Annotated in this window: 104 protein-coding genes, 1 tRNA gene and 2 pseudogenes (2 of these 107 cut by a window edge); 73 read left to right on the forward strand and 34 right to left on the reverse strand. The window is 63.4% G+C overall.

Annotated elements, in window-relative coordinates:
• The 3 genes from RFM68_RS18470 to RFM68_RS18480 form a co-directional block, all read right to left on the reverse strand.
• Positions 1 to 805, reverse strand: partial view of a TRAP transporter large permease gene (locus tag RFM68_RS18470; RefSeq protein ID WP_320234438.1) — the start only. It extends 989 nt beyond the left edge of the window; only the first 805 of its 1794 coding nucleotides appear in the window; its start codon is at positions 803 to 805; its stop codon lies off the left edge, out of view.
• Entirely contained in the window at positions 802 to 1407 is a 606-nt protein-coding gene (locus RFM68_RS18475) for a TRAP transporter small permease subunit (protein WP_320234439.1), read from the reverse strand. Before RFM68_RS18475 ends, RFM68_RS18470 begins: the two co-directional genes overlap by 4 nt.
• A gap of 187 nt (positions 1408 to 1594) precedes the next feature.
• Positions 1595 to 2500 (reverse strand): branched-chain amino acid ABC transporter permease, encoded by a 906-nt coding sequence (locus RFM68_RS18480; RefSeq protein ID WP_320234440.1) that lies wholly within the window; start codon positions 2498 to 2500, stop codon positions 1595 to 1597.
• A 193-nt stretch (positions 2501 to 2693) separates the two neighbouring features.
• Here RFM68_RS18480 and RFM68_RS18485 point away from each other — a divergent pair, with 193 nt between their 5' ends.
• From RFM68_RS18485 to RFM68_RS18530, 10 genes and pseudogenes are all read left to right on the forward strand, one after another.
• On the forward strand, positions 2694 to 3302 hold the full coding sequence (locus RFM68_RS18485; RefSeq protein WP_320234441.1) for a CGNR zinc finger domain-containing protein: 609 nt from the start codon (positions 2694 to 2696) through the stop codon (positions 3300 to 3302).
• On the forward strand, positions 3295 to 3825 hold the full coding sequence (locus RFM68_RS18490; protein WP_320234442.1) for a hypothetical protein: 531 nt from the start codon (positions 3295 to 3297) through the stop codon (positions 3823 to 3825). The genes RFM68_RS18485 and RFM68_RS18490 overlap by 8 nt, the downstream gene beginning before the upstream one ends.
• Before the next feature lie 184 nt (positions 3826 to 4009).
• Positions 4010 to 7495, forward strand: a pseudogene (locus tag RFM68_RS18495) (indolepyruvate ferredoxin oxidoreductase family protein); the annotation flags it as partial.
• A 148-nt stretch (positions 7496 to 7643) separates the two neighbouring features.
• A complete protein-coding gene (locus RFM68_RS18500) occupies positions 7644 to 9959 on the forward strand; it encodes a putative bifunctional diguanylate cyclase/phosphodiesterase (RefSeq protein ID WP_320234443.1) in 2316 nt (771 codons plus the stop codon).
• Between the two features lie 330 nt (positions 9960 to 10289).
• Positions 10290 to 11051, forward strand: coding sequence for an N-acyl amino acid synthase FeeM domain-containing protein (locus RFM68_RS18505; RefSeq protein ID WP_320234444.1), 762 nt, complete (start codon positions 10290 to 10292; stop codon positions 11049 to 11051).
• A gap of 94 nt (positions 11052 to 11145) precedes the next feature.
• Positions 11146 to 11295: a DUF3096 domain-containing protein gene (locus RFM68_RS18510; protein ID WP_073989262.1), complete on the forward strand. Its 150-nt coding sequence runs from the start codon at positions 11146 to 11148 to the stop codon at positions 11293 to 11295.
• A gap of 150 nt (positions 11296 to 11445) precedes the next feature.
• The gene (locus RFM68_RS18515; RefSeq protein ID WP_320234445.1) at positions 11446 to 11670 is read left to right on the forward strand and encodes an aa3-type cytochrome c oxidase subunit IV; all 225 of its coding nucleotides are present in this window, start codon (positions 11446 to 11448) and stop codon (positions 11668 to 11670) included.
• An 86-nt stretch (positions 11671 to 11756) separates the two neighbouring features.
• The gene (locus RFM68_RS18520) at positions 11757 to 13037 is read left to right on the forward strand and encodes a Re/Si-specific NAD(P)(+) transhydrogenase subunit alpha (protein ID WP_320234446.1); all 1281 of its coding nucleotides are present in this window, start codon (positions 11757 to 11759) and stop codon (positions 13035 to 13037) included.
• Positions 13037 to 13459 (forward strand): NAD(P) transhydrogenase subunit alpha part 2, encoded by a 423-nt coding sequence (locus RFM68_RS18525; RefSeq protein ID WP_320234447.1) that lies wholly within the window; start codon positions 13037 to 13039, stop codon positions 13457 to 13459. The genes RFM68_RS18520 and RFM68_RS18525 overlap by 1 nt, the downstream gene beginning before the upstream one ends.
• Before the next feature lies 1 nt (position 13460).
• Positions 13461 to 14858, forward strand: a complete 1398-nt coding sequence (locus tag RFM68_RS18530; protein WP_320234448.1) for an NAD(P)(+) transhydrogenase (Re/Si-specific) subunit beta — start codon at positions 13461 to 13463, stop codon at positions 14856 to 14858.
• Positions 14859 to 15259: 401 nt separating this feature from the next.
• On the opposite strand, the gene RFM68_RS18535 is transcribed toward RFM68_RS18530, so the two are convergent.
• The 3 genes from RFM68_RS18535 to gyrB form a co-directional block, all read right to left on the reverse strand.
• Positions 15260 to 15859 (reverse strand): short chain dehydrogenase, encoded by a 600-nt coding sequence (locus RFM68_RS18535; RefSeq protein ID WP_320234449.1) that lies wholly within the window; start codon positions 15857 to 15859, stop codon positions 15260 to 15262.
• Positions 15856 to 16218 carry a MerR family transcriptional regulator gene (locus tag RFM68_RS18540; protein WP_320234450.1) on the reverse strand — a complete coding sequence of 121 codons (363 nt, stop codon included), beginning with the start codon at positions 16216 to 16218 and terminating at the stop codon, positions 15856 to 15858. Before RFM68_RS18540 ends, RFM68_RS18535 begins: the two co-directional genes overlap by 4 nt.
• A 262-nt stretch (positions 16219 to 16480) precedes the next feature.
• Positions 16481 to 18952 (reverse strand): DNA topoisomerase (ATP-hydrolyzing) subunit B, encoded by a 2472-nt coding sequence (gyrB, locus tag RFM68_RS18545; RefSeq protein WP_320234451.1) that lies wholly within the window; start codon positions 18950 to 18952, stop codon positions 16481 to 16483.
• Positions 18953 to 19251: 299 nt separating this feature from the next.
• Here gyrB and RFM68_RS18550 point away from each other — a divergent pair, with 299 nt between their 5' ends.
• A complete protein-coding gene (locus tag RFM68_RS18550; RefSeq protein ID WP_320234452.1) occupies positions 19252 to 20622 on the forward strand; it encodes a cytochrome P450 in 1371 nt (456 codons plus the stop codon).
• Between the two features lie 8 nt (positions 20623 to 20630).
• On the opposite strand, the gene RFM68_RS18555 is transcribed toward RFM68_RS18550, so the two are convergent.
• The 6 genes from RFM68_RS18555 to RFM68_RS18580 all read right to left on the reverse strand — a co-directional run bounded on the left by RFM68_RS18555 (position 20631) and on the right by RFM68_RS18580 (position 26418).
• Positions 20631 to 21614 carry a complex I NDUFA9 subunit family protein gene (locus RFM68_RS18555; RefSeq protein WP_320234453.1) on the reverse strand — a complete coding sequence of 328 codons (984 nt, stop codon included), beginning with the start codon at positions 21612 to 21614 and terminating at the stop codon, positions 20631 to 20633.
• Positions 21615 to 21991: 377 nt separating this feature from the next.
• Positions 21992 to 22993 carry an Ldh family oxidoreductase gene (locus RFM68_RS18560; protein ID WP_320234454.1) on the reverse strand — a complete coding sequence of 334 codons (1002 nt, stop codon included), beginning with the start codon at positions 22991 to 22993 and terminating at the stop codon, positions 21992 to 21994.
• Between the two features lie 86 nt (positions 22994 to 23079).
• Positions 23080 to 23889, reverse strand: coding sequence for an ABC transporter permease (locus RFM68_RS18565; protein WP_320234455.1), 810 nt, complete (start codon positions 23887 to 23889; stop codon positions 23080 to 23082).
• A complete protein-coding gene (locus tag RFM68_RS18570) occupies positions 23889 to 24599 on the reverse strand; it encodes an ABC transporter permease (protein ID WP_320234456.1) in 711 nt (236 codons plus the stop codon). Before RFM68_RS18570 ends, RFM68_RS18565 begins: the two co-directional genes overlap by 1 nt.
• A 149-nt stretch (positions 24600 to 24748) precedes the next feature.
• Positions 24749 to 25546: a transporter substrate-binding domain-containing protein gene (locus tag RFM68_RS18575; RefSeq protein WP_320234457.1), complete on the reverse strand. Its 798-nt coding sequence runs from the start codon at positions 25544 to 25546 to the stop codon at positions 24749 to 24751.
• 56 nt (positions 25547 to 25602) lie between these two features.
• Positions 25603 to 26418 carry an ABC transporter ATP-binding protein gene (locus RFM68_RS18580; RefSeq protein ID WP_320234458.1) on the reverse strand — a complete coding sequence of 272 codons (816 nt, stop codon included), beginning with the start codon at positions 26416 to 26418 and terminating at the stop codon, positions 25603 to 25605.
• Positions 26419 to 26628: 210 nt separating this feature from the next.
• On the opposite strand from RFM68_RS18580, the gene RFM68_RS18585 reads away from it, so the two are divergent.
• The 4 genes from RFM68_RS18585 to RFM68_RS18600 all read left to right on the forward strand — a co-directional run bounded on the left by RFM68_RS18585 (position 26629) and on the right by RFM68_RS18600 (position 30728).
• Positions 26629 to 27501: a dimethylarginine dimethylaminohydrolase family protein gene (locus tag RFM68_RS18585; RefSeq protein WP_320234459.1), complete on the forward strand. Its 873-nt coding sequence runs from the start codon at positions 26629 to 26631 to the stop codon at positions 27499 to 27501.
• Positions 27471 to 28142, forward strand: a complete 672-nt coding sequence (locus RFM68_RS18590) for a TetR family transcriptional regulator C-terminal domain-containing protein (protein WP_320234460.1) — start codon at positions 27471 to 27473, stop codon at positions 28140 to 28142. The genes RFM68_RS18585 and RFM68_RS18590 overlap by 31 nt, the downstream gene beginning before the upstream one ends.
• Positions 28143 to 28239: 97 nt before the next feature.
• Positions 28240 to 29820, forward strand: coding sequence for a 5-guanidino-2-oxopentanoate decarboxylase (locus tag RFM68_RS18595; protein ID WP_320234461.1), 1581 nt, complete (start codon positions 28240 to 28242; stop codon positions 29818 to 29820).
• 200 nt (positions 29821 to 30020) lie between these two features.
• A complete protein-coding gene (locus RFM68_RS18600; RefSeq protein WP_320234462.1) occupies positions 30021 to 30728 on the forward strand; it encodes an SDR family NAD(P)-dependent oxidoreductase in 708 nt (235 codons plus the stop codon).
• A 125-nt stretch (positions 30729 to 30853) separates the two neighbouring features.
• Here RFM68_RS18600 and rpsA read toward each other — a convergent pair whose 3' ends face one another.
• The 3 genes from rpsA to aroA form a co-directional block, all read right to left on the reverse strand.
• The gene (gene rpsA, locus RFM68_RS18605; RefSeq protein WP_320234463.1) at positions 30854 to 32551 is read right to left on the reverse strand and encodes a 30S ribosomal protein S1; all 1698 of its coding nucleotides are present in this window, start codon (positions 32549 to 32551) and stop codon (positions 30854 to 30856) included.
• A 206-nt stretch (positions 32552 to 32757) separates the two neighbouring features.
• Positions 32758 to 33408, reverse strand: a complete 651-nt coding sequence (gene cmk / locus RFM68_RS18610) for a (d)CMP kinase (RefSeq protein ID WP_320234465.1) — start codon at positions 33406 to 33408, stop codon at positions 32758 to 32760.
• Positions 33409 to 33665: 257 nt separating this feature from the next.
• Positions 33666 to 35024, reverse strand: coding sequence for a 3-phosphoshikimate 1-carboxyvinyltransferase (aroA, locus tag RFM68_RS18615; RefSeq protein ID WP_320234466.1), 1359 nt, complete (start codon positions 35022 to 35024; stop codon positions 33666 to 33668).
• A gap of 195 nt (positions 35025 to 35219) precedes the next feature.
• Between aroA and RFM68_RS18620 the strand changes: the two genes are divergently transcribed.
• Together RFM68_RS18620 and RFM68_RS18625 are read left to right on the forward strand one after the other, a co-directional pair.
• The gene (locus RFM68_RS18620; protein ID WP_320234467.1) at positions 35220 to 35618 is read left to right on the forward strand and encodes a TIGR02300 family protein; all 399 of its coding nucleotides are present in this window, start codon (positions 35220 to 35222) and stop codon (positions 35616 to 35618) included.
• Between the two features lie 164 nt (positions 35619 to 35782).
• Positions 35783 to 35858: transfer RNA gene (locus RFM68_RS18625), tRNA-Ala, on the forward strand.
• Positions 35859 to 36134: 276 nt separating this feature from the next.
• Here RFM68_RS18625 and RFM68_RS18630 read toward each other — a convergent pair.
• The gene (locus RFM68_RS18630; RefSeq protein ID WP_320234468.1) at positions 36135 to 36635 is read right to left on the reverse strand and encodes a DUF6496 domain-containing protein; all 501 of its coding nucleotides are present in this window, start codon (positions 36633 to 36635) and stop codon (positions 36135 to 36137) included.
• Positions 36636 to 37440: 805 nt separating this feature from the next.
• On the opposite strand from RFM68_RS18630, the gene RFM68_RS18635 reads away from it, so the two are divergent.
• Complete coding sequence (locus RFM68_RS18635) at positions 37441 to 37923, forward strand: hypothetical protein (protein ID WP_320234469.1); 483 nt, start codon at positions 37441 to 37443, stop codon at positions 37921 to 37923.
• Between the two features lie 52 nt (positions 37924 to 37975).
• On the opposite strand, the gene RFM68_RS18640 is transcribed toward RFM68_RS18635, so the two are convergent.
• Positions 37976 to 38347, reverse strand: coding sequence for a hypothetical protein (locus RFM68_RS18640; RefSeq protein WP_320234470.1), 372 nt, complete (start codon positions 38345 to 38347; stop codon positions 37976 to 37978).
• Between the two features lie 130 nt (positions 38348 to 38477).
• Between RFM68_RS18640 and RFM68_RS18645 the strand changes: the two genes are divergently transcribed.
• From RFM68_RS18645 to RFM68_RS18655, 3 genes are read left to right on the forward strand one after another with little or no spacing between them, the layout of a single operon-like run.
• A complete protein-coding gene (locus RFM68_RS18645; protein WP_320234471.1) occupies positions 38478 to 39029 on the forward strand; it encodes a MaoC family dehydratase in 552 nt (183 codons plus the stop codon).
• 3 nt (positions 39030 to 39032) lie between these two features.
• The gene (locus RFM68_RS18650) at positions 39033 to 40193 is read left to right on the forward strand and encodes a CaiB/BaiF CoA transferase family protein (protein ID WP_320234472.1); all 1161 of its coding nucleotides are present in this window, start codon (positions 39033 to 39035) and stop codon (positions 40191 to 40193) included.
• Positions 40194 to 40207: 14 nt separating this feature from the next.
• Positions 40208 to 41335, forward strand: a complete 1128-nt coding sequence (locus tag RFM68_RS18655) for an extracellular solute-binding protein (protein ID WP_320234569.1) — start codon at positions 40208 to 40210, stop codon at positions 41333 to 41335.
• 159 nt (positions 41336 to 41494) lie between these two features.
• Here the strand turns inward: RFM68_RS18655 and RFM68_RS18660 are convergent, their stop codons facing one another.
• Together RFM68_RS18660 and RFM68_RS18665 are read right to left on the reverse strand one after the other, a co-directional pair.
• A complete protein-coding gene (locus tag RFM68_RS18660) occupies positions 41495 to 42331 on the reverse strand; it encodes an amidohydrolase family protein (protein WP_320234473.1) in 837 nt (278 codons plus the stop codon).
• A 168-nt stretch (positions 42332 to 42499) separates the two neighbouring features.
• Positions 42500 to 43288, reverse strand: a complete 789-nt coding sequence (locus tag RFM68_RS18665; RefSeq protein WP_320234474.1) for an IclR family transcriptional regulator — start codon at positions 43286 to 43288, stop codon at positions 42500 to 42502.
• Between the two features lie 166 nt (positions 43289 to 43454).
• Between RFM68_RS18665 and RFM68_RS18670 the strand changes: the two genes are divergently transcribed.
• The 11 genes and pseudogenes from RFM68_RS18670 (at position 43455) to RFM68_RS18720 (ending at position 53611) form a co-directional block, all read left to right on the forward strand.
• A complete protein-coding gene (locus RFM68_RS18670) occupies positions 43455 to 44771 on the forward strand; it encodes an ABC transporter substrate-binding protein (protein ID WP_320234475.1) in 1317 nt (438 codons plus the stop codon).
• Positions 44772 to 44911: 140 nt separating this feature from the next.
• A complete protein-coding gene (locus RFM68_RS18675; protein ID WP_320234476.1) occupies positions 44912 to 45808 on the forward strand; it encodes a carbohydrate ABC transporter permease in 897 nt (298 codons plus the stop codon).
• A 2-nt stretch (positions 45809 to 45810) separates the two neighbouring features.
• The gene (locus tag RFM68_RS18680) at positions 45811 to 46677 is read left to right on the forward strand and encodes a carbohydrate ABC transporter permease (protein WP_320234477.1); all 867 of its coding nucleotides are present in this window, start codon (positions 45811 to 45813) and stop codon (positions 46675 to 46677) included.
• 5 nt (positions 46678 to 46682) lie between these two features.
• Positions 46683 to 47780: an ABC transporter ATP-binding protein gene (locus RFM68_RS18685; protein ID WP_320234478.1), complete on the forward strand. Its 1098-nt coding sequence runs from the start codon at positions 46683 to 46685 to the stop codon at positions 47778 to 47780.
• Between the two features lies 1 nt (position 47781).
• Positions 47782 to 48894: a mandelate racemase/muconate lactonizing enzyme family protein gene (locus RFM68_RS18690; RefSeq protein ID WP_320234479.1), complete on the forward strand. Its 1113-nt coding sequence runs from the start codon at positions 47782 to 47784 to the stop codon at positions 48892 to 48894.
• Between the two features lie 9 nt (positions 48895 to 48903).
• The gene (locus tag RFM68_RS18695) at positions 48904 to 49233 is read left to right on the forward strand and encodes an L-rhamnose mutarotase (protein WP_320234480.1); all 330 of its coding nucleotides are present in this window, start codon (positions 48904 to 48906) and stop codon (positions 49231 to 49233) included.
• A complete protein-coding gene (locus tag RFM68_RS18700) occupies positions 49226 to 50299 on the forward strand; it encodes a Gfo/Idh/MocA family protein (RefSeq protein ID WP_320234481.1) in 1074 nt (357 codons plus the stop codon). Before RFM68_RS18695 ends, RFM68_RS18700 begins: the two co-directional genes overlap by 8 nt.
• Positions 50300 to 50307: 8 nt before the next feature.
• A pseudogene (locus RFM68_RS18705) lies at positions 50308 to 50625 on the forward strand (MaoC/PaaZ C-terminal domain-containing protein); the annotation flags it as partial.
• 147 nt (positions 50626 to 50772) lie between these two features.
• A complete protein-coding gene (locus RFM68_RS18710; protein ID WP_320234483.1) occupies positions 50773 to 51504 on the forward strand; it encodes an SDR family oxidoreductase in 732 nt (243 codons plus the stop codon).
• Positions 51505 to 51607: 103 nt separating this feature from the next.
• Positions 51608 to 52882, forward strand: a complete 1275-nt coding sequence (locus RFM68_RS18715; protein ID WP_320234484.1) for an L-fuconate dehydratase — start codon at positions 51608 to 51610, stop codon at positions 52880 to 52882.
• 69 nt (positions 52883 to 52951) lie between these two features.
• Positions 52952 to 53611 carry a DUF2161 domain-containing phosphodiesterase gene (locus RFM68_RS18720; protein ID WP_320234485.1) on the forward strand — a complete coding sequence of 220 codons (660 nt, stop codon included), beginning with the start codon at positions 52952 to 52954 and terminating at the stop codon, positions 53609 to 53611.
• A 28-nt stretch (positions 53612 to 53639) separates the two neighbouring features.
• On the opposite strand, the gene dgoD is transcribed toward RFM68_RS18720, so the two are convergent.
• Both dgoD and RFM68_RS18730 read right to left on the reverse strand, forming a co-directional pair.
• Positions 53640 to 54788, reverse strand: coding sequence for a galactonate dehydratase (gene dgoD / locus RFM68_RS18725; protein ID WP_320234486.1), 1149 nt, complete (start codon positions 54786 to 54788; stop codon positions 53640 to 53642).
• Between the two features lie 14 nt (positions 54789 to 54802).
• The gene (locus tag RFM68_RS18730; RefSeq protein WP_320234570.1) at positions 54803 to 55492 is read right to left on the reverse strand and encodes a FadR/GntR family transcriptional regulator; all 690 of its coding nucleotides are present in this window, start codon (positions 55490 to 55492) and stop codon (positions 54803 to 54805) included.
• A 270-nt stretch (positions 55493 to 55762) separates the two neighbouring features.
• Between RFM68_RS18730 and RFM68_RS18735 the strand changes: the two genes are divergently transcribed.
• From RFM68_RS18735 to RFM68_RS18815, 17 genes are all read left to right on the forward strand, one after another.
• Entirely contained in the window at positions 55763 to 56755 is a 993-nt protein-coding gene (locus RFM68_RS18735; RefSeq protein ID WP_320234487.1) for an arabinose ABC transporter substrate-binding protein, read from the forward strand.
• An 84-nt stretch (positions 56756 to 56839) separates the two neighbouring features.
• Positions 56840 to 58351, forward strand: coding sequence for an L-arabinose ABC transporter ATP-binding protein AraG (araG, locus tag RFM68_RS18740; protein ID WP_320234488.1), 1512 nt, complete (start codon positions 56840 to 56842; stop codon positions 58349 to 58351).
• An 11-nt stretch (positions 58352 to 58362) separates the two neighbouring features.
• Entirely contained in the window at positions 58363 to 59313 is a 951-nt protein-coding gene (araH, locus tag RFM68_RS18745) for an L-arabinose ABC transporter permease AraH (protein WP_320234489.1), read from the forward strand.
• On the forward strand, positions 59313 to 60074 hold the full coding sequence (locus RFM68_RS18750) for an SDR family oxidoreductase (protein ID WP_320234490.1): 762 nt from the start codon (positions 59313 to 59315) through the stop codon (positions 60072 to 60074). Before araH ends, RFM68_RS18750 begins: the two co-directional genes overlap by 1 nt.
• Before the next feature lie 27 nt (positions 60075 to 60101).
• On the forward strand, positions 60102 to 61412 hold the full coding sequence (locus tag RFM68_RS18755; protein ID WP_320234491.1) for an ABC transporter substrate-binding protein: 1311 nt from the start codon (positions 60102 to 60104) through the stop codon (positions 61410 to 61412).
• Positions 61412 to 62341, forward strand: a complete 930-nt coding sequence (locus RFM68_RS18760; RefSeq protein WP_320234492.1) for a carbohydrate ABC transporter permease — start codon at positions 61412 to 61414, stop codon at positions 62339 to 62341. Before RFM68_RS18755 ends, RFM68_RS18760 begins: the two co-directional genes overlap by 1 nt.
• Entirely contained in the window at positions 62341 to 63195 is an 855-nt protein-coding gene (locus RFM68_RS18765) for a carbohydrate ABC transporter permease (RefSeq protein ID WP_320234493.1), read from the forward strand. The genes RFM68_RS18760 and RFM68_RS18765 overlap by 1 nt, the downstream gene beginning before the upstream one ends.
• A gap of 2 nt (positions 63196 to 63197) precedes the next feature.
• Positions 63198 to 64097, forward strand: a complete 900-nt coding sequence (locus RFM68_RS18770) for an aldose 1-epimerase (RefSeq protein WP_320234494.1) — start codon at positions 63198 to 63200, stop codon at positions 64095 to 64097.
• Between the two features lie 222 nt (positions 64098 to 64319).
• The gene (locus tag RFM68_RS18775; protein WP_320234495.1) at positions 64320 to 65051 is read left to right on the forward strand and encodes a FadR/GntR family transcriptional regulator; all 732 of its coding nucleotides are present in this window, start codon (positions 64320 to 64322) and stop codon (positions 65049 to 65051) included.
• Positions 65048 to 66250 carry a PLP-dependent transferase gene (locus tag RFM68_RS18780; protein ID WP_320234496.1) on the forward strand — a complete coding sequence of 401 codons (1203 nt, stop codon included), beginning with the start codon at positions 65048 to 65050 and terminating at the stop codon, positions 66248 to 66250. The genes RFM68_RS18775 and RFM68_RS18780 overlap by 4 nt, the downstream gene beginning before the upstream one ends.
• A 25-nt stretch (positions 66251 to 66275) precedes the next feature.
• Complete coding sequence (locus RFM68_RS18785) at positions 66276 to 67553, forward strand: ABC transporter substrate-binding protein (RefSeq protein WP_320234497.1); 1278 nt, start codon at positions 66276 to 66278, stop codon at positions 67551 to 67553.
• A 222-nt stretch (positions 67554 to 67775) separates the two neighbouring features.
• Positions 67776 to 68699, forward strand: a complete 924-nt coding sequence (locus tag RFM68_RS18790) for a carbohydrate ABC transporter permease (protein WP_320234498.1) — start codon at positions 67776 to 67778, stop codon at positions 68697 to 68699.
• Positions 68699 to 69547, forward strand: a complete 849-nt coding sequence (locus RFM68_RS18795; protein WP_320234499.1) for a carbohydrate ABC transporter permease — start codon at positions 68699 to 68701, stop codon at positions 69545 to 69547. Before RFM68_RS18790 ends, RFM68_RS18795 begins: the two co-directional genes overlap by 1 nt.
• A gap of 3 nt (positions 69548 to 69550) precedes the next feature.
• Positions 69551 to 70618, forward strand: coding sequence for an ABC transporter ATP-binding protein (locus tag RFM68_RS18800; RefSeq protein WP_320234500.1), 1068 nt, complete (start codon positions 69551 to 69553; stop codon positions 70616 to 70618).
• 70 nt (positions 70619 to 70688) lie between these two features.
• Complete coding sequence (locus RFM68_RS18805) at positions 70689 to 71174, forward strand: hypothetical protein (protein WP_320234501.1); 486 nt, start codon at positions 70689 to 70691, stop codon at positions 71172 to 71174.
• Between the two features lie 126 nt (positions 71175 to 71300).
• Positions 71301 to 72740, forward strand: a complete 1440-nt coding sequence (locus RFM68_RS18810) for an aldehyde dehydrogenase family protein (protein ID WP_320234503.1) — start codon at positions 71301 to 71303, stop codon at positions 72738 to 72740.
• 124 nt (positions 72741 to 72864) lie between these two features.
• Complete coding sequence (locus RFM68_RS18815) at positions 72865 to 73446, forward strand: DUF1349 domain-containing protein (RefSeq protein ID WP_320234504.1); 582 nt, start codon at positions 72865 to 72867, stop codon at positions 73444 to 73446.
• A gap of 22 nt (positions 73447 to 73468) precedes the next feature.
• On the opposite strand, the gene RFM68_RS18820 is transcribed toward RFM68_RS18815, so the two are convergent.
• A complete protein-coding gene (locus tag RFM68_RS18820; RefSeq protein ID WP_320234505.1) occupies positions 73469 to 74248 on the reverse strand; it encodes a helix-turn-helix transcriptional regulator in 780 nt (259 codons plus the stop codon).
• A gap of 110 nt (positions 74249 to 74358) precedes the next feature.
• Here RFM68_RS18820 and RFM68_RS18825 point away from each other — a divergent pair, with 110 nt between their 5' ends.
• The 8 genes from RFM68_RS18825 (at position 74359) to RFM68_RS18860 (ending at position 85110) form a co-directional block, all read left to right on the forward strand.
• A complete protein-coding gene (locus tag RFM68_RS18825) occupies positions 74359 to 76500 on the forward strand; it encodes a hydantoinase/oxoprolinase family protein (RefSeq protein WP_320234506.1) in 2142 nt (713 codons plus the stop codon).
• Between the two features lie 14 nt (positions 76501 to 76514).
• Entirely contained in the window at positions 76515 to 78710 is a 2196-nt protein-coding gene (locus tag RFM68_RS18830) for a hydantoinase B/oxoprolinase family protein (protein WP_320234507.1), read from the forward strand.
• 6 nt (positions 78711 to 78716) lie between these two features.
• Positions 78717 to 79223, forward strand: coding sequence for an acetone carboxylase subunit gamma (locus RFM68_RS18835; protein WP_320234508.1), 507 nt, complete (start codon positions 78717 to 78719; stop codon positions 79221 to 79223).
• 8 nt (positions 79224 to 79231) lie between these two features.
• Positions 79232 to 80002 carry a glucose 1-dehydrogenase gene (locus tag RFM68_RS18840; RefSeq protein ID WP_320234509.1) on the forward strand — a complete coding sequence of 257 codons (771 nt, stop codon included), beginning with the start codon at positions 79232 to 79234 and terminating at the stop codon, positions 80000 to 80002.
• Between the two features lie 18 nt (positions 80003 to 80020).
• Positions 80021 to 80848, forward strand: a complete 828-nt coding sequence (locus tag RFM68_RS18845; protein WP_320234510.1) for an SDR family NAD(P)-dependent oxidoreductase — start codon at positions 80021 to 80023, stop codon at positions 80846 to 80848.
• Between the two features lie 81 nt (positions 80849 to 80929).
• Complete coding sequence (locus tag RFM68_RS18850) at positions 80930 to 81868, forward strand: ABC transporter substrate-binding protein (protein WP_320234511.1); 939 nt, start codon at positions 80930 to 80932, stop codon at positions 81866 to 81868.
• Positions 81869 to 81961: 93 nt separating this feature from the next.
• A complete protein-coding gene (locus RFM68_RS18855; protein WP_320234512.1) occupies positions 81962 to 83023 on the forward strand; it encodes a quaternary amine ABC transporter ATP-binding protein in 1062 nt (353 codons plus the stop codon).
• Positions 83020 to 85110, forward strand: a complete 2091-nt coding sequence (locus RFM68_RS18860) for an ABC transporter permease (RefSeq protein WP_320234513.1) — start codon at positions 83020 to 83022, stop codon at positions 85108 to 85110. Before RFM68_RS18855 ends, RFM68_RS18860 begins: the two co-directional genes overlap by 4 nt.
• 164 nt (positions 85111 to 85274) lie before the next feature.
• Here RFM68_RS18860 and RFM68_RS18865 read toward each other — a convergent pair whose 3' ends face one another.
• The 4 genes from RFM68_RS18865 to RFM68_RS18880 form a co-directional block, all read right to left on the reverse strand.
• Positions 85275 to 86558, reverse strand: coding sequence for an O-antigen ligase family protein (locus tag RFM68_RS18865; protein ID WP_320234514.1), 1284 nt, complete (start codon positions 86556 to 86558; stop codon positions 85275 to 85277).
• Between the two features lie 139 nt (positions 86559 to 86697).
• The gene (locus RFM68_RS18870) at positions 86698 to 87789 is read right to left on the reverse strand and encodes an acyltransferase family protein (RefSeq protein WP_320234515.1); all 1092 of its coding nucleotides are present in this window, start codon (positions 87787 to 87789) and stop codon (positions 86698 to 86700) included.
• A 233-nt stretch (positions 87790 to 88022) separates the two neighbouring features.
• Positions 88023 to 89222, reverse strand: coding sequence for a polysaccharide biosynthesis/export family protein (locus tag RFM68_RS18875; protein WP_320234516.1), 1200 nt, complete (start codon positions 89220 to 89222; stop codon positions 88023 to 88025).
• A 162-nt stretch (positions 89223 to 89384) separates the two neighbouring features.
• Positions 89385 to 90062 carry a sugar transferase gene (locus RFM68_RS18880; RefSeq protein WP_320234517.1) on the reverse strand — a complete coding sequence of 226 codons (678 nt, stop codon included), beginning with the start codon at positions 90060 to 90062 and terminating at the stop codon, positions 89385 to 89387.
• 579 nt (positions 90063 to 90641) lie between these two features.
• On the opposite strand from RFM68_RS18880, the gene RFM68_RS18885 reads away from it, so the two are divergent.
• Positions 90642 to 90944, forward strand: coding sequence for an exopolysaccharide production repressor protein (locus RFM68_RS18885; protein WP_320234518.1), 303 nt, complete (start codon positions 90642 to 90644; stop codon positions 90942 to 90944).
• Here RFM68_RS18885 and RFM68_RS18890 read toward each other — a convergent pair.
• The 7 genes from RFM68_RS18890 to RFM68_RS18920 form a co-directional block, all read right to left on the reverse strand.
• Positions 90918 to 92813 (reverse strand): ABC transporter ATP-binding protein, encoded by a 1896-nt coding sequence (locus RFM68_RS18890; protein ID WP_320234519.1) that lies wholly within the window; start codon positions 92811 to 92813, stop codon positions 90918 to 90920. The two genes, RFM68_RS18885 and RFM68_RS18890, sit on opposite strands and share 27 nt — an antisense overlap.
• A gap of 8 nt (positions 92814 to 92821) precedes the next feature.
• Complete coding sequence (locus tag RFM68_RS18895) at positions 92822 to 93802, reverse strand: HPr kinase/phosphorylase (protein ID WP_320234520.1); 981 nt, start codon at positions 93800 to 93802, stop codon at positions 92822 to 92824.
• The gene (locus RFM68_RS18900; protein WP_320234522.1) at positions 93799 to 95712 is read right to left on the reverse strand and encodes a lasso peptide isopeptide bond-forming cyclase; all 1914 of its coding nucleotides are present in this window, start codon (positions 95710 to 95712) and stop codon (positions 93799 to 93801) included. The genes RFM68_RS18895 and RFM68_RS18900 overlap by 4 nt, the downstream gene beginning before the upstream one ends.
• A 3-nt stretch (positions 95713 to 95715) precedes the next feature.
• Positions 95716 to 96132: a lasso peptide biosynthesis B2 protein gene (locus RFM68_RS18905; RefSeq protein ID WP_320234523.1), complete on the reverse strand. Its 417-nt coding sequence runs from the start codon at positions 96130 to 96132 to the stop codon at positions 95716 to 95718.
• Positions 96116 to 96415 (reverse strand): PqqD family protein, encoded by a 300-nt coding sequence (locus tag RFM68_RS18910; RefSeq protein WP_320234524.1) that lies wholly within the window; start codon positions 96413 to 96415, stop codon positions 96116 to 96118. Before RFM68_RS18910 ends, RFM68_RS18905 begins: the two co-directional genes overlap by 17 nt.
• Positions 96416 to 96562: 147 nt before the next feature.
• A complete protein-coding gene (locus tag RFM68_RS18915; protein WP_095769314.1) occupies positions 96563 to 96715 on the reverse strand; it encodes a lasso RiPP family leader peptide-containing protein in 153 nt (50 codons plus the stop codon).
• 238 nt (positions 96716 to 96953) lie between these two features.
• Positions 96954 to 97217, reverse strand: coding sequence for a hypothetical protein (locus RFM68_RS18920; protein WP_320234526.1), 264 nt, complete (start codon positions 97215 to 97217; stop codon positions 96954 to 96956).
• Here RFM68_RS18920 and RFM68_RS18925 point away from each other — a divergent pair.
• The 9 genes from RFM68_RS18925 to RFM68_RS18965 all read left to right on the forward strand — a co-directional run bounded on the left by RFM68_RS18925 (position 97216) and on the right by RFM68_RS18965 (position 107843).
• The gene (locus RFM68_RS18925) at positions 97216 to 98418 is read left to right on the forward strand and encodes a nucleotidyltransferase family protein (protein ID WP_320234527.1); all 1203 of its coding nucleotides are present in this window, start codon (positions 97216 to 97218) and stop codon (positions 98416 to 98418) included. The genes RFM68_RS18920 and RFM68_RS18925 overlap by 2 nt on opposite strands.
• A 22-nt stretch (positions 98419 to 98440) precedes the next feature.
• The gene (locus RFM68_RS18930) at positions 98441 to 99451 is read left to right on the forward strand and encodes a glycosyltransferase family 2 protein (protein WP_320234571.1); all 1011 of its coding nucleotides are present in this window, start codon (positions 98441 to 98443) and stop codon (positions 99449 to 99451) included.
• A 123-nt stretch (positions 99452 to 99574) separates the two neighbouring features.
• Positions 99575 to 99952, forward strand: coding sequence for a hypothetical protein (locus RFM68_RS18935; RefSeq protein WP_320234572.1), 378 nt, complete (start codon positions 99575 to 99577; stop codon positions 99950 to 99952).
• Between the two features lie 174 nt (positions 99953 to 100126).
• The gene (exoK, locus tag RFM68_RS18940; RefSeq protein WP_320234573.1) at positions 100127 to 100966 is read left to right on the forward strand and encodes an endo-1,3-1,4-beta-glycanase ExoK; all 840 of its coding nucleotides are present in this window, start codon (positions 100127 to 100129) and stop codon (positions 100964 to 100966) included.
• 153 nt (positions 100967 to 101119) lie between these two features.
• Positions 101120 to 102451 carry a UDP-glucose dehydrogenase family protein gene (locus RFM68_RS18945; RefSeq protein ID WP_320234528.1) on the forward strand — a complete coding sequence of 444 codons (1332 nt, stop codon included), beginning with the start codon at positions 101120 to 101122 and terminating at the stop codon, positions 102449 to 102451.
• Positions 102452 to 102542: 91 nt separating this feature from the next.
• Entirely contained in the window at positions 102543 to 103763 is a 1221-nt protein-coding gene (locus tag RFM68_RS18950; RefSeq protein ID WP_320234529.1) for a glycosyltransferase family 2 protein, read from the forward strand.
• 145 nt (positions 103764 to 103908) lie between these two features.
• Positions 103909 to 104988 (forward strand): glycosyltransferase, encoded by a 1080-nt coding sequence (locus RFM68_RS18955; protein ID WP_320234530.1) that lies wholly within the window; start codon positions 103909 to 103911, stop codon positions 104986 to 104988.
• A 273-nt stretch (positions 104989 to 105261) separates the two neighbouring features.
• Positions 105262 to 106380 (forward strand): glycosyltransferase, encoded by a 1119-nt coding sequence (locus RFM68_RS18960; RefSeq protein WP_320234531.1) that lies wholly within the window; start codon positions 105262 to 105264, stop codon positions 106378 to 106380.
• On the forward strand, positions 106377 to 107843 hold the full coding sequence (locus RFM68_RS18965; RefSeq protein ID WP_320234532.1) for a lipopolysaccharide biosynthesis protein: 1467 nt from the start codon (positions 106377 to 106379) through the stop codon (positions 107841 to 107843). The genes RFM68_RS18960 and RFM68_RS18965 overlap by 4 nt, the downstream gene beginning before the upstream one ends.
• Here the strand turns inward: RFM68_RS18965 and RFM68_RS18970 are convergent.
• Positions 107745 to 109118, reverse strand: coding sequence for a polysaccharide pyruvyl transferase family protein (locus RFM68_RS18970; RefSeq protein WP_320234533.1), 1374 nt, complete (start codon positions 109116 to 109118; stop codon positions 107745 to 107747). The two genes, RFM68_RS18965 and RFM68_RS18970, sit on opposite strands and share 99 nt — an antisense overlap.
• 276 nt (positions 109119 to 109394) lie before the next feature.
• Between RFM68_RS18970 and RFM68_RS18975 the strand changes: the two genes are divergently transcribed.
• The 6 genes from RFM68_RS18975 to RFM68_RS19000 all read left to right on the forward strand — a co-directional run.
• A complete protein-coding gene (locus tag RFM68_RS18975) occupies positions 109395 to 110567 on the forward strand; it encodes a glycosyltransferase family protein (protein ID WP_320234534.1) in 1173 nt (390 codons plus the stop codon).
• A 23-nt stretch (positions 110568 to 110590) separates the two neighbouring features.
• On the forward strand, positions 110591 to 111580 hold the full coding sequence (locus RFM68_RS18980; protein WP_320234535.1) for a glycosyltransferase family 2 protein: 990 nt from the start codon (positions 110591 to 110593) through the stop codon (positions 111578 to 111580).
• Entirely contained in the window at positions 111577 to 112518 is a 942-nt protein-coding gene (locus RFM68_RS18985) for a glycosyltransferase family 2 protein (protein WP_320234536.1), read from the forward strand. Before RFM68_RS18980 ends, RFM68_RS18985 begins: the two co-directional genes overlap by 4 nt.
• The gene (locus RFM68_RS18990) at positions 112508 to 113482 is read left to right on the forward strand and encodes a glycosyltransferase family 2 protein (RefSeq protein WP_320234537.1); all 975 of its coding nucleotides are present in this window, start codon (positions 112508 to 112510) and stop codon (positions 113480 to 113482) included. The genes RFM68_RS18985 and RFM68_RS18990 overlap by 11 nt, the downstream gene beginning before the upstream one ends.
• Before the next feature lie 42 nt (positions 113483 to 113524).
• On the forward strand, positions 113525 to 114421 hold the full coding sequence (gene galU / locus RFM68_RS18995; protein ID WP_320234538.1) for a UTP--glucose-1-phosphate uridylyltransferase GalU: 897 nt from the start codon (positions 113525 to 113527) through the stop codon (positions 114419 to 114421).
• Positions 114422 to 114588: 167 nt separating this feature from the next.
• Positions 114589 to 114658 carry the 5' portion of a polysaccharide biosynthesis tyrosine autokinase gene (locus tag RFM68_RS19000; protein WP_320234539.1) on the forward strand. The gene runs 2312 nt beyond the window's last position, so the window shows 70 of its 2382 coding nt (coding positions 1-70); it begins with the start codon at positions 114589 to 114591; the stop codon falls past the right edge of the window.

Consider the following 114658-nt stretch of genomic DNA (forward strand, 5'->3'; position numbering starts at 1 on the left):
CGAGAATGTCGGCATTGTCGCCATGTGCCGGTGCGAGATAGCGATACGCTGTGTAGGAAGCCGCGACCGCCACCAGCAGCGCCACGATCAGCGACAGCACGCCGTGGCCGAGCGTTCGGGCTTCGAGTGGCAGCGCCGGCATCGAGTTCGGCCGGACGATCGACATGATCAGGATGTAGAGCATGTAGATGCTGGTCAGAACCAGGCCGGGGATCAAAGCGCCCGCATACATGTCGCCGACCGAGCGTCCGAGCTGGTCGGCCAGCACGATCAGCACCAGCGAGGGCGGAATGATCTGTGCTAGCGTGCCGGAGGCGGCGATAACGCCGGAGGCAACCCGGCGGTCGTAACCGTAGCGCAGCATGATGGGCAGTGAGATCAGGCCCATGGCGATGACGGAAGCAGCCACCACGCCGGTCGTGGCGGCAAGCAGCGCGCCGACGAAGATCACCGCATAGGCAAGCCCGCCGCGGATCGGGCCGAACAATTGGCCGATCGTGTCGAGCAGGTCTTCCGCCATGCCGGAGCGTTCGAGCACGATGCCCATGAAGGTGAAGAAGGGGATCGCCAGCAGCGTGTCGTTCGACATCACCCTGGTGCCGTAGAAATTGTCGGGCAGCGCGTGCAGCAGCGGCCAGGCCAGGTTGATCGAGCCGCCGGAATAGGGCGACAGCACAACCCCGATGAAGAAGAACATCAAGCCGTTGGCGGCGAGCGAGAAGGCGACGGGGTAGCCGATCAACAGGAAGATGATCAGCGAGGCGAACATGATCGGCGCCATGTTCTGCGCGATGAATTCGATCACGAGCGGACCTCGCCCGCGATCGCCTTGGCTTCCTCGACGAGCGCCTTGGCCTCAAGCTCGGCCTGCTCATGCGCCGACACGAAGGGAGTGGGATCGTCCATGTCGCCGCGCATGATGGCGATCTTCTTGATGATCTCGGATACGCCTTGCAGGGCGAGCAGGAAGAAGCCGACCAGCAGGATGGCCTTTGCAGGCCACACGATCAGACCGCCGGCATTGGTCGACATCTCGCCGCTGCGGAAGGACAGCGACACATAGGGTACGAAATAGATCACCATCAGTAACACGAAGGGCATCAGGAAGAAGAGGTGGCCGAGCAGATCGATCCAGTGCTGCACGCGGCGCGAAAACATGCCGTAGACGATGTCGATGCGGATATGGTCGTTCTGCTTCAGCGTGTAGGCGGCGGCCAGCATGAAGGCGGCGCCGAACAGGTACCATTGCAGCTCGAGCCAAGCATTGGAGGAGGTGTCGAACGCCTTGCGGATGACGGCATTGCCGGCGCTTACCAGGATCGCAAGCAGGATCAGCCATGAAACCCAGCGGCCGATGAACTCATTGATGCGGTCGATCGTCCTGGATAGAGCGAGAAGCCCTGCCATGCATTCCTCCCTGATGCTTGGCGGCGCGCCCGATTCCCCCTCCGGTATCGCGTCGCTTGGCCAAACGGTATGCAGTGCGTGGTCCGGCAGGTCAACATGACAAAGCCGCGGCAAACGGATCGACGCGCCGGGCAGTGCCGAAACGCCGCCGCTTGACGAAACGTCATGCAACCAAAGTCCGGGAAACTCAGGCGATCTTGGCCTGGTCGCGCCCGGTACCGATCAGCACCAGCATGGCTACGAGGAAGAGGTAGATCCAGGCGTCGCGCCATTCGAGCGGGAAATAACCGGCCCAGAGCGATTCCGCCATGCCGAAAGCCGCGGCGCCAAGCGCCGCCTTGAGCGGCGACAGATAGCCGCCGACCGCCGTCACGAACAGGATCTTGAGGCCGTAGATCAGCCCGGTGCCGAAGCTGATGTTGCCGTAGTAGAGACCGGCCAGCACACCCGCAAAAGCCGCGCAAAACCCGCCGTAGAGCACAGCGTGACGGAACACGGCGCGCACGTCGACACCGCACATCGCCGCTGCTTTCGGGTCGTCGCAAACAGCTCGCCAGGCGCGGCCGAAGCTCGAATGGGAAAACAGCCAGGCGGCCAACGCCACAACCGCGATCACCGCTGCGCAGTCGATGAGCTGGATAACGGTGAGCGTCACCTTGAAGCCGGTATCCTGGGCGAAGATCACTGGGTCGGCCAGCATCGGCGGCAGCCAAAGGTCATGCGTATCGGCGGCGATGCGGCTGGCTTCCGACAGGAACAACAGGATGCCGAGCGTTGTTACCACGATGGCATTGGGCGAGCGGTCGGCAAGCTTCTCGAAAACACCGCGCGAAAGAATCTGGCTGAGCAACACCGCATAGAGCAGGGCGGCCAGGATGCCGAGTGCGACGGCGGCAAACAGCGTCAGCCACAGCGCCTGGTAGCCGAAGGCGGCCGTCAGGATCATCGTCTGGCCGCAAAAGGCAAACACCGCGCCATAGGCCAGATTGGTCCGGTGCAGGATGCCGTTGGTCAGCACATAGCCGAAGGCGAGCAGCGCATAGAGCGCACCTGAGTGCAGCCCGTTCAGCACCTGCTGGAAGAAATAGAGCATGCGGCATCCCAAGAGCAATTCCAGGAAAAGTGCGTAGCGGTTTTCCGTCAGGAATTGCGCAAAAACAAAGGTTAGAGCGGTACGGCGATTTTACGAAACGCCGAGCCGTCAGGGGCCGTCACCTTGGCCACATTCAAAGCGTTGCACTCGGAATCTAACTTGTCAAACACGTTTTATCGGTTAGATTTCTGTCATGACAGTCTCCTGGACCCCGCACCGCTTCACCGGTGGCATCCTTGCGCTCGATACGGCGAACACTGTCGTGCTGCGCAACGATCCGCAAAAGTCCTTCGACCGCTTCGACGATCCGGTCGAGATCGCCCGCTTCGCCGAGGCGGCAAGCGGCTTTCGCGCCACCGAGCTCGGCGGCCGGCGGCTGAACGCGCCGGAGCCGGGTGATATAAAGTTGGCCGTCATCTCGATCCGCGAGGCGACCGACCGCCTGTTTCGCCATGCGGTGTCGAATGGCGCGGTCGCGACCAGCCACTTGCCGGATTTCCTCACGGCCTGCGCCAGCGGGTTATCCGGCAGCTCGACCGATATCGGGACGCCGGGCCAGCCTTTCGGCGATCCGCAAACGCCGATTGCCTTCGAGGCGGCTTTGGCCGTCTCGGCGCTGTCGCTGTTGCGCGACGAAACCGTGGCGAGGCTGAGGATCTGTCCCAATTGCAGTTGGCTGTTCGTCGACCGCAGCCGCAATGCCAGCCGCCTCTGGTGCGACATGGCCGTTTGCGGCAACCGCCAGAAGGCAAACCGCTATTACCGCCGCCGTACTGCGGCGAGGGAGGTCAGCAATGCTTAGGAAATTGTCGCGTTCGGTTCTCGTCGGCGCCGCCTTGATCGCCGCTGTCGCGCTCGGCGCCTGCCGCGACACCGGCAAGGACCAGCTCTTTGCCATTTCCGGCAAGCTGTTCGAGTTCAATTATAGGCTCGCCATCGCCACCTATGTCATCACGCTGAAGCCGCTGCGGCCGATGGCCGACGGCCAGGTCGCGGTGGTGAGCTTTCAGAACCCGGCCGGCGGCGACCCGCTGATCGTCAACCAGAAGATCTGGCCGAAGCTGCCGCACATCACGCTGACCAGCCCGCCGCTCACCTGCGTGGTCAAGGACAAGCCCTATGCCGTCTCGATCCGCATCAAGGACGCGAGCGGTACGCTGCTGCAAAGCATCGACACCACCATGACCTCGTCCGAGGACCAGACGATGCTGCCGGACCGGCCGCTGGTGATCGGTCCGAACTACGAGCTCAATCCCGACCTTGCCGGCCATCCCGACGGCAGGCTGCCCGACGAGCAGAAGCCGGATTGCTCGAAAGCGACCTGACACGCGAAATTTTTGTTCATCACGAAGCGGTTAGCATGATCTTGCGTGCGCGGCTGGCCCCTCGCCAGACCGTTTATTGCGTGTTATTTGGCTCCTGCGATTTTGTTTGACCTCTCCCGCAAGGGAAGAAAGACTGCGGCGTCCCGCTCCGACGTTGGCTGCCTGACTTGAGGCGCCTCCGCAGAGGAAATACCTGATGACGCTGCACGACGTCGCGCTCGACGACAAGTTCGACCTTGGCAAGGAGCGCGTCTTCCTGTCCGGTGCTCAGGCAGTCGTGCGCATGCTTTTGATGCAGCGTGAGCGCGACCGCCGCGCCGGCCTCAACACCGCGGGTTTCGTTTCCGGCTATCGCGGCTCGCCGCTGGGCGGCCTCGATATGCAGCTGTGGCGGGCAAAAAAGCAGCTCGCGCAAGCCGACATCGTCTTCCAGCCCGGCCTCAACGAGGAACTTGCCGCCACCGCCTGCTGGGGCTCGCAGCAGACCGAATTGCTGGGCGAGGGCACGCATGACGGTGTCTTTTCGGTCTGGTACGGCAAGGGGCCGGGTGTCGACCGTTCCGGCGACGTCTTCCGCCACGCCAACCTTGCCGGTTCGTCGAAGCATGGCGGCGTGCTCGCCCTGATGGGCGACGACCACATGGCCGAATCCTCGACCAACGCGCATGCCACCGAATTCCTGTTCGTCGACACCATGGTGCCGATCCTCAATCCGGCCGGCGTCCAGGAGATCATCGACTACGGCCTCTACGGCTTTGCCATGTCGCGCTTCGCCGGCACCTGGGCGGCGATCAAATGCGTCAAGGACAACATCGAATCGACGGCTTCGGTCGACGCCTCGATCGAACGGCTGGGCATTGTCATTCCCGGATTCGACATGCCGTCGGGCGGCCTGAACATCCGCCACGAGATCGACATGCTCGGCCAGGAAGAACGGCTGCATGAATATAAGCGCGCCGCCGCCTCGGCCTTCATCCACGCCAACGGGCTGAACCGTATCGTCTATTCCGGTGGCCGCAATCCCAGGCTTGGGGTTATCACCATCGGCAAGAGCTATCTCGATGTCCGCCAGGCGCTGGAGGATATCGGCATCGACGAAGCGGCGGCCAACCGCATCGGCATCCGCCTGTTCAAGGTCGGCTGCCCATGGCCGCTCGACCTGCAGCACATCGCGGAATTCGCCCGCGGCCTCGACACCATTGTCGTCGTCGAGGAAAAGCGCTCGCTGATCGAGGTGCAGCTGCGCGAGAACCTCTACGGCACCGCCACCCAGCCGGCGATCGTCGGCAAGAAGGACGAGCGCGGCGACTGGCTGTTTCCGGCCAAGGGCGCGCTCGATCCGAACGAGATCGCCATCGCGCTCGGTGAAAGGATCCTGCGCACGGTCGGCCCGTCGGAAGAGATCGCCGCGCGGGTGGCGAAGCTGCGCCAATTCCAGGCGATGCTCGCCGACACCGTCGATATCGGTTCGCGCACGCCTTTCTTCTGCTCGGGCTGCCCGCACAATTCCTCGACCAAGGTGCCGGAGGGATCGATCGCCGCCGCTGGTATCGGCTGCCATTTCATGGCGCTGTGGATGGACAGGAACACGCTCGGCTTCACCGCTATGGGCGGCGAGGGCGCGCAATGGGTCGGCCAGGCGCCGTTCTCCAAGCGCGACCATATCTTCCAGAATCTCGGCGACGGCACCTACAACCACTCCGGCGTGCTGGCGATCCGCTTCGCGCTGTCCTCCGGCGCCAACATCACCTACAAGATCCTTTACAACGACGCGGTGGCGATGACCGGCGGCCAGCCGCATGAGGGTGGTCTGAGCGTCGACATGATCGCCAACCAGGTGCGCGCCGAGGGCGTCGACCGCATCGCCGTCGTCACCGACGAGCCGGACAAATATGCCGGCAAGGCCGATTTCCCGGTTGGTATCACCATCCATCACCGCGACGATCTCGACCTCGTCCAGCGCGAATTGCGCGACGTGAAAGGCGTTTCGGTGCTGATCTACGACCAGACCTGCGCCGCCGAGAAGCGCCGGCGCCGCAAGCGCGGCACCTTCCCCGACCCCGACAAGCGCGTCTTCATCAACGAGCTGGTCTGCGAAGGCTGCGGCGATTGCGGCGTGCAGTCGAACTGCGTCTCGATCCAACCGGTCGAGACCGAATTCGGCCGCAAGCGCCGGATCGACCAGTCGAGCTGCAATAAGGATTTTTCCTGCCTCAACGGCTTCTGCCCGTCTTTCGTCACCGTGCATGGCGGCAAGATCAGGAAGGCCGAAGGCATTGCCGGCAAGGCCGATCCGCTGGACGGCGTGCCCGCGCCGGCTGAATTCCGCATGGGCAATCAGGGCTGGGCGGGGATCATCGACGGCGTCGGCGGCACCGGCGTGGTCACCGTCGGCGCGGTGCTCGGCATGGCAGCGCATCTGGAGGGCAAAGGCTGCGGCATGATCGACATGGCGGGCCTTGCCCAGAAGGGCGGCTCGGTCTTCACCCATGTCCGCATCGCCCCGACGCCCGAGGACATCCACGCCATTCGCGTTTCGGCCGGCAAGGCCGACCTCGTGCTCGGCTGCGACCTCGTCGTCTCCGGCGCCAAGAAAGTGCTGGGCGCGGTGCGCGAGGGCCATACGATCTTCCTCGCCAACACCGCCGAGATCATGCCTGGCGAATTCACCCGCTCGGCCGACTTTTCGCTGCCGGTCGAGCGGCTGAGGAAGGCGATCCGCGCGGCCGCCGGCGATGACAAGGCGCATTTCTTCGATGCCACCCGCACGGCGACCGCATTGTTCGGCAATTCGCTCGGCGCCAACATGTTCATGCTTGGCTTCGCCTTCCAGCATGGCGGCCTGCCGCTTTCGGCCGAAGCCGTTGAAAAGGCGATAGAATTGAACGGCGAGGCGGTGGCGATGAATATCGCCGCTTTCCGTTGGGGCCGCCGTGCCGCGCATCAGCCCGATTTCGTGCGCGGTCTGGTCGGTCAGGCCGACAAGCCGGCGTCAAAACCGGCCGAGACGCTGGACGAAGTCATCGCCCGCCGCGTTGCGTTCCTCACCGCCTATCAGAACGCCGCTTACGCCAGGCGCTACGCCGACCGCCTGGCAACGCTGCGCGCCGTTGAAGCCAAGGCTGTGTCCGGCTCGACCGCGGTGACCGAGGCCGCCGCCAGGAACCTCTTCAAGTTGATGGCGGTCAAGGACGAGTATGAGGTGGCGCGGCTTTACACCGACGGCGCTTTCGCCGCCGACCTCGCCAAGCAGTTCCAGGGCTACGAGAAGCTTGAATTTCATCTCGCGCCGCCGATGCTCGGCCGGCGCGGCAATGACGGCAAGCCCAGGAAATCGAGCTTCGGCCCGTGGATGATGAAGGGCTTTCGGCTGCTGGCAATTATGAAGAGCCTGCGCGGTACCGCGTTCGACCTCTTCGGCTACACGGCCGAGCGGCGCATGGAGCGGGCGCTGCTGAAGCAGTACGAGGCCGATCTCGACCTAATCGCCGGCGCGCTCGCGCCGGGCAGGGTGGACGCCGCGACGGCCCTTGCCTCGGTGCCGGCGCTCATCCGCGGTTACGGCCATGTCCGGCAGGCCAGCGCCGAGAAAGCGGCAGGCGAGCGTTCGCGGCTGATCGAGCGTTTGGCCCAGGCCCCGGCGGAGCCGGCGCTTCGCGCGGCGGAGTAATCACGCCGGCACGTCAATGCTTCGCCAAACCTCTGAATTTCCTGGTCTGTCACGCGTGTCGCAACCCTCTGCAACCGGGTTAAAGCGCCGTTCTAAGCCTTTCTTAAGGCCGGTGTGGCATGACAAGGTGCAGTGTTGGGCCAACGGCATGGGTAGAACAAAAACCGAGAACATCCCCGCGGATGTTTATATCCAGTTTGTGCGGTCGTTGTTCGACAACGCCCACATGCTGGTGATCGGTGGCGTTTGCTACTGGATCCTCGGATTCATGATCTATTGGCGGACGCACAACCCGCTGTTCCTGGCCTTTTCGTTCGCTCTGCTGTCCATCAGCCTTTTTCGTTACGTCGGCATACGCGGCTTCCTGAAGACGGGTGGCACCATAGCCAATGTCGAGGAGGCTCGGCAGTGGGAGCGCAACTATATCCTCAAGGGCAGCCTACAGGGTCTCGGGCTCGGTTCGCTGTGTTTCATATCGATCTACGTTTATCCCGATCCTTTCGCCGAGCTGGCCGCGACGTCGCTGACGATTGCGACCCTGGTCACGGTCGTTGGCCGCAACTACGGCTCCCCGCAGATGGTGCGGATTTTCTCCGTGACCTTCATCGGTCCGGCGGCGCTCGGGCTCCTGCTGCGCATGGATTTCCCCTCGGTCCTGCTCGGCCTGATGATCATCCCGCTGACATTCATCACGATCAACAGTGCCGACCATGTCCGCAACGTGCTCTTCTCCGCCGTCATCGGCCACAAGCAGGCCAGGAATCTGACGCGCCGGTTCGACCGCGCGCTCAACACCATGTCGCATGGCCTGGTCATGCTGGGGCCCGACGGGCGGGTCGCGGTGGCCAATGCCGAAGCCGCTCGCCTGATGTCGCTGAAATCGGGCGACGCTTTGCTTGGACGCTCGATCCATGGTCTTTTGATGCGCGGCGTTGCCGGCGGCATGCTGGCGCCGAAAGACTGCCGCTACATTGAAGCGCAGCTGACGCGCGCGCTGCGCGAAGGCCGCGACCGCAAGGTGCTTGTTTCGCTCGCCAACGGCCAGCATTACGAATTCTCCGCCCGTGAAGGCAGTCAGGAACTGGGCGTCATCACCTTCGAGGACGTTACGGCCCGCGTCGAGGCGGAGGAAAAGATCCGCTTCATGGCGCGTTACGACAATCTGACCGGCCTGCCGAACCGCGCCTATTTCCACGAACTGGTCGGCGAGGCCATGGCCTCAGGCGAACAGGAGCGTCTCTGCGGCCTCGCGGTGCTCGATCTCGACGACTTCAAGAGCGTCAACGACACTCTCGGCCATCCGGTCGGCGACGGGCTGATCTACGCCGTGGCCGAGCGCCTCGCCGCTATTGCCGGACCGGGCATCACCGTCAGCCGCTTCGGCGGCGACGAGTTCATGATCTTCTTCGATCGTGTCGAAGACGAGAGCCATCTCAGCACCTTGCTCGACCAGATTTTCGCGGAGCTGCAAGGCGAGGTGGACGTCGCCGGCCACGGGCTGCGCATCCAGACCAGCGGCGGCGCGGTGCTGTCCAAGGTCAAGGACACCGATGCGGACGCCATGATCGTCAAGGCCGACCTTGCCCTCTACAAGGCCAAGGAACTCGGCAAGAACAGCTGGCGGCTGTTCGAGGCGGCCATGGATGCCGCCTTCCGCAATCGTCAGCTGATGAAAGCCGATCTGCGCAATGCCGTGCAGGCCAAGGAATTGCGCGTCGTCTATCAGCCGATCGTGGCCGTCGACACCATGCGCATCGCCAGTTGCGAGGCGCTCTGCCGTTGGGATCATCCCGATCTCGGCCCTGTCTCGCCCAGTGTCTTCATTCCCCTGGCCGAGGAGATGGGTATCGTTTCCGACATCAGCACCTTCGTGCTCGATGCCGCTTGCGCCGAATGCGCCAAATGGCCGGCCCAGACCAGCGTGTCGGTTAACCTATCGGCCAAGGACTTCCGCAGTCGCGATATTGTCCAGAAGGTCAGGGATGCCTTGGCCAAGTCGGGCCTGGCGGCGCACCGGCTCGAAATCGAGGTCACCGAGACCGCCTTGCTCGACGACAAGTCGCTGACGCGCGAGTCGATCGAGGAATTGAAGGCGCTCGGCGTGCGTATTGCGCTTGACGATTTCGGCACGGGCTACTCCAGTCTGAGCTATCTCCACAAGCTGCCGCTCGACAAGATCAAGATCGACCGCTCGTTCCTGGTCGACGTGAACCAGAACCGGCAGTCGCTCGATCTTCTGAAGGGCATCGTCAGTCTGTCCCGGACGCTGGGTCTTTCCGTCACCATCGAAGGGGTCGAGACCTTCGAGCAGTTGAAGACGCTGGTCCATTCGGTCAAGCCGGACTTCGTGCAGGGTTTTCTCTTCGGCGCCGCGCTCAGCTCTTCGGGCATCGAGACGATGTCGAGCGTCACATGGCCGTTTGCCGCGGACCTGCGTATCGCCGGCAAGCGGACAGCCAGCTAAATCAATCCCGGGAAAAGTGTGAAACGGCTAGCTTCGGCGCCGTAGCCTTGCGGCCGGATTGCAAGAAACGCTGGCCGCTCTGGCATAGTCTAAACCCGCCGCGCGTTGGCGTTTTTCAAGCTCTGAATTCGAAACGACCTTGATGACCGACGTCAGGTCGGATCAGACAACCGCCTGCGACAGGATTTGCTTTTGTCCGATACAGGATCGGTGGAAGGTGCGCCGCCATTAAGGTTAACAAGCGGTAAATCAGCGATATCGAATTTTCAGCTTGTGTCTCATTTCAACTCGAATAGCCTGTTTACAGGCGGAATTCGAGGACGGACAATAATGGATGTTGCGCGCAAGGGTGCGTCGGCTGGCGCCATCGCTAGAAGCGATTCGCTGCTCAATCGAACGATGATGCAGCTCTTGGAGCATGTCGAATATCGCCTCATTACCGGGGGCGAGGACCTCGAAGCGATCTACCGGCTCCGCTATCAATCCTACGTCAAATCCGGCATGTGCGGCCCGATCGCCAGCGGGATGTTCGAGGACCGCTGGGATAATCTGCCCAATTCCTACCGGTTCGGCGTCTATTGTTACGGTGAATTGGTCAGCACATTGCGCTTTCATTATATTTCCAGTGCGCAGCCATACTCGCCTTCGATCGACGCCTATCCGGAAATCTTGCTCGAGCGGCTTGCCCGCGGCGAAACCTTCATCGACGGAACCCGCTTCGCAACCGATCCCGACGCCGCGCCGGCACCCGGCGTGCTGCCTTTCCTGACACTCAGGATCGCCATGGTGGCCTCCAATTATTTTGGCCAGGACTCGGTGTTGACCCCGGTCAAGGTCGAGCATTCCCATTTCTATGCCCGGTTCTTCAATGCCCAACAGCGGACCGAGGGGAAAGTGTTTCCCGGCGTTCTCGCCCCGATAGCGCTGTTCGAAATCCCCGCCGGCGAGAATATGCGCCGCACACTCGAACGGTTCCCCTTCTACCAGTCGACACCGACGGAGCAGCGGCTGATGTTCGGCAATCCGGCGATCAACCGGCTGACGCCGCTGTCCATCGTGCCGACAGCGAAATATTATCGCGCCGCTGCCTGACGCGAGGCCGTGAACTTTTCGCTGGCTGCGCCGTTATCAGGTCCGCAGCTCAGCGCGACAGGCGGTACCGCCTGTCGCAGGAAAGGACCCACACATGACCATCCATTCGTTCGCGCTGACGCCGCTGATCTCGCTGATCGCCGGCGTGCTGATCCTGGTGATGCCGCGGCTCCTCAACTACATCGTCGCGCTTTACCTGATCGTCGTCGGCCTGCTCGGCCTGTTCCCTCATCTCGCCAGCTGAAATCCCGCGCCGGCCGCGCGGATGACAGCGCGGCATCCAGTTTCAACTTTCGTTTGAGGCTGTTGTCGCAGGCTGTGCGGCAATAGCGCCATTGCTCTTGGTTCGGCTTTTCGCTATGTGCCTCAAAGGCATTTTCGAAGGGGTACTTCCATGGCTGATCACTCGCCGACCGGTCCTGTCGAGCTTGGCGCGCAGATGGACTATGCCGAGCACGACCGTACCTACAAGGGTTTTCTCGGCCTCGCCAAATACGGCTCGCTGGTCTGTGCCGCCATTCTTATCGCAATGGCCTTCGGCTTCTTCGTCGGCGGTTTCTTTTCGGCGCTCATCGTGTTCATCCTGATCACGGCCATCGGCACCCTCATTCTACGGTAGACTTCCCAATCCCATTGCCCTCGACGTCGCCGGACGTCCCGGCCGACGCCTTGCGTAATCAAGGTTCCAGCCGAAAGGATCATCCGGTGGGGCAAACAGTGTTCATCCCTTGTGAGATTGACCCGAACGAGCCGCGTGTCGCGGCCTCGCCGGAAACGGTCAAGCGTCTGGCGGGTCTCGGCTTCGACGTGGTCGTCGAAAAGGGCGCCGGCCTCGGCTCGCGCATCCCCGACCAGGATTTCGTCGGCGCCGGAGGTACGGTCGGAACGGCGGCCGACGCAAAAAAGGCCGATGTCGTGCTGAAAGTGCGCCGGCCAACGGATGCGGAGCTGAAGGGCTACAAGTCCGGTGCTGCCGTCATCGCCATCATGGATCCCTATGGCAACGATGCCGCCGTCGCCGCCATGGCCAAGGCCGGCATCACCGCCTTCTCGATGGAATTCATGCCGCGCATCACCCGCGCGCAATCGATGGACGTGCTGTCCTCGCAGGCCAATCTCGCCGGCTACCAGGCGGTGATCGACGCGGCGGGCGAATATGACCGCGCGCTGCCGATGATGATGACGGCGGCGGGCACCGTGCCGGCGGCCAGGACCTTCATCATGGGCGTCGGCGTTGCCGGCCTGCAGGCGATCGCCACCGCGCGCCGCCTCGGCGCCGTCGTCACCGCCACCGACGTCCGTCCGGCGGTCAAGGAGCAGGTGCAGTCGCTCGGCGCGAAATTCCTGGCGGTCGAGGACGAGGAGTTCAAGGCGGCCGAGACGGCCGGCGGCTACGCCAAGGAAATGTCGAAGGACTATCAGGCCAAGCAGGCGGCACTCACCGCCGAGCATATCGCCAAGCAGGACATCGTCATCACCACGGCGCTGATCCCCGGCCGGCCGGCGCCGAAGCTGGTCTCGGCCGCCATGGTCGCGTCGATGAAGCCGGGTTCGGTGATCGTCGACCTCGCTGTCGAGCGCGGCGGCAATGTCGAAGGCGCGGTTCCGGGGAAGGTCGTGACGACCGAGAACGGCGTCAAGATCGTCGGCCATCTCAATGTGCCGGGCCGCGTCGCGGCCTCGGCCTCGCTGCTTTACGCCAAGAACCTTTACGCCTTCCTCGAGACCATGGTCGACAAGGCAGCCAAGACGCTCGCCATCAGGCGCGACGACGAGTTGGTCAAGGCGACGATGCTGACCGACGCCGGCCAAGTCGTGCATCCGAACTTCGCCAAGGCGGCGCAAGAGCCGCGCACCGAGCCGGCGGCCATTCCGGCGACGACTATGGTTGCCGACGCCTCGGCCAAGCCTGCTGCGAAGAAGACAACGGCGAAAAAACCTGCCGCAGCCAAGTCGCCCTCGTCCAAGTCGAAAGGGACCGCGTGATGGAACAGCTGCAGAAAGCCCTCGACCAGCTCGATCAGGCGACGGCTGCCGTTCGCCTTGCGGTGCAGGACCTGGCCAATGCGCCCGCCGGCGCCGAGGCCGCCGGCAACGCGGCGCATGCCCTCTCGGGCGGCGCCATCGATCCCTTCGTCTTCCGCTTCGCGATCTTCGTGCTGGCGATCTTCGTCGGCTACTACGTCGTGTGGTCGGTGACGCCGGCGCTGCACACGCCACTGATGGCCGTCACCAACGCCATTTCCTCGGTCATCGTCGTCGGCGCGCTGCTTGCCGTCGGCATCGCCGCTTCAGGCATTGCTGCAGGCTTCGGCTTCGTCGCGCTGGTGCTTGTCTCGGTCAACATCTTCGGCGGCTTCCTCGTCACCCAGCGCATGCTGGCTATGTACAAGAAGAAGGAAAAGTGACGTGAACGCCAACTTCGCTTCCTTCCTCTATCTGGTCTCCGGCATCCTGTTCATCCTGGCGCTGCGCGGGCTCTCGCACCCGACCACCAGCCGCCAGGGCAATCTCTACGGCATGATCGGCATGGGGATTGCGCTCTGCACCACGCTGGCGCTGGCCCTGCCTTCGGCCGGGCGCTTCGGCCTGATCGTGCTGGGGCTCGCCATCGGCGGTGGCATCGGCGCGGTCACCGCGCGCCGCATCGCGATGACCTCGATGCCGCAACTGGTCGCCGCCTTCCACTCGCTCGTCGGCCTCGCCGCCGTCATGGTGGCGGCGGCCGCCATCTACGCGCCCGAAAGCTTTGGCATCGGCACGGTCGCCGACATCCATGCCCAGGCGCTGATCGAGATGAGCCTTGGCGTCGCCATCGGCGCCATCACCTTCACCGGTTCGGTCATCGCCTTCTTGAAGCTCGACGGCCGCATGTCCGGCAAGCCGATCATGATCGGTGGCCGCCACTTGATCAACATCGCGCTCGGCGCAGCACTTGTGGTGCTGATCGTGCTTTTGGTCACCACCGAATCGAAGCTCGTCTTCTGGCTCATCGTCGCCGCCTCGCTGGCGCTGGGCGTGCTGTTGATCATCCCGATCGGCGGCGCCGACATGCCGGTCGTGGTGTCGATGCTGAACTCCTATTCCGGCTGGGCGGCTGCAGCACTCGGCTTCACCCTCGGCAATCTGGCGCTGATCATCACCGGCGCGCTGGTGGGGTCTTCCGGCGCGATCCTGTCCTACATCATGTGCAAGGGCATGAACCGCTCCTTCATCTCGGTCATCCTCGGCGGCTTCGGCGGCGAGACGGCTGCGGTGGTGAGCGACGGCATCGAGCGTACGGTCAAGCAGGGCTCGGCCGATGACGCCGCCTATCTGATGATGAACGCGCAGAAGGTCATCATCGTGCCGGGCTACGGCATGGCGGTCGCGCAGGCGCAGCACGCGCTGCGCGAGATGGCCGACAAGCTCAAGGCCAACGGCGTCGAGGTGAAATACGCCATCCACCCGGTCGCCGGCCGCATGCCCGGCCACATGAACGTGCTGCTCGCCGAAGCCAACGTGCCCTATGACGAGGTGTTCGAGCTGGAGGATATCAACTCCGAATTCGCGCAGGCCGACGTCGCCTATGTCATCGGCGCCAACGACGTCACCAACCCGTCCGCGCGCGACGACAAGTCCTCGCCCATCTACGGCATGCCGATCCTCGACGTCGACAAGGCCCGCACCTGCCTGTTCGTCAAGCGCTCGCTCGGCTCCGGCTATGCCGGCATCGACAACACGCTGTTCTACAAGGACGGCACCATGATGCTGCTCGGCGACGCCAAGAAGATGACCGAGGAAATCGTCAAGGCGATGGATCACTGATCCGGTCGCCAACCAGCACATGTCCGCACAAGCCCGGGCCTCGGGCCGGGCTTTTTTGCGGTTGGTGCTGGCAAGTGTGGTGGTAAGGTTCTGGCGATGGCAGAGACCAAAAGAGCATATCCAGATACTTCCGATATCCTCGCTCGAAAGGCCGAGGGACGTCGCGAAATGGCTGGACTTACCTTCGGGCAGAAAGTCGCGAGAATGGAAGCTTTGCGCGAAAGGGTCGCTCCGTTGAAAAGGCTGCGCCAGGAGCGGCGGGCATCAAATCACCCTGGCGCCGACGTTCACTCGCGAAAACCCAAAATCGAGTAGCGCGTCCCATGGAGCCTTGATTCGCTCTTGGCGCGGTCGCCCAAATGCAACCCGCACCCGCCGCGAAATGATCGGAGTTTCGTGAACTACCCGACGATGATCACCTTTCCGGTGATGGCGCCTTCCACGCTCTTGGCATAGGCGAGCCCCACCCGTTTCGACGGAACGGGCTCATGGCCGGGGAACCACTCGCCATATCTCGGTGCGGACACGGCGAGAAGTCCGGGGCTCACCGCATTGATACGGAGGCCGCGTGGCATCTCGATCGCTGCACCGAGAACGAAACCTCCGAGCGCGCCATTCGCGGTTGCTGCGCCCGTTCCCGTGCGAATAGGATCGCGGTCGAGCACTCCGCTTGTCAGCGTGAACGAGCCTCCGTCGCTAAGCTTGGCCAGCCCTGCCAGCACCAGATTGACCTGTCCCATGACCTTGTGGCGCAGGCCCAGCATGAATGTCTCTTCGGTGTATTCGCCAAGAGCTCCGAAATGGACATCGCCTGCCGTCGAGACGACGGCGTCCACCTTGGCGCATCTTGCGTACATGGCGTCGACCGATGCGCGGTTGGCTATATCGACCTGAATCTCGCCGCTGGACCGTCCAGCCTTGATGATCTCATGGCGGAAACCTAACTCGTCGCAGACCGCTTTCCCGATATCACCTTCGGCGCCGACGACAATAATTCTCATGACAGGTCCTCTGTCATCTCGTCATACCGTTTGAGCTTGTAGGCAAGCAGTTCAGCACAGCGATCCAACGCGGCACGCCGCATATCCAGATGCGCCGCGTGCTCAAGAAGAACCGCTTTCCGTCCAGACAGGGTTTCGTTACCCCTCCGATAGAGCTGCGCAAAGTATCGCATCCGCTCCATGGGCATACCCGTATCGCGCAGTGACGAAAGCAGGATGAGCCATTCGACATTCTCCGCCGAGAAGTCACGTCTTCCATCACGCCCTCGCGCGATCTTCGGAAGCAAATCCAATTTCTCATAGTAGCGGATGGTGTCGATACTCAGCCCGCTTGTAGATGCCACCTCCGATATACGCATATGTCGCTCATAGCCTGCCGATTTGTGTAAGGCTACCAAGCTGGAGCAACTCCAGGTCAAGCGGGAATCTTCACCCTAATGCATGTCGCCCAAAAGTGCGCAGCGGTTTTGGGAATACGACATGCATCAAACAAAGACTTAAAGCGCGTCGCGTGAATCCGTTTCATCGCGACGCGCTTTTAGAGCCGCATTACTGCTCAAGGTATCCCGTCGGCCAGGGGCCGACGCTCGATGGGCTTCCGGTTGAACGCCTGGATATTGCTCAGATGTCCAGATTGGCCACCGACAGCGCATTGTCCTGGATGAACTCGCGCCGTGGTTCGACTTCGTCGCCCATCAGCCGCGAGAACAGTGAGTCGGCGTCGGTCGCGTCGTTGACCTTGACCTGCAGCAGCGAGCGCACATTCGGGTCGAGCGTGGTTTCCCACAGCTGCTCGGCATTCATCTCGCCAAGGCCCTTGTAGCGCTGCATGGTCAGACCCTTGCGGCCGGTGGCGAATACCGCATTGAGCAGCGCCAGCGGGCCCGAAATGGTCTCGGAGACCTCCTTGCGGCGCAGCACCGGCGGTTCGGCGTAGATCTCTGCAAGGCGCGAGGCATAGCGGTCGAGCTGGCGCGCATCGGCCGAGTTGATCAGGCCGGCATCGAGCTGGGCGAACTCCTTGACGCCGCGCACGGTGCGCTCGAACACATAGCCGCCCGAGCCGTCATTGGAGGTTGAGAGCCGGCCGGTCCAGCCGCGCTCGGTCTCCTCGGCGATGATGTCGAGCCGCCTCGCGACAAGCTCGGCCATCGCGTTGGCGCGGCCAAGATCGGCAAGCACATCGGCATTGAGCGCGCCGGCAATCGCCGCCTGCTCGACGACGCTGCGGTTGTAGCGCGTGTGCAGGCCGTTGATCAGCTGGCGCGTCGCCAGCGCATCGTCGATGGCGCCGCGCAGATCCTGTCCGGTCCGCACCTCGCCCGACGCCAGCGTCAGCGAGGCTTCCTCCAGCCCGGAGCCGATGAGGAACTCCTCGAACGCGCTCTCATCCTTGATGTATTGCGAACTCTTGCCCCGCGTCACTTTGTAGAGCGGCGGCTGGGCGATATAGAGATGGCCGCGCTCGATCAGCTCCGGCATCTGCCGGAAGAAGAAGGTGAGCAGCAGCGTGCGGATGTGGGCGCCGTCGACGTCGGCGTCCGTCATCAGGATGATCTTGTGGTAGCGCAGCTTGTCGGCGTTGAACTCGTCCTTGCCGATCGAGGTGCCGAGCGCGGTGATCAGCGTGCCGATCATGTCGGAGGAGAGCATACGGTCGAAGCGCGCGCGCTCGACGTTCAGGATCTTGCCGCGCAGCGGCAGGATCGCCTGGTTCTGGCGCGAGCGCCCGCCCTTGGCCGAGCCGCCGGCCGAGTCGCCCTCGACGATGAAGATCTCGGACTTCGCCGGATCGCGCTCCTGGCAGTCGGCAAGCTTGCCGGGCAGCGAGGTGACGCCGAGCGAGCTCTTGCGGGTGATGTCGCGCGCCTTGCGCGCGGCCTCGCGCGCGGCGGCCGCCTGGATTACCTTCTCGACCACCACCCTGCCTTCGGCCGGATGTTCTTCCAGCCAGGTGCCGAGCGCCTCATTGACCAGGCTCTCCACCACAGGGCGAACCTCGGACGAAACCAGCTTGTCCTTGGTCTGCGAGGAGAATTTCGGGTCCGGCACCTTGACCGACAGAACGGCGGTCAGGCCTTCGCGGCAGTCGTCGCCGGTCAGCGAGACCTTTTCCTTCTTGGTATGACCGGATGATTCGCCGTAGCCGGTGATCTGCCTCGTCAGCGCCGCGCGAAAGCCCGCCAGATGCGTGCCGCCGTCGCGCTGCGGGATGTTGTTGGTGAAGGCCAGCACGTTCTCGTGGTAGCTGTCGTTCCACCACATCGCGACTTCGACGGAGATACCGTCGCGCTCGGCGCGGATGGCGATCGGCGCCTCGATCAGCGGCTTCTTCACCCGGTCGAGATATTTGACGAACTCTTCCAGCCCGCCGTCATAGTGCAACTCGTGGCGCACAAGGTCGGCATGGCGGGCGTCGGTCAGCACGATGCGCACGCCGGAATTGAGGAAGGCGAGCTCGCGCAACCGGTGCTCCAGCGTGCCGTAATCGAACTCGACCATGGTAAAGGTCTCGGCCGACGGGAAGAAGGTGATCTCGCTGCCGCTGCGGCCGTCATTGGTGCCCGGACGCTTGTCCTGCTCGTAGCTGCCGGTCACCTTCAGCGGCGCGTCGGCGTTGCCGTGCGTGAAGCTCATCTCGAAGATCTCGCCGTTGCGGCGGATCTTGAGCTTCAGCCACGCCGAGAGCGCGTTGACCACCGACACGCCGACGCCGTGCAGGCCGCCGGAGACCTTGTAGGAGTTCTGGTCGAATTTGCCGCCGGCATGCAGCTGCGTCATGATTACTTCGGCCGCCGAAACGCCCTCGCTGGAGTGGATATCGGTCGGAATGCCGCGGCCATTGTCGATGACGGTGACGGAACCGTCGGGATTGAGCGTCACCGAAACGAGGTCGGCGTGTCCGGCCAGCGCCTCGTCGATGGCGTTGTCCACCACCTCGTAGACCATGTGGTGCAGGCCCGAGCCGTCATCGGTGTCGCCGATATACATGCCCGGCCGCTTGCGCACGGCGTCCAACCCCTTCAAAACCTTGATGGAATCGGCGCCGTACTCGGCTTCCGCGCCAATGGCGCTTTCGGTCTGATCGCTCATGAAAACCTGTCTGATTGGTGGCGCTAGTCGAACGCGAGAAACTGGTCCCGAATCGCGCCGTTTTGATGTCCTAGATATAGGCGCAAACGGTTGCTTTTCCAAGGTTTGCGGGCATTTTGCCGGCTTGGCGAGCAGGCAGGATGGAGCATGCTTTCGTGACCGTTACCGGAGGACCGGTGCGCAAGCCATAAAAGCGCGCGCCGCCGCTCGCAAAATCCGGTGCGGAAGGGTCTCCGACGGATCACATGGACGCCCGCCTTGCCGGGCGCTACATTTGGCCTGCCAGCGGAGCATGCCCCATGGACACCAAGCCCGCCCCCTTCGTGCCGCCCGCGCCGAAGCCGCGCACCACGCCGCCCTCGACGCTGGAGATGATGCGCATCGTCTACCGCAACCCGCTCGAATTGTGGGGCGAGCATTCCTACAACGAGCCCTGGATATCGGTGACCGGCATCGGCGGACCGCTGGTCATCGCCAATGATCCAGGCCTCATCCGTCACGTGCTGATCGACAACGCCAAGAACTACAAGATGGCGACGGTGCGCCAGCTGATCCTGCGGCCGATCCTGCGCGACGGGCTGCTCACCGCAGAGGGCGAAGTCTGGAAGCGTTCGCGCAAGGCGATGGCGCCGGTGTTCACGCCGCGCCACATCTTCGGCTTCGCCGGGCCGATGCTCAAGCGCACGCTGGAATTCGTTACCCGCTACGAGGCCGGCGGCACGTCCGACATCGCTCACGACATGACGCTGCTTACCTATGACATCCTCGCCGAGACGCTGTTTTCCGGCGAGATCGCCGGCCAACCGGGCAGCTTCTCCAGGGAGATCGACCGCCTGTTCGAGACCATGGGTCGTGTCGATCCGCTCGACCTGTTGCGCGCGCCCGAATGGCTGCCGCGCCTCACCCGCATCCGCGGCCGCAAGACCATGGCCTATTTCCGCAACATCGTCGCCGGCACGGTACGGATGCGTGAAGAACGGATGAAGCGCGACCCCGACGGTGTGCCGCAGGATTTCCTCACGCTTCTCCTGCGGGCCGAAGGGCCGGACGGGCTGACGCGCCCGGAAGTCGAAGACAACATCATCACCTTCATCGGCGCTGGCCATGAGACGACCGCGCGTGCGCTGGGCTGGACGATCTATTGCCTGGCCGAGGCGCCCTGGGAACGCGACAGGGTCGAGCAGGAGATCGACGCGGTGCTGGCGCGCGAGCCCGACCCGACGAAGTGGCTGGATGCCATGCCGTTCACCCGCGCCGCCTTCGAGGAGGCGCTGAGGCTCTATCCGCCGGCCCCCTCGATCAACCGCGAGCCGATCGAGCCCGAGACCTGGAATGGCCTCTATATCCCGAAATATGCAGCCGTGCTGGTGATGCCCTGGGTCGTGCACCGCCACCGCAAGCTCTGGGACAGGCCGAACGCCTTCATGCCGGAGCGTTTCCATCCGGAAAACCGCGACAGGATCGACCGCTTCCAGTATCTGCCGTTCGGTGCCGGTCCACGTGTTTGTATCGGCGCCAGCTTCGCCATGCAGGAGGCGATCATCGCTTTAGCCATCCTGTTGTCGCGCTTCCGCTTCGACGCGACGGCCGAAACCCGGCCGTGGCCGGTGCAGAAGCTGACCACGCAGCCGCAGGGCGGCCTGCCGATGCAGGTCTCGCGCCGTGGCTGAAGTCTAGATTACCGGTCGGCAATCGGCCGGCGCTGTTGGAACTGGCCGGCGGCGCGGAAGCGCCAGAGATAGCTCGGCAGGATGGCGGCGATCGCCTGCGGCTGGATGCCGAGGCCGGCAAGCGTCCTGGCGGCCTTGGCGGCTTCGTCGGAGACGATGTTGTGCTCGCGCAGCTGCAGCACCTGGTCCTTGGTCAGGAGCGGATTGGGCAGCAGCTGAAGGATCGATGCCTGGATGTTGGCCACCCAGAACGGCACCGGCACGAGCAGACGTCGTCGGTCAATGACCGCAAGCAGCTCTTCCATACATTCCTTGAAGGTCAGCACCTGCGGGCCGCCGAGCTCATAGATTTCGCCGCCCTTGACCTTGCCGTCGACCGAGCGCGCGATCGCTTCGGCGACGTCGCCGACATAGACCGGCTGGAATTTCGTCTGCCCGCCGCCGATCAGCGGCAGGATGGGCGAGAGGCGCGCCATGCCGGCGAAGCGATTGAAGAAGCTGTCTTCCGGGCCGAAATTGATCGACGGCCGGAAGATGACGGCGTCCCTGATCGTGTCGAACACGGCTTTTTCGCCGAGTGCCTTGGTGCGGGCGTAGTCCGACGGCGAATCGAGATCGGCGCCGAGCGCCGAGATCTGGGTGAGGCCGGCGCCGACCGAGCGTGCGGCTTCGGCGACGGCGCGCGCGCCGAAATCATGCACGGCGCCGAATTTCTGGCGGCCCGTCTCATGCAGGATGGCGACGAGGTTGACGACATGGTCGGCGCCCTGCACGGCCCGGTCGACCGACCAGCGCACGCGCACATTGGCCTGCACCGGCTGGATCTGTCCGACATTGCCGAGCGGCTGCACATGGCCGGCAAGGTCGGGCCGCCGGCAGGCGACGCGGATGCGGTAGCCGCGCTTGGCCAGCGCCCGCACGACATGGCGGCCGACGAAACCCGAGCCGCCGAAGACGACGACGAGCTTGGGGGTCTGCAGGATTTCGGTCATGACTGGCTCCGCGCGCAAATGCTTGGCTGAGGCCGTTTCTTAATCCGTTTCTCGCCAAAGGCAAAGAGCGACCGGAAGTCGCCGCTGCCTTGTTTTTGAACTTGCCCGGAATGCCGCTCCGGCGCGTTTGGAGAAAACAGAAAACCCCGCCGAAGCGGGGTTTTCCGGGCAGTGTCCACGCCGAAACAGGGTCCAACGAGGCGGCCTGACCTGAGACGGTATCAAGGTGGCGTGAAGCAAGCACGCCCGCCCCGCCCTGAACGCCCGGCGCGGCGCCGCCAACCGCGAGCCGGACGAAGCCAACCAGGCGGCTCGCGGCGTGGGGTGCCGGATATGGGTCGCGTCAGGTCGGGAAAAGGTTCAATCGCGCGCGAAAATCAGGCTGAATAACGCTCGGCGAATTCGGAAATGCGCTGCACCACCGCCTTGGAGACGGTGATGCCGCGTGCTTTTGCCTTCTCCGTCGCCTCGGCGCGGGAGCGGCCGGGAATATGCACGCCATAGCGCCGCCGCAGCCGGTCGAGCTGGCCCTTCATGCGCTGCTCGAATTCCGGATCGAGCAGCTTGGGTTCGATGGCGAGAACGAAGAGGCCGGTGCCGGGGCTGTCCTCCCCACCTGTGAACCAGGGCGCGTCGAGCGACCAGTTGGCGCCGGAAATGCCCGCAGCCAGTACCTCGACCATAAGCGCGATGTTGGCGCCGCGCTGGCCGCCAAAGGCAAGCATCGCGCCCTTCATCGCCGCCGCCGGATCGGTGGTCGGGTTGCCGCTGGCATCCAGCGCCCAACCTTCGGGGATTTTCTTGCCGTCCTCGGCCGCCTTGCGGATGTTGACGAAGGCCGTTGCGCTCGACGACTGGTCGATGACCAGCGGTGGCCCGTCGGCGGCGGGCGACGCGAAGGACATCGGATTGGTGCAATAGACCGGCTTGACCGAGCCCGAGCCGGCAAGCACCGCCGGTCCGTTGGTGGCGGCGAAAGAGACAAGACCCCGTTCGGCCAACCGCCCGGTGAAATAGCCGAGCGCACCGCATGTATAGGCGTTCTTCTGCGAGAAGATGGCGACGCCGAACAGCTTCGCCGCCTTGACCAGGTCGTCGATCGTGCGGTCGAAGCCGGTATGGGCAAGCCCGCCGCGCGCGTCGGAGAGATAGACGGCAAGCGCCGGCCTGGTGATCACCGGATCGGCGTTGCCGTCGATGCGGCCCGCCTCGAGCGCCTCCAGATAGTCGATGAAGTGCGATAGCCCCACAGTCGACAGGCCCTCGGCTTCGGCCGCGATGATCGAGGCGGTAAGCGACCGCGCTGCCTCGTCATTGGCGCCGGCGCCGAGCGCCGCCATCCGGCACAACCCTGTTGCCTGGTCGAGAGTGAGTTGCATTGGAGTTGCCCTGCAGCGAGTAGCGAATAGGGAATAGCGAGTAGGGGAGATAAAGGAACTACTCGCTATTCGCTACTCACTATTCGCTAACCGATCTTCACCGGAATCCGAGCCTCTATCCGGCTGAAGACGAAGACCAGGATGCCGGTGATCGTCATATAGATCAGCGCCAGCAACAGCAAAGGCTCGTAGGTCAGGTACGTGTCCTGGCGCACCTTGGAGGAGACGGCGAAGATGTCGATGACGCTGATCGTCGCCACCAGCGGCGTCGACTTCAGCTGCAGCACGGTCTCGCCGGTCAGCGTCGGCAGCGCCCGGTAGAAGGCCTGCGGCAGCCAGATGCGACGGAAGATTTTCCAGCGGCTCATGCCGAAGGCGCGGGCGGCCTCGAGTTGGCCTCTGGGCACACCGGCAAAGGCGCCGCGCATCACTTCGCCCTCATAACCGGCGAAGGAGAAGGTCAGCGCCACCACGCCATAGGGCCACGCTTGCCGCAGATACGGCCAAAGCCACGATTCGCGGATCCACGGATATTGCGGGAAGATCGAGCCGAGGCCGTAGTAGAGCAGCCAGAGCTGTAGGAGCAGCGGTGTTCCCCGGATGATGGTGCAGAAGACCTTTGCCGGCGCCGAGAACCAGATCGGCCCGCCGGCCTGGGCAAGCCCGAGCGGCACGGCAAGCGCAAAGCCCAGCGCGCAGGTGACGGCGAGCAGCCACAGCGCCCGCCAGATGCCCATCAGGCCCATTTCCCAATATTGCGGCAGCCAATCCCAGCGCATGAAGAAGGCGGCGCAGAAGACGAGACCCAAGGCGATCAGGATCAGCACGATGCGGTGCGGCTTGAGCCAGATCGAGGCGCGCGCCGCCATGTTGATCGCGGTGGCTTCGGCCGACATCAGCGCGCCTCCTTGACGGAGGGCATGCCGCGTCGCGACCAGGCCTCGACGCGGCCGATGATCAGGTTGGAGAAGAGTGACAAGGCAAGATAAAGCGCGCCGGCGGCGAGGAAGAACAGCAGGTAGGCTTTGGTGACGCCCGCCGCCTGGCGGGTCGCCAGCGTCAGTTCGAAGAAGCCGACGACGGCAAGCAGCGCGGTGTCCTTGGTGGCGATCAGCCACAGATTGGCAAGGCCGGGTATGGCGAAGGGCAGCATCGCCGGCAGCGTGACGCGCCGCAGCATCAGGCCCGGCGACATGCCGTAGGCGCGGGCGGCTTCGATCTGGCCTTGCGGGATGGCGAGGATGGCGCCGCGGATGACCTCCGTGGAATAGGCGCCCTGGACGAAACCCAGCACGAAAATGCCGGCCGCAAGCCCGCTGATGTCGACGCGCTGGTAGCCCATCGCCGTCAGCACCTGATTGATGAGATCGGTGCCGGCGTAATAGAGCAGCAGGATCAGCACCAGTTCCGGCACGGCGCGCACCACCGTCGTATAGACCGCGAGCAGATCGCGCGTCACCGGGCCGCCATAAAGCTTGCCGAAGGCCCCGGCGGTGCCGATCATGAGGCCGAGGCAAGTGGCGCCTACGGCGATCTCGACCGAATGCAGCAGGCCGACCAGCAGCGTGCCGCCCCAGCCGGGTGCCACAGGTGACAGAAGTTCCATGATGCCGGCCGCGGAGGCCGGAAGAAAGGCGTCGATCAGCTTCGCCCCCGGATTGCTGGCAAGCCGCCGACAGCCAGGTCAGCGGCAGGTATGCGTTGCAAGATCGGGCACGGCGCGGACGCCATGCCCTCACTCATTTGCAAGAGGGCTCAGTTCGACTGCGTGGCGCCGCCATAGATGTCGAAGTCGAAGTACTTCTTCGAGATCTCGTCATATTTGCCGTTGGCGCGGATCGCCTTGATGCCGGCGTTGAACTTTTCCTTGAGCGCGGTGTCTTCCTTGCGAATGCCGGCGCCGACGCCCGGTCCAAGCACTTCGTCGTCCGGGGCCACCATGCCCTTGAGGTCGCAACAGGCCTTGCCCTGGTCCGACTTCAGGAATTCGCCGAGCGCGATCGAGTCGGCCTGCACAGCGTCGATACGGCCGGCGGCCAGGTCCTGGTTGGCTTCATCCTGGGTCTGGTATTCCTTGATCTCCTGCGCGCCGGTGAAATGCTTCTTGGCGTAGACGGCATGCACGGTCGAGACCTGGACGCCGATCACCTTGCCCTTGAGATCGTCCGGCGTGGCGCCGAACTTCTGGTCCTTCGGTCCGATGATCGCCGTCGGGGTGTTGTAGTACTTGTCCGAAAAGTCGATCGTCTTCTTGCGCTCGTTGGTGATCGACATCGAAGAGACGATGGCATCGATCTTCTTGGTGGTCAGCGCCGGAATGATGCCGTCCCAGGCAACCGGCGTGATCACGCAGTCGAGCTTCTCTTCGGCGCAGACGGCGTCGACGAAGTCGATCTCCCAGCCCACCCATTTGCCGCTGGCATCGGGCGAGGTGAAGGGCGGATAAGGCTCGGCGGCGACGCCGATCTTGACCTGCTCGGCCTTGGCCACGCCACCCATCGCTGCCACGCCGAGAAGCAGCGCGGCCGCGAATGTCTTGAGAACAGTCTTCATATCAGGACTCCCAGTTTGTTGTTGTTCCCGGTCTTCGCCCCGCTTGATGCCGGCTCCTAGCCGACATTGCGGAGGAATTGTTTGAGTCTTTCGGATTTGGGTGCGCCGAACAGCTGTTCCGGCGGACCTTCCTCCTCGACCAGCCCGTTGTAGAGGTAGACGACATGCGTCGCGACCTCGCGGGCGAACTTCATTTCATGTGTCACCAGCACCATGGTGCGCCCCTCGCGCGCCAGGTCGCCGATCACTTTCAGCACCTCGCCGACCAATTCCGGATCGAGCGCGGAGGTCGGCTCGTCGAACAGCATGACGCGCGGATTGATCGCCAGTGCCCGGGCGATCGCGGCGCGTTGCTGCTGCCCGCCGGACAGGTAAGCCGGATAGACGTCGCGCTTCTCCGCCAGCCCGACGCGGGCGAGCAGCTTCTCGGCCTGGGCGATCGCCTGGTCGCGCTTGACGCCGAGCACATGCACCGGAACCTCGATGACGTTCTCGATCAACGTCATGTGGCTCCACAGGTTGAAGTTCTGGAACACCATGCCGAGCCGGGAGCGGATGCGCTCGATCTGCCTGCGGTCGGCCGGAACCGTATGGCCGTGGCTGTCGGCCTTGAGCTTGATCTCCTCGCCATTGACCCGGATGATGCCGCTGGTCGGGTTTTCCAGGCAATTGATGCAACGCAGCAGCGTCGACTTGCCCGAACCCGAACCGCCGATGATGGCGACCACCTCGCCGTCGCGCGCCGATAGCGAAACGCCTTTCAGCACATGCAGCTGGCCGAATTTCTTGTGCAGGTTTTCAACATGGATGGCTTCGGCGGCGCCGCTTTGCGCCTCGCCCGATCGGACTGCGGCAGCTTCCACCGCGCTCACCGGGTGACCTCTATGTGGTCGACGGCAGATCGTCGAACGTCTATCCGGCTAATCAACATACGCTGTATTGCCCGCTCCAGACTTCAGCATGGACCCAACAGCGCGAGCCCGTCAATCCCGCTCATTACGGCACTTGCGGCCTTGTTGTGCAAGTGTATAAATAACCTTCCATGAAATTTTCTCCATTTTTTTCAGCTTAAAAGGGCATCGATGAGCGCTTTCGGATCACAGTCCATGGCGGCGCCGCTGCGGCGTGTATTGATGCGGTCGGCGGCCAACGCCATGCGCGACGCCGACAGGGCTGCCTGGCACTACGGCCCGGGGTTCAACCCGGCCAAAGCAGCGTCGCAGCACGCGGTCCTTGCTGAATTGGTGGCGGCTTCCGGCGCCGACATCGAATGGATCGAGGACAAGCCCGACGGACTTTCGGATTCGGTGTTCACGCACGACCCGTCGCTGATGACCGACCGCGGCGCGCTGATCCTGTCCATGGGCAAGCCGTTGCGCGCCGGGGAGCCCTCGCTGCATGAGGAAACCTACAGAAGACTGGGCATTCCGATCCTCGGCCGCGTCGAGGCTCCCGGCCAGGTCGAAGGCGGTGATTGCGTATGGGTGGATGCCCGCACGCTGGCGATCGGGCGCGGTGTGCGCTCCAACCAGGAGGGCATCCAGCAGGTTGCCAACCTGCTGACGCCGCTGGGCGTTTCCGTCTACGGCTTCGATCTGCCGCTGTGGCAGGGCGAAGAGGCATGCCTGCATCTGATGTCGGTGATCAGCCCGCTGGCCGACGACCTTGCGCTGGTCTACTCACCGCTTTTGCCGGCCCCGTTCTATCAGATGCTGAAGGCGCGCGGCATCCGGCTGGTCGAAGGCGACGCCGAGGAGTTCGCCGCTTCCAACGGCCTCAGCCTGAATGTGCTGCCGACCAGTCCGCTCGAGGTCATTGCCGTCGCGGGCTTTCCCAAGACCAAAGCCGCCATGGAAGCCGCCGGCTGCACGGTTGAGATATTCGAGGCGGATGCGCTCTGCATCGCCTGCGAAGGCGGGCCGACATGCCTGACACGGCCGATCCTGCGCCAATGAATGCGCGCCGTAAGTTCCGTCGCGAGGGCGAGGAGCGGCGGCGGCAGGACCTTATCGAAGCGACTCTGGATTGCGTGGCGGAATATGGCCTGCAGGGCGCTACCTTGCGCACCATCGCATTGCGTGCCGGCGTCACCGCCGGCCTGATCCGGCACTATTTCCCCGGCAAGGAAGAATTGCTGCAGGAAGCCTATACGGCGCTGGTCGGCCGCATGACCGAGCAGGCAAAAGCGGCACTGGTCATGGAAGATGCCTCGCCGCGTCAACGTCTTGCGGCTTTCATCACCGCCAACCTCAACGCGCCGATCATCGACGCGCGGGTGTTTTCGCTCTGGGCAACCTTCCTCGGCCGCGCCGGCGCGGATCCGACGCTCGCCCGTGCCCACAGCGAAGGCTACCTTGGCTTTCGCAACGAGGTGGAAGCGGTTGTGGCCGAAGTGCTTGCCGCCGAACAGCGCAAGGCGGACGCGAGTGAGCTGCGCCACCATGCCATCGCGATCAACGCGGTCATCGACGGGCTCTGGATCGAAGGCTGCCTGGCCGGCGAGATGTTCTCGTCCGGCGAATTGGCGGCGATTGGCATCAAGGCTGTAGAGGCCGAGCTCGGCCTCGCGCCGCTAGAGCAATTCCAGGAAAAGTGAGAAGCGGTTTTCCGTCCGGAATTGCGTAAGAAACAAAGAGATAGAGCGGATCACTGTTTCCGTTAGACAGTGATCCGCTCTGAAGGAGATGAAACCAATGACCACCATCGGCGAAGCGCTGATCACCCTGCTCGAGGCGCATGGCGTCGACACGGTATTCGGCATTCCGGGCGTGCATACGGTGGAGCTCTATCGCGGCCTGGCGCGCTCGAAGATCCGCCATGTCACGCCGCGCCACGAGCAGGGCGCCGGCTTCATGGCCGACGGCTATGCGCGCGCCGGCGGCCGGCCGGGCGTCGCCTTCGTCATCACCGGGCCGGGCCTTACCAACACCATCACCGCCATGGGCCAGGCGCGCGCCGATTCGGTGCCGATGCTGGTCATCTCCGGTGTCAACGCCACCGATACGCTGGGCAAGGGGTTGGGCTTCCTGCACGAGTTGCCCGACCAGCGCGGCATGATGGAAAAGGTTGCGTTGGTTTCCGAGCGCGTCATCGAGGCCGGGCAACTGCCGGGCGCGCTTGCCCGCGCCTTCGCGTTGTTTTCGTCGGCGCGTCCGGGGCCGGTCCATATCGAAATCCCCACCGACGTCATGATCAAACCCGCCGACGGCATCGCGGCAGTGCCGGGCAACGCAGCGCCGCCCGCTCCGGACGCGGCGGCGATTGCCGAGGCGGCACGGCTTTGCAAGGCCGCTAGTCGCCCGCTGATCCTGTCAGGCGGCGGCGCCAAGAAGGCCGACGCGGCGTTGCGGCGCCTGGCCGAGACGCTTGGCGCCCCCGTGGTCGAGACCGCCAATGCGCGTGGCCTGCTGCATGGCCACTCACTTTGCGTGCCGGCGAGCCCCAGTCTGAAGGCGGTGCGCGCGCTGATGGCGGACGCCGATCTGGTGATTGCCGCCGGCACCGAGTTCGGCCCCACCGATTATGACGGCTATGGCGACGGCGGCTTCGTGCTGCCGAAGAACCTGATCCGCATCGATATCGGCGCCGACCAGATCGCGCGCCGTCCGCTGACGGTCGGCATCCAGGCGGATTGCGCCGAAGGGATCGAAGCCCTGCTTGCGGCGATCGGGCCCGATCATGCTGCGGCGAAAGACGGCGAAGGCCGCGCGGCCGCTGCGCGCGCTGCCGCGCGGGCGGAACTGAAGCCCGACTATCTGGCGCAGGTGCGCGCCGTGGAGATGATCCGCGACGCGCTGCCGGGCGCCATCATCGTCGGCGATTCGACCCAGCCGATTTACGCCGCCAACCTCTATTACGACCACGACCGTCCCGGCGGCTGGTTCAATGCCGCGACCGGCTTCGGCGCGCTCGGCTACGGTCCGCCGGCGGCGATCGGCGCAGCACTTGCAGTGCCGGAGGCGCCGGTGGTGTGCCTAACCGGCGATGGCGGCTTCCAATTCACCTTGCCGGAAATCGGCGCCGCGCTCGATGCCGAAGCGCCGGTGATCTTCGTCGTCTGGAACAATCGCGGCTATCGCGAGATCGAGACCTCGATGCTCGATGTCGGCGTCGAGCCGGTCGGCGTGTCGCCGGCGCCGCCGGATTTCTGCAAGCTCGCCGAGGCCTATGGCATCGAGGCTGAGCGGCTGGCCGGGGTCGGCGGTCTGACCGCGGCGCTCAAGCGCGCACGGGCGGCCGGCAAGCCGCGCGTCATCGAAATCACCGTCGACTGAAAGACATGCTGTGACTGTTGGTTGGCGCGAGGCCGGCACCGGTAATTGACGTCGCCTGCCAGGGCCCCGACGCATGCAAAGACGCTGCGCCTGCCATGTCGATATTTCAATTGAGTGACAAGGTGAAAGGCGCGACGTTCCAACCTGCGGCGGCATAACCAAAAGAAATAATCATAAAAAGTGACAGGAGCGGTCGAAGTATGACGGAAACGCTGAATGGCAGGCATATCGTGGTGACGGGCGGCACTGGTGCGCTCGGCGGCGCGGTTGTCGGCAGATTGCTTGAACAGGGCGCGATCTGCCACGTGCCAAACGCCCACGCGGCGGCCCCGCCGCATTTTCCTTATGCAGCCCACGCCAGCGTGCATCTGGCGCATAATGTCGACCTGTCGGATTCGGCCAAGGTCGAAGCCTTCTACCATCAGGTGCCCGGGCTCTGGGCCTCGATCCACCTTGCCGGCGGCTTCACCATGGCGCCGGTCGAAAAGATCGAGTCGGCTTCCTTCGCCGAAATGATGGACACCAACGCCCGCACGGCCTTCCTGTGCAGCCGCGCCGCCGTGCGCTCGATGCTGGAATCCGGCACCGCCGGCCGCATCGTCAACGTCACCGCGCGCGCCGGCCTCGATCCCAGGCGCGGCTCCGGCATGGTCGCCTATGCCGCAAGCAAGGCGGCGGTCGCGGCAATGACGGTGGCCATGGCCGAGGAGCTGAAAGGCAAGGGCATCCTGGTCAACGCCGTCGCGCCCTCGACACTCGACACGCCCGCCAACCGTGCCGACATGCCGGACGCCGATTTCACCAAATGGGTGAGCCTCGAAGCCGCCGCCGAGGCGATCACCTATCTGGCTTCGCCCGCCAACCAGGCGATGAGCGGCACGCTGGCGCCGCTCTACGGACGGGCCTGACGCAGAAAGCCAACACACAAAGAAAACCCCGCCGGATCGCTCCGGCGGGGTTTTTTCTTTTTCAGTAGGCGAAAGGGCTTACGCAATTCCGGACGGAAAACGCTACGCAGTTTTCCTGGAATGCTCTAGTTGCCCTGCTTCTTCAGCGCCGCGCCCAGGATATCGCCCAGCGAGGCGCCGGAGTCGGTCGAGCCGTACTGGGCGACCGCTTCCTTTTCCTCGGCGATTTCCAGCGCCTTGATTGAGACCTGCAGCTTGCGGGTCTTCTTGTCGAAGGCGATGATGCGGGCATCGACCTTCTGGCCGACGGTGAAGCGCTCGGGGCGCTGCTCGTCGCGGTCGCGCGAAAGGTCCGAACGCTTGATGAAGGTCTCGATGCCGCTGTCGACCAGCCGCACGTCCAGGCCGCCATCCTTCACGCCGGTGACCTCGCAGGTGACGACGGCGTTCTTGCGCAGCTCGCCGCTGGTGGCCGCTTCGCCGACCGTGTCACGGGCCAGCTGCTTGATGCCGAGCGAGATGCGCTCCTTGTCGATGTCGACGTCGAGCACCTGCGCCTTGACCATGTCGCCGCGATTGTACTCTTCGATGACCTGCTCGCCCGGACGGGTCCAGTCGAGGTCGGAGAGGTGAACCATGCCGTCCACGTCGCCTTCCAGGCCGATGAACAGGCCGAACTCGGTCTTGTTCTTGACCTCGCCCTCGACCTGGCTGCCGACCGGATGGCTCGAGGCGAAAGCCTGCCACGGATTCTCCAGCGTCTGCTTGAGGCCGAGCGAGATGCGGCGCTTGGCCGGATCGACCTCGAGCACCACCACGTCGACTTCCTGAGTCGTCGACAGGATCTTGCCGGGGTGCACGTTCTTCTTCGTCCACGACATTTCAGAGACGTGGATGAGGCCCTCGATGCCCGGCTCCAGCTCGACGAACGCGCCGTAGTCGGTGATGTTGGTGACGGTGCCCTTGATCTTCTTGCCGATCGGGAACTTGGTGCCGATATCCGACCACGGATCGCTCTCGAGCTGCTTCATGCCGAGCGAGATGCGGTGGGTTTCCTGGTTGATGCGGATGATCTGCACCTTGACCGTCTGGCCGATGTTGAGGATCTCGGTCGGATGGTTGACGCGGCGCCATGCCATGTCGGTGACGTGCAGCAGGCCGTCGATGCCGCCGAGATCGACGAACGCACCGTAATCGGTGATGTTCTTGACCACGCCTTCGACAACCTGGCCTTCCTCGAGGTTCTGCACGATTTCCGAACGCTGTTCGGCGCGGCTCTCCTCGAGCACGGTGCGGCGCGACACCACGATGTTGCCGCGGCGGCGATCCATCTTGAGGATCTCGAAGGGCTGCGGGTTGTGCATCAGCGGGGTGACGTCGCGGATCGGACGGATATCGACCTGGCTGCGCGGCAGGAACGCCACGGCGCCGTCGAGATCGACGGTGAAGCCGCCCTTGACCTGGTTGAAGATGACGCCCTCGACGCGCTCACCCTTGGTGAACTTCTCTTCGAGACGGACCCAGCTCTCTTCGCGGCGAGCCTTCTCGCGCGACAGCATGGCTTCGCCAAGCGCGTTCTCGATGCGCTCGACATAGACTTCGACGGTGTCGCCGACCTTGAGAACGGATTCCTTGCCCTTGGCGCCGAATTCCTTCAGCGGCACGCGGCCTTCGACCTTGAGGCCGACATCGATGATGGCCATGTCCTTTTCGATCGCGGTGATCGTGCCCCGGACAACCTGGCCCTCGCCGGAATGGCCGGCGGTGAACGATTCTTCGAGCATGCTCGCGAAATCGTCGCGAGACGGATTAGCTACTGACATTGTTTCTCCTGGAATGCCCCGCATCTCAAGCGGGGCGGGCGCCGTGGGTTAGCGTTGCGTTGAGCCTGCCGGCGTTCCGGGCTGAAAGCCCTGGCCGCTGTTCAGGCGGCAAGTCCGGCGCATAAAGAATGCTGGCAGGCTGGTTCGTGCCCGATATGGGTATTTTTCCCGCGTTCGGCAATTGCAAGCGCGGGAGAAAACCCGGATCAGGCCTTGTCTCTTTTGGCCAGAACGTCGTCAACGATCGCCATCGCCGCCAGAAACGCGGTCTCTATAGCCATTTCGCTGGTATCAAGCAAGTGCGCGTCCGCGGCCGGCTTGAGCGGAGAGGAGGCTCTGCCCATGTCGCGCTCGTCGCGCCGCTCGATATCGGCGAGGATCGTAGCGAAATCGGCGCTGCCGCCCATGCTCTCGATCTCCGCCAGCCGCCGCTTGGCCCGCACCGCGGCACTTGCCGTGACATAGAGCTTGATATCGGCGTCGGGGCACACGACGGTGCCGATGTCGCGGCCGTCGAGCACCGCGCCCGGCGGCGCCTTGGCGAAGGCCCGCTGCTTTTCGACCAGGATGCGCCGGACAGTGGGGATGACGGCGACCTTCGAGGCCGCCTCGCCCACCGCATGCGCCGACAGCACGGTGCGGTCGAGGTCCGACAGGTTGACCTGCCGCGCCGCCGTTTCCGCCGCCGAGACATTGTCGAGCGGCAGGCCGAGTTCCAGCAGCTTATGCGCCACCGCGCGATAGGTCAGGCCGGTGTCGAGCAGATTCAGCCGGTAGTGGTCGGCCAGGCGCCGGGCGAGGGTGCCTTTGCCGGCGCCGGCGGGGCCGTCGATGGCGATGGTGAAAGTCGAGGTCATTGGCTGCTCGCCATGAATAGAGGGCGCAAGGAACAAGACGAGCGCCGCGATCTTTCGCGCCCCTCTCTGTCCTGCCGGACATCTCCCCCACGAGGGGGGAGATTGGCAGTTTTGGCGCCTCGCTCAATTCCGCAACGTGGGCGATTGGCGAAAGCCGCAATGAGGGTTGATCTCCCCCCTCGTGGGGGAGATGTCCGGCAGGACAGAGAGGGGCGCTGTCCCGCCAACATTTCAGTTTGGCTGCGGCCCATCAGCATTCACTCGATCTGCGCGCCCAGGCCCATCATCAGCCCCATGAACTCCGGAAAGCTCGTCGCGATCATGTTCGCGTCGTCGATGGTCACCGGCTTTTCCGTCGCCAGCCCCATGACGAGGAAGCTCATGGCGATGCGGTGGTCGAGATGGGTCTGCACGGTCGTATCCAGGCCGTTGGGATGGCCACCCAGCCCCTTGCCGCCCGGCTTGCCGCGCACGGCGAGCGAGGCCTCGCCCTCGGTGCAGTCGACACCGTTGAGCTTCAGACCGGTGGCCACCGCCGCCAGGCGGTCGGATTCCTTGACGCGCAATTCCTCCAGGCCCTGCATCAACGTTTCGCCGTCGGCGAAGCTGGCGGCAACGGCCAGCACTGGATATTCGTCGATCATCGACGGCGCCCGCTCGGGAGGCACGACGACACCCTTGAGCTCGGAGGAGCGCACCCGCAGATCCGCCACATCCTCGCCGCCGGCATTGCGCGGATTGAGGATGTCGATGCGCCCGCCCATTTCCTGCAGCGTCAGAAGCAGCCCCGTGCGGGTCGGGTTCATCAGCACGTTCTCGATGACGATGTCCGAGCCCGGCACGATGAGCGCTGCCACCAGCGGGAAGCCGGCCGAGGACGGGTCGCCGGGCACGGCGATCGTCTGTCCGGTAAGTTTGCCCTGGCCTTCTATGAAGATGTGGCGCACGCCGCGCTCATCGGTCTCGACGGTCAGGTTGGCGCCAAAGCCCTTCAGCATCTTTTCGGTATGGTCGCGCGTCATCACCGGTTCGATCACCGTGGTGATGCCCGGCGTGTTGAGGCCGGCAAGCAGCACCGCCGACTTCACCTGGGCGGACGCCATCGGTACGCGATAGGTGATGGGGGCGGCATGCTTCGGGCCGCGCAGCGTGATCGGCATCCGGTCGCCGGGTGCCGCCTTCAGCACCTGCACGCCCATCTGGCGCAGCGGGTCGAGCACGCGGCCCATCGGCCGGCCTGAAAGCGAGGCGTCGCCGATGAAGGTCGTTTCCATGTCATAAGTGCCGACGAGGCCCATGGTGAGACGCGAGCCGGTGCCGGCATTGCCGAAATCGAGCGGACCCTCCGGCTGCAAGAGCGCGCCGTTGCCGGTGCCGCGGATCACCCATTCGGCGCCCGTCTTTTCGATATGCGCGCCCATCGCTTTCATGGCCGCACCCGTGCGCATCACATCCTCGCCTTCGAGCAGGCCGGTGATGCGGGTTTCGCCGGAGGCCAGGCCGCCGAACATGAAGGAGCGGTGCGAGATCGATTTGTCGCCCGGCACGCGCGCGGTGCCGGCAAGGGCAGGGGATTTGCGGGCCGTGGCCGGCTTGGCGGCGGCGGAGTGAGACATCCTTGTCTTCCAAATGAAACGCCGGCTGGCCGGCTCTGTTCTTGATGTTGCGGCGGTCTCGTATCACGGCGCGCTGCAATGGTCATCCCCTTGGCGCGGCCCTTCGAACGCAGGCTTTTGCGATGCCGGCTTTTGGCTTTGACAGCGCTCAAAACTGCGGTTAAGGGGACCACTCTTTTATCGACGAGGCCTGCTGTGGCAAAAACCGAACTTGGCACCAAGCGTATCGACCCCGAAACGGGTCGGAAATTCTACGATCTCAACAAGGACCCGATCGTCTCTCCCTATACGGGCAAGAGCTATCCGCGCTCCTATTTCGACGAAGGCAAGATTTCCGCCGTCGAAGAGGAAGAGGAGGTCGCCGACAAGGAAGTGGACAGCGACGAGGAAGAAAGCGCTGAAGTCGTTTCGCTCGAGGAAGCCGATGACGAGGCCAAGGGCGGCGGCGACGAACTTCCCGATCTCGGCGACGATGAGGATGAAGATGTCGATCTCGGCGACGACGAGGACGACACCTTCCTTGCCGACGAAGAAGAAGAGGATGACGACGTCTCCGACATGATCGGCGTCGGCGACGACGAGGACGAGGTCTGATTTGATCGTTTGCCGGCCATTTCGGCCTGTGACGAAAAAGCGGCTTTTCGAGGCTTGATCTTGACCGAAGGCGGCGCTAGAAGCCGCCAGCACTAAATGACGGCGCGGTTCCCGACCGCTCCGGATCTCTTCGCCGGAAACGGCGCCGGCTGACTGCCGGGAGTGGGGCCATAGCTCAGTTGGGAGAGCGCTTGAATGGCATTCAAGAGGTCGTCGGTTCGATCCCGATTGGCTCCACCAAGCAGTCCTTCTCTAGCCACAAGTTTCCTGGCAGCGGAAATAGTTGCGGCTTTCCAGGGCTTAACCCGCCGTTTCGAAAAAGCTCGACGAGAGACCTGGAGCGGCTCACCGTTTCACGGGAACGTCGAACCGCTCTATCTCTCGTTGCATGACGCAATTCCGGACGGAAAAACCGCTTCGCACTTTTCCTGGAATTGGATCCAAGGCATAGTGTTGCCGGTATGAAGCCCGACGCCAGCGGCCGCGTATACGGGTTTGTTCCTCCAGGAATTGCGGCTAACCGTGCTCCGCGCGCGTTCTGGCGGCTTTGCGCGCTGCCTCTGCTCGCCCGGCCGGACCTTTGGTCTTCGCGGCTTTCCTGGCTGCGGCCGACCGTTCTTCGGCTGTCCGGCGGGATGCAACACTCTTGGTCTGCCGCGACAGGGCCTTGTGGGAGGCGCTGCTTTTCGGCTCGTCCTCGAGCACCTTGGACACCGCTTTCGAGACCTTGGGGCGATGCTTCGGCTTTCGTTCACCCTGGCCCAACTCGTAGGCATATTCGGCGCTCTTGCGCGTGCTTTCCTTCACGCCGCCTTTTTTGGGAGGCGGCAGGTCGACGCCCGCGCGCCGCGCCTCCGAGAGGCCGATGGCGATCGCTTGCTTGGTGGAGCGAGCGCCATGTTCGCCGCGGCGGACTTTGTCGATTTCCTGGTGAACGAATTCACCGGCCTGCGTGCTTGCCGACTTGCCTTCGCGCTTGTCTTTGCGCGCCTTTTCGATGATTTTCTTGTCTGGCATTGTCTTTCTCCTCAATCAAAACGCGGATGCGTGATCGAGTTCGGCGACCGCACCGGCAAGTCGCGACCGGCGGCTTGAGATCGCGCATCAGTGGCTTTCGCACCTCCGTTTCGGCCATACGGATCGGGAATGATCTGCCCGTTTTCTAAGGTCGAACTCCGTGCTCTTGTCGCGATCTTGAAGGATGTTCATGAACTCGCTCTGCTCGCTGCCGTTTCTTTTGGAACGCAGGGCGCCGACGGGAGTTCCAGCTTCATCGCCCCGGGAAGGAGCCTCGATGTTCGCACCATGAAGGTTCCGTAGCCGGCGCAGGAGCAATCGAGGATGGAGCCGCCTCGCAGATGCGGAACTGCATCATGTTCGCGGTCGCTGCTCACGTTTTCGATATATTGAGCCGAGAAGGTACCTAGCCAACAGGTAACAACGTCATGCGCGCTCTGGTCCGGATTGCTGCGATTGTCGTGATACTGCTGGCGCTGCTGTATCTGGATTTGTGGTATTCAGCCAGCGAGTCGGGCTTTCTGCTAATCCCTGGCGGTCCACCGGCCCAATAGCAAAGTATCCTTCTTGCAAGGCAGCGGATCTCGCCGGCCGGTACAAATCCGGCAGGTGGTGCAAGCGCGTGATTTGGCGCTGTCGCCCGATGCCCGGAACGCGCCCGAGGAAATCCCTATGACGGCGACTGCAACTAGGCTAAGGGCTTCCTGTCAGGGGGATCCTCATGAGAATTCCGGCTTTGGGTGGGAATCTGGCGCGGAGACGGCTTCGATCCGGATTGCGTGGTCGACCAAACGGTCTCTTGCCGATGCTTGGCTTCACGGCATTTGCGCTCACCGCCTGCCAATCGACTCCTGAGACATCGCCTGTTGCCAATCCCCAACCAGCTCCGGCCGCCACTGCCGCTTCCGCTCCTGCTCCGTCGAATTCGGCGGTGCTGGATAAGGCGGCTGCGATCGTCCCACCCGCCAAAGGCGTTCCGGCCAGATACGCCGCATTCTCCGGCATATGGGCAGGGCAACTCAATGGCATGTATGACGGCAAGCTGGCGGTTCTGACCGTGTCTTCAGGCGGGCAGGTGACGGTCAGCTATGCATGGGGCGATCTGGCCGACAACAAGCCAGGGGTCGCCGACGGCTCCGGCCGGATTGTCGGCAACACATTGAAGCTCGGTCGCCTGCCGAACGGCGCGGACATCACCGCCACGATGCTGTCGCCAGAAACGCTCAACGTTGCCTACGCTCTGGCGGGGCAGACCTATACCGGTTCGTTCGCCCGGGTCAGTCAATGAGCAAAGCCAGCCGCTAGAGCGTTTCACCGTTTCACAGAAACGGCGAACCGCTCTATCTCTTTGTTTTGTCCGCAATTCCGGACGGAAAGCCGTGTGACACTTTTCCTGGAATTGCTCTGAGGTTAAAGCGGGGTCCCGCGTGATCCGTACGCATATCGGCGTTCCGATCTCGATGGCGTGGCCAGTTGTCGATCAACCGGACGCTGGCTTCGTCACGCGTGAAGATATCGAGATGCGGTCGGCGTTCTGGTTGGCTGAAAACAGGTGCCGGCTGGAAGGGACTGAGCGCGAGGTTGCGCGCCGCCGCCTCGCGGTTGAGTCTGCCGACAAAGCCAAGACAGCGCTTTGCAACGATCTTCGTCCTATCGCCGGCGCTGCTGCGCTCGTGCCGGCGGTCAAAAATTTCGCCGATCGTCGCTTGCAAGGCAATCCCATATGTGAAAATATTATTTACAAAAGAAAATTGACGGGAGCAAAAGCGATATGCGTTTCGCTATACGGCATCGTGCCCGTAACCGCCTTGAAGGCCGCGCCGGAACCTCCCGGAGCGCGGCATGAGCGTGTTCGCACCGACTGTCGGCGTCGCTTCGACGCATCCGGCCGACATGCCGCAAGCGCATGCCGAAATTCCTGTCTGGAATTCGGAAAACTGGTTCTACGAGGATTGGCAGGTCGGCCACAAAATCCGTTCGCTCCGCCGCACCATCGCCGAGGGCGAAAGCCATATGTTCAATGCGCTGGTGCTGGATATCCACCCCTACGTGCAGGACCAGATGTTCGCCGAGAAGGAAGGCATCTTTGGCCGGCGGCTGGTGGCCGGCGCCTTCGTCTTTTCGGCCGGGCTCGGCCTCGTCGCCACCAACTGCCTCAACGCCTTTTCCTACGGCTACGACAAGCTGCGCTTCATCAAGCCCGTTTTCATCGGCGACACCATCTATTCGATCCGCACCAACCTCGACAAAAAGCCGCGCTACCAGGACATGGGCCTGATCCGCGCCAGCTATGAAGTCTTCAAGGGTGAAGGAGAGCTGGTGCTCTACTGCGAGCATCTGCAGACGGTGAAATACAAGAACCCGGCCGACTTCGTCGGCAAGACAGAGAAGTGAACCGTGGCCGCTGACGCCGAACTTCCGCTGGCCGGCCTCGTCGTCATCGACATGAGCCAGTTCCTGTCGGGCCCTTACTGTTCGCTCCGCCTGCTCGACCTTGGCGCGCGCGTCATCAAGGTCGAGCGGCCCGACGGCGGCGACCTGTCGCGCCGGCTTTATCTCAGCGATACCGAGATCGGCGGCGATTCGACCATTTTCCACGCCATCAACCGCGGCAAGGAGAGCCTGGCCGTCGACCTCAAGAACGACGCCGATCTTGCCATGCTGCGCGGGCTGATTGCCAAAGCCGACGTGCTGATCCAGAACTTCAGGCCGGGCGTCATCGAACGGCTCGGCCTCGACTATGAACATGTCAGGACGATCAATCCCCGGCTCGTCTATGCCTCGATCAGCGGCTATGGCGAGGAAGGCCCCTGGGTGAGGCGGCCGGGACAGGATCTGCTCGCCCAGGCTCGTTCCGGCGTGATGTGGCTGAACGGCGACGAGGAGCAGGGGCCGATGCCGTTCGGCCTGGCGATCGCCGACATGCTGGCGGGCGCCGCCTGCGCGCAAGGCATCCTCGCCAAGCTGGTGCGGCGCGGCATCACCGGCCAGGGCGGCCATATCGAAACCAGCCTCCTAGAGGCGCTGATCGATTTCCAGTTCGAGGTGCTGACCACGCATCTCAACGATGGCCGCCGCCTGCCGAAGCGCTCGTCGTTCCGCAGCGCCCACGCCTATCTCTCGGCGCCTTACGGCGTCTATCCGGCGAAGGACGGCTACCTGGCGATCGCCATGACGCCGATCCCGAAAATTGCCGATTTGCTCGAATTGCCTGAGCTTGATCCGTTCCGCGACAAGCCGGCGACTTGGTTCTCCGCCCGCGACGAGATCAAGGCGATCATCGCCAGACGCATCGGAGAAAAGACCATCGGCGAATGGCTGGCGATCCTCGAGCCCGCCGATGTCTGGTGTGCCAAGGTGCTGACCTGGCCGGAAATGATGGAAAGCGATGGCTTCAAGACGCTCGACATGCTGCAGACCGTGACGCGCGAGGACGATGTCTCGATCCTCACCACGCGCTCGCCGCTGCGCGTCGACGGCGCTCGCGCCAAGGTGGACCGGGCCGCACCGCGCATCGGCGAGCACAGCGAAAAAATCCGCGCGGAGTTCGGCCTGTGATCCGGCTGAAAGGCATGACCTGGAGCCATCCGCGCGGTTACGACCCGATGGTGGCGTGCTCGGCACTTTGGAAAGGAAAGACCGGCGTTTCGGTCGAGTGGGAAAAACGCTCGCTGCAGGATTTCGAATCCTTCCCTGTCGAAGAACTGGCCCGCGCCTATGACCTGATCGTCATCGACCATCCGCACGTCGGCCAGATCACCGCCGAAAAGTGTCTTGCGCCGCTCGATGTGCCTGGACGCGAGGCGGAACGCGAAGCGCTTGCGAGGGCAAGCGTCGGCCAGTCCTATCCGAGCTACACCTGGCAGGGCCGGCAATGGGCGTTCCCGATCGATGCCGCGACCCAGGTTCAGGCCTGGCGGCCGGATTTGATTGAAGCCGCGCCGACAATCTGGACCGAAGTGCTGGCACTTGCCGAGCAGGGCCGCGTGCTCTTGCCGCTCAGGCCGCCACACTCGCTGATGTGCTTCTACACCGTTGCCGCCGATCTCGGCCGGCCATGCACGGTCGACGGTTCGGCCGACCTTGTCGATGGCGAGACCGGCGAAACCGCCTTCGAAATGCTGCGCGAGATCGCGGCGCTTGTCGACCCAGCATGCCTGGCGATGGATCCGATCGCGGTGTTCGAAAAGATGGCAGAGGCCGGCTCGCGCATTGCCTGCGCGCCGCTGATCTACGGCTATGTTCCCTATGCTGTCGAAGATTTCCGGCCGCGTCGTCTTGGCTTTGCCGACATGCCGGTCGTCGGCTACAACGACCCGGTCGGCTCTGCGCTTGGCGGAACCGGCATTGCCGTCTCCGCCTTTTCCGCTGCTCGCGAAGCGGCAATCGACTTCGCCTATTGGATCGCCAGCGGCGACGTGCAGCGCGGGCCCTACGCGGCCGCCGGCGGCCAGCCCGGCCATGCCGCGGCCTGGGAAGATGATGATGTCAACGCCGCGACCGGCAACTTCTATCGCGCCACGCGCGCGACGCTCGAAGGCGCCTGGGTCCGCCCGCGCCATGACGGCTACATGGCGTTCCAGCAGCAGGCTTCCGACCGCATCAATGAAGGCCTTGCCGGCAGGCAGGACGCCCGCCGCGTCGTCGCCGACATCAACCGCCTGTTCCAGGAGAGTTTGGCGCCGACCGCCGCCGGCTAGTTATGGTGCACCAAGCGAGGAAAAATGACCGGCCTGATACGCGGCCTGCTCGCCGCAACGGCCATGGCCGGGTCCGTTCGTCGCTCATGCCGCCGAAGTGAAAATCCGCGGCGCGTGTCGGTCACCAGGAGCTGAAGCGGCACTTTTCGGGATCACGCCCTACAGCCGCCAGAGCCGGCGTGCATTGTCCGAGAGCAGGCGCGCTCGCTCCGATTCGCTTGCGCCCGCGAGCAAAGCGTGCGTGGCAGCGATCCAGGTCGTCAGCCCACCGCCCAGCGTGCAGACCGGCCAATCGCTGCCCCAGATCACCCGGTCCCAGCCGAAGCACCGGATCGTGTGTTCGACATAGGGCCTGAGCGCATCGACCGTCCAGGTTGCCGGGTCGGCATAGGCGACGACGCCGGAAATCTTGGCCGTGACGTTTGGTCGCTTGGCGATGGCTTCCATATGTTCACGCCACGGATGCTCGGCATTGCCCTTGATGTCGGGCACGCCGCAATGATCGAGGACGAACTGGACGTCGGGCGCGAGGTCGGCGAGCGCCATCGCCTTCGGGATCTGATGCGGCAGTACCACCAGGTCGAAGGTCAGGCCGGTGCCTGCCAGCCGCTTGAGGTTCTGGCGAAACAGCGCGCCTTCCGAAAGATCGTCGGGCACGACATGCAGCACGCGGCGGAAACCCCTGACGAACGGGTCGGCCTTGACCGTCTCCAGATAGGCTTCGAAACCGGCCTCTTCGGGACGGCAGGATGCGATTGCGCCTCGAAGCAGACTACCCGCCCGGCCGGCGAGAGACTTCACATAAGCGGTCTCGGTGGCGATGTCGGCGGGGTCCACATCGACCTCCATATGCAGGACGCCATCGATGCCTGAGCGCCGCGCATCGGCGGCATATTCGTCATAGGAGAAATCGCGGTTGAGCGCCGGCACACCGGCAAGCCATGGATAGCGAAGCGCGCTCTGGTCGATGAGGTGCAGATGCGTGTCGATGATCATGGCGGCGTCTCCTCCGTGGCCCGGAGAATGATCCCGAAAAGTTGCAGACTTCTCGGATAAGATCATGCTCCAAAAACAAAAGCCTTGGAGCGGGATGGCCGGCTGCTTTTGAATTCATCCCGCTCTAAGGCACTATCCCGCCGAAAAATCCATTATTCAAATAAGAAATTACGACGATTGCGCCACATCGGACCCCGCAAGCTGGGAGAGCCTTGCCGCTGCGTCCTGCAAGTGCCGAATCGTCAGCGTGATGTCCGGCGCCGTGGGCGCATTGACGAGAGTGATGTAGGGAATGGTCAGCGCCGCGATGGCTCTGCCGTCCGGTCCGAGCACCGGCGTCGAAAGATTGTAGACGCCGGCGGTCTGCAACGATGCCATCATCTCGTAGCCGCGGTCGCGGACCTGGTCGAGGCGGGCGAAGAACTCCGGTGTCAGGTTGAGCTGCTCGGTGCTCTGCAGATGCTCGGCGATCATCATCTTGCGCTCTTCAGGCGAGCGGAAGGCAAGCAGCACATGGCCGGAGCCGGTATCGAACAGGCTGATATGCGAGCCGACGCGGATCGAGATGCCCCAATAGCGCGGCGCTTCCTGCTGGGCGATAACCACGGCGGCGCCGCGGTCGAAGACCACCAATTGGTTGGCCTGCCATGACGTCTCGGCAAGCTCGCGCATGATCGGCGTCGCGTACGACACCAGCCGGCGCACAGGCGCGTGCAATTGCGCGAGGCCGAAGAGCTTGAGCGTCAGCGAATAGCGGTCGCCGTCGATCTTGGTGACATAGCCGCGCCGCACCAGGCGGTCGAGCATCCGGTAGAACTCGTTAGGGCTGCGGTCGAGCCGCTTGGCGATCTCGGCCTGCGTCAGCCCGCCGTCAACGCTGGACAAGAGCTCGAGGATATCCAGCCCCTTGTCCAGCGCCGGCGCGCGGTAGCGGTCCCCGTCTTCTTCCTCTGCCACCAGCCCCTCCAGTGAATTTCGACCTGCATATATGCATAAACTTCATTCCACTGGAAGCACAATCGGCTTGACCCGGGAATGAAAATGCTATTTGCATATGAATGAAGCCTGATCGGCGCGGCTCCGCATCCTGCGAGCCGTCGCCGCAGGCGCTTGGGAGGAGAACATGACGAGACTGCTTCTGGCCGTTTCCACCGGCCTGGCCGGACTGATGCTGAGTGGCGCGGCTTTTTCGGCCGATCTGCCCGGCAAATTTCCTGGCGTGACGATCGACGTGAAGCTGATCGGCGGCCAGCAATATGAAAAGCTCTACGAGCGCATCCCCGAATGGGAGAAGGCGACCGGCGCCAAGGTCAACATCCTGACCAAGAAGAACGGCTTCGACATCGACAAGGAACTGAAGTCCGACATTGCCTCGGGCAGCACCAACTGGTGCGTCGGTTGGAACCATTCGTCCTTCGCGCCGCAGTATACGGGCCTTTATACCGACCTCGGCAAGTTGCTGCCGAAGGAAGAGATCGACGCTTTCGTGCCGTCGACGATCAAGGCCGCGACCATCGACGGCAAGCTGGAAATGCTGCCGCGCGCGCAGTTCGACGTCTCGGCGCTTTACTACCAGAAGAGCCTCTACGAGAACGCCGACAACAAGACCAGGTTCAAGGCCAAATATGGCTACGACCTTGTGCCGCCGGACACCTGGAAGGAAGTCACCGACCAGGCCGAGTTCTTCGCCAACCCGCCCAATTTCTACGGCACCCAGTTCGCCGGCAAGGAAGAGGCGATCAACGGCCGCTTCTACGAGATGGTGGTCGCCGAGGGCGGCGAATATCTCGACAAGGACGGCAAGCCCGTCTTCAACTCCGAGGCCGGTATCCGCGCGCTCGACTGGTTCGTCAACCTCTACAAGGCCAAGGCCGTGCCGGCCGGCACGACCAACTACCTCTGGGACGATCTCGGCCAGGGCTTTGCCTCCGGCACCGTGGCGATCAACCTCGACTGGCCGGGCTGGGCCGGTTTCTTCAATGATCCGAAATCGTCGAAGGTCGCCGGCAATGTTGGCGTCAAGGTTGCGCCGAAAGGCTCGTCGGGCGCCCGCACCGGCTGGTCAGGATTCCACGGCTTTTCGGTGACCGAGAACTGCGCCAACAAGGAGGCCGCCGCCTCCCTGGTCTGGTGGCTGACCAATGAGGACAGCCAGAAGCTGGAAGCCGCCGCCGGCCCGCTGCCGACCCGCACCGCGGTCTGGGACTGGGACCTTAAGCAGGCCGAAAACGATCCTTACAAAAAGGAGGTTCTCGCCGCCTTCCAGGAGGAGGCCAAGCACGCCTTCGCCGTGCCGCAGACGCCTGAGTGGATCGAAATATCGAACGCCGTCTACCCCGAACTGCAGGCTGCGATTCTCGGCGACAAGACCTCCAAGCAGGCCCTGGACGAAGCGGCCGCCAAGGCGACGCAGATCCTCCAGGACGCCGGCAAGCTCTAGAGACATTGTTGCCAACGCCGCCTTCCCCATCGCGGATGGGGGAGGCGACCGCGTCTTGCAGGCACGGACCTTTCCGTTTTCCGGCCGGGTCTTGACCAGCGATCGGCCCAGAGTTGAATGCAAAACCGCACAGGATCCTGATGAAGGGCTTCAAGCCATCCGCGCCGTTCCTGCTGCTGCTTCCGGCCATCGTCGTGCTGGCGGCGGTCGTGGTGCTGCCGTTGATCCTGTCGCTCTATTCCAGCTTCACGCCGTTCCGCCTGACGCGGCCCGAGACCTTCTTCGTCTTCGTCGGCTTTCGGAACTATCTGTCGATCCTGTCCAATGCCGATTTCTGGTGGGCCTTCGGCCGCACCGTCTTGTTGCTCACCATCGCGCTGAACCTCGAAATGCTGCTTGGCCTCGGCCTGGCGATGCTGGTCGAGAAGGCGACGCGCGGGCAGCGCATCCTGCGCACGCTGATGATGTTCCCGATGATGTTCTCGCCGATCCTCGTCGGCTTCCAGTTCAAGTTCATGTTCAATGACAATATCGGCCTGGTAAACAACGCGCTGCAGTCGCTGGGGCTCACGCAGGACGCCATCCCGTGGCTGATCGAAAGCCATCTTGCCTTCATCGCCATCTCGATCGCCGAGATCTGGTCCTCGACCTCGATCTTCGCCATCCTGATCCTGGCCGGGCTTCTCGCCATGCCGAAGGAGCCGATCGAGGCGGCGCGCGTCGATGGCTGCACGCCCTGGCAGACCTTCCGTTATGTGATCTGGCCGTTCGTCATGCCGTTTGCCTACATCGCCATGACGATCCGCTCGCTCGACGTGGCGCGCGCCTATGACATCGTCAAGATCATGACCGATGGCGGTCCGGCCGGCCGCACCGAGCTGTTGTGGACGCTGGTCGGGCGCACCGCCTACAGCGATGCCCGCATGGGCTTGGCCAATGCCATGGCTTATTTCTCGATCCTGCTCTCGATCGCCTTCACCGTCTATTTCTACAACAAGCTCGCCGCGGCGCGCGCGCAGATCGGCGCGGAATGGTGAAGATGGACGAAAACGCCTCCGCCCGCCTCACACGCCGCGCGCTGAGCGTCGCGCACCGTGTCGGCCTCTTCCTCGCCATGCTCGTCATCTGCCTGCCGGGCATCTGGATTGTGCTGTCGTCGCTGAGGCCGACGGTCGAGATCATGGCCAAGCCGCCGGTATGGATCCCGCAAGAGCTGTCCTTCGATGCCTATGTCGCGATGTTCAGCGGCATCGGCAAAGGCGGCATTCCGGTGCTCGACTATTTCCGCAACTCGCTGATCATCTCGGTCACCTCGACGGTGATCGCGGTGGCCATCGGCATGGCCGGCGGCTACGCCTTCGCGCGCTACCGCTTCCGCGGCAAGTCGGGCATGTTCCTCGGCCTGATGCTGACGCGCACCGTGCCCGGCATCGCGCTCTCGCTGCCGTTGTTCTTCCTCTATGTGCGGCTGGGCATCATCGACACCCATATCGGCATGATCCTCGCCTATGTCGCGCTCAACGTGCCGTTCACGATCTGGCTGATCGACGGCTTCTTTCGCCAAGTGCCGAAGGACCTCGCCGAAGCCGCGCAGATCGACGGCTGCACGCGCTGGCAGGCATTCTGGCAGGTCGAATTCCCGCTGGCGCGGCCCGGCATCGCATCGGCCGCGATCTTTGCCTTCCTCACCTGCTGGAACGAGTTCGCTTTAGCCTCGCAGCTCACCCGTTCCGTCAATTCCAAGACGCTGCCCGTCGGGCTGCTCGACTACACGGCCGAGTTCACCATCGACTGGCGCGGCATGTGCGCGTTGGCCGTGGTGATGATCATCCCGGCGCTGACCCTCACCTACATCGTCCAGAAACACCTCGTCGGCGGCCTCACCTCCGGCGCGGTGAAAGGTTGAAACGCATGGCAACGGTTTCGCTGAAAAAGCTCACCAAACGCTACGGCAACATCGGGATCGTGCACGGCATCGATCTCGAGATCGCCGACCGCGAGTTCATCGCGCTGGTCGGCCCGTCGGGCTGCGGCAAGTCGACGACGTTGCGCATGATAGCGGGCCTTGAGGACATCAGCGGCGGCACGATCGACATCGGCGGCCGAATGGTCAACGACCTGCCGCCGCGCTCGCGCAACATCTCGATGGTGTTCCAATCCTACGCGCTCTATCCGCACATGACGGTGCGCGAGAACCTCGGCTTCTCGCTCAAGATCGCGGGTGCTGCCAAGGACGACATGGACCGGCGCGTCGCTGAGGCCTCCGCCATCCTCGGCCTCGACGAACTGCTGGAGCGCCGGCCCTCGCAGCTTTCCGGCGGCCAGCGCCAGCGCGTCGCCATGGGCCGCGCCATCGTGCGCGATCCCGATGTCTTCCTGTTCGACGAGCCGCTCTCGAACCTTGATGCCAAGCTGCGCACGCAGATGCGCACCGAGATCAAGAAGCTGCATGCCAAGGTGAAGTCGACGGTCATCTATGTCACCCACGACCAGGTCGAGGCGATGACGCTCGCCGACCGCATCGTCATCATGCGCTCAGGCTACATCGAACAGGTCGGCACGCCGGACGAGGTGTTCAGCCGGCCCGCGACCCACTTCGTCGCCGGCTTCATCGGCTCGCCGCCGATGAACCTGCACGAGGCGACGGTGAGCGACGGCAGACTGGTGTTCAGCGGCGGCGACAGCCTGCCGCTGCCCGGCCAGTTCAAGTCGAAGACAGCGGCCGGCGACAAGGTCGTGTTCGGTATCAGACCCGACGACTTCTATCCGACCGGCCACGGCCTGAGCTCCGGCGGCGAAACCGAAGTTCATCGTGCGGAGCTGCCGGTCAGCATTACCGAGCCGCTCGGCAACGAAACCCTGGTCTTCGCCGAGTTCAACGGCACCGACTGGGTATCGCGCATGCTCAATCCAAAGCCGCTGAAAACGGGCGACAGGATCGGCATGAGCTTCGATCTCAGTCGCGCGCATCTGTTCTCCGCCGAAACCGGCAAGACGCTGAGGGGCTGACATGGCGAAAATCGAGAAAATCGAGCTGCGCATGGTCGACCTCGTGCCAAAGGTCAAGCGCACGGACGCGATCCAGAGCTTCGTCAGCCAGGAGACACCGATCGTCACCATCACCGATTCCGATGGCGCGACGGGCACCGGCTACAGCTACACGATCGGCACCGGCGGCTCGTCGGTGATGCGGCTTCTGGCCGATCATCTCGCGCCGCATCTGATCGGCCGCGACGCCGATCAGATCGAGGCGATCTGGCACGATCTCGAATTCGCCACCCACGCCACCACCATCGGCGCCATCACCGCGATTGCGCTGGCCGCTATCGACACGGCACTTTGGGATCTGCGCGCACGGAAGCAGAACCTGCCGCTCTGGAAGCTCGCGGGCGGCGCCAAGGACCGCTGCCCGCTCTACACCACCGAAGGCGGCTGGCTGCATATCGAGACGCAGGCGCTGGTCGACGATGCGTTGGCCGCGAAGGCCAAGGGCTTTACCGGCTCGAAGGTCAAGATCGGCAAGCCGCACGGCTCGGAAGATGTTGCGCGGCTGTCGGCGGTGCGCAAGGCGGTCGGCGACGGCTACGAGATCATGACCGACTGCAACCAGGGCTTTTCCGTCGACGAGGCGATCCGTCGCGCCGAGCGGTTGCGCGAGCTCGATCTCGCCTGGATCGAGGAACCGCTGCCGGCCGACGACATCGACGGCCATGTCCGGCTATCGAATTCGACCGCGACGCCGATTGCGGTCGGCGAGTCGCTTTATTCGATAAGGCACTTTCGCGAGTACATGCAAAAGGGCGGCTGCAACATCGTCCAGGTCGATGTCGGCCGCATTGGCGGCATCACGCCCTGGCTTAAGGTTGCCCATGCGGCAGAGGCCTTCGATATGCCGGTCTGCCCGCATTTCCTGATGGAGCTGCATGTCAGCCTGGCCTGCGCTATCCAGAACGGCAAATATGTCGAGTATATTCCGCAGCTCGACGAGTTGACGGGCAGGAAGATGCGCATCGAGAATGGTCATGCGCTGGCGCCTAGTGAGCCCGGCATCGGTATCGATTGGGACTGGGACGCCGTGAAGGCGAAAAGCATCGCCGAATTCACCACGGCGATCGTGAAATAGGAGGCGGATATGCAGCGCATGGGAATGGTGCTGGGCTTAAAACCCGAGAAGGTCGAGGAATATGTCCGGCTTCATGCCGATGTATGGCCGGACGTTCTCGCCATGATCTCGGCCTGCAACATCAGGAACTACTCGATCTACCTGAAACGGCCGGAGAACCTCTTGTTCTCCCATTTCGAATATCACGGCGCCGACTACGCCGCCGACATGGCCAAGATGGCGGCCGACCCGAAGACGCAGGAATGGTGGGCGGTCTGCATGCCCTGCCAGGAGCCGCTGGAGACCCGCAAGGAAGGCGAATGGTGGGCGACGATGGACGAGGTCTTCCATCATGACTGACGCCTTCGACCCGGCATCGCTGGCGCAGTTCTGGCCGAAGCCGTCGAAGCCGCGCCCGATCGTCACCTTCGGCGCCGGCTCGATCGTCGGCGATGCGCACTTTCCCGCCTACAGAAAGGCCGGCCTCCCGATTTCCGGCCTCTACGATCCGGACCAGGCCAAGGCACAAAAGCTTGCCGACAAATGGGACGTGACGGCGTTCCGTTCGGTCGAAGAGGCCGCAGCGGTGAAGGACGCGATCTTCGACCTCGCGACACCGCCCGGCCGGCACGCCGAGGTGCTGAAGACCCTGCCGGACGGCGCGGTGGCGCTGATCCAGAAGCCGATGGGCAACTATCTCGGCGAGGCGACCGAGATCCTCGAAATCTGCCGTGCCAAGAAACTCAGGGCCGCGGTCAATTTCCAGCTCCGCTTCGCGCCGATGATGCTGGCGCTGAAGGATGCGATCGCCAAGGGCTGGCTGGGTGAGATCGTCGATTTCGACGCGCTTCTGGCGCTCGACACGCCGTGGCAGCTCTGGGAGTTCCTGCTCAAGGCGCCGCGTGTCGAGATTGCCATGCATTCGATCCACTATCTCGACCTGATCCGCCAGCTTCTCGGCAATCCTTTGGGCGTGCATGCGAAGACACTCGGCCATCCCAACCACAAGGTCGCGCAGACCCGCACCAGCGCCATCCTCGATTATGGCGATACGGTGCGCTGCGTGCTCTCGATCAATCACGACCACAAATTCGGCCGCCGCCACCAGGCCTGCGAGTTCCGCATCTGCGGCACCGAGGGTGCTGCCTATGTCAAGCTCGGCCTCAATCTCGACTATCCGCGCGGCGAGCCCGATGTGCTGGAGATCCATCCCAAGGGCGGGTCGGACTGGGTCGGCGTCCCGCTCGCCGGCGAATGGTTCCCCGACGCCTTTGTCGGCCGCATGGCCAATGTCCAGCGCTTCGCTTCCGGCGAAGACGCCGAGCTGGTCAGTTCCGTCGAGGATGCCTGGAACACGATGGCGCTGGTCGAGGCCGCCTATAAGTCGAGCGCTGCGCCGGCGACGCCGCTGGCCGAAAAGCCGTAAGGCAGGACATGGAACAGATCACCTATTTCGAAGATTATGAGATCGGCGCGTCGCGCCTCACCAGCGGCCGCACCATTACCGAGACCGACTTCATCGTCCATGCCGGCCACACCGGCGATTTCTTCCCGCATCACATGGACGCCGAGTTCATGAAGACGACGCCGTTCGGCCAGCGCATCGCGCATGGCACGCTGGTCTTCTCGGTCGGCGTTGGCCTCACCGCGAGCGTGATCAACCCCGTCGCCTTTTCCTACGGCTACGACCGGCTGCGCTTCATCAAGCCGGTCTTCATCGGCGACACCATCCGCACGCGCACCACCATCGCGGCCAAGGAGGATGACCCGAAACGCCCTGCTTCAGGGCGCGTCATCGAACGCGTCGAGGTCATCAACCAGCGCGACGAGGTCGTGCTGGCCGCGGATCACATCTACATCGTCGAGCGACGACTCGGCTGACAGACGGAGACAAACAACATGGCTGATCTGACAGGTAAGGTCGCGGTCGTCACGGCGGCCGCGCAGGGCATAGGACGGGCAAGCGCGCTGGCTTTCGCAAAAGCCGGCGCCATCGTCCACGCCACCGACATCAACGAGGCGGCTCTGGCCGAACTCGCCAAGACATCCGGCGTCAAGACGCGAAAGCTCGACGTGCTGAACGACGAGGCGGTGAGAACCGCCTTCGCCGAGATCGGCCGCGTCGACGTGCTGTTCAACTGCGCCGGCTTCGTCCATGCCGGCTCCATCCTCGAGATGAAGGACGAGGATCTCGACTTCGCCTTCAACCTCAATGTACGCGCCATGATCCGCACCATACGTGCCGTGCTGCCCGGCATGCTGGAACGTGGCGATGGCTCGATCATCAATATGTCGTCGGTGGCTGGCGCCCCGAAGGGCGTACCGAACCGCTTCGCCTATGGCGTGACCAAGGCAGCCGTCATCGGCCTGACCAAGGCGGTTGCCGCCGACTATGTGGGCAGGGGCGTCCGCTGCAACGCCATCTGCCCCGGCACCGTTGAGAGCCCGTCGCTGCAGGGCCGCATGCAGGCGCAGGGCGACTACGAAGCGGCCCGCGCCGCCTTCATCTCCCGCCAGCCGATAGGCAGGATCGGCACGCCGGAGGAGATCGCCGATCTCGCCGTCTATCTGGCCGGCGCTACCTATACGACCGGGCAGGCCTACAACATCGACGGCGGCTGGTCGATCTGAGGCCGTTTCGGCAGCTAAGGTTGAGCGCGGGCGGCAATCCAGTTACGAGGCTGGCCAGTTACGAGGCTGGCCAGTTACGAGGCGGGCCGGTTACGAGGCAAAAATGACCAAGATTACGGACCTCAGAACTTTCGATCTGCGCTTTCCGACGTCGCAAAGCCTCGACGGCTCCGATGCGATGAATCCGGACCCGGATTACTCGGCCGCCTATGTCATCCTCGACACCGATGTCCCGTCGCTGAAGGGCCATGGCCTCACCTTCACCATCGGCCGCGGCAACGAAATCTGCTGCGCGGCGATCGAAGCGCTGCGCCACCTTATCGTCGGGTTGGATCTGGACTGGGTGAAGCAGGATCCCGGCCGCTTCTGGCATCACGTGACCGGCGACAGCCAGTTGCGCTGGATCGGCCCGGACAAGGGCGCCATGCATCTCGCGGTCGGCGCGGTGGTCAACGCTGTGTGGGACCTGTGGGCCAAGGAAGCCGGCAAGCCGGTCTGGCGCCTGGTCGCCGAGATGAGCCCGGAAGAGATCGTGCGCATCGTCGACTTCCGCTACCTCACCGATGCGATCACCCCGGCCGAAGCGCTGGATATCCTGAAGAAGGCCGAGGCTGGCAAGGCCGGGCGCATCGCCATGCTCGAACGTGAAGGCTATGCCTGCTACACCACCTCGGCCGGCTGGCTCGGCTATCCCGACGACAAGCTGCGGCGCCTCTGCCAGGAAGCCGTCGACCAGGGCTTTGACCACATCAAGCTGAAGGTCGGCCGTGACCGCGCCGACGATATCCGCCGGCTCAGGATCGCCCGCGAGGTGATCGGGCCGGATCGTTACCTGATGATCGACGCCAACCAGGTCTGGGAAGTCGACCAGGCGATCGACTGGCTCAAGGACCTGGCCTTCGCCAAGCCGTTCTTCATCGAAGAGCCGACCAGTCCCGACGACGTCGCCGGCCATGCGAAGATCCGCAAGGCGGTGGCGCCGATCAAGGTCGCGACCGGCGAGATGTGCCAGAACCGCATCATGTTCAAGCAGTTCATCGCCGGCGGCGCGATCGATGTCGTGCAGATCGATTCCTGCCGCATGGGCGGCCTCAACGAAGTGGTGGCGGTGCTTTTGATCGCCGCCAAGTTCGACCTGCCGGTCTGGCCGCATGCCGGCGGCGTTGGCCTGTGCGAATATGTCCAGCATCTGTCGATGATCGACTATGCCGCCGTGTCAGGCACGAAGGACGGGCGCGTCATCGAATATGTCGACCACCTGCACGAGCACTTCCTCGAACCCTGCGTCATGCGCGATGCCGCCTACATGCCGCCGGCCGCGCCTGGGTTCTCGATCGAGATGAAGGCCAGGTCGATTGAGGATTACCTGCATCGCTGAACCGCTGAACGACAGCTGCGTCAGATCCTGCGCTGTGCCGCATAGCTGCGAATCGGCTATGCCTCTGTCATGCAGGAAACATCCCTCTACGAACCGGTGAAGCGGTTCCTCGAGAGCATGGATTTCGCCGTCAAGGGCGAGATCGGCGGCTGCGACGTGGTCGGTGTGCGGGACGGCGAGCCGCCGGTGGTGGTGATTTGCGAGTTGAAGCTGCAATTCAATCTCGAGCTCGTCCTGCAAGCCGTCGATCGCGCCGCGGCCTGTGACGAGGTCTGGCTGGCTGCCCCGATGTCGGCGCGCGGCAAGGGCCGCGAGCACGACCGCCGCTTCCGCGCGCTGTGCCGCCGTCTTGGCTTCGGCCTGTTGGGTGTCGGCAAAAAGGGCGAGGTGGAGTTGCTGCTTAGCCCGGCCGCCTTGCCGCCGCGCCGCGATCCGCGGCGGCGCTCGCGCCTGGTCGAGGAACATCACCGCCGCAAGGGCGATCCGTCCATCGGCGGCAGCACGCGCAAGAAGCCGATCATGACCGCCTACCGGCAGGAGGCGCTGGCCTGCGCCGCCGCCATGGCCGATGGCCCGAAGCGGCCGCGCGATCTCAAGGCCGTTTCGCCGCGCGCCGCCGGCATCCTTCTGCACAACTACTATGGCTGGTTCGCCAGGGCCGAGCGCGGCGTCTACGCGCTGACCGAAGCCGGCGTTGCGGCGATTGGACCTTTGCCGGCGGCGCTGTAAGCCATCGCATGGTGGAATATTTGCCGGCTTACCACTCGGCGAACGAGCCGTCCTTGTGGCGCCAGACCGGGTTGCGCCAGCGATGCCCTTCCTTGGCGCGCTCCTTCACATAATCCTCATCGATCTCGACGCCCAGACCGGGTCTGTCCGGGATGGCGACATAGCCATCCTCATAGCGGAACACGTCCTTGTTGGCGGCATAGTCGAGCAGGTCGTTGCCGGCATTGTAGTGGATGCCAAGGCTCTGCTCCTGGATGAAGCAGTTGTAGCTCACGGCGTCGAGCTGCAGGCACGCGGCAAGCGCGATCGGGCCGAGCGGACAGTGCGGCGCGACCGCCACGTCATAGGCCTCAGCCATCGCCGCGATCTTGCGGCATTCGGTGATGCCGCCGGCATGCGACAGATCCGGCTGAATGATGTCGACGATCGCCTCCTCGAACACCGATTTGAAGTCCCAGCGGCTGTAGAGCCGTTCGCCGAGCGCGATCGGGGTCGAGCCGAGCGCCGCGATCTCCTTCAACGCCTCGCGGTTTTCGCTCAGCACCGGCTCCTCGATGAACATCAGCCGGTAGGGCTCAAGTTCCTTGACCAGGATGCGCGCCATCGGCCGGTGCACGCGGCCGTGGAAATCCACCGCGATGCCGATATTGGGGCCGACCGCCTCGCGCACTATGGCGACGCGCTCTATCGCGGCGTCTATTTTGTCGTGGCTGTCGACGATCTGCAGTTCCTCGGTGCCGTTCATCTTGAGCGCCTGGAAGCCGCGCGTCACGACGTCCCTGGCGCCGGCGGCCAATTCCGCCGGCCGGTCGCCGCCGATCCAGGAATAGACCTTGATCGTCTCGCGCAGCTTGCCGCCGAGCAGTTCATGCACCGGCACGCCGAGCGCCTTGCCCTTGATGTCCCAAAGCGCCTGGTCGATGCCGGCAATGGCGCTCATCAGGATCGGCCCGCCGCGGTAGAAGCCGCCGCGATACATCACCGTCCAGTGGTCCTCGATCAGCCGAGGATCCTTGCCGATGAGATAGTCGGCCAATTCCTTGACCGCTGCCTCGACCGTCAACGCCCTGCCTTCGACGACCGGCTCACCCCAACCGCTGACGCCGGCGTCGGTCTCGATCTTGAGGAACAGCCAGCGCGGCGGAACGAGGTAGGTGGTTAAGGACGTGATTTTCATGCGCTCGGTCAGTCTCAGTTGTTTTTCAGTTTCTTGGCGCTGGTCAGGTCGCGCGCCGCAAGGTCGAGGATTTTGCTCGCCGCCGTCCGCGCGGCGGCGGCATCGCGCATGCGCAGCGCCTCCACCACCTCGCGGTGCGCGGCGACCGCTTCCATGCGCCGTTCGAGCGAGATCGTCGCCGAGGCTTCCAGCGAGAATTTCAGGCCGGTGTCGATCAGATTGCCGATCTGCCGGAAGATCGGGTTGTGGCTGGCGGCATAGACGATCTGGTGGAAAACTATGTCGCTGCGCGAGAAGGCGGCGAGATCCTCGCCGGCGTCGGCCATGCCGCGCCACGCCGCCTCGAGATCGGCGATCTCCTGCAAAGTCGCCCGCGTTGCCGCAAGTTCGGCGACCAGCGGCTCGATGGCGCGGCGGGTTTCGAGGATCGCATCGAACAGCTTGTCGTCCAGCGCATGCGGCGCATGCCAGGCGAGCACCTGCGGGTCGATGATGTTCCAGTTGTCCTGGTCGCACACGACGGTCCCGACGCGTGGCCTGGACAGCACCAACCCCTTGGCCGCCAGCACTTTCAGCGCTTCGCGGATGACGGTGCGGCTGACACCGTACTCGATGCCGAGATCGTTCTCGGTCGGCAATGACGATCCGGCCGGATAACGCCCGGAGAAAATGTCGGAGGCAATCGCCTTGGTCACATCCGGCATGACGCGCGGACGGCGCGGCGTCTTGCGCGCTTCCTTGTCCTCGTCAGCCTTCTTCGGTGTTTCGTTCACCTCAGCCCCTCCTCCAAGGCAGCGAACCCTTCGGTTTGCGCGCAATTGGTCCGGCCTTAGCGGATGCGAGTGATTTGCGCCAGCGACTACTGATCACACCATCTATCCCATTTATCATACCAGATCAATTGACGGGTATGATAAAACTGATTACACCTTGCGAGCCCGAGCCCGCACTCGGCCGTTCGCTGGGAGGTAAACATGCGACTTTTGAAAACCGCGCTCGTCGCGGGCGCTCTCGCCGTCTTGTCGGTCACGACCATCGCGTCTGCCTACGCGCAGGACACCAAGATCGGCTTCATCGTCAAACAGCCGGAGGAGCCGTGGTTCCAGGACGAATGGAAATTCGCCGACCAAGCTGCCAAGGAAAAGGGTTTCACCCTGGTCAAGATCGGCGCCGAGGACGGCGAGAAGCTGATGTCGGCGATCGACAATCTCGGCGCGCAGGGCGCCCAGGGTTTCGTCGTCTGCACGCCTGACGTGAAGCTTGGCCCAGGCATCGTCGCTAAGGCGGCCGCCAACAATCTGAAGCTGATGACGGTGGACGATCGCCTCGTCGGCGCCGACGGCAAGCCGTTGGAAGACGTGCCGCATATGGGCATCTCCGCCACCAAGATCGGCGAGGCGGTTGGTCAGGCCATTATCGACGAGATAAAGGCGCGCGGCTGGAAGATGGACGAGGTCGGCGCGATCCGCGTTTCATACGACCAGCTGCCGACCGCGGTCGATCGCGTCGAGGGCGCGATTTCCGTGCTGAAGGCCGCCGGCTTCAAGGCCGGGAATATCTTCGACGCTCCGCAGGCCAAGACCGACACGGAGGCCGCGCTCAACGCCGCGACAGTGGTGCTCAACGCCCATGCCGACATCAAGAAGTGGGTCGCCTTCGGCCTCAACGACGAGGCGGTGCTGGGCGCCGTTCGCGCTTCCGAGAGCGTCGGCATTCCGGCCGACGGGATGATCGGCGTCGGCATCGGCGGCGCGGAATCGGCGATCAACGAGTTCAAGAAGCCGGCCGCGACCGGCTTTGTCGGCACGGTGATCATCTCGCCGAAGCGGCATGGCTATGAGACCGCGCTCAACATGTATGACTGGATCGCCAACAACAAGGAACCGGCTAAGCTGACGCTGACCGCCGGTGCGCTGGCCAAGCGCGACGACTATCAGAAGGTGCGCAAGGATCTCGGCATCGAATAGCCTTCCCTGTAAAAACAGGCGGCGGCCCGCGTCGTCGCCTGTTTGATATGACCCGGCAAGGGTAGCGCAGAAGGATCGAAGTCCGTGTCCTTTCTCGATTTCTCCAACATCACCAAGACCTATCCGGGCGTCTGGGCTCTGTCCGATGTGTCGTTCGGTGTCGAGAAGGGCGCCGTGCACGGATTGATGGGTGAGAACGGCGCCGGCAAATCCACCCTCATCAAGATCCTGTCCGGCGACCAGCATGCCGATGCCGGCGAAATAAGTATCGACGGCAAGGTCCAGGCCTATGCCTCGACCAGGAACGCTTTCGACAACGGCGTCGTCGTCATCCATCAGGAACTGCAGCTGGTGCCCGAGCTGACCGTCGCCGAGAATCTCAGCCTTGGCCGTTTTCCGGCAAACGCCGGCATCATCGCCCGCCGCCGGATGCTCGACGATGTCGGCGCCAAGCTGAGATCGGCCGGCATCGACATCGATATGCGCCGCAAGGTCAAGACGCTCTCGATCGGCGAACGCCAGATGGTCGAGATCGCCAAGGCCGTGATGCTCGATGCCCGCGTCATCGCGCTCGACGAGCCGACCTCGTCGCTATCCTCGCGCGAGAGCGAGATCCTGTTCGCGCTGATCGACCGGCTGCGCGGCGAAGGCAAGGTCATCATCTACGTCTCGCACCGCCTCGACGAGGTGTTCCGGCTCTGCGACAGCCTGACGGTGCTGCGCGACGGCAAGCTCGCCGCGCAGCACGCATCGCTGAAGGATGTGACGCGCGATCAGGTCGTCGCCGAAATGGTCGGCCGCGAGATTTCCGACATCTGGGGTTTTCGTCCGCGACAGGCCGCGGCTGTCCGCCTCAAGGTCGACAAATTGAGCGGCGCCACGCTGCGGACGCCGGCAAGCTTCGAAGCCCGTGCCGGCGAGATCGTCGGGTTTTTCGGGCTCATCGGCGCCGGACGCTCGGAGCTGATGCGGCTGGTCTTTGGCGCCGATCCACGCTCGGGCGGCACGATCGCCGTCGACGGCAAGGCGGTTGCCGCCGCCAGTCCGCATGATGCGATCAGGGCCGGCATCGTGCTGTGCTCGGAAGACCGCAAGCATGACGGCGTCATCCAGGGTCGTTCGATCGAGGAAAACATCAACATCTCGTCCAGGCGTCATCACACGCGCTTCGGCGTGCTCAGCCGCGCCAGCGAGATCGCGACGGCCGAAACCTTCATCAGGAAGCTCAAGGTGCGCACGCCTTCGCGCAGGCAGGACATCGTCAACCTGTCCGGCGGCAACCAGCAGAAGGTCATCCTCGGCCGCTGGCTATCCGAGCAGGGCATGCGCGTGCTGATCGTCGACGAGCCGACGCGCGGCATCGATGTCGGCGCCAAGTCGGAAATCTACGAGCTGCTCTACCAGCTCGCCGAGGACGGCATGGCGATCGTCGTCGTCTCCTCCGAACTGCCGGAGGTGATGGGCATTTGCGACCGCATCCTGGTGATGTGCGGCGGGCGCATCAGCGCCGAGCTCAAGCGCGACCAGTTTGCCGAAAGGGCGATCCTGGCCGCGGCCCTTCCCGACAAGAAACCCCCCGCCGCGATCGCATCATGAGGACAGCCGCCATGACCGATCAGTTGAAAAAGATACTGCTCGGCGAGCAGGGCCTCGTCGTCATCTTCATCGTCGCCTTCGCCTTGGTGTCGCTTCTGGTGCCGAACTTCCTGACCGACCGCAACATGCTTGGCCTGCTGCAATCGGTGGTCACCGTCGGCATCGTCGCCTGCACCATGATGTTCTGCCTCGCCGCGCGCGACTTCGACCTTTCGGTCGGCTCCATCGTCGCCTTTGCCGGCATGGTCGCGGTGATGGCCTCGAACGCCACCGGCTCGATCCTGCTCGGCCTCATCGCGGCGATCGCCTGCGGCGCGGTCGTCGGCTGGGTCAACGGCGTCGTCATCGCCAAATTCCGCATCAACGCGCTGATCACCACCTTGGCCACGATGCAGATCGTGCGCGGTTTCGCGCTGATCTCGTCGGACGGCCGCGCCGTCGGCATCAACAGCCCGGATTTCTACCAGCTGGCTCTGTCGAAGCTGCTCGGCATCCCGACGCCGATCTGGGTGCTGGCGGTGCTCTTCGCCATTTTCGGCTTTGTGCTGAACAGCACCGTCTTCGGCAAGAACACGCTGGCCATCGGCGGCAATCCGGAAGCCTCGCGCCTTGCCGGCGTCAATGTCGACAGGACGCGCATTTGGACCTTCACGCTGCAGGGCGTGGTCTGCGGTATCGCCGGCATCCTGCTGGCCTCGCGCATCACCTCTGGCCAGCCCAACGCCGCGGTTGGGCTCGAGCTGTCGGTCATCTCGGCCTGCGTGCTCGGCGGCGTCTCGCTTGCCGGCGGCCGCGCGACGATGTCGGGCGTCATCGTCGGCGTGCTGATCATGGGCATCGCCGAGAATGCGATGAACCTGCTCAACATCCCGGCCTTCTACCAATACATCGTCAGGGGCGTGATCCTGCTTCTGGCGGTCCTGCTCGACAATCTGCGTTCTTCGGCATTGGGGCGGCGCTAATGGCACGTCTCAAGGGAAAACGCATCTTCCTGACCGGCGCGGCGCAAGGCATCGGTTATGCCATCGCCGAGGCCTGCCTGCGCGAAAAGGCCGAGCTGTTCCTGGTCGACCGCGATGCAAGCCTGCTCGCTGAAAGCGCCGCACGTTTGGGTAAGGTTGCGCATGCCGCGGCCGACATCGCCGACGCCAAAGCGATCGGCGCCGCGATGGCGTCGGCGGCGAAGGTCATCGGCCCGATCAACGCCGTCGTCAACAATGCCGGCGTCAACGTCTTTTCGACGCCGCTCGACGCCACCGAGGATGACTGGACGCGCAATCTCGATGTCAATGTGAAGGGCGCCTGGCACTGCGCCAGGGCAGCGCTGCCCGGCATGATCGAACAGGGCGGCGGCGTCATCCTCAACATCGCCTCCACACATGCTTTCACCGTCATCCCGCACACTTTTCCCTATCCCGTCGCCAAGCACGCATTGCTCGGTCTGACCAAGTCGCTGGCGATCGAATATGCGGGCGACAATATCCGCGTGAATGCGCTCGCGCCCGGCTATGTCGCCACGCGGAAGGTCATCGACTACTGGAACAGTTTTGACGATCCGGAGGCGGCCCGCCGCAAAACGCTGGCGTTGCACCCGGGCGGGCGGATCGCCACGCCGGAAGAGATCGCCATGGCCGCGGTCTTCCTCGTCTCCGACGAATGCCCTTTCATCAACGCCGCCTGCCTCGTCGCGGATGGCGGCTTGAGCGTGCTTCACCACCCCTGACACAACGCCATACAATCGGAGGAAACAATGGCAAATGATGTCTTCGCAAAATCCCCGTTGACGCGCCGGCAGGCGCTTGCGCTTGGTGCAAGCGCCGCGCTGGTGGGCTCGCTCCCACGCATCGCGTTCGCGCAGGACCAGAAGGTCACGCTCTGGCATGGTTGGACCGGCGCCGACAACACCACGGCGCTCAACGGCGTCATCGACACCTTCAACAAGGGCGGCAAGGGCGTCGCGGTCGAGCCGACCGGTTATGACTGGGATACCTTGTTCTCCAAATGGGTCGTCTCGTCCGCCGGCGGCCGCGCGCCCGACCTGGTGCTCTTCCACATCACCGAACTGCCGGAATTCGCCACGCGCAAGGTCATCCGCCCGATCGACGACGTGGTCGCTTCTTCGGGCCTCGATCTGTCGCAGGTTCCGGACGCCGGCCGCACCGGCGTGACCTTCGACGGCAAGGTCTATGCCGCGCCGCTCGACGTCCATCCCCTCGGCTTCTACTACAATGTCGATATGGTCCAGGAGGCAGGCCTCGACCCGTCGAAGCCGCCGAAGACCGGCGAGGAGTTCCTCGAATGGGCAAAGAAGCTCACGGTCAAGGACGGCGGCGGCAAGGTCACGCGCTACGGCTTCGAATTGCCGAACACCTGGGCGACGGCGCGCTGGATCTGGTTCAGCCTGATGTACCAGTTCGGCGGCACCTTCCTAGACGACAAGGGCCTGGCCGCTGTCGACGGCGAGGCCTCGCAGAAGGCGCTGCAGTACCTCGTCGACCTGATCAACGTGCATGGCGTCACCAACCCGCAGGTCGGCGGCAACAAGGGTGAGGACGCTTTCGCCTCGAAGCAGGTCGCCATGAAGTTCATCGGCCCGTGGGAGGTCAACCTGCGCATGGCGCAGAAGATGAATTTCATGACCGCGCAGTTGCCGGTGTTCGGCGCGAAGCCGGCGGTGTGGGCGAACTCGCACTGCATGGCGGTGTCGAAGCAGCCCAACGAGGACAAGCTCGCCGCCGACGGCACCTTCATGAAATGGTTCTTCGATAATTTCGCAGCACCGGCCACCACCGTCGGCATCATCCCGCAGAGCAAGGCGGTGCGTGAAAGCGCTGCTTTCACCGGGACCGAGCAGTATAAATACTTCAAGTCCTTCGTCGACGACCTGCCGAACATCGTCTACGAGCCGCTGATCCCGCAATACCTCTCGGTCTTCTCCTTCGACAAGCCGACGCCGCTGGTCACCAACCTTCAGGCCGCGCTCAGCGGCTCCAAGCCGGTGCCGGACGCCTTGAAGGCGATGAAGGAAGGTCTCGACGCTCAGCTGCAGAAGAAGGGCTGATGACATCCGTCGCAAGCCGCCCGGCGGGCCGTTCGATGGCCCGCCGCGCATCGGCGCGAGAGGGCGGTCCGGTGCGAAGCGGCATGACGCTTGTCGCTTATCTTTTTCTTTCGCCGTATCTGGCGCTGTTCATAGCCTTCATGCTGTTGCCGACACTGGCCGCTGTCGGCATCAGCTTCATGCGCTGGGATATTCTCGGCACGCCTGAGTTCATCGGGCTCGACAATTACCGGCAGATATTTGCCGACCCGCTGTTCCTGACCGCCATCAAGAACACCTTCTACTTCGTCTTCCTGACGGCGATCCCGATGGTCGTTCTCGGTCTGGCGCTTGCCATGCTGCTCGACCAGAAGCTCAACGGAACCGCCTTCGTGCGAACGGTGGTGTTCCTGCCCTATGTGGTCATGGTCTCGACCGTCGGCATCCTCTGGGGTTGGCTGTTCGACAAGGGCACCGGCCTCGTCAATTACTACCTCACCACCATCGGCATCGAGCCGATCGCCTGGCTCAAGGATCCGCACTGGTCGATGCCGGCGCTGGCCATCACGACCATCTGGTGGACAGTCAATACCAACATGATCATCTTCCTGGCGGCGCTGCAGGACATTCCGGAAGAACTGCATGATGCCGCCACGCTCGACGGCGCCGGCCCGTGGCATCGTTTCGTCTACATCACGCTGCCCTTGCTGCGGCCAGCCATGGCGCTGGTCACCGCGCTCACCATCATCAATGGCTGGCGCGTCTTCGGCCAGGCCTATGTGATGACGCAAGGGGGCCCCGAGGCGAGCACTTTCGTCATCGTGCAGTATATCTACCTCACCGCGTTCCAGAATTTCGAGATGGGTCCGGCCGCCGCCGCGGGCGTGGTGCTGCTCTTGATCACGCTGGTGTTCTCGCTTGCCCAGATGAAGCTGATGAAGGCGATCTGATGCAGGACCAGCGATCCAACCGTGCCGGAAAATCGCTCGGCGGGCGCACGCTCGCCTATGTGCTGATGGTCATCGTGACGGCGCTGTGGGGCGCGCCGATCCTGTGGATGCTGGTCACATCCATAAAACCGGAAAGCGAGATCTACGCCTATCCGCCGGCCTGGATGCCGGACGCGCCGACGCTTCAGGCCTACGCCGCGCTGTTTCAGCGCTTCCCGATGCTGACCTGGTTCCGCAACTCGGCCGTTGTCGGCGTCCTGACGACCATGCTGACCCTGGCCGTCGATGCGCTGGCTGCCTATCCGCTGGCGCGCATGCAATTCCCCGGCCGCCGCGTCGTCATGGGCGTCATCTTCGCGACCTTTCTGCTGCCTTACGAATTGCTGTTCGTGCCGCTGTTCCTTGGCCTGAACAGCTACGGCCTCGTCGACAGCATTTTCAGCCTGACCGTGCCGGCCTCGGCGAATGCCTTCGGCGTCTTCCTGCTGACCCAGTTCTTCCAGGCCGTGCCGCGCGAACTGGAGGACGCCGCCGTCATGGATGGCTGCAGCCGCTTCGGCTTCTTCTGGCGCATCCTTCTGCCGCTGACCAAGCCGGGTCTCGCCACCGTGGCGATCTTCACCTTCGTCGCCAGCTGGAACAATTTCTTCTGGCCGCTGATAGCCACCAACTCCGACGAGACGCGCACGCTTCCCGTCGGGCTGGCGACGCTGGTTGGCGGGGCTGGCATGTCGATGAAGCAGAGCGTGCTGATGGCGTCCGCCGTCGTGGCCACCCTGCCGACGGCGATCTTCTTCCTGGCTCTGCAACGGCACTTCGTGCGCGGCATTGCCGCAACCGGTATCAAGGGCTGACGATGGCCGACATCGACATCGCCAGCGATCGTCTTCGCTGCGTGCTCTCCACACAAGGCGGGACCATCTGGCGGCTTGAAGCGGATTTGGGCAATGGCTGGTGGCAGCCACTGCTTCGCCCTCCGCCCGAAGGTTCGGACCGCGAGCCGCTCAAAGCCGGATGCTTTCCGCTGGTGCCGTTCGGCAACCGGGTCGAAGGCAACCGGTTTCAGTTCGACGGCATCGAGCATCGTCTGACGCCAAATACGCCCTGGGATAAACACTACCTGCACGGCGATGGCTGGCTGGGCGATTGGACCGCGGGCGTCCACGGCGACGCAACTGCATCACTGTCGTTCGAATTCCAAGGGGAGGCGTACCGCTACCGCGCCACGCAACGCTTCGAATGCGAAGGCACAACGCTGAGGGCGACGCTGGCCGTGACAAATCTGGGCGCACCGCCAATGCCGTTCGGGCTTGGCTGGCATCCTTTTTTCCCGCTGACACCGGCAACCACGCTGGAGGCGCGGGCATCAAGCTACTGGACGGAAAAGGCGGGCTGGCTTCCCGATGCCCGCATTGCCGTTCCCGAGACCCTGGACTTCAACCAACCTCAAAAACTGCCACGCCAATGGATCAACAACGGTTTTGAGGGCTGGGACGGTGCAGCCTCCATCGCCTGGCCGGAGCGGCGCATGCGGCTCGGCATTGAGACCACCCCGGCGTTGTCGCGCTACTTCCTCTTCATGTCCGACACGCGGTTCGACCCAGGCTACCGCGAAGACTTCTTCTGCTTCGAGCCGATGAGCCATTCGGCCAACGGCCACAATCTTTCGGATCTGGGTGGCCTGACGGTTCTCGCTCCGGGGCAGGGCATGACGGTTTCCATGACACTGCAGTGCAACGCGATGGGAGACGAATGACGAAGGTTGCGGAAGTCTTCCGCTCGCGCTCGGTGATGTCCGGCATACACGGTGTGCGGGAGCCGCGCTTCGCCGCATAAACATGACGCCCTGGGCGGTCACATCCGGTCCTTCAATCCGGCCAATCACCGTCGCGGAAGAATTCACGGCCGCCCGGTTGACTCATCGGTTCGTTCATGCAGAAATTGGTTGGACCATTGAACCACTTTAGGCTCAGCCGGCGTGACCGATTTCCTGCCCCCCATCCAGACCACGGCCCGCGACGACGCGGTGCTGAAGGCATTGGCGGGCTTCGTCCGCCAGGAGGCGCTGGGTCCGGGTGGAAAACTGCCGACCGAGCGCATCCTGGCCGAGCGGCTCAAGGTCAGCCGCAACACGGTGCGTGAGGCGCTCACCCGCTGGGAGGGTCTGGGCCTCGTCGAGCGGCGGCAGGGCTCAGGCACCTATCTGAAGGCCGCCGTCTCGCCCGACATGCTGCACATGCCGCTGACCCTGGCCGGCGGAAACGACTTTACCGGCTTGATGCGCACGCTGGAAATTCGCCGCGCGCTGGAGGCCGAGGCGGCCGCCCTTTGCGCCGTCCGCGCCGGCAAGGCCGAGATCGACGAGATCGAGCGCAAGCTCGACATCATGGAGGAAGCCTTCCGCACCCGCGCCGGCATGTCGTCGGAGGAGGACTGGGAGTTCCACCAGTCGATCTACCGCGCCTCCGGCAATCCGCTGTTCGAGCAGATCATCAGCGCCATGCATGAGCTGTTCCATCGCTTCTGGGAGCATCCGCTCGGCGTGCGCGACTTCGGCCATGCCAGCTTTCCCTACCACCGCACAATCTTCGACTGCATCGCCGCGCACGACCCGGACGGAGCCCGCGCCGAGGCGCTGAAGCTCATCGCCACGGTCGAGGACGATCTGAAGCGCGGCGCCGCCAACCTCAAACTTTCGGACCGCAAATGAACGAGCAGCCAAACACTTTCGATCCGGCCTCTTTGGCCAGCGACTATCTCGGCGAGGCGGCGACGCTTCTTGCGCATGACGATCCGTTTCCAGGCGGCGCCGTGGTGCCGCCGATCTACCAGACCTCGCTGTTCACCTTCGCCAATTACGCCGACATGGCCGACACCTTTGCCGGCAGGAGAAAGCAGCCGATCTATTCGCGCGGCGACAATCCGACGGTGATGGAATTCGAGGCGCGCGTCGCCGCCCTCGAAGGCGCCGAGGCCGCGCGCGGCTTCTCAAGCGGCATGGCGGCAATCAGCGCCACGCTGCTCGCCTTTGTCGGCGCCGGCGAGCGCATCCTTGCCGTGCGCAATTGCTACGGCGACGCCTACAGGCTGTTCGAGCGCCTGTTCCCGCGTTTGAACATCAAGGTCGACTATGTCGACGGCTCCGATCCCGATGCCGTTGCCGCAGCCCTTCCCGGCGCCAAGCTGCTCTACCTCGAAAGCCCGACCTCGATGATGTTCGAGCTGCAGGATATTGCGCATCTCGCCCGGTTGGCGAAAGAGCAGGGCATCGTCACCACCATCGACAATTCCTGGGCCTCGCCCGTGTTCCAGAAGCCAATCACGCATGGTGTCGATCTGGTGCTGCACTCGGCTTCCAAATATCTGGGCGGCCACAGCGACACCGTCGCCGGCGTTGTGGCTGGCTCGGCCGCACATATCAAACATATCAACGAGCAGACCTATTCCCAGCTTGGCGCCAAGCTCTCGCCCTTCGAAGGCTGGCTGCTGCTGCGTGGCCTGCGCACGCTGCCGCTGCGTTTGCCGCATCATATGAAGAGCGGACTCACCATCGCCGAGCGGCTGAAGGCGCATGGCAAGGTCGAGCGGGTCAATCACCCCGTCTATTCCAACCATCCCGGCAAGAAGACGCTTGCCGGTTATGCCGGGCTGTTTTCCTTCGAGGTCGCCGAGGATGTCGACATCCCGGCTTTCGTCGATGCGCTGAAGCTGTTCCGCATCGGCGTCAGCTGGGGCGGCCATGAAAGCCTGGTCGTGCCGGCAAAGGCCTCGCTCGAGCAGACGCCGGGCATCAATTCGATGGCGCGCTTCGGCGTCAGCCCCCGAACCATCCGCTTCAATGTCGGATTGGAAAATGTCGAGGATCTCTGGGCCGACATCGCCCAGGCCTTCGACAAGTCAAAAAAATAAACGGATCAAAATGGGAGTCCTGACGATGAAAAGACTGACCTTCATGCTTGCCGCCGTCGCCGGCCTAGCGATTTCCGCCAGCGGCGCGCTGGCCGACACCACCATCAAGCTGGTCGAAGTCATCACCAGCCCGCCGCGCACCGAATTCCTGAAGAAGCAGATCGCCGAATTCGAGACCGCCAACCCGGGCATCAAGGTGGAGGTGGTCTCGCTGCCCTGGGGCCAGGCCTTCGAAAAATTCCTCACCATGGTGCAGGCCGGCGACACGCCCGACGTGGTCGAGATGCCGGAACGCTGGATGGGCCTCTATGCCAACAACGCCCAGCTCGAGGATCTCGGCCCCTACATGGCCAAGTGGGATGACGCCAAGACGCTGGGCGACCGCGCCAAGCAGTTCGGCTCGACCGTCAACAACACCCAGTTCATGATCCCTTACGGCTACTATGTGAACGCGCTGTTCTGGAACAAGAAGCTGTTCAAGCAGGCTGGCCTCGACGGCCCGCCGGCGACGCTCGACGAGTTCGTCGCGGATTCCAAGAAGATATCGGCCATTCCCGGCAAATACGGCTACTGCCTGCGCGGCGGCCCCGGCGCCTTCAACGGCATGCACATGTTCATGAATATCGCCGACGGCAAGGGCGGTTATTTCAACGACGATGGCACCTCGACCATCAATGACGAAGGCTCGGTCAAGGGCCTGCAGATGCTGGCCGACATGTACAAGAACGGCCTGGCGCCGAAGGACGCCGTGAGCTGGGGCTTCAACGAAACCGTGACCGGCTTCTATTCCGGCACCTGCGCCATGCTCAACCAGGACCCGGATGCGCTGCTCGGCATTGCCGACAAGATGAGCGCCGACGACTTTGCGGTGGCGCCGCTTCCTGTGGGCCCCAGCGGCAAGTCCTATCCGACGCTCGGCTATGCCGGCTGGGCGATGTTCGCCAACTCCCAGCACAAGGATGAGGCCTGGAAGCTGATGTCGACGCTTTTGTCGCCCAAGGACAATCTGGAATGGGCCAAGGAAGTCGGCGTCGTCCCGATCCACAATGGCGCCGACCAGGATGCGCACTTCAAGACCGAGCAGTTCAAGGGCTGGTTCATCGAACTCAGCGACAGCTCCAAATATGAAATGGTGACGCCGCCGACGCATCTGGAAAACCTCGGCAACTTCGTCGACCAGGTGGCGATCAAGAATTTTCAGGAAGTGCTGCTCGGCCAGAAGCCGGCCAAGCAGGTGGCCGACGAATGGGCGGCTTTCCTGACCAAGGAGCAGCAGACCTGGCTGGCCAAGAATAAGAAGTAAGCGCAAGCTCTTCCTTCTCCCCGTTCTACGGGGAGAAGGTGGCCCGAAGGGCCGGATGAGGGGCAGCGCCATCCCCCAATAGGTTCGCGCTGCCCTCATCTGCCTGCCCTCCTCCGCAGCAGCTACGCTGCTGCGGAGGAGGGTGAACCGGCATCTTCTCCCCGTGAACGGGCAGAAGGACGCTGTTGCCACGCCAGCCTAATCCTCCATCGCGAGCACCGTATGACCTACGCCGTCTCCGAAATCCGACCCACCGTACGGCCACGCAACAAGCGGCTGAGCAAGGCCGCGATCGAGCCATGGCTTTATCTTTCGCCGGCTATCGTCCTGCTGGTCGTCGTGCTTCTGGTGCCGCTGATCATCGGCATCAGTTACTCGTTTCGTAAATTCTCGGCCTTCAAATCCGAATATGTCGGCCTCGGCCAGTATCAGGCGATGCTCTCCGATCAGGTGTTGGGCCAGGCGCTCATCAACACGCTGTGGTGGACGGTCGCCAGCCTGTTCTTCCAGTTCTTCCTCGGGCTTGGCCTCGCGCTGCTGCTCGACAAGCCGTTCTACGGCCGCAAGGTCGTACAGGCGGTTGTCTTCCTGCCTTGGGCCGTGCCGTCCTTCCTCTCGGGTCTCACCTGGGCCTGGCTGTTCAACCCGATCATCGGGCCGCTGCCGCACTGGCTTTTCGCGCTCGGCCTGAAGGCGGAGCCGACCAATGTGCTGTCCGATCCGGCCACCGCCATGTGGGGTCCGATCATCGCCAACATCTGGTTCGGCATTCCCTTCTTTGCCATCACCCTGCTTGCGGCGTTGAAGTCGATCCCATCCGAATTGCATGAGGCAGCGGCCATCGACGGCGCTTCGCCCTGGCAGCGCTTCACCAAGGTGACACTGCCCTTCCTGGCGCCGACCATCGTCATCACGGTCATGCTGCGAACCATCTGGATTGCCACCTTCGCCGATCTGATCTTCGTCATGACCGAAGGCGGGCCTGCCGGGTCGACCAGCACGGTTCCGGTCTACATCTATGTCAGCGCCTTCAAGTCGCTCGACAAGGGCTATGCCTCGGCCGTCGCGGTGCTGCTTCTGGTGCTGCTGATCGCCTACGCCATCGGGCTGATCGCCATCCGCCGCACGCTTGTGAGGCATGTCTGATGATCGCCGGTCGCTCCACCTCTTCACGGCTTCTCGGCGGCATCGGTCTCTACACCGCGATCGCCGCCTATGTTATCTTCGCGCTGTTCCCGATCTTCTGGACGCTGAAGATCTCGGTGACGCCCGAGCGGCTGCTCTATTCGGAAGGCATCACCTTCTGGCCGTCGCAAACGACTTTTCAGAACTTCGTCACCGTGCTCGAAGCCTCCGATTTCCCGCGCTATTTCCTCAACAGCGTGATCGTCTCGGTGTCGACGGCAGCCCTGGTCACGGTCATCGCCACGCTTGCCGGCTATGCCATGTCGCGCTTCACCTTCCGCGGCAAGGCGACGCTGGCGATCATGCTCTTGCTCACCCAGACTTTCCCGCTGGTGATGGTCATACCGCCGATCTACCGCATCATGGGCAATATCGGCCTGACCAACAGCCTGATCGGGCTGATCATCATCTACACCGCCTTCAACACCGCCTTCGCCACCTTCCTCATGCAATCCTTCTTCGACGGCATCCCGAAGGACCTGGAGGAGGCGGCGATGATCGACGGCTGCACGCGCGCGCAGGCGATGCGCCGGGTGATCGTACCGCTGACCTTGCCCGGCATGGGCGCGACGCTGGGCTTCGTCTTCACCGCAGCCTGGAGCGAATTGCTGTTCGCGCTGATGCTGATCTCCAGCGACCAGCAGAAGACCTTTGCCGTCGGCCTGCTCACCTTCATCGGCAAGTTCGCCGTTGACTGGGGACAGATGATGGCCGCCTCCATCCTGGCGTTGATCCCGGTCTGCGTCTTCTTCGCCTTCCTGCAACGCTATCTCGTCACCGGCCTTACCGCCGGCGCGGTCAAAGGATAAAAGATGGCTTCCGTCACGCTGCAAAACGTCGAAAAGGATTATGGCGCGCTGCGCATCCTGCACGGCGTCGATCTCGAGATCGCCGATGGCGAGTTCGTCGTCCTGGTCGGTCCGTCCGGCTGCGGCAAGTCCACGCTGCTTCGCATGATCGCCGGCCTCGAAGAGGTCACCGGCGGCGAGATCCGCATCGGCGAGCGACTGGTCAATGACGTCGCGCCCAAGGACCGCGACATCGCCATGGTCTTCCAATCCTATGCGCTCTACCCGCATATGGACGTCTCCTCGAACATGGGCTTCAGCCTGATGCTGAAGAAGGCGGAGAAGACGACGATCGACGGCAGGGTCGGCGCCACGGCCAAGCGGCTCGGCCTCGATGCTTTCCTCGGCCGCCTGCCGCGCCAGCTCTCCGGCGGCCAGCGCCAGCGGGTCGCCATGGGCCGCGCCATCGTGCGCGACCCGAAAGTGTTCCTGTTCGACGAGCCGCTCTCCAATCTCGACGCCAAACTGCGTGTCCATATGCGCGCCGAGATCAAGGCGCTGCACCAGCAGCTCAAGACTACCTCGGTCTATGTCACCCACGATCAGGTCGAGGCCATGACCATGGCCGACCGCATCGTCGTCATGCATGACGGCTACGTCCAGCAAGTCGGCCATCCGCTGGAGCTTTACGATCGGCCCGCCAACACTTTCGTCGCCGGCTTCATCGGCTCGCCGGGCATGAATTTTTTGCCGGCGAAAGTCGCCAAGGGCGGCAAAGCGGATGCCGTGCTCGCCGACGGCCAGAGGCTGCGGCTGCCGGATGGCCTGCCCCTGAGCGATGGCGAGCCCCTCACCATTGGGTTGCGGCCGGAACACATCAAATTGGTCGACGATGGCTCGCTGAAGGCCGAAGTCGAGGTGGTCGAGCCGCTCGGTCTGTCGACGCAGTTTTATGTTAGGCTGGCCAACCAGCAGATCTGCGTCTTCGTCATGGGTCGCAGCGACGTGAGGCCGGGCGACACGATCCGCCTCGCTGCCGATCCGGCGGCGCTGCATCCCTTCGATCCGAAGAGCGGGGAGCGTATCGGGTAAGGCTGCCGGTGCGGGGCCAGTGCCCCTAAGCTAAAATGGTTCCTGTTGATTCGTCTCGACAGGAACAGGCATGAGCAAGGCCCTCGGCACATTCGCACTGATCACGGTTTTGAGCGCCTTGCTGATGGCGCTGTCATTGGCTGTGGCGAGGCACGGCTATCCCTATGGCGCGTACGGCGTGAAGCGTCTCGACGGCATTGCCGACGCCGGTACCTTCCTTGCCGTCGCCGCCATCTATTTCTTTAGCGCGATGCTGATGATGATCCTGCCCATCCGCGCCGCCGGCATCGTGCTGACCCATACCGCTGACGCAATCTTCTGGGCGACGATCGTGCTGTTTTCGACAATTGTCGGCTCGCTGCTTGCCAGATGGGCCTTCGGCCAGCATGAGGTGCTTTGGGCGCTCTTCAACTGGCGTTTCCTCTTCGTCGCGGCGATCGTGGCGGCACACCTCACCATGAACGAGCTTCGCCGCAACATTCTGATCAGAAGCCTGTTCTTCGTCATCTTCGGCGCGATCACGCTGGCCTGCCTGTTCTGGTCGTTCTCGACCTGACGGGCGCTTGCCCTAGGTTTAAGATCGCGGGTAGACCTCCTGCCGGACAAACACTATATCCACTAGATCATTTGTCTGACAATTGACCGGCCGATGGCTGTCGCGGCCAATCTCGAAGGAAACAAGATGACCGTGCACCGCAAGAACCTGATCGACGGCGAGTGGCTTGGCGAGGCCGGCTCGCGCAACATCAACCCGTCGAACACCAACGACGTCGTAGGCGAATATGCTTCGGCCGGGCCGGAAGAAGCAACGCAGGCCATTGCCGCCGCCAAGGCGGCCTTCCCGGCGTGGTCTCGCTCCGGACCGCTGGCCCGCCACGCGGTGCTGAAGAAAACCTCCGACGAGATCATGGCGCGCAAGGACGAAATCGGCCGCTCGCTGGCCCGCGAGGAAGGCAAGACGCTGGCCGAAGGCGTCGGTGAGACGATCCGCGCGGCGCAGCTCTTCGATTTCTTCGCCGGCGAGACGCTGCGGCTTTCGGGCGAGATGGTGCCCAGCGTCCGGCCCGGCGTCGGCGTCGAGATGACCCGCGAAGGCGTCGGCGTCGTGGGCATCATCACGCCGTGGAATTTCCCGATCGCCATCCCTGCCTGGAAGATCGCGCCGGCGCTCGCCTACGGCAACACGATCGTCTTCAAGCCGGCCGAACTGGTGCCCGAAAGCGCCTGGACCATCGTCGATATCCTGCATCGCGCCGGCCTGCCCAAGGGCGTGCTCAACCTCGTCATGGGCAAGGGTTCGGTGGTCGGCCAGGCGATGCTCGACAGCCCCGACGTCAACGCCATTTCCTTCACCGGCTCCGTCGGCACGGGCAAGCGCGTCGCTGCCGCAAGCGTCGAGCATATGCGCAAGTTCCAGCTCGAAATGGGCGGCAAGAACCCGCTCGTCGTGCTCGATGACGCAGATATAGCCGTCGCCGTCGATTGCGCGGTCAACGGCGCCTATTTCTCGACCGGACAACGCTGCACGGCGTCCTCGCGTCTCATCGTCACCGACGCCATCCACGACCGTTTCGTCGACGCCATGAAGGAGCGCCTGGACACGCTCGTCATCGGCGATGCGCTTGACGCCAAGACGCAGATCGGCCCGGTCGTCGATCAGACGCAGCTCAAGCAGGATGAAGACTATATCGCCATCGGCCGCCAGGAAGGCGCCGAGCTCGCCTTCGGCGGCGAGCGGCTGGAACGCGAGACGCCCGGCTTCTATCTCAGGCCGGCGCTGTTCCTCGGCTCGACCAATGCCATGCGCATCTCGCGCGAGGAGATTTTTGGCCCCGTCGCCAACGTCATCCGTGTCAAGGACTATGACGAGGCGCTCACCGTCGCCAACGATACCCCGTTCGGCCTGACCTCCGGCATCTGCACCACCAGCCTGAAGCACGCGACGCATTTCAAGCGCAATTCCGAAGCCGGCATGGTCATGGTCAATCTGCCGACGGCGGGCGTCGATTTCCACGTGCCGTTCGGCGGCCGCAAGGGCTCGAGCTACGGTTCGCGCGAGCAAGGCCGCTACGCGATGGAGTTCTATACGACGGTGAAGACCGCCTATACATTAGCCGGCTAATACATGTCGCCCAAAAGTGCGCAGCGGTTTTGGGACAACGACATGTATCAAAACAAAGACTTAAAGCGCGTCGCCTGAATCAGTTTCATCGCGACGCGCTTTAGTCTAATCCGGGAGGCGATCGATGACGCCGAGCATGCCCGGCATGACATGGCTCAACCCGCCGCCGAACCACGCGTTCGGCGACGGCACGCTCACTGTTCGAACCGGCAAGGATACCGATTTCTGGCGCGAGACTTTTTACGGCTTCTGGCGCGACAACGGTCATTTCCTCTACCGTCCCGTCGAGGGTGACTTCAGCGCCGAAGTCACCGTCAAGGGCGACTACAAGGTGCTCTACGATCAGGCTGGGCTGATGCTGCGCCTCAGCGAAACGCACTGGATCAAGGCCGGCATCGAATATACCGACGGGTTGGCATACGTCTCCGTCGTCGTCACCAACGACACCTCCGATTGGTCGCTGGTCGCCATTGCCGCCGGCAAGGACGGCGTCAGGATCCGCCTGACCCGTCACGCCGAAGCGATCCGCATCCAATATCTGGACGTCTCGGACGGCCACTGGAAGCCGGTGCGGCTGGCCTATTTCCCGATCTCCAAAACGGTCGATGTCGGCATGATGTGCTGCTCGCCGCAGCGCGAGGGATTCGAGGTGACATTTTCCGGCTTCACGGTGGGGCCGCCGATTTCGCGGGACCTGCACGACTGACAGATGCGAAAGCCCGCGTTCCCTACGCATCGGATCGGTGCTGGAAGAATTGCAGGAACAATTCGCGCTCGGTGGTGATATCGAGCTTCTGATAGATACGCCGGCGATGGTTCTTCACCGTGCCGACGGTGATGCCGAGCCGCTCGGCGATGTTGGCGGTCGGGTGTCCGGCGAGGATCAGCTGCACCAGCTCGCGCTCGCGCGCTGAAAGCTCGGGCCAGAGGCCTTCCGGAATGCTCGGCTTCTGCTGCGGCGAGGCGCCGGGGCCGCTCGGCGCCGAGGTGCGCGAAAAGTCGGCGCCGCGCGCCTTGATGTCCAGCGCATGCAGCGCCTCGAACACCGGCAGCCGCTCGGTGAGCACCGCGATCTCGCTGTCCTTGAACGACAGAGACGAGCGGTCGAGGAAGATCCCGAGGCACCAGTCGCCGCCGTCGGCGAGCAGGATGCCGACCTCGTCGCAGATTTCCGACTGTGCCAGGAAGCCGGCTATGTACTGGCCGCGCTTGGCCTCTTCGTCGGCCAATCCTTTCAACGGCATGATGCCGAGCCGGCGTTCGCGCCGCCAGGAGGCGTAGAAGGGATCGAAGACGTAGTAATTGTCGAGATAGCGCCGTACCATCTCGTCCGAGAAGCGTCGGTGCTTGACGAATTCCGGCGTCCTGGTCGCCGAGTACCGCGTCACCGTCACCAGGTCATGCGCGATGTCGGCGCCGATCAGGTCGATCAGGCAGTCGACATGCCGGTCGGTGCCGGTGGCGGCGATCGCCCTGGCCAGCGGCGCCCAGATATTGCTCATGCGCATGCCCTTTTCTCGGCGAACCGCGCCGCGCGGTCATTGTGTCTTTAGGCATATGGCGCGATCCGGCTGATCGAATCTAGCCTGTGGCCATTCTCGATGAGGGAAGGCGACCCGTGGACCAGATCACTACCAACCCAATCGTCATCGGTATCGACGCCGGCGGCACCATGACCGATACGATCCTTGTCGATCAGGACGGTCACTTCAAGATCGGCAAGTCGGCGACGACGCCGAAGGACGAGGCCGAAGGTTTCCTGGCCTCGGCCGAGGACGCGGCGGATGCCTGGGGCATCTCGCTGCAGGAGCTGTTCTCGGGCGTCAATGTGGTGCTCTATTCCGGCACCGGCATGCTCAACACGCTGCTGTCGCGCACCGGCCGCAAGCTCGGGCTGATCACCACCAAGGGCCTCGAGGACATGATCCTGATGGGCCGCGGCCTGCAGGCATGGGCCGACTATTCCTATGCCGACCGTCTGCATGCGGTCACCCACCATCATCCCGTTCCGCTGGTGCCGCGCCGGCGCACGCACGGCGTGACAGAGCGCATCGACCAATTCGGCGACGTCATCCTGCCGCTCTACGATCACGACGTGCATGCCGCTGCGAGGAAGCTGATCGCCGACAAGGTCGAGGCGATCTGCATCATGACCGTGTTCTCGCACGTCAATCCGGCGCATGAGAAGCGCATCGCCGAGATCTGCCGGGAGGAGATCGCGGCCGCCGGCGCCGACATCCTCGTCTACACCAGCCATGAAGTGCGCCCGGTGATCCGCGAGCAGTCGCGGCTGAACTCGGTGCTGATCGAGGCCTACGCCACATCGCGCGGCCGCAAGCAGCTTAAGGGCATCGAGGACGTCTCGAAGAAATACGGCTTCAAATACGGCGTGCAGACACTGCTCTCCTTCGGCGGTCTCACCTCGATCAACCATCCGCGCCTGCATGAGACGATGATCTCCGGCCCGATCGGCGGCATCCTGGGTGCTGCCTATGTCGGCAAGCTGATAGGCAACGATTCGCTGATCTGTTCGGATATGGGCGGCACCTCCTTCGACATGGGCGTCATCACCCGCGGCCAGACGCGGATCGAGAACGAGCCGCTGATGGACCGCTTCAAGTTGAACGTGCCGACGCTGCATCTCGACACGATCGGCGCCGGCGCCGGCATGATCCTGAAGGTCGATCCGCTGACGAAAAAGGTCTCGCTGGGGCCGGAAAGCGCCGGCTCCGACCCCGGTCCGATCTGCTTCGCCAAGGGCGGCACCGAGCCGACCATCGCCGACTGCGATGCCATCCTAGGCCGCCTCAACCCCCATTACTTCCTTGGCGGCAAGGTCGTGCTTCAGGTCGAGAAGGCAAGGAAGGCCTTCGAGGAGAAATGCGCCCGCCTACTCGGCGTCGGCGTCGAGGAAGCCGCCGAAGGCATGATCGAGATGCTGGAGGCCGACGCCAACAATGCGCTGCGCCGCGTCATCTCCGGCCAAGGAATCCACCCGTCGGAATTCACGCTGCTCTCCTATGGCGGCTCCGGGCCGCTGCATCTTGCCGGTTGCTCGCGCGGTGTCGGCTTCAAGGACATCATCACCTTCCAGTTCGCCGCCGCCTTCTCGGCCTTCGGCTGCACCACCGCCGACTTCATGCGCCGTCATTCGGTGTCGACGCAGATCGACATCGGCGCGCGGGCCAGCGACGACGAGCTGGTCGCCTTCGGCAGGAAGGTCACCGCCGTCTGGAACGATCTCACCAGGGCGGCGGTCGATGAGATGATCGCCGACGGCCACAGCCGCGACAAGATCAGGACCGCGCCGTTCCTGATGATGCGCTACACCGGTCAGCTCGAGGACGTCGAGGTGATGGCGCCGCTGTCGGTGCTTCAATCGGCCGACGACATGCGCAAGGTCATCGACGAGTTCGAGGCGGTCTATGCCAAGGTCAACCATCGTGTCTCGCGCTATGGCGAAGCCGGCTTCTCGATCACCGAGCTCGGGCTGGTCGCCACCGCCGACAAGGTCAAGCCGGTGCTGCTCAAGCGCCCGCTCGGCAAGTCCGACCCTGCATCGGCCCACAAGGGCGTGCGCGAGGCCTATGTCGGCGGCCGCTGGCACAAGGCCAATCTCTACGAGATGGACCTTCTGCAACCCGGCCATGAGGTGACCGGCCCGGCTATCATCGAACACCCGGCGACGACGCTCGTCGTTCACCCGCAGGACCGCGTCCATGTCGATGAATGGACGCTGCTGCACTACACCCACGCTTGAGAAGGGCGAACGCCATGCTGGACAAACCCGCCTCCGCGCTGCGCCTCCGCGAAAGGCTGATCGAATCCGAACGGCTGATGGAAGAGACCGGCTGCTATGACGGCATCACCGAGCTCGAACTGCGCAACCAGGATCCGCTGAAATTCGAGACGCTGCACACCAAGCTGCGTGCCTATTGCGTCTCGGCCCGCGAGATGGCGCGGCGCATCTCGGCTTCGCCGGGCGTGCGCGAGGTCGGCGAGATGGTCGTCGCCATCTACACGCCGGAGGGCGATGCGATCGCGCTTTCCAACGGCATCATGGTGCATGTGCACACGATGAGCCGTTTCATCAAATGGATGATCCGCAACGGCTACGAGGAGAACCCGCGGATCCGCGACGGCGACATCTTCGCCAACAACGACGCCTTTATCGGCACCGTGCAGGTGCCGGACGTGATGGACGTGGTGCCGATCTTCCATTCGGGCAAACTGGTCGGCTGGGCCGGCGCCGTCTGCCACGAGCTCGAAGCCGGCGGCATCACGCCCGGCGGCGACGTGGCGCTGGCGCAGGAGCGCTTCACCGAAGGCCTTTTCGTCTGCGCCGAAAAAGTCGGCGAGAATGACGAGCTGCGGCGTGACTACGTCATCCGCTGCGAGCGCAATCTGCGCATGCCGATCTACTGGGTGCTCGACGAGAAGGCCAAGGTCGCGTCCTGCATCGACATGCGCGAAAGCGTCAAAGCGCTGATCGACGAGATCGGCCTCGACTACTGGATAAAGGTGTCGAAGGAGTTCATCGAGGAGGGCCGCCGCGCCCAGCTCGCCCGCACGCGCCAGCTCACCGTGCCCGGCCTCTATCGCGGCCACACCTTCTACGGCCACGTCACAGCCGGCAAGCCGGGCTACCAGCCGCTTGGCGATCCCGACTGGCTCTACAACATCCCGATCGAGATGGAGATCACTTCCGACGGCAGGATCATCATGGACTTCGAGGGCACCCAGCCCTGGGGCTACCATTCGATGAACTGCACGCCGGCCGGCATGGATGGCGGCATGTTCGTGACGCTGACCCAGCACATGAACTTCGAGGGCCTGGTCAATGACGGCGCCTGGATGGCGACCGAGCTGAAGCTGCCGCACGGCACCTGGACCAACCCCGACAACGAGATGGTGGCGACCGCCACCTCCTGGGCGCTGCTTCTGCCCGCCTATGGCGTCTTCCAGCGGCTGTTATCGCGCTCGTTCATCGCTCGCGGTTTCGTCGAGGAAGCCTTTGTCGGCCAGGTCAACAGCCCGATGATCGAGATGGGCGGCACCAGCCAGTACGGCACGCTGTTCGGCATGGCGCATTTCGAATGCGCCGCCGCCGGCTCCGGCGCCTTGGCCATTAAGGACGGGCTCGACACCGCCTATGTCGGCTGGAATCCGGAATCCGACATGGGCAACATCGAGATCTGGGAACAGAACATGCCGATGCTCTATATCGGCCGCTCCATCGTTCCCAATTCCGGCGGCGCCGGCAAATATCGCGGCGGCTGCTCCTTCCTGTCGACCTGGTTGGTCAGCAAGACCGATCATCTCAGGCTGGTTACGTCGGAGCATTCCTCCCGCGTCTTCGACAATGGCGGGCTGTGCGGCGGCTATCCGGCGCCGACCTGCCAGAAGCACCGCGCGGTGCGCGACTCGAACATCTTCGAGCTGGCTGAAAAAGGCGCGCCGCTGGCGCATCACACCGGCACCAATCCGTACCGCTCGGAGCTGGAAGTGCGGCTGGAAGGCGAGCATGTGACGATGGAAGGGCCCTATATCACCGCGCCCCACAAGACCGGCGACGTCTTCACCCATTCCTACAATGGCGGCGGCGGTTACGGCGACGTGCTGGAACGCGATCCCGTCAAGACCGCCTGGGACGTCGAGAACGGTTTTCTCACCAAGGAAGCAGCCGAGGGCATCTTCGGCATCATGCTCGACGAGGATGCGGAGGGCTTCCCGGTCGCCAATCTGGAAGCCACCAAGCGCCACCGCGCCGAGATGCGGGCGCAGCGCCTGGCGCGCGCCAGGCCGGTCTCCGAATGGATGGCCAAGGAGCGTGGGCGGGTCAAGGCGGCCGATTTCGCGCCTGAGGTGAAGAAGATGTATGCGAGCGCAATCAAGCTGTCTTCGCGCTTCACCAAGGACTTTTCGACCTTCTGGGACGTCGATGCCAAATCGACCTTCGGCGTGGAGTAAGAGACCATGACCTCATACAGCAAGGAAGTCATCGCCGATCTGGTTGGCGGCACGCTGCCCTGGCCGCAGACGCGCCGCATCATGAGCGCCTACAAGGATGACGACCGCTTCTTCAAATACGTCTCGGTGCTGCAGGACCGCGTCGGCTGGAGCGATCCGATCCTGCTCCCCGTGGGCGATCATCTCTTCATCTGCCAGAGCGGCGAAGAGCGGGTGACCAAATGCGAATGCGGCCATTCCTTCGGCGACTACCGCAAGAACTGGAAGCTGAAGGCCGCGATCGTCGTGCGCGACACCGAGGAAGCGCTGCGCGAGATCTACCCCAACAGCGACCTGCCGGATCCAGACTGGATGGAAATCCGCGAGTTCATCTGCCCTCAATGCGGCACGCTGCACGAGGTGGAAGCGGCCGCGCCCGGCTATCCGATCGTGCATGATTTCGAGCCGGATCTCGAAGGTTTTTATCGTGACTGGCTGGGCAAGCCGCTGGAGCCGTCAGACAGGGAAGGTTAATGCCGGCAATGGGCCGTGTCGCAGGCAAAGTAGCGCTCCTTACCGGGGCCGGGCTTGGTCTCGGGCGGGCGTCGTCGCTCCTGCTGGCATCGGAAGGCGCGAAGCTGGTCGTCAGCGATATTGACGAAAGCCTCGCCGGCAACACGGCGGCAGAGATCGCCAAGGCCGGTGGCGAAGCATTGGCGCTTCGTCACGACGTCTCGAGTCCGGAGGACTGGTCCTCGGTCATGGCGGCGATCGAGCAGCGCTTCGGCTGGCTCGACGTGCTGGTCAACAATGCCGGCATCGCCATGGCTAAGAATATCGAGGACACAACGCTCGCCGAATGGCGGCGCACCATGGCGGTCAATCTCGACGGCGTCTTCCTCGGATGCCAGGAAGGCATCAAATCGATGAAGAGATCCGGCGGCGGATCGATCGTCAATCTTTCCTCCATCGACGGCATCATCGGCGAGGCGGACCTCGCCGCCTACTGCGCCTCCAAGGGTGGCGTGCGCACGCTGACCAAGGCGGTCGCGGTGCACTGCGCCGAGCAACGCTACGGCATCCGCTGCAATTCCATCCATCCCGGCTACATCTGGACACCGCAGACCGAGAACTATCTGCGCGATCTTGGAGAACTTGAGCAGGAGAAGGCCAAGGCGCTTTCCCGCCATCCGATCGGCTTCCTCGGCGAGCCCAGCGACATCGCCTACATGGTCCTCTATCTCGCCTCGGACGAATCCAAATTCGTCACCGGCTCCGAAATGGTCGTCGACGGAGGCTATCTTGCAGTGTGAACACGGAGAGCCTTCGCGATGACCAACCTCACCGGCCGCAGCGCCATCGTCACCGGCGGCTTTTCGGGCATGGGTTTCGCCATTGCGACGGCGCTCGCCAGGGCAGGCGCCAATGTCGCCGTCGGCTCCTATGTGGCGCCGCCGCAATCGGGCAGGGCGGACGCCGCCTATTATCCCGGCGCGGACGAGATCGAACGCGTGACGTCGGCGCTTGCGGCCCACGGCACCAAGGTGCACGCCGCCCATCTCGACGTGCGCGACAGCGACCTCAGCAATCGTTTCATGGCCGAGGCTCAAGCGGCCGTCGGTCGCGCCGACATCCTGGTCAACGCCGCGGGCACCACGGCCGAACAGCCGGTCTGCGGCCATTCCGACGCGCTCTGGGACAAGATCGTCGACACCAATCTCACCGGCGCCTTCCGCACCACGCGCGCCGTGCTGCCAGGCATGATCGAGCGCGGTTGGGGCCGCATCGTCAACATCGGCTCGACGGCGGCGTCGGTCGGCTGGAAGGACAATCCCGCCTATTGCGCCTCCAAGGCCGGCCTGCTCGGCTTGACGCGCTGCGTGGCTCTCGAAGGCGCTTCGCATGGCGTCACCTGCGTGATGATCAGCCCGACCTGGGTCGAGACCGAGCTGATGCGCCGCAACGTGGCGCAGGTCGTCGAGCGCGAAGGCAAGGGCCGCAGCGCCGAAGCGGTGATGGACGAATTCAGGAAAGGCAATCCCCAGGGGCGCATGATGCAGCCGGAAGAAATCGCCGCGCTCGCGGTCTTTCTCTGCTCGGATATCGCCAAGGGGATCACCATGGAAAATATCCAGATCACCGGCGGAGCCTTGTGGTAGCGTCCGCACGGGGATTGATCCCGGCCTTCAGGGAGGAGGCCGGCATAGAAGAAGGGTCATCAACCAGACAGGGGAACCGACATGAAAACGATAAATGCCTTGCAAGGGGCCGGCCTTGGCCTCGCTTTGATGCTTGCCGCAACGACGGCCGGGCAAAGCGCCGATCTCGGCGCCAAGGACGAGCCGATCAAACTCGCCATGCTGGAATGGACCGGCGCGCATGTTTCCACCCACATTGCCGGCCAGCTTCTGGACAAGCTGGGCTATAAGGTCGAATACGTGACCGCAGGCAACTTCCCGCAATTCTCGGGCCTGGCCGACGGCTCGCTCAGCGCCTCGGTCGAGATCTGGCTCAACAATGTCGGCGACATCTATCCGAAGGTGTTGGCGGCCAAGCAGATCGAGGACGTTGGCAAGCTCGACCTGAAGACGCAGGAAGGCTGGATCTATCCGAAATTCATGGAGAAGGTCTGTCCCGGCTTGCCGGACTGGAACGCGCTGAACAAGCCCGAATGCGTCCAGGCGCTGTCGACGCCGGAGACAGCGCCCAACGGCCGTTTCCTCGACTATCCGGCCGACTGGGGCTCGCGCGCGGCCACCATCCTTGCCGACAACAGCATGCCTTACACCGCCGTGCCCTCCGGTTCCGAAGGCGCGCTGGTCGCCGAATTGGAAGCCGCCGAAGCCGCCAAGACGCCGCTGGTCATGATGTTCTGGGGGCCGCACTATGCGCTGGCCGAGAACGATGTCGGTTGGATCACCATGCCGCCCTGCAAGGAGCAGACCAACGAGCACTGCATCACGCCGCCCGATGTCGACAAGATCGTCTGGTCCGGCTTCGGCGCCAAATGGCCGGCGGCCTACGCCTTCCTCAAGGCGTTCAAGATGGACGCGACCGAGCAGCAGAAGCTGATGCTGGCCGTCGACAAGCAGGGCAAGGACCTTGACGCCGTCGTCAAGGAATGGATCGACAAGAACGAGGCGGTGTGGAAACCTTGGCTCGACGCCGCCAAGGGATAGTTCGCCAATGTGCCTGGCAAAGGCCGAGGGCAACAGAGGCCCGGTTTCCGCAATGCGCGGAGCCGGGCGAGCAATCGGCACGGGTTGATAGGGATGAACGTTGCCGCGCGTCCGATAAAGCTTGCCTGCCGAAATGTCTGGAAGGTCTATGGCCGGCGCCCGGCCTATTATTTCGATTCGCGCGGCTATGTCATCGACCCCGATGCGCTGGCCGAGCGCCTGCGCGCGGAGGCGCATCTGCCCGCGGTCGTCGATGCCAGTTTCGAAGTGGCGACCGGCGAGATCTTCGTCATCATGGGTTTATCCGGCTCCGGCAAGTCGACCTTGGTCCGCTGCCTGTCGCGCCTGATCGAGCCGAGCGCGGGAGAAATCCTGCTCGACGGCAGGAACCTGCTCGCCGCCAGCGGCAAGGAATTGATCGAGCTGCGCCGCCACGCCATGGGCATGGTGTTCCAGAATTTCGGCCTGTTGCCGCATCTGAACGTGCTGGGCAACGTCGCCTTCCCGCTGAAGATCCAGGGCAAGCCGGCGAAGGAACGCGAGGCCCGCGCCCGCGAGATGATCGCGCTTGTCGGGCTCGAGGGGCGCGAAGCCTCGTTCCCGCATCAGCTCTCCGGCGGCCAGCAGCAGCGCGTCGGCATCGCCCGTTCGCTCGCGGTGGGACCGGAGCTTTGGTTCCTCGACGAGCCGTTCTCGGCACTCGATCCGCTGATCCGCAAGCAGATGCAGGACGAGTTCCTGCGCTTGCAGCGCATGCTGAAGAAGACCATCATCTTCATCACCCACGATATCGCCGAGGCTTTCCGCCTGGCCGACCGGCTGGCGATCATGCGGGCCGGCAAGATCGTGCAGATCGGCCGCCCGGCCGACATCGTGCTCAACCCGGCCGACGACTATGTCGCGCAATTCACCGAGGACATGCCGCTGCTGCGCGTCATCAGGGCCGGCGACATCGCCACGCCCGCCGATGGCGCGGCGCTTCCGGAAGTGAGCGTTGCCGCCGACACCAGCCTCGAAACCCTGATTCCGCAACTCGCCTCCGGCGTGGCGGCTTTCACGGTGCCGGGCGCGGGCGACAGCCGGCCGGCGGTGCTCAGCGCCGGCGCCGTGCTTGCCGTGCTTGAGCGCGAGCAGGCGAGGCGCACGCGCTCATGACGGCGCCAGCCGCGATCGCACGATCCTCGCAAAGGTTCGCTGTCGCGCCGGCCCTTGTTCCCTGGTGTGGCCTGGCGGTGCTGACGGTGCTTTGCCTGCTGCTGAAAACCGACCTTCCCTGGCTGGTCAATTTCCCCAAGGAATGGACGCTGCCGCTGGCCTCTTACGTCGACGCCGTGACCGATGCGGTCGTCGCGGTGATCCAGCCCGGATTCCGGACGCTCTCCGCCTTGCTCGATGCGCCGATGCGCGGCGCGCGGCTGGCGCTTGCCTGGCTGCCCTGGCCTGCTGTGATGCTGGCTGTCGCCGCGCTTGCGCTGAAGTCGAGCGGCGAGCGCCTGGCGATCTTTGCCCTGCTTACGCTTGGCTACATTCTGCTCGCGGGGTACTGGCCGCAGAGCATGAACACGCTTGCGCTGGTGCTGCTGGCCGTGCCGATATCGACCGTGCTCGGCTTCGTCCTCGGCGTCCTTGGTCATGCCCGCCCGCGTTTGCGCCCGGTATTGCTCGGCGCGCTCGACCTGATGCAGACGGTGCCGGCCTTCGCCTATCTCATCCTGCTGCTGCTTCTGTTCGGCTTCGGTCCGGTGGTCGGGCTGATCGCCTCGGCGATCTACGCGACGCCGCCGATGGTGCGCAACACCATGCTCGGCCTCGACCGGGTGCCGGCGGCAATCAGCGAGGCCGGCCTGATGAGCGGCTGCACGCGCCGCCAGCAATTCTGGCAGGTCGAGGTGCCGACGGCGCTGCCGCAGCTTCTCGTCGGCTTCAACCAGACGACGATGGCCGCACTTTCGATGGTCATCGTCGCGGCAATCATCGGCGGCTTCGAGGATATCGGCTGGGAGGTCCTGTCCTCGATGCGCAAGGCCGAGTTCGGCCAGAGCATCCTCTCCGGCCTGGTCATCGCGCTGCTCGCCATCCTCATCGACCGCCTCACCATCGGCTTTGCCAGGGATCCCGCGACCGGTCCGACGCCTGCCATGCGGTGGATGACATCGCGGCGGCTGATGTTGGCGCTGGGGCTCGCCCTTGCGATTGCGATCGTCATTCGCCTACTCGCGCCGGATGCGGCACTTCTGCCGGAAACCGGACTGCGCACCGAGATGGGCGCCGTCAATCAATGGCTGCTCGGGATTGTCCGTGACTACGCCTGGTTCTTCGACGGCGTGCGCAACGCCGTTCTCTATTGCTTGCTTCTGCCGATGCGGATCGGCATTTCAGGCGCTGCCACGCCCGCCATCTGGGGCGTCGCGCTGTCGCCGACGATGGCGGCGGTCTATTTCGTCTTGGTGCTGGCCCTGGCCGGGCTGGCGATACGCCGTTTCGGCGGGCAGGGAGCGTTGGTGATGCTGGCCGCCGGCCTCATCCTCTACACCGGCTTCCTCGGCCTACCCTGGCCGATCTTCATCCTTGCCATTTCACTCCTTGCCGGTCAGGTGGCCGGTCGGCGGCTCGGCCTCTTCGCCCTTGCCGGTTTCGCGCTGATCCTGGTCAACGGATTGTGGCCGCAGCTGGTGCAGTCGCTCTATCTCTGCACGCTGGCGGTTCTGCTTTGCCTTTTGGTCGGCGGCGCGCTCGGCACATGGGCGGCGCATAGCGATCGCGTCTCGCACATTCTCAAGCCGATCTGCGACGCGTTGCAGACCATGCCGCAATTCGTCTTCCTCATCCCGGCGCTGATGTTCTTCAAGGTCGGCGAGTTCACGGCGCTGATCGCCATCATGCTCTACGCCATCGTGCCGCCGATCCGCTATGTCGAGCATGGTTTGCGGCATGTGCGCGCCGATGTCGTCGAGGCAGTCGAGCAGATGGGCGCGACACCGTTGCAGACGCTGCTGCAGGCCAAGCTGCCGCTTGCTCTGCCGGTGGTCATGCTCGGCCTCAACCAGACCATCATGGCGGCGCTCTCGATGCTGGCGATTGCCGCCCTTGTCGGCACGCGCGACCTTGGCCAGGCGGTCTATGTCGCGCTCGGCAAGGCCGATGCCGGCATGGGCCTCATCGCCGGCCTGTCGATTGCCTTCCTGGCGATCCTGGCCGACCGGCTCATCCAGGCCGCGGTCGCGCGCTCCACTTCTGCCTAAAGCGCGTCGCGATGAAACGGATTCAGGCGACGCGCTTTAAGTCTTTGTTTTGATACATGTCGTTATCCAAAACCGCTGCGCACTTTTGGGCGACATGCATTTAGGCAATTCCGAGAAAAGCCGTTACGCACTTTCCTCGAATTGCTCTGGATCTTCCGCGCTGATCAGACCGGCGCCGGCATGCGGCCATTGGCATGCCTCTCGTCTTCTGCGGCAACGGTCACCCTGCGGCGTCGGAAAGCCGGCAGTGGGCTCAGCGTGAACAGGCCGTAATAGACGATGAAGGACGCCATGAAGTAGGGGCCGAGCATTTCGACCTCGAAGAAGGAGCGGATCAGCATCAGCCCGATCGCGCCGGCAAGCACCACCGAATCGGCGCTCCATTCTCCGAACACCACTTTCGATATGTGGCCGTAGAAAGCGCGCAGGATGACCAGTGCCAGCAAGGTGACGCCGATGAAGCCGATCTCGACCAGCGTCTCGACATAGGTGTTGTGGAAGTGGAAGCCGGAGCGCGTCGAAATGTAGAATTCCGCCCACAGCCGCTCCGGATCGGCAAAGCCCTGCACCCAGTAGGCGGCGTAGCCATAGCCGAGCAGCGGATGCTGCTGCGCAGCTTCCCAGCCCTGCTCCCACAGATAGGTGCGGCCGGTGAGCGTCGAATCCTTGCCGAAAAGGCCGAGCACGACATCCAGCAGGCCAAGGTTGAGCGCTGCGACCACACCCGTCACCAGCGCGCCGGCGCCGACGATGAACAGCACGCGACGATAGCGCCGCGAGAGCACCTTGGTCATCGTCAGCAGCGCCACGATGCCGATCACCGCCGGCAGCGAGGCCACCGACGTCGCCGAATGGGCGATTGCCAACATGTAGACCGACAAAAGCATGATCGGTGCGGTCCAGACGAAGCCCAGCCAGTTGCGCCGGTAGAAGATCAGGAACGCAAGGCAGAAGAAGATGCCGAGCGAAGAGAAGAACCCGATCTGGTTCTTGGAGCCGAAGGCGCCGACGAAATTGACCGTACCGTCAAGGGTATCGAGCGCGTAGCCGCCGACGCCTAGCGAATAGAGCAGAACGAAGAAGATGCCGATCAGCGAGCCGACCACCAGCGTACGCACGTTGATGGTGCGCGCCGCGACATAGGCGCAGACGATGTGCGAGGAATATTGCACCGCCGCGCGCGCGCTGATGCCCGCCGCCTGGGACCAGAACACCGAGAAGCACACATAGGCCGCCAGCAGTATGGGCAGCCAGGCGCTGGAGAGTTTCCAGGTGAAGCGCCGATAATCGACGAAGAGCAGCGGCAGCCAGACGGCGTAGTAGGCGAGGATCAGGATCTGGCCGAAATTGGGCGAGTAGGCGAAGGCGACCATGGAAACCGCGACGGCGAAGGTGCCGTAGGTCTCGTTGCGATCAGGATCGATCAGAATGGATTTCGGAATCTTCATACCGGATTTCTGTCCGTTGAGCCCTTCTGTGTACGGCCAAGCCTTGATGCGCGACCACTTGTATTGTGCGCTGCAGCATAATCTACCGCCCTGCCGTCGGCGGATCAACCTGATATGTTGTCGCGCGCAACGAACCGCTCTAGGCCACGGCCCGGGCGCGCTGCATCTGCCGCTGCAGGAAGCGCCGGACCGGCTCGTCATAGACGCGCGTGGCGATGTCGGCGATGAGGATGACCGTGGCCGCCATCACGATACCGAACCAGGGATGATGCGCGAACGGATCGATCGAGAAGGCCTTGCCGGCCCCGGCGATGATCATCAGCATCGGCGTGTGGATGATGTAGATCGGGTAGGAAATCCGCCCGAGCCAGCCATAGAAGAATGACAGAAGCGGCGCGGTCGGCGCTGCCGCGCCGGTCACCACCATGATCGGGAAGACGATGACGATTGCGGCAAGGTCGTAGAGGATGCGCGCGTCGCCGGCCGGGGCAATGGCGAAGACCGCAAGCGTGAGCAGGATCGCGCCTTCGACCCAGACGCCGCGCCGCAGGAAGCCGAGGCTGTCTTGCCAGCGCGCCATCGAACGGCAGAGCAGCACGCCGAGGAAGAACGAGAAGGCTACGCGCGGCAGGCCGCTGAGGATCGTGTTGCCGGTCATGCCGAAATCGAGCGTGCCGGCGAAAATCGCCGCGACGACGAGCAGCACCAGGCTGACCGCGATGATGCCCGTCAGCACGCGTCGCGACAGCAGGAAAAAGATCGCGACATAGGCAATGTTGACGATGAGCTCGAAGAACAGCGACCACGAAGCGGGATTGAGCGGGAAGATCGTGTGATAGGCATCACTGACCAGCGGGATGAAAAGCATGCCGGTCGTCAGTTGCATGCCGATCTCGGACAGCGGCATATACTCCGCCGGCATCAGCCTGTTCTTGACCAGCAGATAGAAGAAGCCGAGCAGTGTGCCGGCGAGATAGAGCGGATAAAGCCGGATCAGGCGGATGGCCACGAACGAGCCGAAGCCCATGCCGTTCTCGATCTTGCGGTCATAGGCATGCGCGATGACGAAGCCGCTGAGCAGGAAGAACAGATCGACCGCGAGATAGCTCGACGGCAGCACCTTGCCGTCGGCCAGGAACGGCGAGAAGTGGTAGAGCATGACGCTGATCGCCGCCACGCCGCGGATGGCGTCGAGGTTCAGATACACGTGACGCGGGGCTGCGGGCTGCATGTTATGCCTTCAAGCGGTGCAAAACAGATCGCTCGTTCGCGCCTAGAGCATGATGCCGAAAAGTGTGAAGCGGGTTTTCGGATGACATCATGCTCTATCTCTTTGATTTAGAGCCAGATTCAGATTTCAGGTCGATCGACCTGAAATCAACCGTCTCTAGGCGAACGAGCCTGACATGTTCCTTCCGCCTCCGTTCCTCGGTTCGCGCTTCGGGCAGGCCCGGGTGGGCGACGCTACTGGCTGGCCGTCGGCGCCAGCTTCACCTTGATCACGTCGCCCGGCAGCACCGGCGTGTCTTCCTTGGCTTCGATCTCGCTCGTCTTGCCGTCGGCAACCCGCACCAGCGAATAGAGCAGGGTCGGCTCCTGGCCGCCGGTGATGCTGGCCGCCGTCGCCGGGTCCGATGCCTGCGCGATCAGGCCCTTCTGCATGCCGACCTTCAAGGCTGCCTCATTCAGGTTCGCTTCCGTTTGCTGCCGATCGGCGGTGAGGCTCGAACCCAGTGTGTTGCGGGCATCGATGGCGTCCTGCTCCGCCTTGCTGATCGACTGCTTGGCGGTGAGGATGGCCGTCTCAAAATCCAGGATCTTGCCCTGCAGGTCGGTGACCGTCTGCTGCGAGGAAAGCAATCGCGCATTGGCAATCAAGCCCTTTTGCGCCAGCGGTCCGATGCTGTCGGCCTGTTGCACCGCCAGATCGACTTGCTTCTGCTGGTTCGTGATCTTCTTTTGCAGCGATTCGATTTCCGACTGCAGAACGCCCTTCAAATTATCGAGCGCATCGAGCTTCAGCTTCAGCGACTTCTGGTCGGAAACCAGGATCGCCGTTTCGTCGGCGACGATGGTCGGCAATCTGGAATCGCCCTGAATTTCCTGAGGCACCTCGAAAGTCGTTTTCCCGGCGAGGTCGGCGTCGATGCGGGCTCGCTTGACCATCAGCCGCAAGCGCTGGTCGTCATAGATGTCATAGCTGCCCTTCGCGGTGATCAGATCCTTTTCGAGCTGCGGACCATAGTCGGCGGCGCGCCGGATGCCGCCGGCAATGCTGATTGCCTTGAGCACCGTCAGATCGGGCACGAAGGGAAACTGGCCGGGGTTCTGGACTTCGCCCGAAATGTAGAACGGCCGGAACTGCGCCATCTCGACCGAGGCTTCCGGCTTGTCGGGCAGTGCCAGCTTACGCTGCAGAGCAAGCCCGATCGCCGAAGCAATCTCCGCCGTCGTCTTGCCGGCGGCCTGGATGTCGCCGACGAAAGGCACCGAGAGCGTCCCTGCCGGGCCGACCGAATACTCGCCATTGATGGCCGACCAGTCGCGGAACGTGCCGTCGACCGTCTGCCATTCGGCGACCCGGATGTTGAGTTTGTCCTGCGGGCCAAGCTGATAGTCGCCGGCGGCAGCGAGCGGCGGCAAGGCCAGCGACGCCGCAAGCAAGATGCCCGCGAAGCGGGCTGGGGTCCTGGATATGAGACTGCAAGCAAAAGGCAGTCCGAAGAGGTCTTTTGTCAAATGAACGTTTCCGATCCGCTTTGGCCCACCCGCCCGATGAGATCATTGCCGGATGCCTGCCCGAGTTCGGCGGGGCAGGCCCGTCGGTCAATAGCTGCCGCGCGACATCCACACGGCAGGAACCGTCTTGAAGATGATGCGAATGTCCTCGAACAACGACCAGTTCTCGACATAGTGGCGGTCGAAGGCGACGCGCGTGTCATAGGATACGTCGTTGCGGCCGCTCACCTGCCACAGCCCGGTGAGGCCCGGGCGCGACTTCAGGTAATAGACTGCGGCGCTGCCGTAGATTTCCAACTCGTCGCGCACGACCGGGCGTGGGCCGACAAGGCTCATGTCGCCCTGCAGGATGTTGAGAATCTGCGGCAGTTCATCGAGGCTGAGCTTGCGAAGCACCTGGCCGACGCGGGTGACGCGCGGATCGTTTTTCAGCTTGCGCGTAGCGATCCACTCGGCATTGGCCTCCGGATTGGCCGCCAGATATGCGTTTAGTACACGCTCGCCGTCCGTCACCATGGTGCGGAATTTGAGGCAGGAGAAGATCCTGCCGCCGCGGCCGATTCGCTTGTGGCCATAAAAGATCGGACCGTTGTCCGAAAGCTTCACCAGCAGAGCGACCATCAGGAAAAGCGGGCTGAGCAGAACCAGCCCCGCCACGGAACCGACAATATCGAAACTGCGTTTGAGCAGACCGCCGATGGGGGGCGGAAAATCAATGCCGACCTGCGAAAAACCCGCGTTAGCCGACTTGGCGACGTCCCTCATGCAAAAGCTCCATACGTTGAACGGATGGTTTACGGCAAGATATCAAAAAAATGCTGCAGCGCAACACACAATTTCCCATTGCGTTGAAATGTTCACGTCATGAATTGACTAAATAATAAACCCGCCTTGCACAATTTTTCACCTTTGTGGCACGTTTATGACAAGGTGAACGTAAACCATGAAAATGTAGTCCGAATTTTGGGCAATTTTTGGACAGTGCATTCTTTGCTGCAGAAGAAACGCGGTTGCATGCCATCGGAAGCACTCGTCATGGTAAGTTATTCGGGTAAAATACTAATCAAAGTCGTGAGTTTTACTGAGGTGGCATGCGCCCCCATTGAATAGCTGTCAGGGTCGGAGTGTGCGGCGCACCATGCCAGAGTCGATCTCGTAAAACCTTTGGAAACCATAGCTGTCCGGCCTTGCTTCGGCCGGCACGCCTTAATAGAGTCGCAAATTGTTCCTGTCATAGTCTGCATGGGTAAGAAAGGCCGGAAGCAACCGGCCGGATTGGGCAGCCAGAAAAAAGCTCTTTGGCGCAACGGGGAGTTACGCGGGTGGGTAAGTCGCAGCTTCTGCATGCTCGTCTCGGTTGAGGGGCGGGCGAACATGTCTCTGCCAAAATTCATCGTCGGGATGATGTTCGCGCTCGCGATCGTCATTGGCTGGTCGTATTTCAACGGTGCATCGCCGGGCACCATCGTCCTGCGTGCCGTCATCTGCGCCGTGATTATCCAGGCTGGCTATTTTCTTCTGGTCTTTGCCATGATTGGCAGAGCCACGCCGACATCGGCCGGCAAGGCCCGCGAAGCCGACCGCGGCGCAATCCTGAACAAGGCCGCCGAAGGCGAGAAGCTAAGCGCCAGACGCGGCCTCCACTGATCGTTCGACCGACGCCGGCACCAATCCTGTCTCGACCGATGGCGCGGTTTCGCGCCCGGCCTGCTCGCCGGACAACATCCTGGCAAGGCGGCTGCCGGCTTTTGCCTTGAGTCGCTGATATTGTCCGACCTCGACGATGCGTCCGTTCTCGATGGCCACGACCCAGTCGGCAAAGGCGATCATCGAGGGCCGGTGCGCGATGGTCAAAATCGTCATCCGGCCGCGCAGCGCCTCGATCGACTGGGCGATCAGCGACTGATTCTGCCAGTCGAGCGCGCTCGTCGCCTCGTCGAGGATAAGCAGCGAGGGCTTGCGCAGCAGCGCCCGCGCCAATGCGATGCGTTGCCGCTCGCCGCCGGAAAGCCGGACGCCGCGGTCGCCCACCACCGTCTCGAGCCGTAATGCCAGCCGCTCGACGAAATCGGCCGCATGCGCATTCCGCAGCGCCGTCCAGAGCGCATCGTCGCTGGCCTCAGGCGCGGCAAGGCGCAAATTGGCGGCGATCGTGTCGTGCAGCAGGAACACATCCTGCGGCACATAGGCGACCTGATCGCGCCAAGCTCTGCGATTTTGTGCCGTGATCTCCATCCCGTCGGCCAGGATCCGGCCTCCGGTGGGTTCGAGCAGGCCGAGCAGCATGTCGGCGATCGTGCTCTTGCCGGAACCGGAAGGTCCGATCAGCGCCGTCACCTTTCCGGCCGGCAGGCCGAAGGTGATATCGCTGACCACAGGTCTTCCGTCACCCTCGCCAAAGGCGAAAGACACATCGCGGATGTTGAGGCCGGTCTCGAGCGACAGTTTTGCACCTGGCTCGGCAACGCTCTGCGCCGGCTCGCGTTCGGCGTCGAAGCGGGCCTGGAGGCTTCGCATCGAAGCGTAGGCCGGCAGGTTGATCAGCACCTGCTGGGTCTGAAGCTGCATGTCCATGAAGCGCGGCGCGACCCGCATGAAGACCAGTAGCAGCACGACGATCTCGGCCAGCGACAGGTGGAAGCGGACCAGCGCGATATAGATGAACAGGCTGAGCCCGATCACGCTCGCCACCTGGAACAGGGCGGTGCCGAGCGAGGAGTTGCGGACATAGGCGATGTTATCGGCCTTCATCCTGTCCAGCGTCGCGCCGAGCTCGGCAAAGTAGCTTGCCTCGACATTCAGGCTTTTCGCGACCTTGATGCCGCCGAGGAACTCGGAGACAGTGCGGTACTGGTCCTGCCGGTTGCCGGTCAGCGTGCGGCCATAGGCGCTGGCGCGCGCCCGGAACGGCTGCAGCGCAACCAGCAGCACCAGGCCGATAAGGATGGCGAAGGAGGTCATCACCGGCGAGATGAACAGCGAGACCACGAGATAGCCCGTCAGAAGCAACGTGGCCTGGGTGAGCATCAGCAGCGAGAAGGCGGCCACCTGCACGCGGTCGACGTCGCCGTTCAGCGCATGATCGAGATCGGAGCTGCGGATGCGGGTGAAAACCCCCCAGCGCGCCTTGCCGACGCTCTCGAACAGGTTCATGCGCACGCGGTTGACGAAATCGTAGAGCAGCCGCGCCATGTAGACCGACTTGAAGCGGTTGGACATCGCTTGCAGCGCCACCAGCGCGACAAGCAGGCAGAGCACCGTCGCGAGCGACAGCGTTCCGCTGGGCACCAGCCAATGCAGGGCCTCCGGCACTCGCACCGCGTAATCCTGGTCGGCCTTGCCGATCAGGCGCAGCAGCGGGACGAGCAGCAGGATCGAGAGGCCTTCGGTCAGGCTGCCCAGGATCAGGAAGGTGAGCGCCGTCGCCGTCCGCCGCCCGCCGACATGCGCCATCATGGCACCGAAGCCGGCGATATCCCGAAACAGCGACAGGCGAAGCTTGGAGGACCAGCCCATGTGCTCGCTCACCTTGTCCCGGACGCCAGATCGGCTTCGATCGCGGCGACCGCTTCATCGATCCGGGCGAGCCCGGCCGGCACTTCGAGGCGGCTGACGCCGATCCGCCCGGCGATCCGCGCGCATTGACGCAGATGGGCGGCGGCGAAATCGTCCGCCAGCGCCTGCCGGCCGAACCGCGTGACATACGAGAACCTGATGATCGCCGGCAGCGCGGCGCCTCCGGTCAGCGGCGATATTGCCGCCCGCTCGCCGCGCTCAAGCATATAGAGGCGCGATACCGGCACCGCCTCGGCGGCAAATCCGGCGCGCAGCCGATGCTGCGCCTTGTCGATTTGCGGATGCACCTGCGGCCGCACGTCCGCCTGCTCGAGGCGAATGGCGCCGGCGGTGTCCGCGGCAAGCTTGAGCTGCGGAAATCCGGGCAGGATCATCGGTCGGCCCGGATCGGACAAATCCAGCGCCACGACATCGTCGGCGAGTAGCCGATGGCCGGCGCGGATCATCGCGCCCGCCGTCGTCGATTTGCCGGCGCCCTTGTCGCCCATGAAGATCACGCTCTCGCCGCCGACGGCAATGGCGCTGGCGTGCAGGACGAGCAGCCCGCGCTGGTGCAAAGCGAGCGCCATCACCGGCCCGAGCAGCGGAAAGGCAAGCAGCGGATCGTCGATCCCCGGCGCCGGATCGACATCGATCCGGTTGGCGCCGCTAATCATGAAGGTGCCGACCGCCTGCCATGCAAGATACTGGCGCATCGGTTCGAAGCGGAACGCCGCGGCGCCCTGCGATGCGGCGCCGGGAAAGTCGACCGGCCCGACCGCGATCTCCAGGTCCGGCGTCGCCGGCGCTGTCGGTTCCAGTTCCGGCAAGGCCACTTCGGAGCCGATCACCAGCCCGTAGGCCTGGTAGAAATGGCGGACGCGACCGCTCGGCGTCATTGTATCAACGGCAGGCTCGGGCCGCGCACGGGAAGCAACCGGGAGATTCATGCAGGGCTTCCATGGACTTGCCGCAGCCAAAGCGACAGCGATATCGAGCGCCAGATATGCTGGACGTCAGGCAGCGTCGCCTGCTCGGGCTGGCGCAGAATGCGGTCATAGACCGCGTTCACCTCAGGCAGGTTGACATAGGGCGCGATCCGTTCGCTGTCCGATATCAGCAGCCTGTCCAGAAGCTCGCGGTGGTTGCCGAGCATGCCTTTGACCAGGTTGGCTGTGAAATCGATCTTGTCGCGACGCCATTGCACGGCCGGCGGCAAAACGCCTTGCATGGCCCGGCGCAGCACATGGCGGCCGAAGCCGTCCTTGAGCTTTTCCTCGCCGGGCAGCGACAGGCAGAATTCGACGAGCGGCTTGTCCCAGAACGGATAGCGGGGCTCGACGCCGAAATTGGCGGCGGCCTTGTCAAGGACCTCGAAGGCGTGCGGCACCAGGCCGGCGGACAATAGCCAGCGATGCGTCAGCGCTTCGCTGGCGCTGACGGCGGTGGGCATGTAGCCACTGCGATGAAAGCGCTCGGCAAGATCGGTACGTCTGGCAAGATCCGGATTGACCAGGCCCGCCCAAGCACTGCGGGGCGCTGGCGCCGGCTTGTGCCGCACCTTGCCGACGAAGCGTTTGGCCATCGCTCTCATCCTGGCGATCCGCCAGGCCGGTCCATAGATGGTCAGGAACTTAAAATAGAGCGGGAGCATGCCCTCGCCATAGGTGTTGGCGGCGCTGTGCAACTCGCGCCACAGCTCAAGCCACCTGCCGGCATTGGCGAGTTCGTGAAGGTGCCCATGACCCTGCGAGACGACCTCGTCGCCGCCATGCCCGTCGAGAAGCACCTTGACGCCTTTTGCGCCCGCTGTGCGGTAAAGGTCGCGGGTCAATGACAGGCCGGGTGCCAGGAACGTGCCTTCCTGTTCCTCCAGGATGCGTTCGAACTCGGCGAAGGGCGCGTAATTGCCGACGGCAATCAGCGTGGCGTCGAGCGGATAGTCGTCGAGCACCACATCGATGAACGGCTTTTCGTCCATCGGCGAGCCCTTGTCGAAGACCAGCGAGAAGGTCTTGAGCTTCGGGTTGCGCCTCGCCGCTGTCCGCAGACCTGCAAGGCAGGCGATCGAGGATGAATCGAGCCCACCGCTCAGCATGGCGCCGACGGCCGGCGTGCCGCGCATCCGGTTCTCCACCGATTGCGCGAAGAGATGCCTGAATTCTTCGGCTGCGTCGTAGCGCAGCGACCGCTGCGACGGCTCGATCTGCCAGTAGCGCCGCAGCACCACCTGGCGGTCCGCTACCATCAAGCTGTGCCGCGCCGGCAGGCGGAAGATTTCGGCATAGGGCGTGGCCTGCTGATCGTCCGGCAAGCCGGCGAGGAAGCCGGAAATCTGGTGCTCGCTGAGGCGCCTGCCGACGCCGTCCAGTGCCAGGATCGGCCCGATCTCGGAGGCAAAGGCAAAGCGCCCGCCGTTCGAATGGTAGTAGAAGGGTTTGACGCCGAAATGGTCGCGCGCGCAAAACAGCGCCCGGCGCTCGCCATCCCATATCGCGAAGGCGAAATCGCCCTGCAGATAGGTCGGGCAGGCCTCGCCCCATTTGAGGTAGGCGCGCATGATGAGCACCGCGTCGGCGATCGACAGGTCGCGCAGGCCGAGCCGCGCCAGAAGCTCGTCGCGGTTGTCCAGCCGGCAATCGGCGGTGATGGCGAGCTTGCCGCCGGCCATCGTCAGAGGGCCGGGGCCGTCATCGCCGGTCGTGTCGAGCCAGGCGTGGCCAAGCGCCACGCTGCCTTCCGTCCACCATGAGCTGCCGTCGCGGGCGCGGTGGCGCATGCGCGAAAGCATCTGCTGGATATCGCCGGCCGCGGCGGGCCGGCCGTTGTCGTCAAGCACGATTCCAGCGACGCCGCTCATCGGTCACGACCCATGGTCGACCAGATGGGCAAAGCCGTTGATCGAGCCGCCGAGCACGATGTGGTTGCCGCTCATCAACCAGGCATGCGCCTTGAGCTCGCTGCCCGTTCCCCGTTCGATGCCGATGCTGATTTTCGAGCTGTTGCCCTGGCGGGCGAGCAGATATTGCCCGGCCAGCGCCTGGGTGAGACAACTGGCGCCCGGCACGAGCCGCGCCGCGGCGGCAACGCCCCAGGCGACGCGCCGCAGGTCGGCGACGCTGGCGTCGCGTCTGGCGTCCAGCCGTGTGACTACGTTGCGGACACGGTTGTAGGAGGAAAGCGTCAGCGCGAGGCGCACAACGCCCACCACCGTCAGGCAACGCGCCAGAAACAGCATCTCCTGGCCGCTCAGCGAGCGGAGCCTAGACCAGTTCCTCACTGTGGAGCCTCGCAAGCCCTGCTTCGGTCAGCCCCTTCAGCAAGCCCTCGACGTCGGCCTTGCAGCGCTCGGCATCGACATCGTAGCGCGCAAACACGGCGCTGCGGATATCGAGGATAGACCGGGGCTCCTGGATCTGCTCCCAGATGAAGGCGCCGACGCTGTTCAGGCTGTAGTAGACATTGGTTTTGAGGTGGAGCAGCGCCACTCCGGCGCCGAATTCGCAGGCCACCGCCTCGCTGGTTGCGATCACGCGGTCCTGGTCCGAAGGGTTCCAGTGCATCCTAAAACCTCGTTGCTGGCCCACCGCACCCTTTCGCCGGGATCGGTTGCCCGCGATCCTCGGCAGGAAGCCGGGGAACACCGCCCCCCGGCTCACCTGTTGGGGGACATCCGGGGCCCCAACTTAGACGCCCGGATGCCTGTAAGCTTAAGAGAAAGTCAGCTCGCCGACCGGCGTGTGTGCGGGAAAGCTCGCGTCGAGCGCCGTCGTGCCAGCACCGCCCTGCGTGATGGTTTCAATCGAACCGTGAACCGTCAGGCTGGGGGTCTCGTACTCATGCTTTTCAACATTCTGTTCCATTGTACTCTCCAACTAAGGACTGGAAGCGGCTGCAGAACGCCGCCAGCATATAGCTATGCTGCAATGCAATTGCTGCATGGCAACATTCATGAGTCAAGCCTGATTTACCAAGCATTAATCAATTCTTGGTTGCGCCCATCTTCCTTGGCGATCAAGCCTTGAGCGCTGTTATCGTAAACCCCAACCATGCTGGAGTTCAACCGCAGGTCTTTGTCGCCTAGATAAGCATTTGATTTATTTATAATAATTTTTTGGGTGAGAAATTCGCTTCGCAGATGCGAAGAAATTGCTGCAGAAAAACCTCATTTTCCGGCTCGCCGGAGGGGTCTCCGGGGTTGTCTTCAAAAGTGATTGAACGTGCGCTGATTTTAAACGCAAGGGTTGCGGCGACAAGGTGGCCAGAACCGGACACCGGGCGGCCGTGATAATTTTTCGATGCTTTTCTTCGCAGTTGCGGTATAAGCCCCTCGGGCGGCATTTTGTGGAGAACGACATCGGGCATGGCGATGCAGGATGGCTCGTATGAAAGGCTGCGTGCCGCCGGCTGTGCCGATGAAGTCGCCTATGTGCAGGCCTGTCTGAGGCTGTTTTTCGCGCCGGACGCCAGCATGATCGCCGGTCGGGCCGATATGGCTGCACCAGCAATCTCGGCGGCAAATGTCGCCGACATCGCCAGGCTGAACAAAGTAGCCGTCTTCCTGCTCAGGGCGCTCGCGCGTGCGCCCACCAGCGCGGCGCCTCCGGAGTTGCTTGGCTGGCTCGACGGCTACCGTCGGCGCACCATGTCGATGAATGTCGCCTGCCTTGGCGATTCGATGGCCATCGACCGCGTGCTGCGCGACAGGCAGGTCGATTTCGTCTTTCTCAAGGGGCCGCTCCAGCAGCATCTCCTCTACGGCGACCATTTCATGAAGCCTTCCGGCGATGTCGACATACTGGTTTCGCCGGCGAGCTTCGCCGCGGCTCGCGAGGCGTTGCGCACCATCGGCTACGAGGTTGCCGGCAAGTCGCGCTCGGTCTGGTGGGTGCGCTTTCTCGGCGAGCAGCATATGGTTCGCGAAGATGGCGCGAGGGCCTCGACGGTCGACCTCCACCACCGGCTGCAGCAGCCCGGTTCGCCGAGCCCCCGCGACACCGACGGCTTCCTGCGCCGCAAGCGCCAGGTCGAGGTGGCCGGCGCCGCCATGCCGATCACCTCGGCGGCCGACACCTTGCTTTTATCCTCGATCAGCGTCGCCAAGGCCTTCTTCAATCGCGAGCCTTGCGCCGGCTATGTCTGCGACGTCAGGGCCAGCGCCAGCCGCCTGAACGAGGCCGAGCAGCAGACGGTGCTTGACCACGCCGCCGAACAGGGGCTGGCGGACACGCTGCTTTTGGGACTGCGCGCCGCCGACGTGCTGCTCGGCGCCGCCGGCACGCTGCTTTCGGATCGCGCGGCCCGCATTCTGGCGCGCATCGACAATGCCGATCTCTTCCACATGGTCATCGCGCCTTGGCTTGCGTCGCTGCGCTGGCCGCAGCGCCGTCATGTGCTGTGGGAACTCTGCGGTCGCGAGCCTGTCCGTTACCTGGCCGAAGCCGGCTGGGCGGCCTCCGCCGACCTCAGCCGGCGCATCTTCGAGCGCCCGGCCGCTGTCGAGCCGGTGCGCGGCGGCACAGTCAAGATCGCGGGCGGGGCAGCCACTCATGCAAGCGAAAGGTGAACCCATGCCCGTGACGACGTCCATGACGAGCCCGGGGGTCTGCGTCATCATCGCCGCCCGCAATGCGGCGCGGACGATTCCCGCCGCCATCGCCTCGGCGCTGCGCGAAGCCGAAGTCGCCGAAGTCGTCGTGGTCGACGATGCCTCCACCGACAACACCCGGGATGTGGCTCTGGCCTCCGACGACGGCAGCGGCCGGCTTGCCGTCATCCGCCTCGACGTCAATCGCGGCCCTTCTTCCGCCCGCAACGCCGCCATCCAGGCCTCCAAATCGCCCTTCATCAGCATTCTCGACGCCGACGATTTCTTCCTCGAGGGCCGCTTTCGCCGGCTTTTCGCCAGCACCGACTGGGATTTCGCCGCCGACAACATCATGCTGATCCGCGACGATGCCGCGACCGACCTCGCCAAGGTCGCCGCGCCGCCTTTCGCCGCCGATCCGGAATTTCTCGATTTCGAGCGCTTCATCGATGGCAACATCTCGCGCCGCCGCGTCCGGCGGGGCGAGCTCGGCTTCCTCAAGCCGGTGATCAGCCGGGCCTTTCTCGAGCGGCATGGGCTGACTTACGATGAAAACCTGCGTCTTGGCGAAGACTACGAGCTCTATGCGCGCGCGGTCGCCTGCGGGGCGCGGTTCAAGATCATCAAATCCTGCGGTTACGGCGCGATCGTGCGCGCTGATTCGCTGAGCGGCCGTCACAGGACGCAGGATCTGAAGCGTCTTGCCGACGCCGATCTGGCGCTGCTTCGGATAGACAGCCTTCCGGAGCGCTCGAAGGCCGCGTTGCGGCGCCACGAGCGCCATGTCCGCGACAAATACCGGCTGCGCAAGTTCCTCGACGTCAAGGCCGAGCGTGGCCTGGCGTCGGCCGCGGCTTACGCCTTCGCCAGCCAGTCGAATCTGATCCCGATCGTTCGCGGCGTCGCCACCGACAAACTCGACGCGCTGTTCCGCCGCACCGGGATTGCCGCGGAAAAGCAAATGCCGCCGATGCGCTTCCTGATGACGGCAACCAGTGCCGCAAATGAGTGATAGCGCATCACCCGGAAGCCGCCAGCTCTCAAAAAATCCGCATTCCGAAAACTATGATGTTGCCTAGTGGCTGCGGTAATGGCAGTCTATGTTGCAATGCAGCAATTTCGAAAGGCCGACAGTATGGCTTCGATTTTTGGCTTCAGATCCCGGGATCCGGCTCGCGACCGGAACACCGATCTCCAGCGTTTCGACCGGTTGGCGAAGCTGTTCGACCAGATCGCGGCCGAGATCGAGGCGGAGAAAACCGGGCTGGAGAATCGTTATAAGTCGACGGCCGCCAACGCAGCCTTTCTGGTCGAAGCGATTGAGAATGGTTCGGCGTCGACCAGCAAGGGATCGGATGTCAACGCGATGACCAACTCGATCCTGAACTGCGAGCGGCGCATTGCGGAGCTGGCTCGCCAGAATGGTCTGATGAAGGAACTGCGTCGTTCGCTCGACGCGATTGTCGAGGATGGTTCCGATCAGTCTGCCGCACAGTCCGCGGCAAGAGGCTGACGGCGCCTTCAGCTGCCGTTATCGGTACGAGACGTTAGAGGAGTTAAAAGGGCGCAGGATCAGAAGCGGCTCGCTCATGCGAACCGAGGATGACTTTGGGTTGGGCGGACAACACAAGGTGAGTTTGTTATGAACGTAGATCCGAACAACACCTCCACCGTGGCGGTTTGCGAGATGTCGCATGCCCCATCGAATGGATTAACCAGCCTGCTGCTCGGCATGGTCGGCGCCCTGCTTGCGATCGCGGCGACTCTTGCGGCGAGCTTGCATCCCGCGCACGCGCAGGGAGTGCAGCAAGAGCTGCAAAGCGCGCCGTCCTTCGTCGACAATTTCTCGAATTTCGACCGCTCCCGCTGGTTTGTCTCGGACGGCTGGACCAATGGCGCCCATCAGAACTGCACCTGGTCGAAGGACCTTGTTCGGCTTTCCGATGGCGTGCTGTCTCTGGGCTTTGAAAAGCGCAAGCTGAAAGACCGCGAGTTCGCCTGCGCCGAGATCCAGACCAAGCAGCGCTACGGCTACGGCGTCTACGAGGCGCGCATGAAGACCGGTACCGGCTCTGGCCTCAACGCCGCCTTCTTCTCCTATATCGGCCCCCAGGACAAACAGCCCTGGGACGAGATCGACTTCGAGGTCCTCACCAAGGATCCGTCGAAAGTCCAGGTCAACAGCTATATCCAGGGCAAGCCGAAGAACGGCAAGCTGGTCGACGTCGAGGGCGGCGCCGACAAGGGTTTCAACGACTATGGCTTCGTCTGGGAGAAGGACCGGCTGCGCTGGTACCTCAACGGCAAGCTCGTCCATGAAGTGACCAACCCCGACGAGCTGCCGACGCATTCGCAGAAAATCTTCTTCAGCCTCTGGGGCAGCGACAAGCTGGCCAACTGGATGGGCGCCTTCGTCGATCCCGGCAGCAAGGTGACCATGGAGGTCAAGCGAGTGGCCTTCACCGCTTTGGGCCAGCCGTGCCAGTTCCCGGAATCGCTGGCATGCAGCATAAGTAACAGCAACTAGGGGCATGATCCCGAACCGAAGGACCGCGTCAGCGAAAAGTGGGAACTGGTTTTCGGATAAGATCTGCCTGACAAGCCAGGCCGTTGGGCCTGGGGGACATCTGAACCGGCCGGACCGCTTTTGTGGCCCGGCCTTTAACAGGAACAAAACCGAATGAATTTGACGGTGTTTGGGATTGGCTATGTCGGTCTCGTCCAGGCTGCTGTGCTTGCCGAGGTCGGCCACGAGGTGGTTTGTGTCGATATCGACGAGAAGAAGGTGGAGCGGCTCAATCAGGGCCTGATCCCGATTTTCGAACCGGGCCTCGAAAGCCTCGTCAAGGAAAATCACGCGGCCGGGCGCATCCGCTTCACCACCGACGCGGCCGCGGCGGTCAAGCACGGCCAGATCCAGATGATCGCGGTCGGCACGCCGCCCGGCGAGGACGGTTCGGCCGATTTGAAATATGTGCTGGCGGTGGCCGAGACCATCGGCCGCGAGATGGACACCCCCAAGATCGTCGTCGGCAAGTCGACCGTGCCGGTCGGCACCTGCGAAAAGGTGAAGGCCAGGATCGCCGAGACATTGAAAGCGCGCGGCCGTGAGGATTTGAGCTTCGACGTCGCTTCAAATCCCGAATTCCTCAAGGAGGGCTCGGCGGTCGCCGATTGCATGAAGCCGGACCGCATCATCGTCGGCACGTCCAGCGAGGATACCGAGATGGTGATGCGCGAGCTCTATGCGCCGTTCAACCGCAACCACGAGAAGATGATCGTGATGGATGTGCGCAGCGCCGAATTCACCAAATACGCCGCCAACTGCATGCTGGCGACCAAGATCAGCTTCATGAACGAGATGGCCAATCTCGCCGAACAATTGGGCGCCGACATCGAGGAGGTGCGCAAGGGCATCGGCTCAGATCCGCGTATCGGCTACCACTTCATCTATCCCGGCCTCGGCTATGGCGGCTCGTGCTTCCCGAAGGATGTGCGCGCGCTGATCAAGACAGCCGAAGGCGTCAAGTTCGACGCCAAGCTGCTGCGCGCCGTCGAGGAGCGCAACAATGCGCAAAAGTCGGTCCTGTTCGACAAGGTCAACCACTATTTCAAGGGCGCGCTCAGGGGCAAGACGTTCGCCGTCTGGGGGCTCGCCTTCAAGCCCAACACAGACGACATGCGCGAGGCGCCGGCGCGCACGCTGATGGAAGCGCTGTGGGCAGCCGGCGCCAAGGTGCAGGCCTATGATCCCGAGGCGATGCAGGAGTGCCAGGCGATCTACGGCCTGCGCGAAGACCTCCTGCTCTGCGGCACCAAGGAGGCGGCGTTGCGCGGCGCCGACGCGCTTTTGATCTGCACCGAATGGAAGAGCTTCCGTGCGCCGTCCTTCGACGCGCTCAAGGATGCGCTGACCACGCCGGTCATCTTCGACGGCCGCAACCTCTACGATCCCAAGGTGATCGCGCGCTACGGCATCGAATATTTCTCGATCGGCAGGATGGCGGCATGACAAGGGCTGCTTGCCTCGAGCGGAGCTGCCGCCGCCATGTCTGTAAAACCACGCCGGCGAACGGCGCATCGGCAATGGTATGAGGTCACCAATGGCTGCCCCGCAGAAACCGACGGTCACCGTTATCGTCCCCACCTTCAACAGGGAGAAGTTCCTGCCCGAGTGCATCGGCAGCCTGCTGCGGCAGACCGTGATGCCGGATCAGATTCTGATCGTGGACGACGGCTCGACGGACAACACCGGCGCGGTGGCCGCATCTTTCGCCGCGCCGGTGGAATATTATCGCAAGGAGAATGGCGGCAAGTCGACGGCGCTCAATTTCGCCTTGAAGCACTGCACGGGAGATTTCGTCTGGGTATTCGACGACGACGATGTCGCGCACCCGACGGCGCTTGAACGTTTTCTGGCTGCGTTCGAGCGGGAGCCGACAGCCGATTTCGCTTTCGGCGAATATGCGCGTTTTCAGCAGTCAGCCCAGATCGAAGAGCAGAATTACGAGATCGTTGCCTTCGACCACGTCAGCCAGGACAATTTTTTCCCATCGCATCTCGAATACTGCCACGTCCATCAGCCGGGCCTCCTGGTGCGCCGCAAATGCTACGACGAGGTGGGAGGCTTCAACGAAACCCTGGTCCGGTCGCAGGACTACGAGATGATGCTGAGGCTTGCGCGCCGGTTCAGGAGCGTCAGGGTCGACGGCCTCATGTTCTTCCAGCGCCAGCACGACATGGTTCGCGGCAGCACCAAGGTAGTCATTTCCTATGCCAACCGGATAAAGGCCTGGGGCTCATACGACCGGGCGATCATGGAAGAGATCTACAAGTCGGTCGATCTCCACGAGTATCTCGATCGCTCGGAACAAGCCTTGCCGAAGACGGCGGATCTCGAGATGCAGGCACTGCTGCAGCGTTCGAGCATCATGGCCAGGAAGGGGCTATGGCATCACGCGGCCGAAGACATCCGCCGCTACGCCTTGCTTGCCGAACGAGCCGGAAAGACGTCCCTGAGCGACAAGGAACGCGCCATCGTGCGGCGTACGTTCGAAGCTTACGACACGGGTCTGGCGTCCGCCCCGGCCGACGAATTCGTCTCGGCGGTGAAGGCATGGAAGTCGGGAGCCCTGAAGGCCGACATCGTCAGGGAGTACATGCATTCGTTCCCGCACTATCTGGCGCGGGACCTGAAGGCGGGAAAGGTGATCCCGGCATCGAAGCTGTTGCGGGAGTATTCGACGCTGTCGCTCTCAGCCTCGGTCGGCCGGTTGTACCAGGCAATGACTTCGAAGCTTCCGTCGGCACGCAGTGCCGGCTGATCGGCGTGGATGCCCGTCCGCCGGGCCGAATTAGAGCAATTCCAGGAAAAGTGTGAAACGGTTTTCCGTCCGGAATTGCATCAAAACAAAGAGATAGAACGGTTCGGCGTTTCCGTGAAACATGAACCGGGCCAGGAGCAGAACGATGAAAGTGCTTTTTGCAAGCGGCAACGGATATATTCCCGAGTTCACCGGCGGCGTGCAATCCAACACCCACCATCTGGTCGAGCAGCTGATCGAGCACGGTCACCAGGCGTCGGTGCTTGCCTCGCTGTTCGGCGATGGCATGTTCGGCTTCAAGGCGCGCGCCAAGATGAAGCTGCTGCGGCAGCCCGCGGTGGTCGACAATTTTCCCGGCTACCCGGTGATGCGCGCCTGGTTCCCCTGGGACGCGGCCGGCTTCGCCGTCGAGAAAACCAGGCCCGATGTCGCCGTCGTGCAGTGCCACAAGTCCGTCCCGCTCGGAAAGGCGCTTCTCGCCGAAGGGGTGCCGCTGGTCGTCTATCTCCATAACGTCGAATTTCATGAGCTCGCCGGCGATCCGCGCGAGTTGCATTCGGCTTTATACATCGCCAATTCGGAGTTCACGGCGCGCACCTACAAGGAAAAATTCGGCATCGAATCCACTGTTCTGCCGCCGACCATCAACGACGCCCTCTACTGCACGCACACGACCGGCGAATTCGTCACCATGATCAATCCCTATGAGGAGAAGGGTTTCGAAACAGCGGTGAAGATTGCGGCCGCCTGCCCGGAGATTCCGTTCCTGTTCGTGGAAAGCTGGAAGCTCGACGACGACCACCGTGCCCGTATCGAGAAGACCATCGCACCGCTCTCGAACGTCTCGCTTGAGAACCGCACCAACGACATGAAGACGGTCTATGGCCGCACCAGGATCCTGCTTGCCCCCAGCAAATGGGAGGAAGCCTGGGGCCGCGTCGCATCCGAGGCGCATTGCAGCGGCATCCCGGTCGTCGGGTCGAGGCGCGGCGGCCTGCCCGAAGCCATAGGTCCCGGCGGCGTGGTGCTCGACTATGAGGCTCCGGTTGCCGACTGGGCTGCGGCGGTCAGGCGCCTGTGGGACGATCGCCAGGAATACGAACGGCTTTCGGCAGCGGCTCTTACCTTCTCCAGACGCCCGGAGCTCGATCCCGCGCGGCAATTGGTGGTGTTTCTCCAATTACTCGAAAGAGCGGCCCGGCTTGACGTTCGCCGCGCTGCGTAGCTTGCCGAACAAAGAGACGGAGCCACCTTGCTGCAGTGCACCAAAAATGTTGCGACGCAACAATCCCTGCATTAGGTTGCGCCGACAGGAGTCAAAATTCATGCCGCGTGTCTCGGGCCTTGCCGGTGATATTTCCAGCCTGATGGACAATTCTCGACACCGCCAGATGAAATGGTTTGGAGGAAACCGTCCGGCCAATTTTTGGGCGAGAACATCCTGCCTATGAGGATTTGTTTCGTAGTCGATAAATTTCCCACTTTGTCCGAGACATTCGTGCTCGATCAGATTGCCGGATGCCTTGAAAGGGGGATGAAAGTCAGTGTCGTCTGCAACGAGATGGCCTTTGGCAAGGACAGTAACGTGGACGATGCACGTTGGCGGACGTTACATGGGCCGGTCGTTTCCTGGTGGGGTGGCCTGAATCGCTACCGCTCGCTGCTCCAGAAATGGTCGGGCAGGTTTTGGGACAAGCTTTCGACCAGCATCGACCTGGCCAACGCGCGCAAGCTGCGAAACGTCGATGTGATCGTAGCGCATTTCGGCCACAATGGACTGCGCGTCGCTCGCATCATGAAGCGGCGCAGGATTTCCGCCCCTTTGGTGACCATATTCCATGGCACCGATGTCGGCAGGCCGATGCACGACAACACACTCGGCTATTACCGGCCTGTTTTCGAAAAAGGGGTTCTCCAGCTCCCTGTGAACGCGTTCTTCCGTCAGGCCTTGATCGATGCCGGTGCCGCGCCGACGCAAGTCGTGGTCCACCACATGGGCATTCGTCCTGGCGAGATCGAATATCGCTGGCGCTCCTGGCAGCAGGGCACGCTGTCCTTCATCTCGGTCTGTCGACTGACCGAGAAGAAGGGGGTCGAATATGCGCTTCGTGCCCTCGCTGGCCTGCCACACCGCGATTGGATCTATTCGGTGATTGGCGGCGGAGAATTGTTGCAGGAATTGAAGCTCACCGCCATCGATCTCGGCATTGCCGACAGGGTGACTTTCCTTGGACCGCGTCCGCACGGCGAGGTCAAGCAGCGCCTGCGTGAGGCCCATATCTTCCTTCTGCCAAGCGTCGCCGGGCGAGACGGCGATCTGGAAGGAATACCGGTTGCGCTCATGGAGGCAATGGCCGGCGGCCTGATCGCCGTCAGTACCTATCATTCGGGGATTCCAGAGCTGATCGAGGATCAGAAAACAGGCTTCCTCGTGCCCGAACGGGACATCGCCGCGCTTGCTGGCAAACTTACCTGGATCGCCGAGAACCCGGGCCTGTGCGAGCCGATAGCGCTTGCCGCTCGAAGGAAGGTCGAGGCCGATTTCAATGCGGATATCTTGAATGAACGCTTTGCGCAGATCGTTGCGCGGCTAGGGCAAGGCGGATCCATCACATGAATGCCAATCCGCCGCCCCCGCAATTCGGTCGCGTAGCCCTGCGCGGCGGGCTGGTCACGGCCGGTGCGCAAGGCTTCAAGATGGCGATCCAATTCCTTTCGGTCGTCATCCTTGCCCGACTGCTTGTTCCCGAGGATTTCGGCCTGGTGGCTTCCGTCGGGCCGATCGTGGCCTTCGTCGGCCTGCTTCAGGATCTCGGCCTTCAGCAGGCGGTCATCCAGCGCAAGGAGATCGATCAACGGCAACTCAACCAGGTCTTCTGGCTGAGCGCGGTTGTAGGCCTGTGTGCCGCGGTCGTCGTGGCTTGCCTGGCCCCCGCCATTGCTGCTTTCTACGGCGATCAGCGAATGTGGGGGATAACACTTGCTTCCGCCGTGCCTCTGCTTTTTGGCAGTCTTGCCGCGGTGCCGCTTGCTTTGATGAACCGCCATCTGCAATTCGGCCAGCTTGCGCTCAACGACACAATCACTGCGGCCGTCGGACTGATCGCTACCGCAACCGCGGCGTATATGGGGCTTAGCTACTGGTCTCTGGTTTTGGGCCCGGCTGTTTCAGCTGTCGTCGCGCTGGTTGCCGGCTGGTTGGTGACACGCTGGACGCCGTCCTGGCCGAATCTGAAGGTCGACGCCGACATATTCAGGTTCGGCGCGAACCTTACTGGCTTCAACCTTGTCAATTTTCTCTCGCGCAACCTCGACAACATCTTCATCGGAAAATATTCCGGCGCGGTCGAGCTTGGCTACTATGATCGCGCCTACAAGCTCCTGCTTTTTCCGCTGCAGAACATCAATCAGCCGCTGACGCGTATCATGGTGCCGCTGCTCAGTCGCATCCATGAGGACAGGCAGCGATTTCGAGACATCTATGTCCGGACAAACTGGCTGCTGGCCGTTATCACTATGCCCGGCATTGCGACTTTGACACTGACTTCGGAGCAGGTGGTCAGGCTTCTCTTCGGCGAGCGCTGGATGGCTGTGGCGCCGATTTTCGCCTGGCTGGGCATCGCCGGGCTGATGCAGTCCGTATCGAGCACCACGGGGTGGATATTCATCTGTCAGGGCAAGACGAAGACGATGTTCCATTGGGGCATCTATTCGTCGCTGACGACCGTTGCCTCCTTCATCGTCGGCCTGCATTGGGGCGCCATCGGCGTTGCGGCTGCCTATGCCATCAGCGGTTATGTGCTGCGCATCCCGGTGCTTACCGCCATGATCCATCGTGTCGGTCCGGTGACGGCCGGCGATTTCCTGGCCATACAGGGGCTCTTCATCTTCTCGTCCCTGCTTGCCTGGCTCTCGTATCTGTCGCTGCCGGCGTCGCTGACCGGCCAGTCGGACCTGCTGGCGATCCTTGTGGCGGTTGCCCTAAACTACGGCTTCGCCTTGGCCCTCATGCTTGCTGTTCCGCAGTCGCGCAAGGCTTTGTTCGCCACGCTTGCCAACGTCGCTCGCAACATTGGGTGAGCGGTTGGCTACCAAGGGCGACAACTGCCCGGTTGCCGACATTGCCGAGGCATGCTCCTCCAGCACGGCCTGAAGGCTTGCCCGGCGATAGAGGTCGAGGTCGTCGATGAATCTGCCGAGTTTTTCGGCCGCTTCCGATGGCGTCACCGTATCGATGTCGAGCAGAAGGTCGGCGACGCCGATGTTCCTGGCGACTTCCTTGGTTTTGAATTCATAGGCGATCGGCAGCACCGGCGTACCGACGCAAAGCGACATGATCATCATATGCATGCGCGTAGCGACGACGAAGTCGCAACCCCTTACCAGCGCCATCAGTTGGTCGGGCGTATGAAATGCGGCGTCCACACTGACGTGTTTGGCGATCTCCTGATCGAGTTCGGCCACGATCGCGCGTGCAGTTTTGGCGTCGTCATGGGCATATTCGGGCACGCCCTGGCAGGTTGAAACGAAGGTCACCTCCTTGGCATGGTCCCTGACAAGAATTGTGGCGATCTCCCGGATCGAATCGAGATAGCGGCGCATGCCATCCTCACCGTCGCTGACGAAGCTCCAGTGGCGGACGGAAATAGCGACGCGGCCCGTCGGCGCCGGTGCGCTGCCGAGATGTTTCTTGATCCTGTCGGTATCAGCCAGGGCAAAGACGGCATCGGCGACCACGTGGCATTTGCCCGGGTCTTTCACCAGGTCCAGCATGTGATTTCTGGATCGCTCGTCACGCAGCAGGATGAGCGGAGCCCGATCAAAGATCGGGCCAAGCTCCTGGCGGTTATAGCTTTTTTTGAACGGGCCGAGCGATTGCGTGAAGAAGATGGGATCTTTGCCCAGGATCGCATCGATACGGAATTGATTGAGCCGCTTTTCAAGATCGTAGTTCTCGACGAGATAGGTTCCGCCCGTCGTCACCACCAGGTCCGCGCTTACATAGGCGTCAAGGCCGCGGCGGTCGCTCTGGCTGAAAAAAACGCTGTTGGCGGCACCGTTTTGGGCGAAGCGACGCAAGGCGTGGAAGACCCCCCAATTGTAGAGTGACTTGAGGCGGCCCTTTATCCCGCCGCCACGCTTATCCCTGAACAGGGATTCCGCCAGCAGCTTGTGGAATTCGAGATCCGGGTAATCCTTCTTTGGGTAAAGGCGGGCGGCGACGTCGGGTTGACTGTCGAAAACGAAAAACTGCACATCGCCGCCGGCGATCGATTTGAGAATATGGCGTATAGCCAACAGGATCGCGGCATCGCCAGTGTTCAGACACACCGTGTTTTCGACCACGACTTTCATGGGGTACCTCGTTTCGCGTCCGTGGCCAGGCCAGCGGCGGTTAAGACGGCACAGTTGCCGAAGTGCTGCCACGCGGTCCGCGTCGCGATTTTTGGCATGCTGCACGCACCGCTAGCCAGCGCGGAACCCAGATCGATGCCAAGGTTAAGAGTAGCGTATCATTTTTGCAGTGCAACAAAAAATGTGCGGGCGTTTGCTACGCCGCACCAAAATTGTTGCGATGCAGCAAAAGCTGTACTAGCATCCTGACGGGTGGGCCCAACAGGGTCGAGTTACATGCTGCATGTCTTGTACCTTGTGCATGACGTATCCGACCCGGCGGTACGCCGGAGGGTCCAGATGCTCAAGGCAGGCGGCGCCAGGGTTACCCTGGCGGGCTTCCGCCGCACCACCAGTCCGGTCGCCGAGATCGAGGGTATCGAGCCTGTCGACCTTGGCGCGACGCGCGACGGCCGATTCGCGCAGCGCATCGGCGCGGTCGCCAAGGCAGCCGTGTCGATCGGCGCGAAACTGGGCGCCATGCCCAGGCCCGATCTCATCATCGCGCGCAACCTCGAGATGCTGGCGCTGGCCCGCCGCGCCAATGGCGCGCTCGGGGCAAGCGTGCCGATCGTCTATGAATGCCTGGATATCCATCGCCTGGTGCTGCGGGACGATTTTGTCGGCAGGACGCTGCGTGGCGCGGAGCGTCGTCTTGCCCGCGACGTGAAGCTTCTGGTGACCAGCTCCCCGGCCTTCATTGCCAATTATTTCGAGCCGTTCGGGCAGATCGTCGCGCCTGTCGAATTGATCGAGAACAAATATTTCGAGACCGCGCCGGTTGTCGCCGCGGATTCCTTCGAGGACGACAGCCCGATCACGCCGCCCTGGCGCATCGGCTGGTTCGGCGCGCTGCGCTGCCGCCGCTCGCTGGAACTGCTGGCCGATTTCACCCGCCGGCAGGCGGGACGTTTCGAGGTCGTGCTCAGAGGCCGTCCGGCACTGTCCGAATTTCCGGACTTTCACGGTTTCGTCGAGGCCGAGCCGTGGCTTTCGTTCCGCGGGCCTTACCGCAATCCCGAGGACATGGCGGCAATCTACCGGGAGGTGCATTTCTCCTGGGCGATCGACTTCTTCGAAGCCGGCCAGAATTCCGAATGGCTGCTTCCCAACCGCCTCTATGAGGGCTGTCGCTTCGGCGCCGTGCCGATCTCGATGGCGGACACCGAAACCGGCAGGTTCCTGAAGCAGCGGGACATCGGCGTGCTTCTGTCCGAAGCGACGCCCGAAGGCATCGAGGCGACGCTCAGCCGGATGGACCAGGATGCATATCGCGGTCTGAAGTCGCGGGTGTTGGGCGGCAATCCGAGGACGTGGAGCTACGACAGCAGCGACTGCGCGGCCTTCGTCGAAAAGCTGCGCGGTCTCGCCACCATACCTTCGACTTTTGCGTCGGCGGCGGCGGCATGATGGTAGAGGACGCACAAAAACCGATGACGCAGGCCGCCGCATCGATCCTGATCGTCATTCCCTGCCTCAACGAGGCGGCCCATATCGGCGGCCTGCTCGGCCAATTGCGGCCCGCGGCTGCGAGGCTCGGCGGTCGCATCATCGTCGCCGACGGCGGCAGCACCGACGGCACGCAAGCGATCGTCGAAAACATCGTGGCCAAGGATCCGCGGGTCATCCTGATCGCCAACCCGAAGCGTATCCAGAGCGCCGCCATCAATCTGGCGGTGGCCACCCTCGGCGACGGCGCCGATTATCTCATCCGCATTGACGCCCATGGCGGTTATCCGGACGATTACTGCGACCGGCTGGTCGAGGAGGCGCTTGCCACCGGCGCCGATTCGGTCGTCGTTTCGATGCTGACCGCCGGCACCGGTGCGGTGCAGAAGGCAGTCGCGGCGGCGCAGAATTCCAAGCTCGGCACCGGCGGCTCGAAGCACCGGCATATATCCGAGGGCGAATGGGTCGATCACGGCCATCACGCGCTGATGCGCATCGCCGCCTTCAGGGATGTCGGCGGCTATGACGAGAGTTTCAGCCACAACGAGGACGCCGAGCTCGACTATCGCCTCCGCCGGGCCGGCTATCGCATCTGGATGAGCGCCAGGACGCAGATGGTCTACTATCCGCGCTCGACGCTGAAGGGCCTCTATTTCCAGTATCTCGGCTATGGCCGCGGCCGTGCCAGGAACGTGTTGAAACACCGGATGGTGCCGAAGCTGCGGCAGATGATCCCGCTTCTGGTGGCGCCGGTGGTGCTGTTGGCCCTGTTCTCCTTCGTGCACTGGCTGGCGGCGGTGCCTTTCCTGCTGTGGGCGGCCGTATGCCTCGGCTACGGCCTGGCGACGGCGATACGCCAGCGCAATGCCAGCATCGCGCTGGCCGGCGTCTCGGCGATGGTCATGCATTTCGGCTGGTCCGTCGGCTTCTGGCAGCAGCTTTTGACGCCTCGCCTGCAGCGCAAGGTGGCATGATGGCCGGCCGCTCGATCGACATCTGCATCTGCACCTTCCGCCGGCCGGAACTGGCCGACACGCTGCGCTCCGTCGCCGTGCTGGAGAAGCCGGCGGGATTGGAGATCGGCGTCGTCATCGCCGACAATGACGATGAACCCGGCGCGCAGAAGGTCGTCAAGGCGCTGGCCGAAGAATTGAAGCTGCCGATCCGCTATCGTCACGCGCCGGCGCGCAACATCTCGATCGCCCGCAACGCCTGCCTCGACGCCAGCGTGTCGGACTTCGTCGCTTTCATCGACGACGACGAGACCGCGTCGCCCGGCTGGCTGGTCGAATTGATGGCGACGGCCGATGCCACGGGCGCCGCGGCGGTGCTCGGACCGGTGCGGGCGCACTATCGCCAGGACGCGCCGGGCTGGATGCGAAAGGGCGACTTCCACTCGACCTTGCCGGTCTGGGTGCGCGGCGAAATCCGCACCGGCTACACCTGCAACGTCCTGCTCAGAATGACCGATGCGAGCTTGCGCGGCCGGCGCTTCAGCCTGGCGCGCGGCCAGACCGGCGGCGAGGACACCGAGTTCTTCGATCATATGGTCAAGGCCGGCGGCCGCATCGCCTTTGCGCCCGACGCTTTCGTCGACGAGGTCGTGCCGCGCGCCAGGGCCGCGTTCGACTGGCTGCGCCGCCGCCGCTTCCGCTTCGGCCAGACGCATGGCCATTTGATCGGACACGACACCGGCGGCGTGCGCCGCGCGGGCCAGGTTGGATTGGCTTCAGCCAAGGCCGCCTACTGCTTCGGCATGGCCATTTTAACCGCAATCAGCCCGGTGCGGCGGAACCGCAGCGTGCTGCGCGGCATTATGCACGTTGGTGTTGTCAGCGGTTTGGTCGGCGTCCGCGAAATCCGCCAGTACGGCCTCACATCGCCAGAGCAAGGGGACAAGCGTGCAGCCTGACGTCAGCTTCGTCATCGCCGCCTATAACGCCGAGGCGACCCTCGACCGCGCCATCGCCGGCGCGATCGCGCAACGTGGCGTGACCGTTGAAATCATCGTCGTCGACGACCAGTCGTGCGACGGCACGCTGGATGTGGCGCGCGCTTATCCGGAAGATATCGTCAAGGTGGTGGCGCTGCCCGCAAACTGCGGCCCGGGTGGCGCCAGGAATGCCGGCCTCGACTTGGCCCAGGGACGTTGGGTGGCGGTGCTCGATTCCGACGATGCCGTGCATCCGGACCGTCTGGCGGCGATGATCGCGCGGGCGGAAGCGGCCGGCGCCGAGATCGCCGTCGACAATGTCCAGGTCGTGCGCGAGGACGGGACACCCGACGACATCATGTTCCCGACCGGCTATCTGGAAAACCTACGCGAAATCTCGCTTGCCGATTATATCGCCGGCAATCTGGTCTTCGAATCGCGCTTCAATCTCGGCTACCTCAAGCCGATCTTTCAGCGGCGGTTCCTCGACGACAAAAGGTTGCGCTACGACGAGAAGCTGCGCATCGGCGAGGACTACATCCTGCTGGCGAGCGCGCTGGCCAGCGGTGGCCGCTGTGCGGTCGAGCCGACCGTCGGCTATGTCTATCACATCCGCACCGGCTCGATCTCGCGCGTGCTCGAATTGCACCACGTCGAGGCGATGGTTAAGGCCGACGCCGCGTTCGCGGCGGCATATCCCATGGACAGCGGGGCCCAGGCGGCCTTCGCCAGGCGCGGACGCAGCTTGCGCAAGGCAGCATCGTTCCTGAACCTGGTTCAGCACATCAAGGCGCGCGCGCCGCTCAAGGCGATAGTCGCGGCGCTCAGGGATCCGGCCGCGGTCAGGCACATATCGATGCCGATCGCGGTCCGGCTCAGAAGGGTTGCGGCGCAGTTTTGCCGTGGGAACGGGGAGATGAAGCATGCGGGCGATTTTTCATAGCCGGCGATAGGTAGAAATCGTTTCTCTCAGAAGGAATACCAGATGCAGAAAGTCAGGAAGGCAGTCATCCCGGTGGCGGGGCTCGGAACGCGGTTTCTGCCGGCGACCAAGTCGATGCCCAAGGAAATGCTGCCCGTCGTCGACAAGCCGGTCGTGCAATATGCCGTCGACGAGGCGTTCGAGGCCGGCATCGAGCACATCGTCTTCGTCACCGGCCGCAATAAGGCGGTGATCGAGGACTATTTCGACCTGCATCCTGAACTGATCGGCACGCTGGAGCAGACCGGCAAGAAGGCGCAGTTGCAGTCGCTGGAAAACCTGCTGCCGGAGGCCGGCGCCACCAGCTTCATCCGCCAGCAGTCGCCGCAGGGCCTCGGCCATGCCGTATGGTGCGCGCGCGACGTGATCGGCAACGAACCTTTCGCGCTGCTGCTGCCTGACATGGTGTCCTTCGGCGGGCGCGGCTGCCTTGCCGAGACGGTCGATCTTTATCAGCGGACCGGCGGCAATGTGATAGCCGTCGAGCGCTGCGACCCGGCCGAAACCAGCAAATACGGCATTGTCGGCCGCGGCGACGAGGTCGGCTCCGGCTTCAAGGTCACGGCGATGGTCGAAAAGCCCGCCCCCGCCAATGCGCCGTCGAATTTCTACATCAACGGACGCTACGTGCTGCAGCCGGAAATCTTTGCCCTGCTCGGCAACCAGCAGCGCGGCGCCGGCAACGAAATCCAGCTTACCGACGCCATGGTGCGCCTGGCTCAGAGCCAACCCTTCTACGCCCAGCCTTTCGATGGTCGCATGTTCGACTGCGGCTCCAAGGAGGGCTTCATCGAGGCCACCATCGCCTTTGCTCTGGCACGCGACGACATGAAAGGGCCTGTCTTCGAAATGCTGCAGCAATTTGTCCGGTCGCATGAGCGCCGGGAAGTAGCCGCATAATGCCCATCTTTCGGGTGCATATGCGAACTCGCGATGGCGCGACAGCCACACCAGCGCCCGGGCCTTCCGGCCCGGCGCATCCTGGCAACAACGTTGCGCGGTCTTTTCTGGTCACGACGCCGATCTATCAAGGCCGATAGCGCCTGCAACCTGGAATTGGACCGAACATGAACTATGCCAACTTCCCTCTCGACAAGAGGATGCCGTTGCCCGGTGCCGATCAGGAAAAGGGTGAAG

It is taken from the genome of Mesorhizobium montanum, from assembly GCF_033977145.1.
Lineage (GTDB): Bacteria > Pseudomonadota > Alphaproteobacteria > Rhizobiales > Rhizobiaceae > Mesorhizobium > Mesorhizobium montanum.

Excerpts from the sequence above, each read along its gene's own strand:
- RFM68_RS18475 (WP_320234439.1), bottom strand. The coding sequence starts at position 1,407 with ATGGCAGGGCTTCTCGCTCTATCCAGGACGATCGACCGCATCAATGAG.
- RFM68_RS18480 (WP_320234440.1), bottom strand. The coding sequence starts at position 2,500 with ATGCTCTATTTCTTCCAGCAGGTGCTGAACGGGCTGCACTCAGGTGCG.
- RFM68_RS18485 (WP_320234441.1), top strand. The coding sequence starts at position 2,694 with ATGACAGTCTCCTGGACCCCGCACCGCTTCACCGGTGGCATCCTTGCG.
- RFM68_RS18490 (WP_320234442.1), top strand. The coding sequence starts at position 3,295 with ATGCTTAGGAAATTGTCGCGTTCGGTTCTCGTCGGCGCCGCCTTGATC.
- RFM68_RS18500 (WP_320234443.1), top strand. The coding sequence starts at position 7,644 with ATGGGTAGAACAAAAACCGAGAACATCCCCGCGGATGTTTATATCCAG.
- RFM68_RS18505 (WP_320234444.1), top strand. The coding sequence starts at position 10,290 with ATGGATGTTGCGCGCAAGGGTGCGTCGGCTGGCGCCATCGCTAGAAGC.
- RFM68_RS18510 (WP_073989262.1), top strand. The coding sequence starts at position 11,146 with ATGACCATCCATTCGTTCGCGCTGACGCCGCTGATCTCGCTGATCGCC.
- RFM68_RS18515 (WP_320234445.1), top strand. The coding sequence starts at position 11,446 with ATGGCTGATCACTCGCCGACCGGTCCTGTCGAGCTTGGCGCGCAGATG.
- RFM68_RS18525 (WP_320234447.1), top strand. The coding sequence starts at position 13,037 with ATGGAACAGCTGCAGAAAGCCCTCGACCAGCTCGATCAGGCGACGGCT.
- RFM68_RS18535 (WP_320234449.1), bottom strand. The coding sequence starts at position 15,859 with ATGAGAATTATTGTCGTCGGCGCCGAAGGTGATATCGGGAAAGCGGTC.
- RFM68_RS18540 (WP_320234450.1), bottom strand. The coding sequence starts at position 16,218 with ATGCGTATATCGGAGGTGGCATCTACAAGCGGGCTGAGTATCGACACC.
- gyrB (WP_320234451.1), bottom strand. The coding sequence starts at position 18,952 with ATGAGCGATCAGACCGAAAGCGCCATTGGCGCGGAAGCCGAGTACGGC.
- RFM68_RS18550 (WP_320234452.1), top strand. The coding sequence starts at position 19,252 with ATGGACACCAAGCCCGCCCCCTTCGTGCCGCCCGCGCCGAAGCCGCGC.
- RFM68_RS18555 (WP_320234453.1), bottom strand. The coding sequence starts at position 21,614 with ATGACCGAAATCCTGCAGACCCCCAAGCTCGTCGTCGTCTTCGGCGGC.
- RFM68_RS18560 (WP_320234454.1), bottom strand. The coding sequence starts at position 22,993 with ATGCAACTCACTCTCGACCAGGCAACAGGGTTGTGCCGGATGGCGGCG.
- RFM68_RS18565 (WP_320234455.1), bottom strand. The coding sequence starts at position 23,889 with ATGTCGGCCGAAGCCACCGCGATCAACATGGCGGCGCGCGCCTCGATC.
- RFM68_RS18570 (WP_320234456.1), bottom strand. The coding sequence starts at position 24,599 with ATGGAACTTCTGTCACCTGTGGCACCCGGCTGGGGCGGCACGCTGCTG.
- RFM68_RS18575 (WP_320234457.1), bottom strand. The coding sequence starts at position 25,546 with ATGAAGACTGTTCTCAAGACATTCGCGGCCGCGCTGCTTCTCGGCGTG.
- RFM68_RS18585 (WP_320234459.1), top strand. The coding sequence starts at position 26,629 with ATGAGCGCTTTCGGATCACAGTCCATGGCGGCGCCGCTGCGGCGTGTA.
- RFM68_RS18590 (WP_320234460.1), top strand. The coding sequence starts at position 27,471 with ATGCCTGACACGGCCGATCCTGCGCCAATGAATGCGCGCCGTAAGTTC.
- RFM68_RS18595 (WP_320234461.1), top strand. The coding sequence starts at position 28,240 with ATGACCACCATCGGCGAAGCGCTGATCACCCTGCTCGAGGCGCATGGC.
- RFM68_RS18600 (WP_320234462.1), top strand. The coding sequence starts at position 30,021 with ATGACGGAAACGCTGAATGGCAGGCATATCGTGGTGACGGGCGGCACT.
- rpsA (WP_320234463.1), bottom strand. The coding sequence starts at position 32,551 with ATGTCAGTAGCTAATCCGTCTCGCGACGATTTCGCGAGCATGCTCGAA.
- cmk (WP_320234465.1), bottom strand. The coding sequence starts at position 33,408 with ATGACCTCGACTTTCACCATCGCCATCGACGGCCCCGCCGGCGCCGGC.
- aroA (WP_320234466.1), bottom strand. The coding sequence starts at position 35,024 with ATGTCTCACTCCGCCGCCGCCAAGCCGGCCACGGCCCGCAAATCCCCT.
- RFM68_RS18630 (WP_320234468.1), bottom strand. The coding sequence starts at position 36,635 with ATGCCAGACAAGAAAATCATCGAAAAGGCGCGCAAAGACAAGCGCGAA.
- RFM68_RS18635 (WP_320234469.1), top strand. The coding sequence starts at position 37,441 with ATGCTTGGCTTCACGGCATTTGCGCTCACCGCCTGCCAATCGACTCCT.
- RFM68_RS18645 (WP_320234471.1), top strand. The coding sequence starts at position 38,478 with ATGAGCGTGTTCGCACCGACTGTCGGCGTCGCTTCGACGCATCCGGCC.
- RFM68_RS18655 (WP_320234569.1), top strand. The coding sequence starts at position 40,208 with ATGACCTGGAGCCATCCGCGCGGTTACGACCCGATGGTGGCGTGCTCG.
- RFM68_RS18660 (WP_320234473.1), bottom strand. The coding sequence starts at position 42,331 with ATGATCATCGACACGCATCTGCACCTCATCGACCAGAGCGCGCTTCGC.
- RFM68_RS18670 (WP_320234475.1), top strand. The coding sequence starts at position 43,455 with ATGACGAGACTGCTTCTGGCCGTTTCCACCGGCCTGGCCGGACTGATG.
- RFM68_RS18675 (WP_320234476.1), top strand. The coding sequence starts at position 44,912 with ATGAAGGGCTTCAAGCCATCCGCGCCGTTCCTGCTGCTGCTTCCGGCC.
- RFM68_RS18680 (WP_320234477.1), top strand. The coding sequence starts at position 45,811 with ATGGACGAAAACGCCTCCGCCCGCCTCACACGCCGCGCGCTGAGCGTC.
- RFM68_RS18685 (WP_320234478.1), top strand. The coding sequence starts at position 46,683 with ATGGCAACGGTTTCGCTGAAAAAGCTCACCAAACGCTACGGCAACATC.
- RFM68_RS18690 (WP_320234479.1), top strand. The coding sequence starts at position 47,782 with ATGGCGAAAATCGAGAAAATCGAGCTGCGCATGGTCGACCTCGTGCCA.
- RFM68_RS18695 (WP_320234480.1), top strand. The coding sequence starts at position 48,904 with ATGCAGCGCATGGGAATGGTGCTGGGCTTAAAACCCGAGAAGGTCGAG.
- RFM68_RS18700 (WP_320234481.1), top strand. The coding sequence starts at position 49,226 with ATGACTGACGCCTTCGACCCGGCATCGCTGGCGCAGTTCTGGCCGAAG.
- RFM68_RS18710 (WP_320234483.1), top strand. The coding sequence starts at position 50,773 with ATGGCTGATCTGACAGGTAAGGTCGCGGTCGTCACGGCGGCCGCGCAG.
- RFM68_RS18715 (WP_320234484.1), top strand. The coding sequence starts at position 51,608 with ATGACCAAGATTACGGACCTCAGAACTTTCGATCTGCGCTTTCCGACG.
- RFM68_RS18720 (WP_320234485.1), top strand. The coding sequence starts at position 52,952 with ATGCAGGAAACATCCCTCTACGAACCGGTGAAGCGGTTCCTCGAGAGC.
- dgoD (WP_320234486.1), bottom strand. The coding sequence starts at position 54,788 with ATGAAAATCACGTCCTTAACCACCTACCTCGTTCCGCCGCGCTGGCTG.
- RFM68_RS18730 (WP_320234570.1), bottom strand. The coding sequence starts at position 55,492 with ATGCCGGATGTGACCAAGGCGATTGCCTCCGACATTTTCTCCGGGCGT.
- RFM68_RS18735 (WP_320234487.1), top strand. The coding sequence starts at position 55,763 with ATGCGACTTTTGAAAACCGCGCTCGTCGCGGGCGCTCTCGCCGTCTTG.
- araH (WP_320234489.1), top strand. The coding sequence starts at position 58,363 with ATGACCGATCAGTTGAAAAAGATACTGCTCGGCGAGCAGGGCCTCGTC.
- RFM68_RS18750 (WP_320234490.1), top strand. The coding sequence starts at position 59,313 with ATGGCACGTCTCAAGGGAAAACGCATCTTCCTGACCGGCGCGGCGCAA.
- RFM68_RS18755 (WP_320234491.1), top strand. The coding sequence starts at position 60,102 with ATGGCAAATGATGTCTTCGCAAAATCCCCGTTGACGCGCCGGCAGGCG.
- RFM68_RS18760 (WP_320234492.1), top strand. The coding sequence starts at position 61,412 with ATGACATCCGTCGCAAGCCGCCCGGCGGGCCGTTCGATGGCCCGCCGC.
- RFM68_RS18765 (WP_320234493.1), top strand. The coding sequence starts at position 62,341 with ATGCAGGACCAGCGATCCAACCGTGCCGGAAAATCGCTCGGCGGGCGC.
- RFM68_RS18770 (WP_320234494.1), top strand. The coding sequence starts at position 63,198 with ATGGCCGACATCGACATCGCCAGCGATCGTCTTCGCTGCGTGCTCTCC.
- RFM68_RS18780 (WP_320234496.1), top strand. The coding sequence starts at position 65,048 with ATGAACGAGCAGCCAAACACTTTCGATCCGGCCTCTTTGGCCAGCGAC.
- RFM68_RS18785 (WP_320234497.1), top strand. The coding sequence starts at position 66,276 with ATGAAAAGACTGACCTTCATGCTTGCCGCCGTCGCCGGCCTAGCGATT.
- RFM68_RS18790 (WP_320234498.1), top strand. The coding sequence starts at position 67,776 with ATGACCTACGCCGTCTCCGAAATCCGACCCACCGTACGGCCACGCAAC.
- RFM68_RS18795 (WP_320234499.1), top strand. The coding sequence starts at position 68,699 with ATGATCGCCGGTCGCTCCACCTCTTCACGGCTTCTCGGCGGCATCGGT.
- RFM68_RS18800 (WP_320234500.1), top strand. The coding sequence starts at position 69,551 with ATGGCTTCCGTCACGCTGCAAAACGTCGAAAAGGATTATGGCGCGCTG.
- RFM68_RS18805 (WP_320234501.1), top strand. The coding sequence starts at position 70,689 with ATGAGCAAGGCCCTCGGCACATTCGCACTGATCACGGTTTTGAGCGCC.
- RFM68_RS18810 (WP_320234503.1), top strand. The coding sequence starts at position 71,301 with ATGACCGTGCACCGCAAGAACCTGATCGACGGCGAGTGGCTTGGCGAG.
- RFM68_RS18815 (WP_320234504.1), top strand. The coding sequence starts at position 72,865 with ATGACGCCGAGCATGCCCGGCATGACATGGCTCAACCCGCCGCCGAAC.
- RFM68_RS18820 (WP_320234505.1), bottom strand. The coding sequence starts at position 74,248 with ATGCGCATGAGCAATATCTGGGCGCCGCTGGCCAGGGCGATCGCCGCC.
- RFM68_RS18830 (WP_320234507.1), top strand. The coding sequence starts at position 76,515 with ATGCTGGACAAACCCGCCTCCGCGCTGCGCCTCCGCGAAAGGCTGATC.
- RFM68_RS18835 (WP_320234508.1), top strand. The coding sequence starts at position 78,717 with ATGACCTCATACAGCAAGGAAGTCATCGCCGATCTGGTTGGCGGCACG.
- RFM68_RS18840 (WP_320234509.1), top strand. The coding sequence starts at position 79,232 with ATGGGCCGTGTCGCAGGCAAAGTAGCGCTCCTTACCGGGGCCGGGCTT.
- RFM68_RS18845 (WP_320234510.1), top strand. The coding sequence starts at position 80,021 with ATGACCAACCTCACCGGCCGCAGCGCCATCGTCACCGGCGGCTTTTCG.
- RFM68_RS18850 (WP_320234511.1), top strand. The coding sequence starts at position 80,930 with ATGAAAACGATAAATGCCTTGCAAGGGGCCGGCCTTGGCCTCGCTTTG.
- RFM68_RS18855 (WP_320234512.1), top strand. The coding sequence starts at position 81,962 with ATGAACGTTGCCGCGCGTCCGATAAAGCTTGCCTGCCGAAATGTCTGG.
- RFM68_RS18860 (WP_320234513.1), top strand. The coding sequence starts at position 83,020 with ATGACGGCGCCAGCCGCGATCGCACGATCCTCGCAAAGGTTCGCTGTC.
- RFM68_RS18865 (WP_320234514.1), bottom strand. The coding sequence starts at position 86,558 with ATGAAGATTCCGAAATCCATTCTGATCGATCCTGATCGCAACGAGACC.
- RFM68_RS18870 (WP_320234515.1), bottom strand. The coding sequence starts at position 87,789 with ATGCAGCCCGCAGCCCCGCGTCACGTGTATCTGAACCTCGACGCCATC.
- RFM68_RS18880 (WP_320234517.1), bottom strand. The coding sequence starts at position 90,062 with ATGAGGGACGTCGCCAAGTCGGCTAACGCGGGTTTTTCGCAGGTCGGC.
- RFM68_RS18885 (WP_320234518.1), top strand. The coding sequence starts at position 90,642 with ATGCTCGTCTCGGTTGAGGGGCGGGCGAACATGTCTCTGCCAAAATTC.
- RFM68_RS18890 (WP_320234519.1), bottom strand. The coding sequence starts at position 92,813 with ATGGGCTGGTCCTCCAAGCTTCGCCTGTCGCTGTTTCGGGATATCGCC.
- RFM68_RS18895 (WP_320234520.1), bottom strand. The coding sequence starts at position 93,802 with ATGAATCTCCCGGTTGCTTCCCGTGCGCGGCCCGAGCCTGCCGTTGAT.
- RFM68_RS18900 (WP_320234522.1), bottom strand. The coding sequence starts at position 95,712 with ATGAGCGGCGTCGCTGGAATCGTGCTTGACGACAACGGCCGGCCCGCC.
- RFM68_RS18910 (WP_320234524.1), bottom strand. The coding sequence starts at position 96,415 with ATGCACTGGAACCCTTCGGACCAGGACCGCGTGATCGCAACCAGCGAG.
- RFM68_RS18915 (WP_095769314.1), bottom strand. The coding sequence starts at position 96,715 with ATGGAACAGAATGTTGAAAAGCATGAGTACGAGACCCCCAGCCTGACG.
- RFM68_RS18925 (WP_320234527.1), top strand. The coding sequence starts at position 97,216 with ATGGCGATGCAGGATGGCTCGTATGAAAGGCTGCGTGCCGCCGGCTGT.
- RFM68_RS18920 (WP_320234526.1), bottom strand. The coding sequence starts at position 97,217 with ATGCCCGATGTCGTTCTCCACAAAATGCCGCCCGAGGGGCTTATACCG.
- RFM68_RS18930 (WP_320234571.1), top strand. The coding sequence starts at position 98,441 with ATGACGAGCCCGGGGGTCTGCGTCATCATCGCCGCCCGCAATGCGGCG.
- RFM68_RS18935 (WP_320234572.1), top strand. The coding sequence starts at position 99,575 with ATGGCTTCGATTTTTGGCTTCAGATCCCGGGATCCGGCTCGCGACCGG.
- exoK (WP_320234573.1), top strand. The coding sequence starts at position 100,127 with ATGTCGCATGCCCCATCGAATGGATTAACCAGCCTGCTGCTCGGCATG.
- RFM68_RS18945 (WP_320234528.1), top strand. The coding sequence starts at position 101,120 with ATGAATTTGACGGTGTTTGGGATTGGCTATGTCGGTCTCGTCCAGGCT.
- RFM68_RS18950 (WP_320234529.1), top strand. The coding sequence starts at position 102,543 with ATGGCTGCCCCGCAGAAACCGACGGTCACCGTTATCGTCCCCACCTTC.
- RFM68_RS18955 (WP_320234530.1), top strand. The coding sequence starts at position 103,909 with ATGAAAGTGCTTTTTGCAAGCGGCAACGGATATATTCCCGAGTTCACC.
- RFM68_RS18965 (WP_320234532.1), top strand. The coding sequence starts at position 106,377 with ATGAATGCCAATCCGCCGCCCCCGCAATTCGGTCGCGTAGCCCTGCGC.
- RFM68_RS18970 (WP_320234533.1), bottom strand. The coding sequence starts at position 109,118 with ATGAAAGTCGTGGTCGAAAACACGGTGTGTCTGAACACTGGCGATGCC.
- RFM68_RS18975 (WP_320234534.1), top strand. The coding sequence starts at position 109,395 with ATGCTGCATGTCTTGTACCTTGTGCATGACGTATCCGACCCGGCGGTA.
- RFM68_RS18980 (WP_320234535.1), top strand. The coding sequence starts at position 110,591 with ATGACGCAGGCCGCCGCATCGATCCTGATCGTCATTCCCTGCCTCAAC.
- RFM68_RS18985 (WP_320234536.1), top strand. The coding sequence starts at position 111,577 with ATGATGGCCGGCCGCTCGATCGACATCTGCATCTGCACCTTCCGCCGG.
- galU (WP_320234538.1), top strand. The coding sequence starts at position 113,525 with ATGCAGAAAGTCAGGAAGGCAGTCATCCCGGTGGCGGGGCTCGGAACG.